At 70.3% G+C, this 112630-nt stretch carries 108 protein-coding genes and 1 other RNA gene (2 of these 109 cut by a window edge); 67 read left to right on the top strand and 42 right to left on the bottom strand.

Annotation, left to right across the window (positions count from 1 at the left end):
• On the bottom strand, window positions 1-1132 hold the 5' portion of the coding sequence (locus E9232_RS12270; protein ID WP_309794334.1) for a DEAD/DEAH box helicase family protein. It extends 314 nt beyond the left edge of the window; the window shows 1132 of its 1446 coding nt (coding positions 1-1132); it begins with the start codon at window positions 1130-1132; its stop codon lies beyond the left edge, outside the window.
• A gap of 219 nt (window positions 1133-1351) precedes the next feature.
• Between E9232_RS12270 and E9232_RS12265 the strand changes: the two genes are divergently transcribed.
• The 3 genes from E9232_RS12265 to E9232_RS12255 all read left to right on the top strand — a co-directional run bounded on the left by E9232_RS12265 (window position 1352) and on the right by E9232_RS12255 (window position 4022).
• Window positions 1352-2509 carry a porin gene (locus tag E9232_RS12265; RefSeq protein WP_309794332.1) on the top strand — a complete coding sequence of 386 codons (1158 nt, stop codon included), beginning with the start codon at window positions 1352-1354 and terminating at the stop codon, window positions 2507-2509.
• 80 nt (window positions 2510-2589) lie between these two features.
• On the top strand, window positions 2590-3432 hold the full coding sequence (locus E9232_RS12260; RefSeq protein WP_309794330.1) for an alpha/beta hydrolase: 843 nt from the start codon (window positions 2590-2592) through the stop codon (window positions 3430-3432).
• Between the two features lie 308 nt (window positions 3433-3740).
• Window positions 3741-4022, top strand: coding sequence for a hypothetical protein (locus tag E9232_RS12255; protein WP_309794329.1), 282 nt, complete (start codon window positions 3741-3743; stop codon window positions 4020-4022).
• Window positions 4023-4039: 17 nt separating this feature from the next.
• On the opposite strand, the gene recG is transcribed toward E9232_RS12255, so the two are convergent.
• Window positions 4040-6121, bottom strand: coding sequence for an ATP-dependent DNA helicase RecG (recG, locus tag E9232_RS12250; protein ID WP_309794327.1), 2082 nt, complete (start codon window positions 6119-6121; stop codon window positions 4040-4042).
• Window positions 6122-6167: 46 nt separating this feature from the next.
• Between recG and E9232_RS12245 the strand changes: the two genes are divergently transcribed.
• Together E9232_RS12245 and mfd are read left to right on the top strand one after the other, a co-directional pair.
• Window positions 6168-6455 (top strand): FAD assembly factor SdhE, encoded by a 288-nt coding sequence (locus E9232_RS12245; protein ID WP_309794325.1) that lies wholly within the window; start codon window positions 6168-6170, stop codon window positions 6453-6455.
• Window positions 6452-9937, top strand: a complete 3486-nt coding sequence (gene mfd / locus E9232_RS12240) for a transcription-repair coupling factor (protein WP_309794323.1) — start codon at window positions 6452-6454, stop codon at window positions 9935-9937. Before E9232_RS12245 ends, mfd begins: the two co-directional genes overlap by 4 nt.
• Window positions 9938-9959: 22 nt before the next feature.
• Here the strand turns inward: mfd and E9232_RS12235 are convergent, their stop codons facing one another.
• The 3 genes from E9232_RS12235 to E9232_RS12225 are packed head-to-tail and all read right to left on the bottom strand — an operon-like array spanning window position 9960 to window position 11379.
• A complete protein-coding gene (locus E9232_RS12235) occupies window positions 9960-10616 on the bottom strand; it encodes a DsbA family oxidoreductase (protein WP_309794321.1) in 657 nt (218 codons plus the stop codon).
• Window positions 10617-10871 (bottom strand): hypothetical protein, encoded by a 255-nt coding sequence (locus tag E9232_RS12230; protein WP_309794319.1) that lies wholly within the window; start codon window positions 10869-10871, stop codon window positions 10617-10619.
• Between the two features lie 16 nt (window positions 10872-10887).
• Window positions 10888-11379, bottom strand: coding sequence for a hypothetical protein (locus E9232_RS12225; protein WP_309794318.1), 492 nt, complete (start codon window positions 11377-11379; stop codon window positions 10888-10890).
• 200 nt (window positions 11380-11579) lie between these two features.
• On the opposite strand from E9232_RS12225, the gene E9232_RS12220 reads away from it, so the two are divergent.
• The 6 genes from E9232_RS12220 (at window position 11580) to E9232_RS12195 (ending at window position 17163) form a co-directional block, all read left to right on the top strand.
• A complete protein-coding gene (locus E9232_RS12220) occupies window positions 11580-12284 on the top strand; it encodes a cobalamin B12-binding domain-containing protein (protein WP_309794317.1) in 705 nt (234 codons plus the stop codon).
• A 32-nt stretch (window positions 12285-12316) separates the two neighbouring features.
• Window positions 12317-12928, top strand: coding sequence for a DUF1638 domain-containing protein (locus tag E9232_RS12215; protein ID WP_309794316.1), 612 nt, complete (start codon window positions 12317-12319; stop codon window positions 12926-12928).
• A gap of 23 nt (window positions 12929-12951) precedes the next feature.
• Complete coding sequence (locus E9232_RS12210) at window positions 12952-13266, top strand: virulence factor (RefSeq protein ID WP_309794315.1); 315 nt, start codon at window positions 12952-12954, stop codon at window positions 13264-13266.
• Window positions 13267-13363: 97 nt separating this feature from the next.
• On the top strand, window positions 13364-14272 hold the full coding sequence (locus E9232_RS12205; protein WP_309794314.1) for a methyltetrahydrofolate cobalamin methyltransferase: 909 nt from the start codon (window positions 13364-13366) through the stop codon (window positions 14270-14272).
• 56 nt (window positions 14273-14328) lie between these two features.
• Window positions 14329-16407, top strand: a complete 2079-nt coding sequence (locus tag E9232_RS12200; protein ID WP_309794313.1) for an ASKHA domain-containing protein — start codon at window positions 14329-14331, stop codon at window positions 16405-16407.
• 84 nt (window positions 16408-16491) lie between these two features.
• Window positions 16492-17163 (top strand): carbonic anhydrase, encoded by a 672-nt coding sequence (locus tag E9232_RS12195; RefSeq protein WP_309794312.1) that lies wholly within the window; start codon window positions 16492-16494, stop codon window positions 17161-17163.
• A gap of 34 nt (window positions 17164-17197) precedes the next feature.
• Here E9232_RS12195 and E9232_RS12190 read toward each other — a convergent pair whose 3' ends face one another.
• The 4 genes from E9232_RS12190 to E9232_RS12175 form a co-directional block, all read right to left on the bottom strand.
• Complete coding sequence (locus tag E9232_RS12190; RefSeq protein WP_309794310.1) at window positions 17198-17782, bottom strand: hypothetical protein; 585 nt, start codon at window positions 17780-17782, stop codon at window positions 17198-17200.
• A 91-nt stretch (window positions 17783-17873) separates the two neighbouring features.
• Complete coding sequence (locus E9232_RS12185; protein WP_309794308.1) at window positions 17874-19178, bottom strand: aspartate aminotransferase type Ic; 1305 nt, start codon at window positions 19176-19178, stop codon at window positions 17874-17876.
• Between the two features lie 131 nt (window positions 19179-19309).
• A complete protein-coding gene (locus E9232_RS12180) occupies window positions 19310-20161 on the bottom strand; it encodes a methyltransferase domain-containing protein (RefSeq protein WP_309794307.1) in 852 nt (283 codons plus the stop codon).
• 62 nt (window positions 20162-20223) lie between these two features.
• Entirely contained in the window at window positions 20224-21348 is a 1125-nt protein-coding gene (locus E9232_RS12175; protein WP_309794304.1) for a 2OG-Fe(II) oxygenase, read from the bottom strand.
• A gap of 193 nt (window positions 21349-21541) precedes the next feature.
• Between E9232_RS12175 and E9232_RS12170 the strand changes: the two genes are divergently transcribed.
• Window positions 21542-23071, top strand: coding sequence for a trimethylamine methyltransferase family protein (locus E9232_RS12170; RefSeq protein WP_309794303.1), 1530 nt, complete (start codon window positions 21542-21544; stop codon window positions 23069-23071).
• Window positions 23072-23221: 150 nt separating this feature from the next.
• On the opposite strand, the gene mbfA is transcribed toward E9232_RS12170, so the two are convergent.
• A complete protein-coding gene (gene mbfA / locus E9232_RS12165) occupies window positions 23222-24178 on the bottom strand; it encodes an iron exporter MbfA (RefSeq protein ID WP_309794302.1) in 957 nt (318 codons plus the stop codon).
• A gap of 246 nt (window positions 24179-24424) precedes the next feature.
• On the opposite strand from mbfA, the gene bmt reads away from it, so the two are divergent.
• From bmt to E9232_RS12150, 3 genes are all read left to right on the top strand, one after another.
• Window positions 24425-25441 (top strand): betaine--homocysteine S-methyltransferase, encoded by a 1017-nt coding sequence (gene bmt / locus E9232_RS12160; protein ID WP_309794300.1) that lies wholly within the window; start codon window positions 24425-24427, stop codon window positions 25439-25441.
• Between the two features lie 226 nt (window positions 25442-25667).
• On the top strand, window positions 25668-27437 hold the full coding sequence (asnB, locus tag E9232_RS12155; protein WP_309794299.1) for an asparagine synthase (glutamine-hydrolyzing): 1770 nt from the start codon (window positions 25668-25670) through the stop codon (window positions 27435-27437).
• 102 nt (window positions 27438-27539) lie between these two features.
• Window positions 27540-28553 (top strand): lysophospholipid acyltransferase family protein, encoded by a 1014-nt coding sequence (locus E9232_RS12150; protein WP_309794297.1) that lies wholly within the window; start codon window positions 27540-27542, stop codon window positions 28551-28553.
• A 16-nt stretch (window positions 28554-28569) separates the two neighbouring features.
• On the opposite strand, the gene E9232_RS12145 is transcribed toward E9232_RS12150, so the two are convergent.
• Window positions 28570-29622 (bottom strand): cysteine hydrolase family protein, encoded by a 1053-nt coding sequence (locus E9232_RS12145; RefSeq protein WP_309794296.1) that lies wholly within the window; start codon window positions 29620-29622, stop codon window positions 28570-28572.
• A 151-nt stretch (window positions 29623-29773) separates the two neighbouring features.
• On the opposite strand from E9232_RS12145, the gene E9232_RS12140 reads away from it, so the two are divergent.
• A complete protein-coding gene (locus E9232_RS12140) occupies window positions 29774-31390 on the top strand; it encodes a calcium-binding protein (RefSeq protein ID WP_309794293.1) in 1617 nt (538 codons plus the stop codon).
• A 70-nt stretch (window positions 31391-31460) separates the two neighbouring features.
• Here E9232_RS12140 and E9232_RS12135 read toward each other — a convergent pair whose 3' ends face one another.
• The 5 genes from E9232_RS12135 to lgt all read right to left on the bottom strand — a co-directional run bounded on the left by E9232_RS12135 (window position 31461) and on the right by lgt (window position 36713).
• Entirely contained in the window at window positions 31461-32393 is a 933-nt protein-coding gene (locus tag E9232_RS12135; protein WP_309794292.1) for a ribose-phosphate pyrophosphokinase, read from the bottom strand.
• Between the two features lie 189 nt (window positions 32394-32582).
• Window positions 32583-33359 carry a peptidoglycan editing factor PgeF gene (gene pgeF / locus E9232_RS12130; protein ID WP_309794290.1) on the bottom strand — a complete coding sequence of 259 codons (777 nt, stop codon included), beginning with the start codon at window positions 33357-33359 and terminating at the stop codon, window positions 32583-32585.
• A gap of 57 nt (window positions 33360-33416) precedes the next feature.
• Window positions 33417-34745 (bottom strand): NAD(P)/FAD-dependent oxidoreductase, encoded by a 1329-nt coding sequence (locus tag E9232_RS12125; RefSeq protein WP_309794289.1) that lies wholly within the window; start codon window positions 34743-34745, stop codon window positions 33417-33419.
• A 47-nt stretch (window positions 34746-34792) separates the two neighbouring features.
• Complete coding sequence (locus E9232_RS12120) at window positions 34793-35875, bottom strand: class I SAM-dependent methyltransferase (protein WP_309794288.1); 1083 nt, start codon at window positions 35873-35875, stop codon at window positions 34793-34795.
• Between the two features lie 10 nt (window positions 35876-35885).
• Window positions 35886-36713, bottom strand: coding sequence for a prolipoprotein diacylglyceryl transferase (gene lgt / locus E9232_RS12115; protein ID WP_309794286.1), 828 nt, complete (start codon window positions 36711-36713; stop codon window positions 35886-35888).
• 129 nt (window positions 36714-36842) lie between these two features.
• Between lgt and E9232_RS12110 the strand changes: the two genes are divergently transcribed.
• Window positions 36843-37244, top strand: a complete 402-nt coding sequence (locus E9232_RS12110) for an accessory factor UbiK family protein (protein WP_309794284.1) — start codon at window positions 36843-36845, stop codon at window positions 37242-37244.
• A 181-nt stretch (window positions 37245-37425) separates the two neighbouring features.
• Window positions 37426-37935 carry a type III secretion system chaperone family protein gene (locus tag E9232_RS12105; RefSeq protein ID WP_309794283.1) on the top strand — a complete coding sequence of 170 codons (510 nt, stop codon included), beginning with the start codon at window positions 37426-37428 and terminating at the stop codon, window positions 37933-37935.
• A 72-nt stretch (window positions 37936-38007) separates the two neighbouring features.
• Here E9232_RS12105 and E9232_RS12100 read toward each other — a convergent pair whose 3' ends face one another.
• A complete protein-coding gene (locus tag E9232_RS12100) occupies window positions 38008-38931 on the bottom strand; it encodes a LysR substrate-binding domain-containing protein (protein WP_309794282.1) in 924 nt (307 codons plus the stop codon).
• Between the two features lie 176 nt (window positions 38932-39107).
• On the opposite strand from E9232_RS12100, the gene E9232_RS12095 reads away from it, so the two are divergent.
• The 5 genes from E9232_RS12095 (at window position 39108) to E9232_RS12075 (ending at window position 45946) form a co-directional block, all read left to right on the top strand.
• The gene (locus tag E9232_RS12095; protein ID WP_309794280.1) at window positions 39108-40406 is read left to right on the top strand and encodes an aspartate aminotransferase family protein; all 1299 of its coding nucleotides are present in this window, start codon (window positions 39108-39110) and stop codon (window positions 40404-40406) included.
• A 288-nt stretch (window positions 40407-40694) separates the two neighbouring features.
• A complete protein-coding gene (locus E9232_RS12090) occupies window positions 40695-41510 on the top strand; it encodes a response regulator transcription factor (RefSeq protein ID WP_309794278.1) in 816 nt (271 codons plus the stop codon).
• Between the two features lie 64 nt (window positions 41511-41574).
• Window positions 41575-42429 carry a response regulator transcription factor gene (locus tag E9232_RS12085; RefSeq protein WP_309794276.1) on the top strand — a complete coding sequence of 285 codons (855 nt, stop codon included), beginning with the start codon at window positions 41575-41577 and terminating at the stop codon, window positions 42427-42429.
• Window positions 42430-42787: 358 nt separating this feature from the next.
• Window positions 42788-43417 (top strand): sugar transferase, encoded by a 630-nt coding sequence (locus E9232_RS12080; RefSeq protein ID WP_309794275.1) that lies wholly within the window; start codon window positions 42788-42790, stop codon window positions 43415-43417.
• Window positions 43418-43672: 255 nt separating this feature from the next.
• The gene (locus tag E9232_RS12075) at window positions 43673-45946 is read left to right on the top strand and encodes a beta strand repeat-containing protein (protein ID WP_309794274.1); all 2274 of its coding nucleotides are present in this window, start codon (window positions 43673-43675) and stop codon (window positions 45944-45946) included.
• 33 nt (window positions 45947-45979) lie between these two features.
• On the opposite strand, the gene E9232_RS12070 is transcribed toward E9232_RS12075, so the two are convergent.
• Entirely contained in the window at window positions 45980-46444 is a 465-nt protein-coding gene (locus tag E9232_RS12070; RefSeq protein WP_309794272.1) for a GNAT family N-acetyltransferase, read from the bottom strand.
• 89 nt (window positions 46445-46533) lie between these two features.
• On the opposite strand from E9232_RS12070, the gene E9232_RS12065 reads away from it, so the two are divergent.
• From E9232_RS12065 to pseH, 3 genes are all read left to right on the top strand, one after another.
• Window positions 46534-47820 (top strand): amidohydrolase family protein, encoded by a 1287-nt coding sequence (locus E9232_RS12065; RefSeq protein WP_309794271.1) that lies wholly within the window; start codon window positions 46534-46536, stop codon window positions 47818-47820.
• Window positions 47821-47959: 139 nt separating this feature from the next.
• Complete coding sequence (locus tag E9232_RS12060) at window positions 47960-49999, top strand: elongation factor G (protein ID WP_309794270.1); 2040 nt, start codon at window positions 47960-47962, stop codon at window positions 49997-49999.
• A gap of 130 nt (window positions 50000-50129) precedes the next feature.
• Window positions 50130-50684, top strand: a complete 555-nt coding sequence (gene pseH, locus E9232_RS12055) for a UDP-4-amino-4,6-dideoxy-N-acetyl-beta-L-altrosamine N-acetyltransferase (protein ID WP_309794269.1) — start codon at window positions 50130-50132, stop codon at window positions 50682-50684.
• Window positions 50685-50688: 4 nt separating this feature from the next.
• Here pseH and E9232_RS12050 read toward each other — a convergent pair whose 3' ends face one another.
• Window positions 50689-51537, bottom strand: coding sequence for a hypothetical protein (locus E9232_RS12050; RefSeq protein WP_309794268.1), 849 nt, complete (start codon window positions 51535-51537; stop codon window positions 50689-50691).
• A 119-nt stretch (window positions 51538-51656) separates the two neighbouring features.
• Window positions 51657-52787 carry a serine hydrolase domain-containing protein gene (locus tag E9232_RS12045; protein WP_309794267.1) on the bottom strand — a complete coding sequence of 377 codons (1131 nt, stop codon included), beginning with the start codon at window positions 52785-52787 and terminating at the stop codon, window positions 51657-51659.
• A gap of 181 nt (window positions 52788-52968) precedes the next feature.
• Between E9232_RS12045 and E9232_RS12040 the strand changes: the two genes are divergently transcribed.
• The 3 genes from E9232_RS12040 to E9232_RS12030 are packed head-to-tail and all read left to right on the top strand — an operon-like array spanning window position 52969 to window position 55007.
• Window positions 52969-53829, top strand: coding sequence for a hypothetical protein (locus E9232_RS12040; protein ID WP_309794266.1), 861 nt, complete (start codon window positions 52969-52971; stop codon window positions 53827-53829).
• A gap of 42 nt (window positions 53830-53871) precedes the next feature.
• Complete coding sequence (locus tag E9232_RS12035; protein WP_309794264.1) at window positions 53872-54453, top strand: helix-turn-helix domain-containing protein; 582 nt, start codon at window positions 53872-53874, stop codon at window positions 54451-54453.
• 8 nt (window positions 54454-54461) lie between these two features.
• Window positions 54462-55007 (top strand): GNAT family N-acetyltransferase, encoded by a 546-nt coding sequence (locus E9232_RS12030; protein ID WP_309794262.1) that lies wholly within the window; start codon window positions 54462-54464, stop codon window positions 55005-55007.
• Here E9232_RS12030 and E9232_RS12025 read toward each other — a convergent pair.
• Window positions 54991-55878 (bottom strand): LysR substrate-binding domain-containing protein, encoded by an 888-nt coding sequence (locus E9232_RS12025; RefSeq protein WP_309794260.1) that lies wholly within the window; start codon window positions 55876-55878, stop codon window positions 54991-54993. The genes E9232_RS12030 and E9232_RS12025 overlap by 17 nt on opposite strands.
• A gap of 103 nt (window positions 55879-55981) precedes the next feature.
• Here E9232_RS12025 and E9232_RS12020 point away from each other — a divergent pair, with 103 nt between their 5' ends.
• From E9232_RS12020 to E9232_RS12010, 3 genes are all read left to right on the top strand, one after another.
• Window positions 55982-56443, top strand: coding sequence for a DUF3237 domain-containing protein (locus E9232_RS12020; RefSeq protein ID WP_309794258.1), 462 nt, complete (start codon window positions 55982-55984; stop codon window positions 56441-56443).
• A gap of 64 nt (window positions 56444-56507) precedes the next feature.
• Window positions 56508-58382: an adenine deaminase gene (locus tag E9232_RS12015; protein WP_309794256.1), complete on the top strand. Its 1875-nt coding sequence runs from the start codon at window positions 56508-56510 to the stop codon at window positions 58380-58382.
• Window positions 58383-58446: 64 nt separating this feature from the next.
• A complete protein-coding gene (locus tag E9232_RS12010) occupies window positions 58447-59823 on the top strand; it encodes an NCS2 family permease (RefSeq protein WP_309794254.1) in 1377 nt (458 codons plus the stop codon).
• Window positions 59824-59874: 51 nt separating this feature from the next.
• Here E9232_RS12010 and E9232_RS12005 read toward each other — a convergent pair whose 3' ends face one another.
• Window positions 59875-61434, bottom strand: a complete 1560-nt coding sequence (locus E9232_RS12005; RefSeq protein ID WP_309794252.1) for an alkaline phosphatase PhoX — start codon at window positions 61432-61434, stop codon at window positions 59875-59877.
• A gap of 307 nt (window positions 61435-61741) precedes the next feature.
• Window positions 61742-63742, bottom strand: coding sequence for a hydantoinase/oxoprolinase N-terminal domain-containing protein (locus E9232_RS12000; RefSeq protein WP_309794250.1), 2001 nt, complete (start codon window positions 63740-63742; stop codon window positions 61742-61744).
• Window positions 63743-63903: 161 nt separating this feature from the next.
• On the opposite strand from E9232_RS12000, the gene E9232_RS11995 reads away from it, so the two are divergent.
• The gene (locus E9232_RS11995; RefSeq protein ID WP_309794248.1) at window positions 63904-64908 is read left to right on the top strand and encodes an SRPBCC family protein; all 1005 of its coding nucleotides are present in this window, start codon (window positions 63904-63906) and stop codon (window positions 64906-64908) included.
• Here the strand turns inward: E9232_RS11995 and E9232_RS11990 are convergent.
• From E9232_RS11990 to E9232_RS11950, 9 genes are all read right to left on the bottom strand, one after another.
• Window positions 64903-65235, bottom strand: a complete 333-nt coding sequence (locus E9232_RS11990) for a hypothetical protein (protein ID WP_309794246.1) — start codon at window positions 65233-65235, stop codon at window positions 64903-64905. The genes E9232_RS11995 and E9232_RS11990 overlap by 6 nt on opposite strands.
• Window positions 65236-65443: 208 nt before the next feature.
• Entirely contained in the window at window positions 65444-66274 is an 831-nt protein-coding gene (locus E9232_RS11985) for a carbohydrate ABC transporter permease (protein WP_309794244.1), read from the bottom strand.
• Between the two features lie 14 nt (window positions 66275-66288).
• On the bottom strand, window positions 66289-67221 hold the full coding sequence (locus E9232_RS11980) for a carbohydrate ABC transporter permease (protein WP_309794242.1): 933 nt from the start codon (window positions 67219-67221) through the stop codon (window positions 66289-66291).
• A gap of 4 nt (window positions 67222-67225) precedes the next feature.
• Complete coding sequence (locus E9232_RS11975) at window positions 67226-68557, bottom strand: ABC transporter substrate-binding protein (protein ID WP_309794240.1); 1332 nt, start codon at window positions 68555-68557, stop codon at window positions 67226-67228.
• Window positions 68558-68621: 64 nt separating this feature from the next.
• The gene (locus tag E9232_RS11970; RefSeq protein WP_309794238.1) at window positions 68622-69290 is read right to left on the bottom strand and encodes a GntR family transcriptional regulator; all 669 of its coding nucleotides are present in this window, start codon (window positions 69288-69290) and stop codon (window positions 68622-68624) included.
• Window positions 69287-70186 (bottom strand): dihydrodipicolinate synthase family protein, encoded by a 900-nt coding sequence (locus tag E9232_RS11965; protein WP_309794236.1) that lies wholly within the window; start codon window positions 70184-70186, stop codon window positions 69287-69289. The genes E9232_RS11970 and E9232_RS11965 overlap by 4 nt, the downstream gene beginning before the upstream one ends.
• A 121-nt stretch (window positions 70187-70307) precedes the next feature.
• A complete protein-coding gene (locus E9232_RS11960) occupies window positions 70308-71234 on the bottom strand; it encodes a homocysteine S-methyltransferase family protein (RefSeq protein WP_309794235.1) in 927 nt (308 codons plus the stop codon).
• A 60-nt stretch (window positions 71235-71294) separates the two neighbouring features.
• Window positions 71295-71960 carry a response regulator gene (locus E9232_RS11955; RefSeq protein WP_309794233.1) on the bottom strand — a complete coding sequence of 222 codons (666 nt, stop codon included), beginning with the start codon at window positions 71958-71960 and terminating at the stop codon, window positions 71295-71297.
• Window positions 71957-73345 (bottom strand): histidine kinase, encoded by a 1389-nt coding sequence (locus E9232_RS11950; protein WP_309794231.1) that lies wholly within the window; start codon window positions 73343-73345, stop codon window positions 71957-71959. The genes E9232_RS11955 and E9232_RS11950 overlap by 4 nt, the downstream gene beginning before the upstream one ends.
• A 188-nt stretch (window positions 73346-73533) precedes the next feature.
• Between E9232_RS11950 and E9232_RS11945 the strand changes: the two genes are divergently transcribed.
• Genes E9232_RS11945 through E9232_RS11935 form a run of 3 tightly spaced genes read left to right on the top strand, consistent with a single transcriptional unit; the run spans window position 73534 to window position 75499 of the window.
• The gene (locus tag E9232_RS11945) at window positions 73534-74271 is read left to right on the top strand and encodes a MotA/TolQ/ExbB proton channel family protein (protein WP_309794230.1); all 738 of its coding nucleotides are present in this window, start codon (window positions 73534-73536) and stop codon (window positions 74269-74271) included.
• Window positions 74268-74903 carry a hypothetical protein gene (locus E9232_RS11940; protein ID WP_309794228.1) on the top strand — a complete coding sequence of 212 codons (636 nt, stop codon included), beginning with the start codon at window positions 74268-74270 and terminating at the stop codon, window positions 74901-74903. Before E9232_RS11945 ends, E9232_RS11940 begins: the two co-directional genes overlap by 4 nt.
• Window positions 74900-75499 carry a hypothetical protein gene (locus E9232_RS11935; protein WP_309794227.1) on the top strand — a complete coding sequence of 200 codons (600 nt, stop codon included), beginning with the start codon at window positions 74900-74902 and terminating at the stop codon, window positions 75497-75499. Before E9232_RS11940 ends, E9232_RS11935 begins: the two co-directional genes overlap by 4 nt.
• 28 nt (window positions 75500-75527) lie before the next feature.
• Here the strand turns inward: E9232_RS11935 and E9232_RS11930 are convergent, their stop codons facing one another.
• The 3 genes from E9232_RS11930 to E9232_RS11920 all read right to left on the bottom strand — a co-directional run bounded on the left by E9232_RS11930 (window position 75528) and on the right by E9232_RS11920 (window position 78546).
• Window positions 75528-75986, bottom strand: coding sequence for a YcgN family cysteine cluster protein (locus E9232_RS11930; RefSeq protein WP_309794226.1), 459 nt, complete (start codon window positions 75984-75986; stop codon window positions 75528-75530).
• Window positions 75983-77383, bottom strand: a complete 1401-nt coding sequence (locus E9232_RS11925) for an amidase (protein ID WP_309794225.1) — start codon at window positions 77381-77383, stop codon at window positions 75983-75985. The genes E9232_RS11930 and E9232_RS11925 overlap by 4 nt, the downstream gene beginning before the upstream one ends.
• A gap of 95 nt (window positions 77384-77478) precedes the next feature.
• Window positions 77479-78546 carry a hypothetical protein gene (locus tag E9232_RS11920; RefSeq protein ID WP_309794224.1) on the bottom strand — a complete coding sequence of 356 codons (1068 nt, stop codon included), beginning with the start codon at window positions 78544-78546 and terminating at the stop codon, window positions 77479-77481.
• Between the two features lie 232 nt (window positions 78547-78778).
• Here E9232_RS11920 and pxpB point away from each other — a divergent pair, with 232 nt between their 5' ends.
• The 5 genes from pxpB (at window position 78779) to E9232_RS11895 (ending at window position 82692) form a co-directional block, all read left to right on the top strand.
• The gene (gene pxpB, locus E9232_RS11915) at window positions 78779-79486 is read left to right on the top strand and encodes a 5-oxoprolinase subunit PxpB (protein ID WP_309794223.1); all 708 of its coding nucleotides are present in this window, start codon (window positions 78779-78781) and stop codon (window positions 79484-79486) included.
• Window positions 79483-80490, top strand: a complete 1008-nt coding sequence (locus E9232_RS11910) for a 5-oxoprolinase subunit C family protein (protein ID WP_309794222.1) — start codon at window positions 79483-79485, stop codon at window positions 80488-80490. The genes pxpB and E9232_RS11910 overlap by 4 nt, the downstream gene beginning before the upstream one ends.
• Window positions 80491-80536: 46 nt before the next feature.
• Window positions 80537-81397 carry an alpha/beta fold hydrolase gene (locus E9232_RS11905; RefSeq protein WP_309794221.1) on the top strand — a complete coding sequence of 287 codons (861 nt, stop codon included), beginning with the start codon at window positions 80537-80539 and terminating at the stop codon, window positions 81395-81397.
• A 188-nt stretch (window positions 81398-81585) separates the two neighbouring features.
• Window positions 81586-82059 (top strand): NUDIX domain-containing protein, encoded by a 474-nt coding sequence (locus tag E9232_RS11900; protein WP_309794220.1) that lies wholly within the window; start codon window positions 81586-81588, stop codon window positions 82057-82059.
• A 6-nt stretch (window positions 82060-82065) separates the two neighbouring features.
• Complete coding sequence (locus tag E9232_RS11895) at window positions 82066-82692, top strand: HD domain-containing protein (protein ID WP_309794219.1); 627 nt, start codon at window positions 82066-82068, stop codon at window positions 82690-82692.
• Window positions 82693-82901: 209 nt separating this feature from the next.
• Here E9232_RS11895 and E9232_RS11890 read toward each other — a convergent pair whose 3' ends face one another.
• Complete coding sequence (locus tag E9232_RS11890) at window positions 82902-83771, bottom strand: LysR family transcriptional regulator (protein ID WP_309794218.1); 870 nt, start codon at window positions 83769-83771, stop codon at window positions 82902-82904.
• A gap of 136 nt (window positions 83772-83907) precedes the next feature.
• Between E9232_RS11890 and gstA the strand changes: the two genes are divergently transcribed.
• From gstA to E9232_RS11870, 4 genes are all read left to right on the top strand, one after another.
• Complete coding sequence (gene gstA, locus E9232_RS11885; RefSeq protein WP_309794217.1) at window positions 83908-84522, top strand: glutathione transferase GstA; 615 nt, start codon at window positions 83908-83910, stop codon at window positions 84520-84522.
• Window positions 84523-84545: 23 nt separating this feature from the next.
• Window positions 84546-85142, top strand: a complete 597-nt coding sequence (locus E9232_RS11880) for an isochorismatase family protein (protein WP_309794216.1) — start codon at window positions 84546-84548, stop codon at window positions 85140-85142.
• Between the two features lie 51 nt (window positions 85143-85193).
• Window positions 85194-85571, top strand: a complete 378-nt coding sequence (locus tag E9232_RS11875; RefSeq protein ID WP_309794215.1) for a 4a-hydroxytetrahydrobiopterin dehydratase — start codon at window positions 85194-85196, stop codon at window positions 85569-85571.
• A gap of 99 nt (window positions 85572-85670) precedes the next feature.
• Window positions 85671-88799: a LysM peptidoglycan-binding domain-containing protein gene (locus E9232_RS11870; protein WP_309794214.1), complete on the top strand. Its 3129-nt coding sequence runs from the start codon at window positions 85671-85673 to the stop codon at window positions 88797-88799.
• A gap of 158 nt (window positions 88800-88957) precedes the next feature.
• Here E9232_RS11870 and E9232_RS11865 read toward each other — a convergent pair whose 3' ends face one another.
• Together E9232_RS11865 and E9232_RS11860 are read right to left on the bottom strand one after the other, a co-directional pair.
• Window positions 88958-89422 carry a dihydroneopterin aldolase gene (locus tag E9232_RS11865; RefSeq protein ID WP_309794213.1) on the bottom strand — a complete coding sequence of 155 codons (465 nt, stop codon included), beginning with the start codon at window positions 89420-89422 and terminating at the stop codon, window positions 88958-88960.
• Window positions 89423-89609: 187 nt separating this feature from the next.
• Complete coding sequence (locus E9232_RS11860; protein ID WP_309794212.1) at window positions 89610-90749, bottom strand: succinylglutamate desuccinylase/aspartoacylase family protein; 1140 nt, start codon at window positions 90747-90749, stop codon at window positions 89610-89612.
• A 280-nt stretch (window positions 90750-91029) separates the two neighbouring features.
• On the opposite strand from E9232_RS11860, the gene E9232_RS11855 reads away from it, so the two are divergent.
• On the top strand, window positions 91030-92340 hold the full coding sequence (locus E9232_RS11855; protein WP_309794211.1) for an ammonium transporter: 1311 nt from the start codon (window positions 91030-91032) through the stop codon (window positions 92338-92340).
• A gap of 7 nt (window positions 92341-92347) precedes the next feature.
• On the opposite strand, the gene E9232_RS11850 is transcribed toward E9232_RS11855, so the two are convergent.
• Complete coding sequence (locus tag E9232_RS11850) at window positions 92348-93349, bottom strand: LysR family transcriptional regulator (protein WP_309794210.1); 1002 nt, start codon at window positions 93347-93349, stop codon at window positions 92348-92350.
• 92 nt (window positions 93350-93441) lie between these two features.
• Here E9232_RS11850 and E9232_RS11845 point away from each other — a divergent pair, with 92 nt between their 5' ends.
• A complete protein-coding gene (locus E9232_RS11845; RefSeq protein ID WP_309794209.1) occupies window positions 93442-94200 on the top strand; it encodes an SDR family oxidoreductase in 759 nt (252 codons plus the stop codon).
• Window positions 94201-94326: 126 nt separating this feature from the next.
• Here the strand turns inward: E9232_RS11845 and E9232_RS11840 are convergent, their stop codons facing one another.
• On the bottom strand, window positions 94327-94800 hold the full coding sequence (locus E9232_RS11840; protein ID WP_309794208.1) for a MarR family winged helix-turn-helix transcriptional regulator: 474 nt from the start codon (window positions 94798-94800) through the stop codon (window positions 94327-94329).
• Window positions 94801-94902: 102 nt separating this feature from the next.
• Between E9232_RS11840 and E9232_RS11835 the strand changes: the two genes are divergently transcribed.
• Window positions 94903-95277: a cupin domain-containing protein gene (locus E9232_RS11835; RefSeq protein ID WP_309794207.1), complete on the top strand. Its 375-nt coding sequence runs from the start codon at window positions 94903-94905 to the stop codon at window positions 95275-95277.
• Between the two features lie 122 nt (window positions 95278-95399).
• Complete coding sequence (locus E9232_RS11830) at window positions 95400-95777, top strand: COG4315 family predicted lipoprotein (RefSeq protein WP_309794206.1); 378 nt, start codon at window positions 95400-95402, stop codon at window positions 95775-95777.
• 77 nt (window positions 95778-95854) lie between these two features.
• Here E9232_RS11830 and gap read toward each other — a convergent pair whose 3' ends face one another.
• Both gap and tkt read right to left on the bottom strand, forming a co-directional pair.
• Window positions 95855-96862, bottom strand: coding sequence for a type I glyceraldehyde-3-phosphate dehydrogenase (gene gap, locus E9232_RS11825; RefSeq protein WP_309794205.1), 1008 nt, complete (start codon window positions 96860-96862; stop codon window positions 95855-95857).
• Between the two features lie 25 nt (window positions 96863-96887).
• Window positions 96888-98879, bottom strand: coding sequence for a transketolase (gene tkt, locus E9232_RS11820; protein WP_309794204.1), 1992 nt, complete (start codon window positions 98877-98879; stop codon window positions 96888-96890).
• Between the two features lie 260 nt (window positions 98880-99139).
• Between tkt and E9232_RS11815 the strand changes: the two genes are divergently transcribed.
• The 18 genes from E9232_RS11815 to tilS form a co-directional block, all read left to right on the top strand.
• Entirely contained in the window at window positions 99140-100237 is a 1098-nt protein-coding gene (locus E9232_RS11815) for an Ldh family oxidoreductase (RefSeq protein WP_309794203.1), read from the top strand.
• Window positions 100238-100273: 36 nt separating this feature from the next.
• Entirely contained in the window at window positions 100274-100504 is a 231-nt protein-coding gene (locus tag E9232_RS11810) for a hypothetical protein (RefSeq protein ID WP_309794202.1), read from the top strand.
• 4 nt (window positions 100505-100508) lie between these two features.
• Complete coding sequence (locus E9232_RS11805) at window positions 100509-100844, top strand: cell division protein ZapA (protein ID WP_309794201.1); 336 nt, start codon at window positions 100509-100511, stop codon at window positions 100842-100844.
• A 13-nt stretch (window positions 100845-100857) separates the two neighbouring features.
• A non-coding RNA gene (gene ssrS, locus E9232_RS11800) (6S RNA) lies at window positions 100858-101016 on the top strand.
• Window positions 101017-101031: 15 nt separating this feature from the next.
• On the top strand, window positions 101032-101637 hold the full coding sequence (locus tag E9232_RS11795; RefSeq protein ID WP_309794855.1) for a 5-formyltetrahydrofolate cyclo-ligase: 606 nt from the start codon (window positions 101032-101034) through the stop codon (window positions 101635-101637).
• An 11-nt stretch (window positions 101638-101648) separates the two neighbouring features.
• The gene (locus tag E9232_RS11790; RefSeq protein WP_309794200.1) at window positions 101649-102488 is read left to right on the top strand and encodes a TIGR00282 family metallophosphoesterase; all 840 of its coding nucleotides are present in this window, start codon (window positions 101649-101651) and stop codon (window positions 102486-102488) included.
• Between the two features lie 220 nt (window positions 102489-102708).
• On the top strand, window positions 102709-103458 hold the full coding sequence (locus tag E9232_RS11785) for a YebC/PmpR family DNA-binding transcriptional regulator (RefSeq protein WP_309794199.1): 750 nt from the start codon (window positions 102709-102711) through the stop codon (window positions 103456-103458).
• 211 nt (window positions 103459-103669) lie between these two features.
• The gene (gene ruvC, locus E9232_RS11780) at window positions 103670-104179 is read left to right on the top strand and encodes a crossover junction endodeoxyribonuclease RuvC (protein WP_309794197.1); all 510 of its coding nucleotides are present in this window, start codon (window positions 103670-103672) and stop codon (window positions 104177-104179) included.
• The gene (ruvA, locus tag E9232_RS11775) at window positions 104176-104805 is read left to right on the top strand and encodes a Holliday junction branch migration protein RuvA (RefSeq protein ID WP_309794195.1); all 630 of its coding nucleotides are present in this window, start codon (window positions 104176-104178) and stop codon (window positions 104803-104805) included. Before ruvC ends, ruvA begins: the two co-directional genes overlap by 4 nt.
• Window positions 104802-105839, top strand: coding sequence for a Holliday junction branch migration DNA helicase RuvB (gene ruvB / locus E9232_RS11770; RefSeq protein WP_309794193.1), 1038 nt, complete (start codon window positions 104802-104804; stop codon window positions 105837-105839). Before ruvA ends, ruvB begins: the two co-directional genes overlap by 4 nt.
• Complete coding sequence (gene ybgC / locus E9232_RS11765) at window positions 105836-106264, top strand: tol-pal system-associated acyl-CoA thioesterase (RefSeq protein WP_309794192.1); 429 nt, start codon at window positions 105836-105838, stop codon at window positions 106262-106264. Before ruvB ends, ybgC begins: the two co-directional genes overlap by 4 nt.
• Window positions 106265-106278: 14 nt before the next feature.
• Entirely contained in the window at window positions 106279-107010 is a 732-nt protein-coding gene (tolQ, locus tag E9232_RS11760) for a protein TolQ (RefSeq protein WP_309794190.1), read from the top strand.
• Window positions 107010-107543, top strand: a complete 534-nt coding sequence (gene tolR, locus E9232_RS11755; protein ID WP_309794189.1) for a protein TolR — start codon at window positions 107010-107012, stop codon at window positions 107541-107543. The genes tolQ and tolR overlap by 1 nt, the downstream gene beginning before the upstream one ends.
• A gap of 9 nt (window positions 107544-107552) precedes the next feature.
• Window positions 107553-108713 (top strand): cell envelope integrity protein TolA, encoded by a 1161-nt coding sequence (gene tolA, locus E9232_RS11750; RefSeq protein WP_309794187.1) that lies wholly within the window; start codon window positions 107553-107555, stop codon window positions 108711-108713.
• Window positions 108714-108729: 16 nt separating this feature from the next.
• On the top strand, window positions 108730-110043 hold the full coding sequence (gene tolB, locus E9232_RS11745) for a Tol-Pal system beta propeller repeat protein TolB (RefSeq protein WP_374710613.1): 1314 nt from the start codon (window positions 108730-108732) through the stop codon (window positions 110041-110043).
• A gap of 110 nt (window positions 110044-110153) precedes the next feature.
• On the top strand, window positions 110154-110627 hold the full coding sequence (gene pal, locus E9232_RS11740) for a peptidoglycan-associated lipoprotein Pal (protein ID WP_309794184.1): 474 nt from the start codon (window positions 110154-110156) through the stop codon (window positions 110625-110627).
• Window positions 110628-110840: 213 nt separating this feature from the next.
• Complete coding sequence (ybgF, locus tag E9232_RS11735; protein ID WP_309794183.1) at window positions 110841-111728, top strand: tol-pal system protein YbgF; 888 nt, start codon at window positions 110841-110843, stop codon at window positions 111726-111728.
• A gap of 3 nt (window positions 111729-111731) precedes the next feature.
• Window positions 111732-112630, top strand: the 5' portion of a protein-coding gene (gene tilS, locus E9232_RS11730) for a tRNA lysidine(34) synthetase TilS (RefSeq protein ID WP_309794182.1). 394 nt of this gene lie beyond the right edge of the window; 899 of the gene's 1293 nt are visible here — the first part of the coding sequence; it begins with the start codon at window positions 111732-111734; its stop codon lies off the right edge, out of view.

Here is a 112630-nt window from a genome sequence, read left to right as displayed (position 1 = left end):
CGACCGCGTCCAGCGCGCCGGTCTGGAAGGCGACGCGGGTGGCCTCATTGGCCTCGCCGGATTGGGTGCCGTTGATCTCGCCGACGGTCCAGCCGTGCCCGCGCAGCGTCTCGGCCAACATGGCGCTGGTCTCGAGGAAGGCGACCGAGATCGCGACCTGCTGGCCGTTCCCCAGCAGGTCGTCGCAGAAATCGGCGGTGCCGGCCAGGCGCAGCAGGCTGGCCTTCTGGCGGAAGCGCAGGTCGGCGGCCCAGCCGGTGGCGCGGCGGGTGCTGCCGCCGGCCAGCCCGAGCTCGCGCCGGAACTCGCGCCAGGTGGCCTCGTAGAGGCGTCGGGCGGGGGCGTCCAGCGCGGTCGGGGCCAGCTCGCGCTGCACCTCCGGCCAGCCGGCGATGTCCTCCGGCCGGCGGCGCAGCCCGATCGCCTTCGGGCCCTTGAACAGCAGCTCGGACATCACCCGGCGGTCGGCCGGGTTCGGATCCCAACTCCAGTTCTTCCAGCGGCCCTTGGCGCGGCCGATCCGCAGCCGTTTCATCAGCGCCCGGAATTCGTCCATGCTGCCGTCGACGCCGCCGGTGGCGTGGGCCAGCAGCCGGCCGAGATAGGAAAGCTCATGCGGCGCCTGGCCGGCGGTCGCGCTCATATAGATGGCGAAGGCGGCGGCCGCGGCCATCTGCCGGCACACCAGCCCCTGCTGGGAACTCGGGTTGCGGATGCGGTGGCTCTCGTCGATCACCACGATCGGCCAGACCCGCTTGGCCGTGCCGTACTTGGCTAGCTCGTTGTTCTTGGCGCGGGTCGACCGTTTGGTGCTGACCGGCGGCGGCGCCAGCAGCGACTTGGTCTTCTCGAAATTAGTCAGGGTCACCCGCTTGGCCGCGGTGCCGGACCGGGCGATGGTGCGCCGCCATTGCGGCACGGCGCCCTTGGGGCAGATCACCAGCACCTCGTCCTCCGGCATCGCCGCGACGGCGAGCCAGGCCGACAGCGTCTTGCCCAGCCCTGTCAGGTCGCCCAGCAGGAAGCCCGGCCGGCCCTGGGCCCGCGCTGCGAGGATGGCGTCGCGCGCCACGATCTGGTGCGGCCGTGGAATGAAATCGGGGCCGTCTCCGGCAGGGTTCGAGGTCTTCATGGCTTCTTCCTGGGCCGATTCCCGGCAGGGCGGAAGGCCGTCCGCGGAAGGCTGTCGGATCCTTGTCCGAAGGAGACAGGGCCGCGGCGGGTGTTGCATTTCCGCACGGAATATTGTGACTCATATATTACAATGTTGTTTTAACTTGGTTTGGTGCAGTGCGGTCGGCATCGTCGCCACGCCTTTCCCGAAACGATCGCTTTGCGATCAGAGGTCATCATGACCAAGAGCTTACTGTGTGGGGCCGCGCTTGCGGTCGTCATGGCCGCAGGGGCGGCCCACGCCGCCGATGACACGGGCCTGCAGGTCAAGATCTCCGGCCGCCTCGGCTTCCTGGCGGGCGTGGTGATCGACCGCACCGACAACCAGAATCTCGACCGCGACTACGACTTCGAGACCGGGGCGCGGCTGCAGTTCGACGTCAAGAACGTGACCGATTCGGGCCTGGAATACGGTGCCCGCATCCGCTTCAACAATGTCGACCGCAAGAACGGCGTCACCGTCGACCGCACCTATGTCTACCTGAAGGGCGGCTTCGGCACGTTCACCTTCGGCGACGCGCCCTACATCGCCGAGGACTTTCATGTCTACGCGCAGCAGACGCTGGGCACGAATTTCGGCCTCGACACCGACTGGGGCAACGGCTTCCGCAGCCCCGGCACCTGGCTGAGCGGCAGCAACGCCTTCTTCGCCGTGGCGCCCTACCAGCAGTTCGGCGGGCTGAACGCCAAGGACACGAAGGTCAAGTACACCTCGCCGTTCCTCCTGGGCTCCTCCGGCTCCACCGGCATCTCCTTCGGTGTCGACTTCACCCCCGTGGTCGGCGGCAACGGCCATGCCGGCCCCGGCGGCGTCAACGACCTGATAAATGACAGCACGACGCTCTATGAGAACGTCATCGGCGGCGGCCTCGACTATCGAGAGACCTTCGCCGGCACGTCGGTGCGCCTGTCCGGCATGGCCTATGAGGGCAACGGCGTCAGCGGCAATCACGACCTCGAGGCCTACTACCTGGCCGGCCAGGTCGGCTTCGCCAATGGCTTCTGGGCCAGCGCCAGCTGGACGCATTTCTCCAGCACCTTCCACGCCGACAAGGCGATCGACTCGATCGTCGGCGACCTGTCCTACACCACCGGGCCGTGGCTGGCCTCGATCGGCTACGCCTACACCACGGCGGAGCGGGACAACGGGCTGAACTCGTCCTTGAACGATGGCAAGGATCTGCAGACCAGCCACAATGTGATCGGAACCCTGGTCTACAACGTCGCGCCGGGTCTCGATGCGTTCACCGAGCTGCGCTACGAGAAGGACGAGTTCCGTCAGGGCAGCGACTTCGAGACCTCGGCCCTGAGCGTCGGCACCATCCTGAACTTCTGAGCCGCAGGGGCGCGGTTGGCCGCGCCCCGACTTGTCTCCCTGAACCACATCCAACCGGGGCACCGGCGCGTATCAGACCGATGCGCGCGCTCCTCGTCTCCCTTCTCGCCCTGCTGCCGGGCGGCTGTTCGCCGCTCGGCATGCTCAACGCGGCCCTGGTCCGCGACAACGCCGTGGTCCAGGCGGACATCGCCTATGGCGCGGGGGACCGTCGGAAGCTAGACCTGTACCAGCCCCGGACGCCATCCTCGCAGCCTGCCCCAGTGGTGGTGTTCTTCTATGGCGGCAGCTGGACCAGTGGCGAGCGGCGCGACTACCGATTCGTCGGCCAGGCGCTGGCGGCCGAGGGGATCGTGGCGATCGTGTCGGATTACCGCCTGGCCCCGGCGGCCCCGTTCCCGGCCTTCGTCGAGGACGGGGCGGCCGCGGTGGCCTGGGCGGCGGCGAACGCGGCCCGCTATGGCGGCGATCCCGACCGCATCGTGCTGGTCGGCCACTCCGCCGGGGCCTATATCGCGGCGCTGCTGGCGACCGATCCGTCCTATCTTGCGGCTGAAGGCCTGCCCCTGACGCGCATCCGCGGCGTGGTCGGCGAGGCCGGGCCCTACAGCTTCCACCCGCTCACCTGGGGCCCGACGCGGCATGTCTTCGCCGGGCTGACCGACGAAGACAAGGCCCGCCCGATCGCCCAGGCCGGGCCGCAGGCGCGGCCGATGGTGCTGCTGCACGGCGCCGCCGACGGCACGGTGCGACCCAGCAACACGACGGAGATGGCGGAGCGTCTCCATGCCGCCGGGGTGCCGGTCGAGACCCATCTCTATCCCGGCCTCGGCCATGTCGGGCTGCTGCTGACCTTCTACCCGGCCTTCCGCGGCCGGGCGCCGGCATTCCGGGACTTGGTCGCGGCCGTGCGCGGCTTCTGATCCGTCACCGGCCGACCCGCCAAGTCGACATCGAGCGCCTCTGCGTCAACTCTGGATGATCAGGCGAATCCGATGGTCACGCGGAATATTTACTCAGGTATCGGGGAATGTTTGCTTATTTTTGATTGAAGAAAAATTATACATCCATCTCGCTTGAGGAAATCGATGTCACGGTCGGTTAACGAATATTTTACGGCAATTAGGTTTGAATCGTCTCCGGCGCCGAGTTCGGGAGGCTGTTCCCGGCCTCTCCGCCGCAGCGACAACCTCTGAGGTCATTGCACAGGGCCAGGGGAGGCCCGTCGGTCATGTTCAAAATGCTATTGCTCGTCTGCGCGACCAGCCTGTCGCCCGCGGATTGCGAGATCGACACCGCGATCGATGTCATCCAGGGACCGGCGACGGCGAGCCCGTCCGCCTGCGCCTTCCAGGGACAGGCGCAGGTCGCGGACACCGCCCTGCCGATCCGGCCGGGCGAGACCTACCTGAAGGTGCGGTGCATCCGGATGGTTGCGGAGGCGCTCCAGCGCATCGCGCCTGAGGCCGTCGTCCCTGGCGAAGAGGTCGCGGCCTCGGCGCTGTATCGCTGACCCGGCGGTCGGCAACGTCACCCCGCCCTGAGATACTTCGCGCTGCTGTCGTGCTCGAACAGGTACAGCAGGGTGCGCAGCGCCTGGCCGCGCGGGCCCTCCAGCTCGGGATCCTTGTTCAGGATCAGGGCGACGTCGTCGCGCGCCACCGCCAGCAGGTCGCCTTGGCTGTCGATGTCGGCAATGCGGAACTCCGGCAGGCCGCTCTGGCGCGTCCCCAGCACCTCGCCGGCGCCGCGCAGGCGTAGATCCTCCTCGGCGATGCGGAACCCGTCCTCGGTCTCGCGGATGGTGGCCAGGCGCTGCCGCGCCGTCTCCGACAGCGGCTGGGTGTACAGCAGGATGCAGCGCGACGCCGCATCGCCGCGCCCGACCCGGCCGCGCAGCTGATGCAGCTGGGCCAGGCCGAAGCGCTCGGCATGCTCGATCACCATCACCGTCGCCGCCGGCACGTTGACGCCGACCTCGATCACTGTGGTGGCGATCAAGAGGTCGATGCCGCCCTCGGCAAAGCCGGCCATGACGGCGTCCTTCTCCGCCGCCTTCATCTTGCCGTGCACCAGCCCGACCTTCTCGCCGAACATGCGGCGCAGGTCCTCGAAGCGGTCGGCCGCGGCGGCCAGGTCGATGGTCTCCGACTCCTCGACCAGCGGGCACACCCAATAGGCCTTGCCGCCGGCCGCCAGATGCCGGCCGATGCCGGCCACCACCTCGTCGATCCGCTCGGCCGAGACGGCGCGGGTGTCGACCGGGGTGCGGCCCGGCGGCTTCTCGGTCAGCTTCGACACCTCCATGCCGCCATAGGCGGTCAGCTGCAGCGTGCGCGGGATCGGCGTGGCGGTCATCACCAGCACGTCGACGCCGTCGCCCTTGGCCGACAACTGCAGCCGCTGGTGCACGCCGAAGCGGTGCTGCTCGTCGATCACCGCGACCGCGAGATCGGCGAACTCGACGCTCTCCTGGAACAAGGCATGGGTGCCGACGACGATCCGTATCGACCCATCGGCCAGGCCGGCCAGCGTCTCGCGGCGGGCCTTGCCCTTGTCGCGGCCGGTCAGCAGGCCGGCGGTCAGCCCGACTGGCGCCAGCAGCGCCGACAGGGTCTCGCGGTGCTGTCGCGCCAGGATCTCGGTCGGCGCCAGCATCGCCGCCTGCCGGCCATCCTCCACCGCCGCCAGCATCGCCAGCAGGGCGACCACGGTCTTGCCGCTGCCGACATCGCCCTGCAGCAGCCGCAGCATCCGGTTGGGCGCCGCCATGTCGGCATAGATCTCGGCCAGGGACAGCCGCTGGGCATTGGTCAGGGCGAAGGGCAGGGCGGCCTCGACCTTGGCGCGCAGCGACCCGTCACCCTTGGTCGGGCGGCCGGGCCTTTGGCGGGTGGAGCGGCGGAACAGGGCCAGGGCCAGCTGATTCGCCAGCAGCTCGTCATAGGCCAGGCGTTGCCGGGCCGGGGCGACGGGCAGCAGGTCGGCCCCATCCTGCGGTGCGTGGGCGCGGCGAAGCGCATCCTGCCAGCCCGGCCAGCCGCGGCGCTGCAGCCAGGCGGCGTCCTGCCATTCCGGCAGCTCGGGCGCCTTGGCGACGGCGTCGGCGATCACCTTCGCCAGGGTGCGGGGCATCAGGCCGGCGGTCAGGGGATAGACCGGCTCGACCACCGCAATCTCCTCGCGCTCCTCCAGCGGGCCGGTCCGGTCGGGATGCGGCATCTGCAAGGCGCCCTGGAACTGCTCGATCCGGCCGGAGACGATTCGGACCTGGCCGATCGGGAAGTTCGTCTCCAGCCAGTCCGGCCGGGCGTGGAAGAAGACGAGATCGATCGCCCCGGTCGCATCCGAGGCCCGCACCCGGTGCGGCGCGCGGGCGGAGGAGCCGCGGATATGGCCGTCGACATGCAGGGTCAGGGTGACGATGGTGCCCGGCATGGCCTCGCGCAGCGTGACCACGCGGCGACGGTCGATCACCCCGCTCGGCAGGTGCCACAGCAGGTCGATCGCCTTCGGTCCGGCCAGCTTTTCGATCAGCTTGGCGGTCTTCGGGCCGATGCCGTGCAGGGATTCGATGGCAGCAAAGAGTGGGAAGAGGATTTGCGGACGCAAGGCTCAGGTCTATATGGGGGCGTAAGTGGAGAAGCACCTTAAGCCAATGACCGAGCCGACCGATAGCGATGCGGCAGCACCGCTGCGCCGCCGACTGCGCTTCCGCAGCTGGCACCGCGGCACCCGCGAAGCCGATCTGCTGCTCGGCGGATTCGCCGACGCCACACTGGACCGCCTCGATGCGGCCCAGCTGGCGCGCTATGGCGAATTGCTGGGAAATGAAGACCCCGACCTGTGGGACTGGGTGACCGACCGCACGCCGGTGCCGCCCGAGGCCGACAGCGACGTGATGCAGCTGCTGCTCGACTACGCCCGGTCGCGGGGGCGCAAATGAGCGCGCTGGCCGAACGCACGGCGCCTGAAGCCGGCGCCCGCCACCACACCATCGGCGGCGTGCCGCAGGGCCAGGATGCGCGGCTGATCGCCGAGCTGGCGCGCAAGGCCGGCGGCCGCGGCCTGCTGCATGTCGCCAGCGACGACGCGCGCCTGCCGGCGCTGGAGGGGGCGCTGGCCTTCTTCGCGCCCGACCTGCCGGTGGTGGTGCTGCCGCCCTGGGACTGCCTGCCCTATGACCGCGTCTCGCCGAATCCCGAGACGGTGGCGGAGCGGGTGGATGCCCTGACCCGGCTGCTGGCCCCGCGCAAGCCCGACCAGCCCTTCATCGTCCTGACCACCATCGGCGCCGCGATGCAGCGGGTGCCGCCGCGCGCCAGCTTCGCCGAGGCCAGCCTGTCGGTCGCGCCGGGCGACCGGATCGATCTCGAGGCGCTGCAAGGCTTCCTCGCCCGCAACGGCTATGTCCGCGCCCAGACGGTGCGCGAGCCGGGCGAATTCGCCATCCGCGGCGGCATCGTCGACCTGTTCCCCCCGGGGATGGCGGAGCCGCTGCGGCTCGACCTGTTCGGCGACGAGCTGGAGAAGATCCGCCGCTTCGACGCGATGTCGCAGCGCACCACCGGCGAGGTCGAGCGGGTGACGCTCAAGCCGATGGGCGAGGTCTTCCTTGACGCAGCGTCGATCGCGCGGTTCCGCAGCGGCTATCGCGAGCTGTTCGGCGCCATCAACGACGACGACCCGCTGTACGAGGCGGTCTCCGCCGGCCGCAAGCAGGCCGGGATGGAGCACTGGCTGCCGCTGTTCCACGACCATCTCGACACCCTCTTCGACTACCTGCCCGACGCCTCGGTCACGCTCGACCACCAGATCGAGCAGGCGCGCGACCAGCGGCTGGCCCAGATCGCCGATTTCTACGAGGCGCGGCTGACCCACCAGGCGGCGCAGAAGAAGGCCAAGGGCGTGCCCTACCGGCCGATCCCGCCGGACCGCCTGTATCTCGACGTGGCGGAGTGGGATGCCGGGCTCGCCGGCCGGCCGGTCGCCGATTTCTCGCCCTTCGCCCCGCCCGAGGGCGGCACCGATGCCGGCGGCCGCCGCGGCCGCGACTTCGCCGATGCCCGAGCGAATCCTGAGACCAATCTCTACGCTGCCGCGCGCCAGCATCTGGCGGAGCTGAAGGCTGCCGGCAAGCGCGTGCTGATCGCCGGCTACACCACCGGCGCCCGCGACCGCCTGCGCTCGATGCTGTCGGAGCAGGGCAAGGCCGATTTCGCCGTGGCCGAGACCTGGCCGGGGGTGGAGAAGACCGACCCGCGCACCGCCGTGATGGTGGTGCTGCCGTTGGAGCACGGCTTCACCGCGCCCGACCTCGCCGTCGTCACCGAACAGGACATCCTCGGCGACCGGCTGACCCGGCCGCAGAAGAAGCGGCGCAAGTCGGACCAGTTCATCGCCGAGGTCTCGGCCCTGGCGGCGGGCGACATCGTCGTCCACCAGGACCACGGCATCGGCCGCTACGAGGGGCTGGAGACGCTGACCGTCGGCGGCGCGGCGCATGACTGCCTGCGCATCGTCTACGAGGGCGGCGACAAGCTGTTCGTGCCGGTCGAGAACATCGAGGTGCTGTCGCGTTACGGCTCCGGCGACATGGCCGTGGTGCTCGACAAGCTCGGCGGCGCCGGCTGGCAGGCGCGGAAAGCGCGCGTCAAGAAGCGGCTGAAGGACATGGCGGAGGAGCTGATGCGCATCGCCGCCGCCCGCGCCCTGCGCACCACCGAGCCGCTGCCGCCGCCCGAGGGCCTGTACGAGGAATTCGCCGCCCGCTTCCCCTATGCCGAGACCGAGGACCAGCAGCGCGCCATCGACGAGGTGCTGGACGACTTGCAATCCGGCCGGCCGATGGACCGCCTGGTGTGCGGCGATGTCGGCTTCGGCAAGACCGAGGTGGCGCTGCGCGCCGCCTTCACCGCCGCGGCCAACGGCGCCCAGGTGGCGGTGGTGGTGCCGACCACGCTGCTGTCGCGCCAGCATTTCCGCACCTTCTCCGAGCGGTTCAAGGGCCTGCCACTGCGCATCGGCCAGCTGTCGCGCATGGTCACGGCGAAGGAGGCGAAGCTGGTGCGCGACGAGCTGGCGGCCGGCACCATCGACATCGTCGTCGGCACCCACGCCATCCTGTCGAAGCAGGTCAGCTTCAAGAATCTCGGCCTCGTCATCGTCGACGAGGAGCAGCATTTCGGCGTGAAGCAGAAGGAGAAGCTGAAGGCGCTGCGCGAGGACGTGCATGTGCTGACGCTGACCGCGACGCCGATCCCGCGCACGCTGCAGATGTCGCTGTCCGGCGTGCGCGAGCTGTCGCTGATCACCACTCCGCCGATCGACCGGCTGGCGGTGCGCACCTTCGTGCTGCCCTTCGACCCCGTGATCATCCGCGAGGCGGTGCTGCGCGAGCATTTCCGCGGCGGCCAGACCTACTATGTCTGCCCGCGGATCGAGGATCTCGGCGAGGCGCACCAGACCCTGTTGGAGTTGGTGCCGGAGGTGAAGATCGCCGTCGCCCACGGCCAGATGCCGCCGACCCAGCTGGAGGAGGTGATGAGCGCCTTCTACGACGGCCAGTTCGACGTGCTGCTGGCCACGGCGATCGTCGAATCCGGGCTGGACGTGCCGTCGGCCAACACCATGGTGATCCACCGCGCCGATCTGTTCGGCCTGGCCCAGCTGTACCAGCTGCGCGGCCGCATCGGCCGGTCGAAGCTGCGCGGCTACGCCTATCTCACCTACGGCCCGCGCAAGGCGCTGAGCAAGACGGCGCAGCAGCGGCTGCATGTGATCGAGACGCTGGACACGCTGGGCGCCGGCTTCACCCTGGCCAGCCACGACATGGACATCCGCGGCGCCGGCAACCTGCTGGGCGAGGAGCAGTCGGGCCATATCCGCGAGGTCGGGGCCGAGCTGTACCAGCAGATGCTGGACGAGGCGGTGCGCACCGCCCGCGCCGGCGTCAGCGCGGTGGAGGACCAGGCCGACAGCTGGACGCCGCAGATCAATCTCGGCGTGCCGGTGCTGATCCCGGAGGTCTATGTCGCCGACCTGCAGATCCGGCTCGACCTCTACCGCCGGATCTCGGCGCTGGAGGGCCAGGCGGAGCTGGACGGCTTCGCCGCCGAGCTGATCGACCGCTTCGGTGCCCTGCCGGAGGAGGTCGAGAACCTGCTGGAGCTGGTGGCGATCAAGCGGCTGTGCCGCGTCGCCGGGATCGAGCGGCTGGATGCCGGGCCGAAGGGCGCGGTGGTCGGCTTCCGCGACAACCAGTTCGCCAAGCCCGACAAGCTGATCGGCTTCATCCAGCGCATGGCCGGGGCGATCAAGGTCCGGCCCGACCAGAAGCTGGTCTACGCGCGAAGCTGGGAAACCCCGCAGGACCGCGTCACCGGCGCCCGCAAGCTGGTGCAGCGCCTGGCCGACCTGGCGGGGTAGTTCCCGACGTCAGAGGCGCAGGCTACGCCCGTTCCGACAGCGGGGCGGAGACGGCGTGTTCGCGGGAGAGGTCGAGCAGCGGCAGGAAGGCGCTCGGCTCCTGCGCGCCGGAGACGGCGTAGCGGCCGTCGAAGACGAAGCACGGCACCGCCTGGATGCCGAGCTGCCGGGCCCGCAGGTCGGCCGTCTGGATCTCGGCGACCCCGAGCTCGCTGGCCAGAACCCCCGCCACCCGCTTGCGGTCGAAGCCGATCTCGACGGCGATGCTGATCAACGTCGCCCGGTCGCCGACATCCAGCCCCTGGGCGAAATAGGCGGAGAACAGGGCGTCGACCATGCGGTCGGCCTCCCCCAACTCGCCGGCATGGCGGATCAGCCGGTGGGCCTCGACCGTGTTCGGGGTGCGGCGGATGATGCTCTGGTTCAGGGGCAGGCCTTCCTTGGCGGCGGCCTCGGCCACGACGGCGTTGATCTGCCGCATCCGCTCGCGGCCGCCGAACTTGGCGATCATGTAGCTCTGCCGGTCGACGCCGACCTTCGGCATCTCCGGATTCAGCTGGAAGGGCTGCCAGCGGATCTCCAGACCCGGCAGCGGCCTGATGGCCAAAGCGCGCTCCAGCCGGTGCTTGCCGATATAGCACCAGGGGCACACCACATCGAAGAAGACGTCGATCCGCATTCACACACTATCCCGCGCAGCGTCGCCCTTGGATACGGGATTCGTTTCCTGTGCGGCTGCCTCGCCGTCGAGCCTCGCATCCGGATCGACGATCTCGGCGGCCAGAAGGTTGAGCGCCAAGGCGTTGCGCTCGGCCTCCTGCGCCTGGCGGTCGGTCTTGGCCCGGCGGTCCTGGCGCCGGTCCGCCGCCTGCACCGCCCGCGTCAGCTTGTCCGGGTCGCGCGGCCCGCCGCCGCGGTTCTTCCATCCCGGCATGTCGGTTTCCCTCCGGTCAGGACCGTTTGGTCTTGGTCTTTACCGTGCCGACCCGGGTCTTGAGCATCTGGCGCGCGGCCCGGTACTCGGTGCGGAAGCGCAGCAACTGGCCGCACAGGAAGGCGATGCGCCGCTTCAACAGCTGGTCGGGCGCGGCCTCGCCGCCCAGGATCCGGCCGTCGGCACCGGTGACGAAGTCGCGGATCGCCGCCTCGACGCCCGATGGCTCCAGGTTGTGCGCCAGGCGGTTGCGCAGCCGGTTCAACTTCTCCGCCGCGTCCAGGATGCTGTCGAGCGTCTCGTTCTTAATCAGCGCCCGCAGGAACTGGGTCTTGATGAAGAAGTTGATCTGCAGCCCGTCCAGCGCGGCCGGGTTCGCCAGCATCTCGTGCAGCAGGTGGTTGATCTCCTCCTCCAGCAGAAGATGGCCCTTCAGGATGATCAGCGTGGTGTCGTCCGTCCGCGGAAAGTGGCGGAGGAAGGTGAGAAGCGAATCCTGGAGGTCCATGGCTACCATGTGGCCGGGGCAGGGGCGCATCATCCGGGGACGCCGCCCTCCTGGCAAGGGCGCCATCGCCGCGGCCGTGTCGCAAACGTGTCGCCGCCTTCGCAGTCCGGGTCGGTTCCAGGCTAGCGACGACGGGCGGCTTCCCCGCTAAATGCCATCCGTGGCTTGTCAGCGGATGCAGCCGGCGATCGAGGGCCCTCATGGCGGATGACGATATCGACCTGAACGCGCTGAACGACGAGGAACTCGTCGAACAGATGTGGGACGACCTCTATGACGGTCTCGCCGATGAGATCGTGGAGGGCGTCAACATCCTGCTGGCGCGCAAATGGACCCCCTACGACGTGCTGACCAAGGCGCTGGTCGAGGGCATGCGCATCGTCGGCATCGACTTCCGCGACGGCATCCTGTTCGTGCCCGAGGTGCTGCTGGCCGCCAACGCCATGAAGCGGGGCATGTTCATCCTGCGGCCGCTGCTGGCCGAGACCGGCGCGCCCAAGGTCGGCAAGATGGTGATCGGCACGGTCAAGGGCGACATCCACGACATCGGCAAGAACCTGGTGTCGATGATGATGGAAGGCGCCGGCTTCGAGGTCATCGACCTCGGCATCAACAATCCGGTCGAGAACTACCTGAAGGCGATCGAGGAGCACCAGCCCGACATCGTCGGCATGTCCGCCCTGTTGACGACCACCATGCCCTACATGAAGGTCGTCATCGACACCTTGAAGGAGCAGGGGATCCGCGACGACTACGTGGTGCTGGTCGGCGGTGCGCCCCTGAACGAAGAATTCGCACGGGAAATCGGCGCCGACGCCTATTGCCGCGACGCGGCGGTGGCGGTGGAGACGGCCAAGGACTTCATGCGGCGCAAGCACAACCAGCCGAAGGCCGTGGCGGGCTGAGGCCCGACGCAGCGCTGGTCGAGCGGTTCGGCGTGGCCGGGGTCGCCCCCGGCCCCGACCGCACCCTGCTGATCGCCTGCGGCGCCCTGGCGCGCGAGACGCTGGCCGTGATCCGCGCCAACGGCATCGAGGACCGCGTCGCGGTCACCTGCCTGCCCGCCATCCTGCACAATCGGCCCGAGCGCATCTCCGAGCGGCTGCGCCAGCGCATCCGCACCGCCCGCGCCATGGGCTGGACCCGGATCCGCATCGCCTATGCCGATTGCGGCACCGGCGGCGGCATCGACCGGATGCTGGCGGAGGAGGGGGTGGACCGCATCGGTGGCCCGCACTGCTATTCCTTCTTCGCCGGAGCGCCCGATTTCGACCGGCTGATGGAGGAGGAGCCGGGCAGCTTCTTCCTGACCGACTTCCTGACCCGCCACTTCCACACCCTGGTCGTCGAAGGCATGGGCCTGGACCGCCATCCGGAACTGCTGCCGATGTTCTTCGGCAACTATCGGCGCGTGGTCTACCTCGCCCAGACCGAAGATCCGGCGCTGCAGGCCCAGGCCAAGGCGGCGGCGGAACGGCTGGGCTTGGACTACGAATACCGCTTCACGGGATACGGCGAGTTCGCCGGCTTCGTGGCGGCGTCCGCCTGACCGTTCCTCAATCGAGAGTCTTCATGCCGCAGCTCATCATCGTCTCCTGGCGCGACATCCCCAGCCAGGTCACCGCCAAGGCCGGCCGGCGCGACCAGGCCAAGGTGCTGCTGTCGCAGCGCTTCCAGGATGCGATCGACCGCGCCGCCATGCGCGGCAAGGCGCGCGATGCCGACAGCTATCTCGGGGAATGGAAGAAGTCCGAGCCGGTGGAGTGCGGCGAGGACCTGCAGGCCGAAGCCGACGCGGCGGCGGCACGGATCGAGGCAGCCTATGACGCCGCCCGGCTGAAGGCGCTGGTCGAGGCCGGCGGTGTCGAAGGCGGGGAGAGCGCCTGACGCGCCTGTGGCAGGCGATGCCGCTGCAAGACGATCCCCGGACCGCCATCCCGCCTAGCGTCGATGCTATCGAACCTCCAGGCAAGGCGGTCACGGCATGACGGACACGGTGATCAGTTCGGCGACCAAAGAGATCGCCATCGGCTTCGAACGGCCCTTCGTCATCATCGGGGAGCGGATCAACCCGACCGGCCGCAAGATCCTGGCCGAGGAGATGAAGGCCGGCGACTACAGCCGGGTCCAGTCCGACGCCCTGGCTCAGGTCGCGGCCGGCGCCCAGATGCTGGACGTCAATGCCGGCATCCCGCTGGCGGACGAGCCGCGCATCCTGGCGGAATGCATCCAACTGGTGCAGTCGATCACCGACGTGCCGCTGTCGATCGACAGCTCGATCGTCGCGGCGCTCGAGGCCGGGCTGTCCGTCTACAAGGGCAAGGCCCTGGTCAACTCCGTCACCGGCGAGGATGAGCGGCTCGAGACGGTGCTGCCGCTGGTGAAGAAGTACGGCGCCGCCGTCGTCGCCATCTCCAACGACGAGACCGGCATCTCCGAGGACCCCGACGTCCGCTTCGCCGTCGCCAAGAAGATCGTCGAGCGGGCGCGCGACCACGGCATCTCCTACGCCGACATCGTGGTCGACCCGCTGGTGATGCCGATCGGCGCCATCAACACCGCCGGGCGGCAAGTGTTCGCGCTGGTCCGCCGGCTGCGCGAGGAGCTGAAGGTCAACACCACCTGCGGCGCCTCCAATGTCAGCTTCGGCATGCCCAACCGGCACGGGCTGAACGCCGCCTTCCTGACCATGGCGATCGGTGCGGGCATGACCTCGGCCATCACCAACCCGCTGCATGCCGAAAGCCTGCAGGCGGTGCTGGGCGCCGACACCATGATGGGGCATGACCCCCATTGCGCCCGCTGGATCCGCCAGTATCGTGAGCCCGCGCCGGAAGGTGCCGAGGCCAGCGGTGCGCGCGGCGGCCGCGAGGGCCGTCGGCGGCGCGGATGAGATGGGATTGATGGGCGACGCCTCGGCCGGGGTATCGCAATGGTGACGGGTTGGCGATGAACATGATCGATGCAGGGCAGCCGGCCAGCCAGGAGGCGAAGGAGACGGCGCTCGTCGTCTTCACCCCCTCGGGCCGGCGCGGGCGTTTCGCCATGGGCACGCCGCTGCTGCAGGCGGCGCGGTCGCTCGGCGTCGATGTCGACAGCGTCTGCGGCGGGCGGTCGATCTGCGGCCGCTGCCAGGTCGAGATCGGCAGTGGGCAGTTCGCCAAGCACGGCATCGAATCCCGGGCCGGCCATGCCTCCGAGGCAGGGATGGCGGAGCTTCGCTACGCCGAGAAGCGCGGGCTGAAGCCCGGCCGGCGGCTGTCCTGCCAGACCCTGATCCAGGGCGACCTGGTGGTCGACGTGCCGGCCGAAAGCCAGGTGCACAAGCAGGTCGTCCGCAAGGATGCCGAGCACCGCATCATCGAGGTCGATCCCGCGGTCAAGCTCTACTACGTCGAGGTGCGCGAGCCCGACATGCACGACCCCTCCGGTGATCTGCGCCGGCTGGAAGAAGCGCTGGCGGAGCAATGGGGCATCACCGGCCTGGACTGCGATCTCAGGGTGGTGCAGCGGCTGCAGAAGGCACTGCGCGGCCCGGGCGCCTCGGGGGGCGGCGAGGGCGCCTGGACCTGCACCGTGGCGGTGCGCGAGCAACGGGTGAAGCGGCTGCTCGCCGTCTGGCCCGGCTTCCGCGACAAGATCTACGGCCTGGCCTACGACATCGGCTCGACCACCATCGCCTGCCACCTCTGCGACATCGAGACCGGCGAGGTCGTCGCCTCCGGCGGCGCCATGAACCCGCAGATCCGCTTCGGCGAGGATCTGATGAGCCGGGTCAGCTACATCATGATGAACCCCGGCGGCGACAAGGCGCTGACCGAGGCGGTGCGAGGCGCGCTGAACGATCTCGCCGCCCACGTCACCGCCCAGGCCGGGCTGGAGGTCGAGGACGTGCTGGAGGTGACGCTGGTCGGCAACCCGATCATGCATCACCTGGTGCTGGGCATCGACCCGATCGAGCTGGGCGGCGCCCCCTTCGCCCTGGCCACCGACCAGGCGATCAACATCTGGGCGACCGAGATCGACCTCAGGATCCACCCCAACGCCCGGGTCTATGTGCTGCCCTGCATCGCCGGCCATGTCGGCGCCGACACCGCGGCGGTGATCCTGTCGGAGGAGCCGCACAAATCCGACGACCTCCGGCTGATCGTCGATGTCGGCACCAATGCCGAGATCGTGCTGGGCAACAGGCACCGGCTGCTGGCCTGTTCCAGCCCGACCGGCCCGGCCTTCGAAGGCGCGCAGATCTCCTCCGGCCAGCGGGCGGCACCCGGCGCGATCGAACGGGTGCGGGTCGACCGCGTGACGCTGGAGCCGCGCTTCCGCGTCATCGGCAGCGATCTGTGGTCGGATGACGACGGCTTCGCCGAGGCAGTGCGCCGCACCGGCGTCACCGGCATCTGCGGCTCCGGCATCATCGAGGTGCTGGCCGAGATGTTCCTGGCCGGGATCATCACCCAGGACGGCGTGATCGACGGCGCCATGGCGGCGCGCAGCGAGCGGGTGGTGCCGGACGGGCGCACCTTCAGCTACGTGCTGTACAAGGATGCCGAGCGCGAGCTGCGGGTGACCCAGAACGACATCCGGGCGATCCAGCTGGCCAAGGCCGCCCTCTATGCCGGCGTGCGCCTGCTGATGGACAAGCTCGGCGTCGACCAAGTCGACCGCATCACCCTGGCCGGCGCCTTCGGCAGCCATATCGACGTGAAATACGCCATGGTGCTGGGGCTGATCCCCGATTGCGACCTGACCAAGGTGGTGGCCGGCGGTAACGCCGCGGGCACCGGCGCCCGCATCGCCCTGGTGAATCGCAGCGCCCGGGCCGAGATCGAGCAGATCGTCCGCCGGGTCGAGAAGATCGAGACCGCGGTCGAGCCGATGTTCCAGCAGCATTTCGTCGAGGCCATGGCCTTGCCGCACAAGACCGCCGCCTTCCCGAACCTCGCGGCGGTGGTCGACCTTCCGGCCCCGAAGGTGTCGGATGGCGGCGATGGCGAAGGCGGCCGCCGCCGGCGCCGCCGCGGCTAGGGCTGTTGGCGCGGCGGGGCGCATCTGCTATTGCCACGCTGTCGCCGCATTCGTCCTGGCGGCACGGTGAATGCGAGAACAACCATGTTTCCCGAACGGCTCACCGAAGGATACCGCGCCTTCCTGGGCGGCCGCTTCGCCAGCGAGCGCAATCGCTACGAGATGCTGGCCGAGGCCGGGCAGAAGCCCGAGATCATGGTCATCGGCTGCGTCGATTCCCGGGTGTCGCCCGAGGTCATCTTCGACGCCGCGCCGGGCGAATTGCTGGTCGTGCGTAACGTCGCCAACCTGGTGCCGCCCTATGAGCCGGACCGGGAGACCCAGCACGGCACCAGCGCGGCGCTGGAATTCGGCGTCCAGGCCCTCAGGGTCAAGCACATCGTCGTGCTGGGCCATGCCCATTGCGGCGGCATCCGCGCCTTCGCCGACGAGCAGGAGCCGCTGTCGCCGGGCGACTTCATCGGCCGCTGGATGTCGCAGATCGCCCCGGCGGCGGAAGGCCTCGGCCCCCGTCGGCCGGAGGACGGCGACGACTATCTGCGCCGGCTTGAGTTCGCGTCGGTCGAACTCAGCCTGCAGAACCTGATGACCTTCCCCTGCATCTCGATCCTGGTCGGGCGCGGCAAGCTGCAGCTGCACGGCGCCTATTTCGGCGTCGCCTCCGGCCGCCTGCTGGTGCGGGATCCGGACACCGGGCGCTTCGAGCCGGTGGCGGATGAAGGCAAGGGCGGGCTGGCCGCGATCCGCTGTTCCTGACTCCGGCGGCGCCCGGGGCGAGGGGCGGGCGGCGTCAGCCCTTCTTGAGTTCGAACGGGACGTCGAAGGACCCGCTCTTGCCGGTCGCCTTGTCGTGGACGGTGAAGGTGGCGACGTACTGGCCGTCGGGCGCGTCGGTCAGGGTCAAGGTCAGGTTGAGGAACATCTCGCGCACCCGGTCGCGGCTTTCGACCTTGAAGGTCTGGAAGTCCTTCTGCTCGCCAAGTGCTTCGCCTGTGGCCGATTTCAGCGAGAAGTCGATCGACAGGTCGATCCGGTACAGCTCGCCATCCTTGCTCCAGCCGAAGCCGGTGGGCTCGGCGTAGAAGCGCAGCGGGGACGTGCCGTCGAACACGCTGGTCTCGCGCGGGCTGAACGACCCGTAGCTCTGCGCCGGGGCCGCCACCAGCAGCGACCGGTGGAAGGCCAGCGGCGCCTGCAGCCAGGCTTCGATCGCGGCGTCGTTGAAGGCCTTGTAGGCGTCGGCGAACTGCCCGGCCTGCAGCAGCTGGGTGCCCTTGGCCGCCAGCTGCCCGGCGTCGTCGGCCCTGGCCGCGGTCGCGGCGCCGGCCAGGGCAAGGGTCAGGGCTGCGATCCGGAGCAGGGAAGGGTGGGCCATGCTGTCGTCCTTGGGGCATCGGGCTGGGGGGGGAACCGGACCCTCAACCCACGGACGACAGGCGGCGTTCCGTCGCCGGCCGCAGACCGCGTCAGTGCCCGCTATGGGACTCCCGTTCGGCCAGGATCGCCTCGCTGGTCGCCACCAGCACCGACAGCGCCACGCCCTCGGCCGCCAGCCCGACCTCCGGCAGCGCCGGGAAGGTCGGCGCGATGCGGATGTTCTGGTCCTGCGGGTCCTTACCGTAGGGGAAGGTCGCGCCCGGGGCCACCATCGCCACCCCGGCCTCCTGCGCGAGGGTCACGACGCGGCGGGCCGAACCCGGCCGCACGTCCAGGCTGATGAAATAGCCGCCCTCCGGCTCGGTCCAGCGGGCGACGCCGGCGCCGTCGAGATGCTCGGCGAACACCGCCTGCACCCGCTGGAACTTCGGCACCAGGATCTGGCGGTGGCGCTCCATCAGCGCGGCGATGCCGGCCATGTCGCGCAGCAGCCGGACATGGCGCAGCTGGTTCAGCTTGTCCGGCCCGATCGACTGGCGGCTGAGATGCTTGCGCGCCCAATCCAGATTCGCGGTGGAACTGGCGAACAGCGACAGGCCGGCGCCGGCAAAGGTGACCTTCGAGGTCGAGCCGAAGACGAAGGGCCGGTTGGCGTGGCCGTGCCGGGCGCAGGCCGCGAGGATGTCGGCCAGCTGGTGCGGCCGGTCGGTCAGGTGGTGGACGGCATAGGCGTTGTCCCAGAACAGCCGGAAATCCGGGGCGGCCGTGCGCATCGCCGCCAGCCGCTCGACCGTCTCGTCGGAATAGGTCTCGGCGGTCGGGTTGCTGTATTTCGGCACGCACCACATGCCCTTGATGCCGGGATCCCCGGCCACCAGCCGCTCCACCACATCCATGTCCGGCCCGTGCCCGGTCAGCGGCACCGGGACCAAGCGGATACCGAAGCCTTCGCAGATCGAGAAGTGGCGGTCGTAGCCGGGCACCGGGCACAGGAAGCTGACCGGCGCCTGGGCAGACCACGAAGCGGTGCCGTCCGGCACGCCGTGCAGCAGGGCGAAGACGATCAGGTCGTGCATCAGCGTCAGGCTGGAATTGCCGCCGACCAGCATCTGGTCGGCCGGCGCGCCCAGCATCGGGGCGAACAGCGCCCGCGCCTCCGGCAGACCGCGCACATCGCCGAGATAGTTGCGACAGTCGCCGCCATCCTGGGCCTTGAAGCCGTCGGTCCCCGGCAGGTCGAGCAGCGCGTTCGACAGGTCCAGTTGCTCCGCCGACGGCTTGCCGCGGGTGCTGTCCAGCTTCAGTCCGCGGGCCTTGAAGGCGGTGTGCCGGTCGCCCGCCTGACGCCGGAAGGCGCGGAGATCGTCGGTCATCAGGGTCTCGAGGCGCGGCATGGCCGTCTCCCAGGCTGGAGTGTTGCGAAGCGGACCCTACCGGCCAGGCCCGAGGCGAGGCCAGAGCCGAGCCATGCGATCCGGACGGCCCTGGTCTGCCGGCTCTTCCCTGCGGGCATGGCTGGTCGCTGTCAGCCGATGCGCCGGCAGGTCATCGCGAAGGACGGCAGAGATTCGATCTCGGCGGATCCGATGACGGCCTGCAGCGCCGCCATGTCGATCCCGGCCAGCGGTGCCGCCTCGAACGCCGTGAGCGGCTGGGGCAGCAGCGCCAGGCCGTTGTCGACCTCCCAGCGGCCATCCTGCAGCTGCGTGCTGTCCACCGGCACCGCCTCGCCCACCCGCCACCCCGCCTCGCGCAGCACGGCCGTGAGCGCGGCCTGCGACAGCGGGGTCCGGACATTGCCGTCGAAGGCGGAGTCGAGGCGCGCCATCCGGCCCTGCAGGATCACCGCCAACAGGTGCGGGATCTGGGTCGGCTTGGTCGGCTGCAGGTCCCATTCCGACAGGCACAGCCGGTCGGTCCAGTCGCCGAGGCGCCGGAGCGTGCGGCGCAGCACCTCCGCCGAGCGGAAGTACCAGGAGCAGTGGGCCAGCACGGCGCAGTCGTACCGGCTGTGGGGCAGCGGGATCGCCGGGTCCAGGATGTCGGCCCCGAAGCGGAAGCCGATGCGGCCGCCGAGGGAAGACCGGCCGATGCGCTCCGCCGCATCGGCGAGCGTGTCCGGCGCGCCGTAGCCTCCGTCCGCTGCGTCGATCGCGGTGACATGGCCGTCGGGGCCCACGGCGGCGGCGAGGGCCACGGTGGTGTCGCCCTGGCCGCAACCGATCTCCAGCACCCTGGCGCCCGGCGCGATCCGCCAATGCTCGACCAGCCGCATGCGGAAGCGGGTCTGGGCCAGCTGGATGGCATGCGCCGGCCCTGCGAGACCGAGGCCGGCCACGACCCCGTCCGCATCCATCATGTCGTCCGGTGTGGTCACCGCTGCCCCATCATCCGCCGGCCCCCGATCAGCCGCCTCGGGGCGGCCGACCGGGCCAAGCCTCAACCCGCCTGCTGCGCTTCCTTGTTCAGCAGGTTGCGCTCCAGCTGGGTGCGCAGGGTCTCGTCGGCGAAGTAGGAGAGGTTCTGTTCGCGGATCCTGGCGCCCTCCTCGTCGTAGAGGAAAGGCAGGGTGCAGTATCGCGTGCCCTTGGTCACCGGCAGCGCCTCATGCAGCAGCGAGCACGAGAACACCACGGCGCCGCCGGTCGGGGCGCGGTAGCTGTGCCGGTCGTATTCCGGGAAGCGCAGCTCGCCGCCCTCGAACTCGTCGGCGTTCAGGTTGATGGTGACGGCGAAGCGGCGATGCGCCGTGCCCTTGGTGGTGTTGTCGCGATGGGCGCGGAAATAGCCGCCCTCGCCGGCGTCGTAGCAGGCGACGATGTAGCGCTCGATCCGGGTGGCGTTGAACTGGAAGGCCTTCTTGATCTCCGGCACCAGCCGCCGTTCGATCCGGGCCTTCATGGCCAGGCGCAGTTCGTCATCCTCGATCGTCGCATCCTTGCGGCGCTTGTGGCTGTGGTCGAGCGCGCCGACGGTGCGGCCGTCGGGCAGCGACTGCATGAAGCCGCTCTCCTCGCCGCCGACCTTGTTGTAGTAGTCGATCAGGCGGCGGCAGAACGCCGGCTCGAACAGGTACGGCACCGTCAGCACCGGCGCGCCCGGGATGCCGGTGCCGAGCGAGGTCAGCGGCGGCAGGCGGCTGACGAAATCGACCAGCGCCTTGGCGTGCTCCACGCCGTCCTGCAGCGCGAACCGGCCGAGGATGCGGAGGTTGGGCGACAGCACGAAGCTGACGCGATGCTGCTCCGCGCCATAGGCGTCGGAGATCTTGTTCTCGAAATCGAAGAAATAGCGCAGTCCCGGAACCCGGCCGGGCAGGCGCTGCTGCTCGACATCGGTGCGGTCCCGGGTGACGCCGAAGAAGGAGGCATGGCCGTCGTTGAACGGTCCGATGTCGGCCGCGATCGCCGCCAGCAGCCGCGCCACCTGGGGCTCGCCGGCCGACCCGAAGAAACTGAGCACGATGTATCGTCCGGCGACCGTGTCGAACCGGAAATCCTCGCGCTGCGCCGTCGGGGCCACGAAAAGCGGGGCAGGATCCCCCGGCTCCAGCAGACGGGCCATATAAACCCTCCATGAAAAAAAGCGCATCTCTATTGAGAGCTAATCTCATATTACAGCAGGAATGCGGCGGCGATAGTGCCCTGCGTTGCATGTCGCATCGAAGCTGTTGCGTGGCGAATCCGGGCGGCGCGACGGCCCCCGGGCGTGCCACGGTTCGGCCCCATGATCGGGCCAATGTCGCGACGAGGTCAGGATGAGCCGCAACCGAACCACACCGCGCCGCCGCCGCGAAGGGCCCGTGGGCATCGCCCAGCTGCCGTGGCAGCTGGTGGAGAACCCGCTGCCGCCGGTGGAGGTGCTGCGCCCGGATCAGGTCGAACGCATCCATGACGCGTCGCTGACCATCCTGGAAGAGATCGGGATGGATTTCCTGCATGACGAGGCGATCGAGATCTGGCGCCAGGCCGGCGCCCGGACCACGCCGGGCAGCCGCCGCGTCCGCTTCGACCGCGGCATGGTGCTGGAGGCGGTGGCCAAGGCGCCGTCGGACTACACCTTCCACGCCCGCAACCCGGAGCGCGACGTCCATATCGGCGGCCGGTCGATCGTCTTCGCCTCGGTCGGGTCGGCCCCCAACGTCTCCGACATCGAGGGCGGGCGCCGGGTCGGCAACTACCGCGACTACTGCAACCTGATCCGCCTCGGCCAGGCGCTGAACGCGATGCACATCTTCGGCGGCTATCCGGTCGAGCCGGTGGACCTGCATCCTTCGACCCGGCATCTCGATGCGCTGCGGGCCTTCGTCACCCTGTCGGACAAGCCGTTCCACGCCTATGCGCTGGGCCGCACCCGCATGCTGGACGGGATCGAGATCGCCCGCATCGCCCGCGGCGTCAGCCGCGACCAGCTGCTGCGCGAGCCAAGCCTGTTCACCGTGGTCAACACCTCCTCGCCGCTGCGCCTGGACGGGCCGATGATCGAGGGCCTGATCGAGATGGCGAAGGCCGGGCAGATCGTCGCCGTCACCCCCTTCACCCTGGCCGGCGCGATGGCGCCGGCGACCCTGGCGGGCGCCCTGGCGCAGCAGAACGCCGAGGCGCTGGCCACCATCGCGCTGATCCAGATGGTGCGGCCGGGGGCGCCGGTGATGTATGGCGGCTTCACCTCGAATGTCGACATGAAGTCGGGCGCGCCGGCCTTCGGCACCCCGGAATACGCCAAGGCGGCCCTGGCCGGCGGCCAGCTGGCGCGGCGCTACGGCCTGCCCTACCGGTCCTCCAACACCAACGCCTCGAACGCGGTCGACGTGCAGGCGACCTATGAGAGCATGGTCTCGCTGTGGGCCGCGACCCAGGGCCACGCCAATATGATCATGCACAGCCTGGGCTGGCTCGAGGGCGGGCTGCGCGCCAGTTTCGAGAAGATGATCATCGATGCCGAGCTGGTGCAGACCATGGTCGAGTTCATGAAGCCGATCGTGGTCGACGACGACACGCTAGGTCTCGACGCGATCCGCGAGGTCGGGCCCGGCGGCCATTTCTTCGGCTGCCAGCACACGCTGGCCCGCTACGAGAGCGCGTTCTACGCGCCGCTGTTGTCCGACTGGCGGAACTTCGAGGCCTGGCAGGAGGCGGGGGCCCCGGACGCGACCCAGCGGGCGCACCAGCTGTACAAGCGCATCCTGGCCGAATTCGAACCCCCGCCGCTCGACCCCGCCATCGCTGAGGAGCTCGACGCCTTCGTCGCCCGGCGGAAGGAGGAGGGTGGGGTGATCAGCGACTGAGAGACCGCCTGGAAACGCTACTGGCGCGGCCGCCTGACGGCGGTTTCTCCGCTTCCGGTGCTCACGGACCCAAACGTCCGCCGCGCGCCGGTTCTCGAAACCACCCCCATTCGACTCGCGCCGGCGCGTTTCCAGATGATCTCTGAGCGCTCACGCGCTGCCGATCAGGATCCCGGTCAGGAACACCAGGGCGCCGCCGACTCCCACCTGGAAGGCGGAGGACAGCAGCGGCGTGTCCATGAAGCGGTGACGGATCCAGGAGATCACCGCCAGCTCCACCGCCACCACTCCGACCGCGATGCCGGTGGCGACGCGGAAGTCCGGGATCAGGTAGGGCAGGGTGTGGCCGAGGCCGCCCAGCGCCGTCATGCCGCCGCAGACCAGGCCGCGCAGCCACGGCCGGCCGCGCCCGGTCAGGCTGCCGTCGTCGGACAGCGCCTCGGCGAAGCCCATGCTGATGCCGGCGCCGACCGAGGCGGCGAGGCCGACCAGGAAGGTGTCGAAGCTGTCACGGGTGGCGAAGGCCGCGGCGAACAGCGGTGCCAGGGTGGAGACCGACCCGTCCATCAGTCCGGCCAGGCCGGGCTGCACGATCTGCAGCACGAACAGCCGGCGCTCGTCCTCGCCCTCGCGCTTCTGGACCTTGGCCGGAGCGTGCTTCTCCTCCAGCTGCTCGGCGATGTGCTCGTGCCGTCGCTCCTCCTCCGCCAGGTCGCCCAGCAGTTGGCGCACGGCGACATCGGTGGCGCGGCCGGCGGCGCGTTCGTAGAAGCGCCGGGTCTCTGCTTCCATCGCCTCGGCCTGCTTGCGCACCGTGTCGAGCGACAGCGGCCGGGTCAGCCACACCGGGCGCCGGCGGATGAAGCCGCGGACATGGTGGCGGCTGATCAGCGGGATGTGGTCGCCGAAGCGATCCTTGTAGAGCGTGAGCAGGCGGTGGCGATGCCCATCCTCCTCGCGGCCCATGCCGCGGAAGATCGCGGCCGATGCCGGGAAATCGGCACTCAAGCCCTCGGCGAAATCGCCATAGACCCGGGAATCCTCCTCCTCCAGCGAGATCGCCAGCGCCAGCAGCTCCCGCTCCGTCAGCTCGGAAAAATCCTTCATCGCCCGTCTCCACACCGACTCCCGCTTCGCTTCTCGTCCGGGCGGCGGGCGAAGGCAATGACGAACGACTCGCAGACGCCGGACCGGGGGCGGGCCCGGGCCTCGGGGAGGGTCAGGCGCATCGATGTCGCAGTCGGGATATAAATTCATAACGATATCCTTATATTGTGGTGGAGTTCCCCTCGGGCCGGCAGTAGCGTTTCCAGCTCCGTCGCGCCCATCCGCGGTTTCCATGAAGGTCCGGCCATGACCAGCACCCGCTTCCCCGATCTCCTTGCCGCCAAGCCGATCCTGTTCGCCGATGGCGGCATGGGCACCGGCCTGTTCGGCCAGGGGCTGGAGACCGGCGACAGCCCGGAGCTGTGGAACGTCGACCAGCCGGCGCGGGTGCAGGCGGTGCATCGCGGCTTCGCCGAAGCCGGATCCGACATCATCCTGACCAACACCTTCGGCGGCAACGCGCGCCGGCTGACGCTGCACAGCGCCCAGAACCGGGTGCGCGAGCTGAACGTGGCCGGCGCCCGCATCGCCCGCGCAGTGGCGGAGGAGTTTGACCGCCCGGTCATCGTCGCCGGCTCGATGGGGCCGACCGGGGACATCTTCCAGCCGGTCGGCGTGCTGAGCTACGAGGAGGGCGTCGCCGCCTTTGCCGAACAGGCCGAGGCGCTGGCCGAGGGCGGCGTCGACGTGCTGTGGATCGAGACCATCTCGGCGGCGGAGGAGATCCAGGCGGCGATCGAGGGCGCGTCGCGCACCGGCCTGCCGATCGTATCGACCATGACCTTCGACACCAATGGCCGCACCATGATGGGGCTGACGCCGGAGGCGGCGATCACCCATGGCCGCAACTGCGCCTGCCGGCCCAGCGCCTTCGGCGCCAATTGCGGCATCGGCCCGGCCCAGCTGCTGGACAGCATCCTCGGCCTGGTTCGCGCGTCGGACGGCAATGACATCATCGTCGCCAAGGGCAATTGCGGCATCCCGCAGTATCGCCAGGGCGCCATCGTCTATGACGGCACGCCGGAGATCATGGCTTCTTACGCCATCCTGGCGCGCGACGCCGGCGCCCGCATCATCGGCGGCTGCTGCGGCACCACACCGGAGCACATCCGCGCCATGGTCGCGGCGGTGAACGGCACCGCGCGCGGCCCGGTGCCGGATGTCGAGACGGTCGAACGCCTGCTGGGCCCGATCAAGACCCAGTCGGGCCGACCGGCCGAAGGCGGCGGCGAGCGCGAAGGCCGCCGGCGCCGCCGCGCCTGAGGCGGCATCGCCTGTCGCTGCGCCGCGCATCGATTACGAATCGGTAACTACCCCTTGGTGATCCGGCGGGCCTAGGGTTCGGTCCTTCGCTCCCTGCCGGACCCTCCATGACTGACCATCCGCCTGTCTGCGCGGCCCTGACCGGGGTTGCGCAGGAAGCCTTGTCGCGGCCTCATCGCGCCACGCCCACCGTCGAACGTCGCCGCCGCAGCACCGGCCTGGCGCCATGTGCGGCATAGCCGGCCTGGTGACGTGCCGAAGCGGGCCGCCGGATGCGGCGATGCTGTCCCGCCTCGAACGGGCCCTGGATCATCGCGGGCCGGATTCCTCCGGCCGCTTCGTCGGCGACGGCGTCGCCCTGATCTCGACCCGTCTCGCCATCGTCGACGTGGCCCATGGCCAGCAGCCGTTTCACGGGCCGGCCGACACCGTCCTCGTCGCCAATGGCGAGATCTACAACGCCCCGGCGCTGCGCGCCACAGTGGGGGTGGAGCACCTCGCGACCGGATCGGATTGCGAGCCGCTGGTGCACCTCTACGCCGGCCGGGGCCCGTCCTTCGCCGAGGATCTGCGCGGCATGTACGCCATCGCCGTCTATGACCGGCCGCGGCGGCGGCTGGTGCTGTCGCGCGACCCTTTCGGCATCAAGCCGCTGTACTATGTCGAGAGCGGCGGCACCTTCGCCTTCGCGTCCGAGCCGCAGGCCCTGTTCAAGGCCGGGCTGGCCCGGCCGGAGGTGGCGACGCCGCAGCGCGCCGAGCTGATGCAGCTCAAATTCACCACCGGCGAGGACACCATCTTCCCGCAGGTCCGCCGCGTCCTGCCCGGCGAGACGCTGGTGGTGGAGGACGGCCGCATCGTCCGGCGGCTGCACCGCGCCGCCTTGCCGGCCGCGATGGCGGGCTGGGCCGGCGATCCTGATTGCACGCTCGCCGCGCTGGACCGTGTGCTGGAGGACAGCGTCGGCGTCCACCTCAACTCCGACGTGCCCTGTGGGTTGTTCCTGTCCGGCGGGGTCGATTCCTCGCTGCTGCTGGCCTATGTCCGCCGCATGGCGGGCCGGCGGGTCCAGGCGATCACTATCGGCTATGACGGCGCTGATCCCGCGGATGAGAGCCGGGAGGCGATCCGGGTCGCGGCGCTGGCCGGCGCCGATTGCGAGCGGGTGGAGATGGATGCGGCGGCGTTCTGGGCCCTGGCGCCCGCCGTCGCGGCGGCACTGGACGACCCCACCGGCGACCCCGCCGCCTTGCCGACCTACTGCATGGCCCAGGCGGCCGCGAAGGGCGGGCTCAAGGTGATGCTGTGCGGCGAGGGCGCCGACGAGCTGTTCGGCGGCTATGTCCGCTACCGCCGGACCCGGCTGCCCTGGCGCTGGGTGACCCGCGGCGCCCGTGCCGAAGGCATCTTCCATGGCCTGGACGGGGTCAGCGGGCTGGAAGGCTGGCGTACCGCGCTCGGCGCGGTCGAGCGGCGCGAGACGGAGGCCGGCCGCACGCTGCTGCAGACGCTGCAGGCGATCGATTGCGACGAAGCCCTGCCGAACGCGCTCCTGGCCAAATTGGACCGCTGCCTGATGCGCCATGGCGTCGAGGGGCGCACCCCCTTCATCGACCCTGTCGTGGCCGACTTCGCCTTCTCCCTGCCGGACAGCACCAAGATCGGACTGAAGCGGGGCAAGCTGCTGCTGCGCCGGCAACTGGCGGCGATGCTGCCGGACCGCGTGGCCCGGGCGAGGAAGAAGGGCTTCAACACGCCGGTCGGGCGCTGGATGGCGGGCCGGCGGGCCGATCTTCGGGCGCTGCTGCCAAGCCAGCCCGGCCTTGCCGCCTTCGTCTCGCCCGACCTGGTCCGCCATGTCTGCGACACGGCGTCCGAGCGGCCGCAGCAGGCCTGGAGCCTGCTGTTCTACGCCCTGTGGCACAGCCATCACGTCATGGGCCTGCCGCCGGACGGGTCGGTCAGCGACGTGTTGGCGCAGGCCGCCCGGAATTGACGGTTTGCCCTCTTGAGTTGGCGCTGGATTTGACCCAAATCCAGGACACGGGCAGTCACCCCGATGAACCGAATGGGGGACCGGGCCAGCCACGAGGAGTCGATGCCGTTCCCGCTCTTGCATTCGCTGAACCGCCAGAAGAGGAAAGCCCCGGCCTGGCCAGTGTTGCGCCGCCGTATCCTTGATCTTGCCGTCGCGACCCCGGTCTATCTGCTGTTCGCGATCTTCCGGCTGCTGCCGATCGGCGCCGCCTCCGCCCTCGGCGGCTGGATTGGCCGCTCGATCGGGCCGGGCACCGGCGCCTCGCGCCATGCCGACGCCAATCTGCGGTTGGTGCTGCCCGACCTCTCCGCCGCCGACCGGCTCCGGATCGTGACCGGCATGTGGGACAATCTCGGCCGCATGGTGGGCGAATTTCCGCATCTGGCGGCGCTGCGCCGCCGCGAAGCCCGGGCGCCGAAGCGCATCCGGGTCGAGGGGTTCGAGCACCTGGAGGCGGCGCGCGCGGGCGGTCGCGCCGTGGTCTTCGCCGTCGCCCATTTCGGCAATTGGGAGATCTCGCCGATCGCGGCCGCCAATCTGGGGTTGTCGCTCACCGCCTTCTACCGGCCGCTGCGGAACCGCCTGATCGACGCGCTGCTTCGCCGCATCCGCGAATCGCTCGGCACCCGGCTGCTGGAGAAGCGGATGGAGGGCAACGGCGCCAAGCAGGCCCTGTCGATCCTGCGCGAGGGCGGGGTGCTCGGCATGCTGGTCGACCAGCGCTACACCGGCGGGCTGGCGGTGCCGTTCTTCGGCCGCGACGCGCTGACCTCGCCGGCCGCGGTGGCGCTTGCCTACCATGTCCGCTGCGACGTTCTGCCGGTCCGCTTCGAGCGGCGCGGCGGGGCGTATTTCGACGTCGTGTTCGAGGCGCCCCTGCCGTTGGCACGGACCGGGGACCGCGCCGCCGACATCGAAGCCGGAACCCGGGCCCTCAACCAGCGGGTCGAGGCCTGGGTCCGGACCAAGCCCGAGCAGTGGCTGTGGTTGCACAAGCGCTGGTACCACCCGCCGCCGCGCAAGCCGAAATACCGCAACCTGCAGCGCGAGCAGGCCCTGCCGCCGACCGGGTAGGCCGATCCCCGCCTTCTCAGCGCGGCCAGTCCGCCATCGGCACGGTGGTCTCGACGATGTGGGCGCCGAGCTCCGCCCAGCGGGCGAAGGCCTCATCGGCCTGGGGCGTGAAATCCAGCTCCGGGATCGGCCGTCCCGCCGCATCCAACCCGACGACGGCCGACATGCCGTCGCGCAGGATATAGACCCGGCGCGGCAGCGCCGGGTCGAGCGCGCGCATCCGGGCCAGTAGGTCGTCGACCGACCAGCGCACGCAATGGCTCGACGCCTGGCCGGCGACCACGATCCGGTCGGCGCCAAGCAGGTCGTGCAGCGCCGCATCGTCCTGCGGCTTCACCAGCCGGCCGCCGTCCCAGCGGTCCGGCACCTCGGCGCCGAAAGCGGAATAGCTCTCGCTCCAGGGATCGTCGCCCTTGACGATGGCCGGCGTCGCCGCGCCGCGCAGCAGGGCGTGGAACAGCCATGCCTCCTGGATCAGCCCCGGCATGGCATGGCCTTCCGACCCGATCAGGCAGTGGTCGGGCCAGACGATCAGGACGTTGCGGCCCTGCCGCGCCAGGCTGCGGACATAGTGCAGCAGCTGCCGTTCCACCCAGGCCAGGCCCTGCGCCGCGACCTCGGGCGGCAGCAGCGCCATCACGCCGGGGCTCGGCAGCAGCGCGCCGCCGGCCAGAATCTCCTCCGAGATCAGGGTGAAGGGCGGCGGCGGGGTGCCGTCGGCATCGATCCAGAACGAGCGGTGGAAGATCTGCAGCGGCGTGTGGGTGTCGAAGGTCGGCACGATGCGGTCGATGGCGCCGAGGTTGCGGTGGATGAAGGCCGCGATCCGCGCCGTGTCCTCGACCGCGCCGCGGCCGGACCGGCCGCCGACATAGAGCGCGCCCTCGGGCAGGCAGAAGTCGCGCTGCAGGTCGACCAGCAGCAGGTCGGTGCGCCCGCCCTCCACCCGCTTCAGCCGGCCGCGCCGGGCCTCGGCCGCGGCGCGCAGCCCGGCGGCGTCGGGCCGATATGACCACTCCCCGGCCCGGGCCGGATCGAAGAAGGGCGGAAGCTCCATCGTCTCGTTCATGCCGTCTCCGCCCCCTAATACTCGGGGATTGCTGGCCGGATGGGTTTTCAACACTCTGCCGCGAAGTTCGGGACGGGCCTGTGCCGCGGGTCAGGGGCTGAAAGCGCGCTGCGGACAGGTCTCACCGTCCTCAATCCTTCAGGAGACCTTGATGGCGTATTTCGAGGGTGACGACAACGACAACCAGATTCCCCAGCCGGACCAGAACACCAGCGGCGACGACACCATGTATGGCCGCGGCGGCGACGACTATCTCGATGGCGGTGGCGGCAATGACACCCTGGTGGGCGGGACGGGCGGGGACACGCTGATCGGCGGCGCCGGCATCGACACCATCAGCTATTGGGACAATCGCGGGGCCGGCGTCGTGGTCAACCTGACCACCATGACCGCGTCCGGCAACGGCTCCGACGCCCAGGGCGACGTGATCTCCGGCTTCGAGAACATCGAGGGTTCGGACTACACCGCGGGCAATGACGTCCTGACCGGATCGGCCGGAGTGAACTCGATCTGGGGCCTGGGCGGCGACGACCGCATCTACGGCATGGCCGGCGACGACATCCTCAGCGGCGGCACCGGAAACGACCTCATCGATGGCGGCGACGGCAACGACTCGATCCGGGACCTCGACCAGAACAACCAGCTCTATGGCGGCAACGGCAACGACACGATCGTGGCCGGCGGGTTCAACGACACCCTCGACGGCGGGGCGGGCAACGACTCGCTCAGCTGCGACACCGGCAGCTTCTACACCGACGAGATCAATGTGCTGCGCGGCGGGGCCGGCGCCGACCGGATCGAGGGCAGCGGCGCCAAGAACGACATCGCGACCTATTCTGAAGGCATCGTCGGCGTCACCGTCAACCTCACCACCGGCGCGGCCAGCGGCGGCAACGCCCAGGGCGACGTGCTGATCGGCATCGAGCATCTCATCGGCTCCGCCGGCAATGACCAGCTGACCGGGAGCGTCGACGTCAATTCGCTCAGCGGCGGGGCGGGGAACGACATCCTGCACGGGATGGACGGGAACGACCGGGTCGACGGCGGCGCCGGCGCGGATGCGCTGTACGGCGATTTCGGCTCCGACACGCTCACCGGCGGCGCGAACGCCGACACGCTGGATGGCGGGATCGGCAATGACAGCCTGCTGGGTGGCGACGACAACGACATCCTGCGCGGCGGCATCGGGGCCGACCGGCTCGATGGCGGCGCCGGCACCGACTCGGTGATGTACACCGAGAGCACGGCCGCGGTGACGATCAACCTGGCCAGCGGCGCCGGCAGCGGCGGCACTGCCCAGGGTGATGTGCTGCTGTCGATCGAGACCGTCTATGGCAGCAGCCACAACGACACGCTGGTCGGCAATACTGCGGCCAACGGCCTGGTCGGGGGTGCCGGCAATGATGTGCTGGCGGGCCAGGGCGGCAAGGACACCCTGATCGGCGGGGTGGGGGCCGACCGCTTCTACTATGGGGTCCTGTCGGACAGCCCGGTCGGGGCCAATGCCGACCGGATCACCGATTTCAGCCACGCCCAGGCCGACCGCATCGACCTGCACGGCATCGATGCCAACACGGGGGTGGCCGGCGACCAGGCCTTCCACTTCATCGGCAGCGGCGCCTTCACCCACCATGCCGGCGAACTGCGCGAGAGCGTGGCCGGCGGCGTCACCACGGTCAGCGGCGACGTCAACGGCGACGGCGTGGCGGATTTCAGCGTCACCCTGACCGGGGCCATCACCCTGCAGTCCGGCGACTTCCTGCTGTAGGCGGGTGGCAAGCGACACCGCCGGGCGTCGAATCCATCCGACGCCCGGCGGTGTCGCTTCTGCTACGGCCTTACTGGAACAGGCTGGAGACCGACTTTTCCTCGGCGATACGCAGGATGGCCTCGGCCATCAGCGGCGCGATGGTCAGTTGGCGGATGTTGTGGCTGCCCTGCACCGCCTCGGTCGCCAGGATGCTGTCCGTCGTCACCATCTCCTTGATCGGGGAGGCGCCGACGCGGGCCACCGCGCCGCCCGACAGCACGCCATGGCTGATATAGGCGAAGACCTCCGACGCGCCGCGCTCCATCAGGGCGGCGGCGGCGTTGCACAGCGTGCCGGCGCTGTCGGCGATGTCGTCGATCAGGATGCAGCGGCGGCCGTCGATGTCGCCGATCACGTTCATCACCTCCGACACGCCGGCCTTCTCACGCCGTTTGTCGATGATGGCGAGGTCGGCATCGAGGCGCTGGGCGATCTGCCGGGCGCGGACCACGCCGCCGACATCGGGCGAGACGATGACCAGATTCTCGCTGGAGAAGCGGCTGCGGATGTCCTTCACGAACACCGGCGACGCCACCAGATTGTCCAGCGGGATGTCGAAGAAGCCCTGGATCTGGCCGGCATGCAGGTCCAGCGTCAGCACCCGGTCGGCCCCGGCGCGGGTGATCAGGTTGGCCACCAGCTTGGCCGAGATCGGCGTGCGCGGGCCGGTCTTGCGGTCCTGCCGGGCATAGCCGTAATAGGGCATCACCGCGGTGATCCGGCGGGCCGAGCCCCGACGCAGCGCGTCGATGGTGACCAGCATCTCCATCAGGTTGTCGTTGGCGGGGAAGCTCGTCGGCTGGATGACGAACACGTCCTCGCCGCGGACGTTCTCGAGGATCTCGACGAAGACCTCCATATCCGCGAAGCGGCGGATCTGGGCCTTGGTCAGCGGAATTTGCAAATAGGCGGCGATCGCCTCGCAGAGCGGGCGATTGCTGTTGCAGGCGATGATTTTCATGAGGGCGGCTCGGTGGTCTCGGGCGGTGGGGCCGGGGCCGGATGCGGCTGCGTATAGACCGCGCGATGAGGGGTGTAAACGGCCTTGACGCAACCCTGTCCCCGAATTGTCACATCATCATTAAGACGCAGCCGCCCAGCATGGCCACGATGATGAACAGGAACAGGGTGATCAGATGCGGCATCGGCGTCAGTCCGTCAGCAGGATGGCCGAGATCTGGCGGCCGTAATCCGGCTCTTTCCGCAGGGTGGTGCGGCGGTAGCTGAAGAACTGGTCCTCGCGCCCCAGCGTGTCCAGCCCGGTGACGGTGACGTCGCGCAGCCCGGCGCGGCGCAGCCGCTGGGCGACATAGCCGGGAAGGTCGAAATGCGGGCGCGGGTCGGCGCCGTTGCTGCGGGCCGGGGTGTGGAAGAATCGGGCGCTGTCGGGATCCTCCGCCAGGAAGCGGTCGCGGAACTCCGGGCCGACCTCGTAGCCCTCGGGGCCGATGCAGGGCCCGACTGCGGCGGCGATCCGCTCCGGCACCGCGCCCAGCGCCCGCATCGCGGCGATGGTGGCGTCGGTGACGCCGCCCAGCGCGCCCTTCCAGCCGGCATGGGCGGCGCCGATCACCCCGGCCTCGGCGTCGGCCAACAGGATGGGGGCGCAATCGGCGGTCAGGATGCCCAGGGCCAGCCCGGGCCGGTCGGTGACCATGGCATCGGCCTGCGGCGCCGTCTCCGGCGTCCAGGCCGCGGTCACGGTGACCACGGTGGGGCTGTGCACCTGGTGCACGGTCAGCAACGTCTCGGCGGGGCCGAGGTCGCGGCGGCAGCGGTCGCGGTTCTCGGCCACCGCGTCGCGCCGGTCGCCCGACCCGAAGCCGCAGTTGCGCGAGGCGAAGATGCCCTCGCTGACGCCGCCGGTGCGCGGGAAGAAGCCATGGGCGAGGCCGGGCAGGGCGGACAGGGCGTCGACGGTGATCACGGGCGGCTCCGGCGGCTCATGGACAGGGACGGAATAGCACTGCAACTGCGGTCGCGACTAGAACCCGGCCTCGACCCGGATCGGCGACCCGTCGCTAAATCGGCCGAAGCGGTAGGGCGTCGGGTCGACCACCGGCGGCGCGCCGGTGACCAGGTCGGCCACCAGCCGCCCGGCCCCCGGGCCGATGCCGAAGCCGTGGCCGGAGAAGCCGGTGGCGACGAAGAAGCCGGGCACCGTCTCGACCGGCGAGATCACCGGCACCGCATCCGGGGTCACGTCGATCAGCCCGGCCCAGTCCTGCGCCCCCGGCACGCCGCGGAACAGCGGGAAGGCGGCGTCGAGCCGGGCCCGGGCCGCCCGGACCACCGACGCCACCGGCGCCGGGTCGAGGATCCGCACCCGCTCATAGACCGAGACCTGGTCCGGCGCCGCCTGCTTCGGCAGCTGCCATTCCGTCAGGAAGCGGTCGCCGACGCGCAGCCGCAGCGACCGCCATTGCGACCGCAGCGCCGGCAGGAAGTCGAAGAAGAATCGGAAGCTGTCCGGCACGATGTCGACGATGTTGGTGCGGGCGTCGGCCACGCTGTAGCCACCGTCCAGCCGCTTGCGGAAGGCGAAGCCGGAGGTCGCCGCCGCCGCCTCGGGCCCGCCCGCGACCGGCGCGGTGCGCTGGACGGAGGACAGCACCTTCAGCTGCGGCAGGCGCAGGTCCAACGCCCGGCAGAACAGGCCGGACCAGGCGCCGCCGGCCAGCACCACGGCGTTGCAGGCGACGCGGCCCTTCTCGGTCACCACGCCGGAGATGCGGCCGCCCGCGGTGTCGACCGCGCGCACGGCGCAGTTCGTCATGATGCCGGCGCCCAGCCGGCGGGCGGCGCGGGCGATCGCCGGGGCGGCCAGTTGCGGCTCGGCCCGGCCGTCGCTTTCGGTGTAGAGCGCGCCCTGGAAGCGCGTCGCCGCCCCGGGCAGCAGGCGCGCCACCTCGTCCGACCCCGCCAGCCGGGTGTCGAGGCCGTGCGCCCGGGCATGGACCATCCACTTTTCGTGCCGAGCCATCTCCGCCTCGGTCTCGCCGACATAGAGGATGCCGGCCTGGCGGTAGCCGGTCTCGGCCTCGACCGTGGCGTTCATCCCGCGCCACAGCTTCAGGCTTTCCTGCACCAGCGGGATCTCGCGCGAATCGCGGCCCATCACCCGGCACCAGCCCCAGTTGCGGCTGGACTGTTCGGCGGCGATCTCGCCCTTCTCGCACAGCAGCACCGAGACGCCGCGCTGCGCCAGGGTCAGGGCGGCGCTGGTGCCGATGATGCCGCCGCCGATGATCACGACATCGGCGCGGGCGGGCAGGGCAGGGTCCGACGGGACCGGTTCGATCGCAGGTCCCATGGGGCCGCTCCGCTGTGAGGAGGGGCGACGCTAGCGCGGCGTCGGGGTCAGGGGAACCCCGCCGGCGCGCCGGGCTGGCGCGCGGTCAGCGCCAGGGCCTTGAACAGCATGCCCATCCCGTCCGGGCCGGCCAGCCGCTCGATGGCGGCGTCGATCTCCGCGGCGCGGGCCGGCGATGCCTGCTTGAGCTGGGCGGCGCGGGCGCGCAGGCCCAGCGCCTCCAGGAACGCGCCCTGCGGCACCGGCCCGTGCGCCGCGGCGCCGGCCTGGACAGCAGCGAGGGCGAGGGCCTGGAAATCGACATGGGCGGTCAGGTCGGCCTCGCCCGGCGCCGCCAGCGGGTCGGCGAAGGCGTGGTGGCGCATCGCCTGGAAGCTGTCACCGGCTGCGCTGCGGGCCGGGCCATAGTCGACGATCAGCGCCGCGCCGCCCTGCTGCGCCAGGCGCCGGCCCAGCATCGCGGCGTGGGACAGCCCGGCCGGGCAGGCCTCGGCGATCGACCCCTCGGGCGCGCCGCGGACGGCGTCGGGGATCAGCGCCAGCCCGGGATCGGTTTGGGCCGACAGCTCCCAGCGCAGCGTGCCCGCCGCCTCGTCCCAGCCGACCAGCCGCTCGTGCCAGCCGCCGGCGCCGCGCTGCCACTGCCGGATCGGCAGGGCGTCGAAGAACTCGTTGGCCACCACCAGCACCGGCCCGTCGGGCAGGTCCGCCAGCCGGTCCAGCCACACCGGGTCGGCCGCCGCCAGACGCGCCGCCTGGGCCGCACGCAGGGTGGGGCTGGTCTCGACCAGATGCAGCCGCAGCGCCTTGCGGAAGCCGGGGGCGGCCCGGCCGATGGCGCGCAGCGCGTCCTGCATCAGGGTGCCCCGGCCAGGGCCCAGCTCGACCAGCAGCGCCGGGTCGGGCGCGCCCATGCGCTGCCACTGGTCGGCGCACCACAGCCCGACCAGCTCACCGAACACCTGGCTGATCTCCGGCGCCGTGGTGAAGTCGCCGGCCGCGCCCAGCGGGTCGCGGGTGATGTAGTAGCCGTGGCGGGGATGGCCCAGCGCCTCGGCCATGTACTGCGCCACGGTCAACGGTCCGTCGACCGCGATCCGCCGCCGCAGCAGGTCGAGCAGCGTGGTCACACCGCCGCCGTTAAGCCGCCGCCGAGGAGGCCGGGGCGGTGGCTGGTGCGGCCATCGCCGGCCGCCGGGCCGCCCAGATCACCACGGCGATGCCGATCACGATCATCGGCAGCGACAGCTCCTGGCCCCGGGTGAACCAGTCGGTGCCCATGAGGTAGCCCAGCTGGGCATCCGGTTCGCGCACGAACTCGACCAGGAAGCGCGAGACGCCGTACCAGGTGATGAAGGTGCCCAGGATGATGCCCGGCTTGGAGCGGATGCGCGCGCTGGCGGCCAGGGGCAGCAGGACCAGGAACAGCAGCAGGCCTTCCAGCCCGGCCTCGTAGAGCTGGCTGGGGTGGCGCGGCAGGGGCCCGCCGCTGGGGAACACGAAGGCCCAGGGCAGGTCGGTCGGCCGGCCCCACAGCTCGCCGTTGATGAAGTTGGCGATGCGGCCGAAGAACAGGCCGATCGGTGCGGCGGCCGCCACCACGTCGCCCAGCAGCAGGGGCGAGAAGCCGCGGCGCCAGGCGAACAGGATGATCGCCGCGGTGACGCCCAGCATGCCGCCATGGAAGGACATGCCGCCCTTCCAGATCTCCAGGATCGTCGCCGGGGCCTGCAGGTACTCGTCGAAGTTGTAGAACAGGACATAGCCCAACCGGCCGCCCAGGATGGTGCCGACCACGGCCCAGGTCAGGAAGTCGTCCAGCGCCAGCCGGTCGGGCGGCAGCGTGGTGCGGCGCGTCAGCCACAGGGCGTAGCGCCAGCCCAGCACGAAGCCGGCGATGTAGGCGAGCGCGTACCAGCGGATCGCGATAGGGCCGATCTGCAAGGCGACCGGATCGAACCAACCCATGACTATTCCCGTCCGCGGAGGGCGAAGCAAAAAGCGAGCCCTTATAGGCGCGGCATCCCGGACGTTGCAACGCAAGGCCTTGGCGGCCATATTTGCAATGATGCCTGTCATTTGTGGATATGCCTTGCGATGCCCTTCGACACCAAGCTGATCGACGATCTGGTCCGGGTTGCGACCGGGGCCTTCGGTGCCGTCGCGGGCGTGCGCGAGGAGGCGCGGTCACGCCTGCGTGAGCAGTTCGAGCACGTGCTGTCGCGGCTGGACGTCGTCACCCGCGAGGAGTTCGAGATCGTCCGCGCCCTGGCCCAGCGCGCGCGGGAAGAGCAGGAGTTGCTGGTCGCGCGGGTCGCGTCGCTGGAAGCCGCAGCCCAGCCGGCCGCCGCGAAGCGCAGCGCCCCGAAGCCTGCGGCCGCGAAGCTGCCGGTGAAGGCCGCTGCTGCGGCTGCGAAACCGGCCCGCCGGGCCGCGTCGGCGCCCGAAGCGGCCCCCGCCCCGAAGCGCCGCGGCACGCGGACGAAAGCGTCGGACTGAATTCCGTCACAAATCATCCACAGCTTTTATCGTAACGGCGGTGCATACCGGTTGCACCCAACAAGCCCTTGTGCGACCGTTGTTCAGGAAAGGCCGTAATGGACGACACTACTACATCTTGGGTATTTACCGGCCGCGGACCCTATAATTGCGTTTCGCGGCGGCATGGGAGCGGAGGATCATGACCACAGCGTCCGAGGTCTTCGAAGAAGCCGCCTTCACCCAAAACCCCCTCGACACGCTCGAGGAAATCGTCAGCGCCAATGACTGGAGTTTCGAGCGGGCGAGCAACGAAGAGATGCTTGCCGAGGTCGCCGGCCGGTGGTGCAGCTACCGCCTGTTCTTCTTCTGGCAGGAAGAAATCAGCGCGATGCAGTTCTCCTGCCAGTTCGATCTCAAGGTGCCGGAGAAGAAGCGCCGCGACGTGGCGGAACTGCTGGGCATCATCAATGAGCGGATGTGGCTCGGCCATTTCGATGTCGACTCCGAGGAGCTGACGCCGATGTTCCGGCACACCACGCTGCTGCGCGGCGCCCAGGCGGCGAGCGTGGAGCAGCTGGAGGACCTGGTCGACATCGCGCTGACCGAATGCGAGCGCTTCTACCCCGCCTTTCAGTTCGTCCTTTGGGGCGGCAAGAGCGCCAGCGAGGCGGTGTCCGCGGCGATCCTGGACACGGTCGGCGAGGCCTGAGCCGACCGGTCCCGGCGATGATGCAAGCCCGGCTTCCCAGGAAGCCGGGCTTTTTCATGGCTGACAGCTGTTCTACGCCTCGATGGTGCGTGCCGCGCTATCGACCAGCCAGGCGCGCACCGCCTCGACGCTCTCCCGGCCCGACGCCGTCTTGGCGACGACCAGCCAGTACGATGTCGAGGTCTGCCCCGATCCGGCGAAGGGCGCGACCAGACGGCCGTCGCGCCGTTCATCCTCGGTCAGCAGGTCGCTTTCCAGCACCACCCCGAGGCCCTTCGCCGCCGCATCGATCGCGACATGCGACGGGTCGAGCTGGAGGGTGCGGGCGAAGCCGTCGTCGAGCGAGACGCCCTGGCGCCGGAACCAGTCCTCCCAGGACACCAGATTGTCCCGGGTCACGATCAGCGGCAGGGCCAGCAGGTCGCGCGGCGACCGGATCGCGCCGCCGGCGGCCAGGGCAGGGGCGCAGAGCGGCCGGATCCTCTCCGTCAGCAGCGGCGCGGCCCGGGACCGCCATCGGCTGCCGTCGCCATAGGCGATCGCCAGGTCCACGGCGTCGGCTTCGATGCCGGGCGTCTCCGACACCATCGGCAGGTCGGCGTCGACCCGGATGTCGATCGTCGGGTGCTCGGCCAGGAAGGCAGGCAGGCGGGGCAGCAGCCAGCGGCCGGCCAGCGACGGCGGGGTTCGCAGCCGCACCACCTCCGCCCGCCGGGCGCGCCGTCCGCGACGCGCCGTGGTCTCGATCGCATGGGCCAGGGTGTCGAAGCAGTCGTGGATCTTGCCGAAGAACTCGGCGCCCTCGGGCGACAGCCGGACGCCGCGGCCGACCCGGTCGAACAGCGGCAGGCCCAGCCGCGCCTCCAGGATCCGGATCTGGTGGCTCACCGCCGACGGGGTCAGCGCCAGCTCCGCCGCCGCCGCGCGGAAGCTCTCCAGCCGGGCGGCGGCCTCGAAGGCCACCAGCGCCCGCAGCGGCAGGCTCGGTCGGTTCATCGTCGATCCCTCAGGCGTGCCCGGGCGCGGGTTCAGAATGATGAATCCATCTCACGAGTCCAGCGAGTTCTCTGCGGTTGTGGGCTCTTCGGGCCGGGCGAATGATGATGGTGGGCAGCGCGCCACGCCTGCCCATGGATCGCCTTCCCGCCAGGAGCGTGGCTTCGGAGCATCCCATGGACCATCTCCCGGCCGGTCTCGACGACGCTTTCTGGACCCGCGCGCGGCGCCACCTGCTGCGCTATGGCGGCGATTTCGTGCCCTTCGTCCCGGTGCGGGCCGAGGGCGCGTTCCTGTGGGATGCCGGCGGCCGCCGGGTGCTCGACTTCACCTCCGGCCAGATGAGCGCCATCCTCGGCCATTCCCATCCCGAGATCGTGGCCACGGTGCGCGACGCGGTCGGGCGACTGGACCACCTGTTCTCCTCGATGCTGTCGGCGCCGGTGGTCGACCTGGCCGAGGCCCTGGCCGGGCTGGTGCCGCAGCTGCCGCGGTCGATGCTGCTGTCGACCGGCGGCGAGTCGAACGAGGCGGCGATCCGGCTGGCCAAGCTGGTCACCGGCAAATGGGAGATCGCGGCCTTCACCCAGTCCTGGCACGGCATGACCGGCGCGGCCGCGGCGGCGACCTACAAGGCCGGGCGCCGCGGGATCGGGCCTCTGATGCCGGGTCAGTACGGCATCCCGGCGCCGAACCCCTACCGCCCGCGCTTCCCCGGCGTGGACTGGCGGCAGGAGCTGGACGATGCCTTCGACCTGCTGGACCGGCAGAGCACCGGCAACCTCGCCGCCTTCATCGCCGAGCCGATCCTGAGCAGCGGCGGCGTGCTGGACCTGCCGCTGGGCTATCTCGCGGCGCTGCAGGCGCATTGCCGGGCCCGCGGCATGCTGCTGATCTTGGACGAGGCCCAGACCGGCATCGGCCGCACCGGCCTGATGTTCGCCTTCGAGCGCGACGGCGTGGTGCCCGACATCCTGACCCTGTCGAAGACGCTGGGGGCCGGCCTGCCGCTGGCGGCGATGATGACCACCGCGGCGCTCGCCGACGAGGCCGAGGCGCGCGACTTCCTATTCTACACCACCCATGTCAACGACCCGCTGCCTGCTGCGGTCGGGCTGAAGGTGCTGGAGATCGTGGTCCGCGACGGGCTGGCGCCCCGGGCGCAGCAGATGGGCGCGCGGCTGGCCGAGGGCCTGCATGGGCTGCAGCGGCGCCACGCCTGCATCGGCGACATCCGCGGTCGCGGCCTGCTGCTGGGACTGGAATTCACCGCGGCCGGCGGCCGGGACGCGGCAGCGATCTCGGATGCGGTGACCGATGTCGCGCTGGAACTCGGCCTGTCCGCCAACATCGTGCGGGCCGGCTTGTCGGGTGGCACCATGCGCATCGCCCCGCCCCTGACGGTCACCGACGCCGAGATCGATCTGGGGGTGGAACTGCTGGACGCGGCGATATCGCGGGTGATGGCCGGCTGAGGCCTGCCGGCGCCCGACAAGGCGGGCCGGAAGAAGTTTACATAGTTCCTTATGCGGGATTTAAGCTAATGTCCTGAAGACGCTTCCACTTTTCATCCGTCGGCTTGAATGATCCGGCCCCGCCTTTCACGCTCTGCCGGCATGGCGCGGTGGGCATCGCCCGTTGCACCGGCCCGTGAAGGTGTGCGCGCCGTCACCGCGACAACAACCGGTCCAGTCCACCATTCTCTCGCTGCGGGGGGTCTGCAGCTGCCGGCCATTCCGGCCCGCGATGAGAGAGGGGACATCATGACAGGCCGTTTCATCGGCGGTTCGGCGGTTCGGCCGATGGCTGGTGTGCAGTCTTCCGCCCAGCCGGATGAATCCACCCTGGCCCATCTGGTCGGCCAGATCTACGACGCCGCGATCGGCCAGGAGGAGTGGGCGGTGGTGCTGCGCCGCCTGTCCGCGATGTTCGGCGGCACGGCCGCGGTGCTGCACCGCTTCCGGTCGCCGGCGCGGGCAGGTGCCAGCCGGGCGATCAACACCGATCCGATCAACATCCAGCTCTACGACACACACTACCACAAGACCGAGCCGAAGCTGGCCGTTCTGTCGCAACTGCCGGCCACGGGCGTCTTCATCGACCGCATGCTGGTGCCGGAGGCGCGGTTGACGCGGACGGAGTACTACAATGACTTCCTGGTGCCGCAGGATCTGCACAGCAGCCTGAACTGGTTCGGCCAGCGGCACGGAATTCCCGAAGCCGGCCTGTCGCTGTGGCGGCCTCGGCATTGGGCGGATTGGGGTGAAGAGCAGGCCGCGGTGCTGAGCTATCTCAGCCCGCATGTCCGTCGGGCGATGCGGCTCGAACAGCGGCTGGCGACGGCCGATGTCCCGACCGTGGCCGTGTCGCTGGCGCCACGGAAGCCGCTGACCGCGCGCGAACGGGATTGCCTCCGCTGGATCGCCCGTGGCGCCTCGAGCAAGGAGGCCGCCCGCCGGCTGGAGCTGTCGGCCTACACCGTCAACGAATACGTCGCGTCGGCGATGCGCAAGCTGCAGGCCGCCAGCCGCAGCGAAGCCGTGGCGATGGCGCTGGCCCAGGGCCTGATCGATGGCTGACCCGGCGCTGCGGGCCGCCCGTGGCAGACGTGCCCTCCCCGGGGCAGGGGCTGCTGCAGCCGTCGTGATCCCGCCGGAGGTCCGGCCCGGTGCGCGGGCCGCACCGGGCCAAATCCTCGACGCCGGCCCCCGCCTGCGGCCGGATCCGCGGCTATGGGCTTCGCCCTCGCCGGACGAGCCCCGGATTCTGGGGCTGATCGACCAGATCTATGATGCCGCCGTCGGCAGCGAGGATTGGGCCGTGGTGCTGAAGCACCTCGCCGAGATGCTGGGCGGGGAGGCGGTGGTGCTGCGCCGGATCGGTGCGGCCATGTCGCTGCCCCCCACCCTGGCGACCGAGACCGATCCGGCCTATGTCCAGGACTATCAGGCGCACTACCACAAGCTGCTGCCGATCCTGCCGCTGCTGTCGCACCTTCCGGCCGGGCCCGTCTTCGCCAACTCGATGCTGATCCCGGAGGCGGAGTACCGGCGCACCGAGTTCTACAACGACTTCATGCGACCCCAGGGCAAGGACCATGGGCTGTACTGGGTCGATTTCGACCAGAGCGAACTGTCGGCGATGCTGTCGCTGTGGCGGCCGCGGAGCCGACCCAACTGGGATGAGACGCAACTGCGGGTGCTGCGCGTCCTCGGCCCGCATCTCGGCCGGGCGCTGCGGATCGAACGCAGCTTGATCAGCACGGGAACGCCCGGTGCCGCAACGCCGCCGCAATTGCCGACAATATTGACGCCGCGTGAGCAGGACTGCCTGGGCTGGGTCGCCCGCGGCGCGTCGAGCAAGGAGGCCGCGCGCCAGCTGTCGCTGTCGGTCTACACCGTCAACGAGTATATCGCCTCGGCGATGCGGAAGCTGGGCGCGTCCAGCCGCACCGAGGCGGTGGCCATGGCACTCGCCAGCGGCGCGATCGGCGGTTGACCCCCCAATCCTTGGGGTTGAGCCCTCCCGCTCCGTCCGGGAGACTGGGTGGGATCCGGGCGGTCGTGCCCAAGGACAGCGATCGGGTGCGCCGACCGCTGGGCAGGGAACCTGATCGACGTTCCGGGGCTTTGTGTTGCAGGGGATGATGTAAGTCGCTTGGGGGACACACATTGGCCCTCCCAAATGGGGCCCTCCCAAATGGGGGTATGTGCCGTTCCCGTCTTCCGGTTAGGGAGGATGACCAGGTGGTTCCGGCGACGGAACCGGGTCGTCGAGCGTGTCTGTCGTGTCTTTCGTGGGGGTTCAAGCGATGCCGTCCGATGTTCCGGTCAACACCATGGCCGCCGAGTCCGTGATGCCGATTCGTGACGCCCGCGTCGCCGTGGCCGCCAAACGGGTGACCGATATCGTGCTGTCCGCCCTGCTGCTGGTGATGTTCGCGCCGCTGTTTCTGGTCTGCGCCGTCCTGATCCGGCGATCCGGGGCCGGGATCTTCTACAGCGACCGGCGGGTCGGCCGGAACGGCCGGATCTTCTACTGCCACAAGTTCCGGACCATGGTGCCCAACGCCAACGCGCATCTGTCGGCCCTCCTGGCGCGGGACCCGGAACTGCGGCGGGAGTGGGAGACCAGCTTCAAGCTGAAGCACGACCCGCGGGTGACGGCGATCGGCCGCTTCCTGCGCAAGACCAGCCTCGACGAACTGCCGCAGCTGCTCAATGTGCTGAAGGGCGAGATGAGCCTGGTCGGCCCTCGTCCGATGTTCGAGGAGGAGCAGGTGCGCTGGGGCGCGGCGATCCACTACTACTACAGCACCCGGCCCGGCATGACCGGCGTCTGGCAGATCTACGGCCGCAGCGACACCGACTACGAGACCCGGATCCGGCTGAACGTCGAGTATGTGCGCCACTGGTCCTACTGGCGCGACATCGTCCTGCTGGCGGTGACCCCGCGCGTCTTCTTCGTTCGCTCCGGAGCTTACTGAGGCGGGGTCCGGCCGCCCCTGGCCCCGGGCAGGCCGGGATCAGCCGCACCAGCTCGGCCCGCCGGTGCGTGCTCGACTTTTCCGTCACCGCGCGGAGACGCCCGGGCGGTGAGTCCCGGCCGACCCATATCTCCCGAAACCATTTGACATTTATGCGGCAATTCCCACAACGATGGGGCCGCCGGAAACCCATTGTGACCCTCGTTCGGTGCCGATCTGACTGAGGGATAAATTCATATTCGAACAGGATTCGTCATGGCGGTCATCAATGGCGACAACGCCAACAACACCATCAACGGCACGACGGGTGACGATACGCTCAACGGCCTGGGGGGCAACGACGCGCTGCGCGGGGACGCGGGCGTCGACACGCTGAATGGTGGTGACGGCGACGATTCCCTGCGCGGGGGCGCCGGCGCGGATGTGCTGAACGGCGGCGCCGGGATCGACACCGCCGACTATGCCGTCAGCGCCGCCGGCGTGATCGTCACGATCGGGGCCATCGGCAGCGGCGGCGAGGCCCAGGGCGATACGGTCAGCGCCGATATCGAGAACATCACCGGTTCGAACTCCAGCGACACGCTGACCGGCTCGGCCGGGGCCAACACGCTCCTGGGCGGCCTCGCCGCCGACGTGCTCAACGGCCTCGCCGGCAACGACATGCTGGATGGGGGTGTCGGCAACGACATCCTCCATGGCGGTCTCGGGAACGATACGCTGAACGGCGGCGCCAGCGGCCTCAACGGCAGCAGCGGCAACGACGTCCTCGATGGCGGGGCCGGGGCCGACGTGCTGATCGGCGGCGCCGGCGTCGACACCGCCCATTACGACGGCCCGGCCGGGGTGACGGTGACCATCGGCGCGATCGCCCATGGCGGCGACGCGGAGGGCGATTCGGTCGGCGCCGACATCGAGAACATCGAAGGCACCGCCACCTTCAATGACGTCCTGACCGGCTCGGCCGTCAGCAACCTCCTGTCCGGCTTCGGCGGCGATGACCGCCTGATCGGCCTGGCCGGCAACGACACGCTCGACGGTGGGGCCGGCAACGACATCCTCCAGGGCGGCGCCGACGGGGACGCGCTGATCGGCGGTGCCGGCAGCGACACCATCCTGTACGGCGGCACGGCCGCGGTGACGGTGGATCTGACGGCGTTCACGGCGTCGGGCGGCGAGGCCGAGGGCGACACGATCGGCAACGACATCGAGAATGTCATCGGCACCGGCTTCAACGACGATCTCACCGGCTCGGCCGTGGCCAATGCGCTGACCGGCCTTGGCGGACAGGATTCGCTCGTCGGCATGGCCGGAAATGACACGCTGAACGGTGGGGACGGAGACGACTTCCTTGATGGCGGGGCCGGGGCCGACCGGTTGATCGGCGGCGCCGGCATCGACACCATCAACTATGACGGCCTCGCCGGAGTCACGGTCAACCTCACGACGCTGACAGCGACGGGGGGCGATGCCCAGGGCGACGTGATCAGTGCCGACATCGAAAACATTCTGGGCACCGGCAGCTTCAACGACGTGCTGACCGGCTCGGCCGCGGCCAACGTGCTGGTCGGCTCCGGCGGCGCCGACACCCTGTCCGGCATGGACGGCAATGACCGGCTGGATGGCGGCACCGGCAACGATGTGCTTCGCGGCGGGGCCGGGGCCGACATCTTGCTGGGCGGCGACGGGATCGACGTCGCGGTGTACAGCGAAAGCGCCGTCGGCGTGACGGTGAATCTCCTCACCGGCACCGGCGCCGGCGGCAACGCCCAGGGCGACACCCTGACCGGCATCGAGAACGTCATTGGCGGCAGCGGCAACGATGTCATCACGGGCAACGACGCCAACAACAGCCTGGCGGGCAACGACGCCAACGACACCATCGGTGGCGGCAACGGCGCCGACACGCTGGTCGGCGGCGCCGGGAACGACGTGCTGCGGGGAGAGGCCGGGGCGGACGCATTGCAGGGTGGCGACGGCATCGACATCGCCATGTACACCGAGAGCGCCGTGGCTATCACGGTCAACCTGGCCCTCGGCACCGGTCTCGGCGGCAATGCCCAGGGCGACACGCTGACCGGCATCGAAGGCGTCTACGGCGGCGGCGGCGGCGACATCCTGATCGGCGACGCCGCGGCAAACACACTGGTGGGCAACGCCGGCAACGATATCCTGCAAGGGGCGGGCGGCAAGGACACTCTGGCGGGCGGGGCCGGGGCCGACCGCTTCGTCTATGCGTCGGTCGCCGACAGCCCTGTCGGCAGCGGCGCCGATCTGATCACGGATTTCAGCCATGCCCAGGCCGACAGGATCGACCTGAGGCTGATCGACGCGAACACCGGCGTGGCCGGCGACCAGGCGTTCGGCTTCATCGGCTCGGGCGCCTTCACCCACCATGCCGGCGAACTGCGCGAGGTCATCTCCGGCAGCCAGACGGTGGTCAGCGGCGATGTGAACGGCGACGGCGTGGCCGATTTCAGCGTCGTGCTGACCGGGGCCATCACGCTGGTCGCCGGCGACTTCCTGCTGTAGGCGGCATCCGGAAGACGGGCCGAGGCGCCGGGGTCAGCCCAGCACCTTGGTCATGTGGATGATGGTGAACTCGCCGCGCTGCTCCTGCCGGCTCTCGCTGTAGCCGCGGGCGGTGTAGAGGGCGCGGTTCTCCGACATCTTCGCGTTGGTGTAGAGCCGCAGCTCGGCCAGGCCGCGGCGCAGCGCCTCGCGCTCCGCGAAGTCCAGCAGCCGCCGGCCGAGGCCACGGCCCTGATGGCTCGGGTCGACCGCGACGTTGACGATCAGCAGATGGTCCGGCTCGGGCTTCAGCTCGATCAGCGCGATGCAGCCGGCTATGCCGTCGATCGCCCAGATCTCGTGCTCGGCCAGGGCGCGGTCGTAATCCGCCCGCATCGGCAGCGGTTCGGCGCCGACGGAGATGATCCATTTCGCATAGGCGCGCCGGACCAGGGTGCGGATCGTCCCCGCCTCGTCGGGCCGGGCCCGGCGGATTTCACCCCATGTCGCGATCATCATGGGTGCTCTCCTGTCTTTCGCTCTTCGGGCCGCATGCTATCGTCCGCGGCACCATTCCCTCAGTGAATTTCAGGAAAGTCAGCCCCGCCATGGATCTTGTCCTGCGTCATGCCAACCTGCCCGACGGCCGGACGGGCATCGATATCGGCATCGAAGGCGGGCGGATCGTGGCGGTGGAGCCGCGCCTGGCGGCGGAAGCACGGCAGGAGATCGACGCCACCGGCCGGCTGGTCACTCCGCCCTTCGTCGACCCTCATTTCCACATGGATGCGACGCTGTCGCTCGGCCTGCCCCGGATGAACCGGTCCGGCACGCTGCTCGAAGGCATCGCCCTGTGGGGCGAGCTGAAGCCGCAGCTGACCCAAGGTGCGGTGATCGCACGGGCCCTGGCCTATTGCGACATGGCGGTGGCGCAAGGGCTGCTGGCGGTGCGCAGCCATGTCGATGTCTGCGACGACCGGCTGCTGGCGGTCGAGGCGCTGTTGGAGGTCAAGCGCCAGGTCGCGCCCTATCTCGACCTGCAACTCGTGGCCTTCCCGCAGGACGGGCTGTACCGCTCCGCCACCGCCGAACGCAACCTGCTGCGCGCGCTCGACCTCGGGGTTGAAGTGGTAGGCGGCATCCCGCATTTCGAGCGCACCATGGCGGACGGCGCCGCCTCGGTGCGCCGGCTGTGCGAGATCGCGGCCGAGCGGGGGCTGCTGGTCGACCTGCATTGCGACGAAAGCGACGACCCGCTGTCGCGCCACATCGAGACGCTGGCGGCGGAGACCCATCGGCTGGGCCTCGGCGGGCGGGTGACGGGGTCGCACCTGACCTCGATGCATTCGATGGACAACTACTACGTCTCGAAGCTGATCCCGCTGATGCGCGAGGCCGGGGTCGCGGCGATCGCCAACCCGCTGATCAACATCACCCTGCAGGGCCGGCACGACACCTATCCCAAGCGCCGCGGCATGACCCGGGTGCCGGAGCTGATGCAGGCCGGGATCACCGTCGCCCTGGGCCAGGATTGCGCCATGGACCCGTGGTACTCGATGGGGTCGGGCGACATGCTCGAGGTGGCGCATATGGCGGTGCATGTCGGGCAGATGACCGCACTGGACGCCATCGGCCAGTGCTTCGCGGCGGTGACGACGAATGCCGCGAAGATCATGCATCTCGACGGCTACGGCCTGGCGCCCGGCTGCCGCGCCGACCTGGTGATGCTGCAGGCCGCCGACCCGTTCGAGGCGGTGCGGCTGCGGGCCACCCGGCTGCTGGTACTGCGCGCCGGCCGCGTGATCGCCCGCACGCCGGAGCGCCGGGCCATCCTGGACCTGCCGGGCCGCCCGGCCGCCGTGGTTCCGACCTTCACCCCCGGCTCGATCGCATAGCACGAGCCGCTGCGCCGCACCTCCAGATCGGGGCTGGGCCGATCGTCTTGGAAGTGTCATCCTGACCCTCTAAAGGCGCCCGCATCCCATCGGGCATTCGCCCGATCGGCACGGCGGGCCGTGCAGAGGGAGGATGCGCATGCCGCAGGAACGCCCTGCCACCACCAGACATCGGAGTGCGGCCCTGGTCGGGCCGTATTCGAGCGGCAAGACCACGCTGCTGGAGGCGCTGTTGCACAGCGCCGGCGCGATCCCGCGCAAAGGCAGCGTGGCTCAGAAGAACACGGTCGGCGACGCCTCGCCGGAATCCCGCGCCCGGCAGATGACGATCGAGCCGAACCTGGCTTCCTGCCGCTATCTCGACGAGGATTGGACCTTCATTGACTGTTCCGGCTCGGTCGAGCTGGCGCAGGACGCGTTTGCCGCCCTGATGGTGGCCGACATCGCCGTGGTGGTGGCCGAGGCCGATCCCGACCGCGCCGTGATCCTGGCGCCGCTGCTGCGCTTCCTCGACGAACATGCCATCCCGCACGTCCTGTTCATCAACAAGCTGGACCGGGCCGCCGTTCGCATGCGCGACCTGCTCGCCGCCCTCCAGCAGGTCTCGGCCCGGCCGCTGCTGCTGCGCGAAGTCCCGATCCGCGACGGCGACAACGTCTCCGGCTATGTCGACCTGGTCAGCGGCCGTGCCTACAAATGGCGGGAGAACCAGTCATCCGACCTGATCGAGGCGCCCGCCGGCATCAAGCCGCGGCAGGATGAAGCGCGCCAGACCCTGCTGGAATCCCTGGCCGATTTCGACGATGCGCTGCTGGAGCAGCTGCTGGAGGACAAGATCCCGGCGCCGAAGGAGATCTACACCCAGCTGACCCGAGACCTGCAGCAGGACCTGATCGTGCCGGTGTTCTTCGGCTCGGCCGAGCACGGCAACGGCGTCACCCGGCTGTGGAAGGCGCTGCGCCACGAGGCGCCGTCATCCGACGTGGCGGCGACGCGGCTCGGCTACGACGCCAAACGCGGCTTTGCCGCGACGGTGTTCAAGACCCTGCACCAGCCGCACACCGGCAAGCTCAGCCTGGCGCGGCTGTGGAGCGGCAAGCTGTCCGACAACAGCAATCTCGGCAGCCGCCGCATCTCCGGCCTGTACCGCCTCAAGGGCGGCGACAACCAGAAGCTAGCCGAGGCCGGCGCCGGGGAGATCGTCGGCATCGCCCGGATCGAGGACCTCGCCACCGGCCAGACCCTGCGGGCCGACGGCACCGCCGATGCCACCTGGAACTGGCCTGACGTGCCCGAGCCGGTGCATGCCGTGGCGCTCTCGTTGTCCGACCGCAAGGACGACGTCAAGCTGACCACGTCGCTGGCCAAGCTGTGCGAGGAGGACACGACGTTGTCGGTCCACCATCTCGAAGCGACCGGCGAGCTGACGCTGGCCGGGCAGGGCGACATCCAGCTGCAGATCGCGGTCGAGCGGCTGAAGAGCCGCTTCAACATCGCGGTCACCACGGAGCCGACGCGCACCGCCTACCGCGAGACCATCCGCCGGCCGACCAAACAGCATTCGCGCTTCAAGCGCCAGACCGGCGGCCACGGCCAGTTCGCCGACATCCATGTCGAGATCCGGCCGCAGCCGCGCGGCAGCGGCTTCGCCTTCGAGAACAAGGTGGTGGGCGGCACCGTGCCCAAGAACTTCATTCCCGCGGTGGAGGCAGGGTCGCGCGAGGCGCTGGCGCGTGGACCACTGGGCTTCCCGGTGGTCGACATCGCCATCGCCCTGACCGACGGCCAGCACCATGCGGTCGACAGCTCGGACCAGGCCTTCCGCACCGTGGCGCAGATGGCGATGGCCGAAGGGTTGCCGAATTGCGATCCGGTGCTGCTGGAGCCGATCCAGGCGGTCACCATCGCGGTGCCGGCCGAATACACCGCCAAGGTCCACGCCCTTGTCTCCAGCCGGCGGGGCCAGATCCTGGGCATGACCGCGCGCGAGGGCTGGACCGGCTGGGACCTGATCGACAATCTGCTGCCGGAATCCGAGATGCACGGGCTGGCGGTCGAATTGCGCTCGGTCACGCTCGGCGTCGGCAGCTTCACCGCCCGCTTCGACCATCTGCAGGAGCTGACGGGCCGTCTCGCCGACCAGGTGGTGGAGGACCGCAAGCGCGCCCAGGCCGCGTGAACGACCCGGCGGCCGGGCGGTGCCGGGGGCTGGATGCTCCCGTGTCGCCCGGCCGCCACGTCGTCATCTTGGCAACACTTTCTGGGCGGCTTATGACGGACGGGAATTGCGAGAATTCGGGAGTGCGGAGATGTTGAGCCTGAGGCGTGCGGAGCCGGCGGATTCCGACCGCATGTTCACCTGGCGGAACCTGCCGCATGTCGCGGTCCACCAGTACAGCGACCATGTCATCTCCCGGGAAGAGCATGATGCCTGGTTCGCCCGCGCCATCGCGGATCCGCGTCGGATCTACTGGATCATCCAGGATGACGGCGATCCGATCGGCCTCGCCAACCTCGTCGACATCGATGAGAAGAACAGCAAGTGCTCCTGGGCCTTCTACCTCGGCGCCGGCGACCTGCGCGGCAAGGGCATCGGCAGCTGGGTCGAGCTCAAGGTGCTCGACCACGTCTTCCTCGAACTCAAGCTCAACAAGCTGTGCTGCGAGGTGCTGACCAGCAATCCGGGCGTGGTGCGGATGCATCGGCGCTTCGGCTTCCAGGAGGAAGGCCTGCTGCGCCACCATGTGCGCAAGCAGGGCCAGTTCCTAGACGCGCATGTGCTGGGCCTGTTGCGCGACGACTACCTGCAGCAGCGCGACGCTCTGGTCACCATGCTGCGCGAACGCGGGGTGCAGGCGGAGTAGGGGATCACCGGGCCTGCGCCGTGGCCCCGGAGCCCTCGGCCGAATCCACGATCACCAGCATGTTCCCGGCCAGCGGCGTCGGCGTCCGGTCGGGACGCAGCACCGCGTCATAGCGGGCGTCGGACTTCGCCGCCGCCTCGTAGTCGACATCGAGGATGCCGTGGCGGTCGAGGAAGACGTTCATCGGCCCCGGCACGCGGACGCATCCCTTCGACGCCGGCTGGCCGAGGCGCTGCTCAAGCGTCGCCGGATCGGTGGCGTGGACCAGCAGCCGGATGGTCGATTCCCGGCCCTCGTCCTCCCAGCCCCGTTCAGCGGTCTGCCAGCCGAAATCCCACACCCGCATGCCCTTGAGGCCGAGGCCGCGGATGCCGTTGGCGTTGAAAGTGCCTTCGGCGCGCCAATCGAGGATCTCGTCGGTGTGAGGGAATACGCCGGTCGGCGTGATGAAATAGCCGTGGCGGCCTTCCTGGCCGGTCGAGACTGTCGATCCGCCCAGGCTCCGCCAGGTGCCGGACGGCTGCGCCAGCAGGATGCGCATCTGCTGCACGGCCGGGTTCCGGTCCACCACCATCACCAGCTGCGGCCGGCGGATGGCTTGGCCGCGGGCCGTGATCGCGCGCTGCGCCAGGGCGGCCCAGCGCTGGCCTGCTTCGGGCGCATCCGTGATCGCCATTGGCACCTCCCGCACCAGCTCGGCCTGCAGCCGGGCGAATTCGGCGTCGATCGGCGCGCCCGTGGCGGCTGTGCCGCGGTCAGCAGACGCTGCAGACCCGGGATGTGGGGCCGGGCCGCACCCAAGCGCCAGCAGCGGCAGAATGATGGCAAGGAGGAAGCGCACGGACATCGACATCTGGACAATCGCAATCGCGACAGTTCAAGAGATCAGGTTGTCTTTGCTCCGCTTCCGTCTGTATTCATACCATATCATGCGCCATTATTCACCGATCGATTTTACCGGATCGGCTGGGGCTAGGGCCGCGTCGCCGCGGGCAGGATATAGCGCTCCAGCACGGTGCGGCCGAGTGCGTCCTGCTGGTCGGGCTGGTCGTAGAGGCCGGCGGTGACCACCACCAGCAGGTCGCGGTCCGGCACCAGGAACAGCCGCTGTCCGCCCCAGCCGACGCCGGCACTCCAGCGCAGATCCTGGCCGTCGACCTGTGAATGGCCGAGCCACCATTGGAAGCCGTAGTCGATCTCGTCCTCGGCCGCGATCTGCTTCGTCGTCGACTGCTCGATCCAGCCGGCCGGGACGATCTGCTTGCCCTGCCAGGCGCCGTGATCGAGCACCAGCCTGCCGATCTTGGCGATGTCGCGCGGCAGCAGCCGCAGGCCGGAGGCGGCGACCGGGTCGCCGTTCGGATAGCGCACCCATTCGACGTCGTCGATGCCCAGCGGCGCAAACAGCATCTCCCGCGCCATCACCTCGAGCGACCGGCCCGAGACCTGCTTCAGCACCGCCGACAGCAGCGCCGTCGATCCGCCGCTGTAGACCCAGCGCTCGCCCGGCATCGTGGCGAAGGGCTGCTCCAGCACGTAGCGGTATGGGTCCGGCGCGTCCGACATCAGCCGCTCGCTGTTGCGCGGGTCGCTGTAGGGCAGGTCCTCGCTCCAGGCCAGCCCACTCGACATGGTCAGCAGATGGCGCAGGGTGATGCGGTCCTTCTCCGGCGAGCCCAGGTCGGCGTATTGCGGCAGCAGCGACAGCACGGGCGCGTCGATGTCCTTGATCCAGCCATAGTCGACGGCAATGCCGACCAGCAGCGAGGTCACGCTCTTGGTGATCGAGCGCAGATCGTGCCGGGTCGCGGCGTCGTGCGGAATGCGGCCGAGCGGCTGGCCCCAGCGCTGGTCCTCGCCGGCGAAGTAGCGCTCATAGACCAGCTTTCCGTGCCGCACGACCAGCACGGCATGGGCGTTGCTTTCCTCCAGCGCCGGGCCGACGGCGCACAGCGTGGCGGGGTCGAAGCCCTCATCCGCCGGGGCGGCAACCGCCCAGCCATCGTCCAGCACCGCCGGTGCGCGGCAGTCCGGCGGCGCGCCGGCAGCCGCGGCGGGAGAGGTGAGGAGGGCGATCAGGGGCAGGGCACGGCGAAGCGGCATGGATGTCTCCGTCTGGGCGCGACCGGGTGCGCCATCGATCCGTAACAGGGCCGATCGGTAGCAGGGACGCCGGGCCGCCACTGTACCGGGATTGCTCGGCCGCCGAATCACCTCCGCCCCGCCACGGCTTCGCCGTAGAGCAGGATCGACCATGTCCCCAGGTTATCCTGGGGGAGAGATCATGCGCGTCTTGCTGAAGATCCTGTTGGCCGGCCTGCTGCTGGCCATGGCCGCCTGCGTGTCGAACCGGCCTGCGGAACCTGTCGTGTCAGGGGTCGTGTCCCAGGAGATGTATCAGGCGGATGCCCTGGTTCCCGGCGGCGGGGTGAACCGGCTCGCGGCACCGCAGAGCCAAGCGTGGCCGGACAGCGGTGCCCGCATCGCGCCGGCCCCGGAGCCCCGGCTGGGCACGCGCTGGGGCGAGACCATCGCCTCGTCCATCCGCTTCGTCCATCTCGAGCGCCTGTGGCCGGACCGGCCGGAGGGGCAGGTGACGATCCGCTACGACGGACGCTGGGATGCGGCCGGCCCGCCCGCAGGCACGATCCAGATGCTGCCAGTCGCCTATGGCCGGGTCGAGTGGGCGGTGCTCGACGCCCGCGGCCGGGCGATGCCGCTCACGCCGGGCCGCGGAGGCGACCTCCGCCTGCACGGCCGGAACGGCGACCTCTATCGGCTGAGCTTCAGCAATCGCGGCCGACAGACGGTCGAGATCGTGGCGACGGTGGACGGGCTCGACGTGCTCAGCGGCCAGCCCGGTACCATCGCCAACCGTGGCTATGTGGTGCGGCCGTACGAACTGCTAGTGATCGAGGGATTTCGCCAGAGCGAGGATGCGGTCGCGGCGTTCCGCTTCTCGTCGCCGGGCGCGGCCTATGCCGCCAACACCCCGCAGGGCGACCCACGCAACATCGGGGTCATCGGCATGGCGGTGTTCACCTTGGACGACCCGGCCAACGCGGTCGGGCCGGCCGATGGCGCCCAGCCATTCCCCGCCGATGGCGCGCGCGACCCGCGCTTCGCCCCGCCGCCGACGCCGTGAGCCGCTTGCGTTATCTCTCATGATCGGGATAATTTCCCGATCATGAGAAATGAGATCGCCATCGTCGCCGAGCCGGTGGACGCCCGGCTCGCCGCCCGGCTTGCGGCCCTCAGGGCCGAACAGGGCTGGTCGCTGGACGTCCTGGCCGAGCGCAGCGGCGTCAGCCGGGCGACGCTGTCGCGGTTGGAGCGGGGGGAGACCAGCCCGACCGCCTCGCTGCTCGGCCGCCTCTGCACCGCCTATGGCCGCACCATGTCCGGCCTGATCGCGGAGATCGAGACCGAACCGGCGCAGCTGCTGCGCCGGGCCGAGCAGACGGGTTGGACCGACCCCGAAACCGGCTTCGCCCGCCGCAGCGTGTCGCCTCCGGCCGCAGGGCTGCGCGGAGAACTGGTCGAGGGCACGCTGCCGGCCGGCGCGGTCGTCAGCTACGACACGCCGCCGATCCACGGGATCGAGCAGCATGTCTGGATGCTGGAGGGCACGCTCGAGCTGATGGTGGACGACGTCGTCCACCGGCTTGGGCCGGGGGACTGCCTGCGCTACCGTCTGTTCGGCCCGACCCGCTTCGCATGCCCGGGACCGCGGCCCGCGCATTACCTCATCGCCTTGTGCAAGCCGTGAGCACCGCCATGCTGTCGACCGCAACCGATCCGGCTTCCCTGACCATCGCCGAGGTCCAGGCCGAGGACCTGCCCTTGGTCCTCGACGATCTCGCCGGCGTGCTCCACGCCTCTGTGCTGGACGGCGCCAGCGTCGGCTTCGTGTTGCCCTTTGCCATCGACGAGGCCCGCGGGTTCTGGCAGGGGCTGGAGCCGGCCTTCCGCAGCGGCGCCCGCCGTCTGCTGGTGGCGCGGCTGGAGGGGCGGGTGGTCGGCACGGTGCAGCTGGTTCTTGGCATGCCCGCCAACGGCATCCATCGCGCCGAGATCGCCAAGCTGCTGGTGCATCCCGCCGCGCGCCGCCGCGGCATCGCCCGGATGCTGATGGTGGCGGCGGAGGCGCTGGCCCGCCGGCACGACCGCAGCCTGCTGCTGCTCGACACCCGGCGCGGCGACAGCGCCGAGGGGCTCTATGAGAGCCTGGGGTTCCGCCTGTTCGGCATCGTGCCCGGCCACGCCCGCTCCACCACGGGCGTGCTGGAGGACACCAGCTACATGCTCAAGCAGCTGGCATAGGGCTATCCAGCTGGCGGCGCGCCTCGTCCTGCAGCCAGTCGCGGAAGCGCAGCACCACGGGCCGCGCCTCGCCGGGCTGCAGCAGGATGTGGTGGGCGGCCGGGCCGCGGATGACGTGCGGGAAGGGCTGCACCAGCTTGCCGTCGCGCAGCAGCGGCCCGAAGAATCGCGGCGAGAGCAGCGCCACGCCGGCGCCCTCGATGGCGGCCGAGGCGTCCAGCTCATGCGTCGGATAGTCGTCGGCGTAGAAGCGCAAGCCGGGCGCGTCCACGCCGGCCTCGTGGAACCAGCGTTGCCAGCCGTCATGGGGCAGCAGCGGCAGGGCCGCCAGATCGGCCGGTGACGACAGCCTGGCCGTGGCGGCCAGCGCCGGGCTCAGCATCGGCGTGGCCTCGACCGGCATCAGGGCGACGGCGTCGAACCCCGGCCAGTCGCCGAGGCCGGTCCGGATCGCGATGTCGAAGCGCTCTCCCGGCCGCAGCTCGGCCGAGACGTCGAGCCGGATCGGAACCGCATCGGACAGCGCGTGATACCCGGCCAGCCGCGGCGCCAGCCAGCGCGTGGCGAAGGTCGGGACGGCGGTCACGCGCAGCGGATCGGCCGCATCCCGGCAGTCGTCGACCGCCGTGCGGATCACGCCCAGGGCCTGGGCCATCCGTCCCGCCAGCGCCGCACCGGCCTCGGTCGCGGCCACCTTCGGGCCGGCGCGGCGGAACAGCGTCACCCCGAGCTCGGCCTCGAGATCGCGGATCCGCAGGCTGACGGCGGCCGGGGTCACGCCGAGTTCGGCCGCCGCCCGGCTGAAGCTGCCATGGCGGACGCAGGCTTCGAGGACGCGCAGGGATTCCAGGGCCGGCAGGCGTTTCAACATGCCCGATGTTAAGGACAGCTTAAGATGACTGGCAAGATCGCTCGCTTTGGATCGGCGGGCCGTGCTGCGCCTAATGCGGCCTGCCGCATGACCGGAGATTGCCATGACCGAACTCAAATCCCGCCCCCTATTCACCCTTTCGATCGCCCTCCATCCGATCCACGAGCTGGGGCCGACCCCGGCCGGTGAGCGCCGGGTCGTGCCCGTGTCGGGCGGGCGGTTCGATGGCGACCGGCTGGCGGGCGAGGTGCTGCCGCATGGCGGCTCGGACTTGTTGCTAACCCGCGCCGACGGTTCGTTCCAGCAGGATGTCCGGCTGACGCTCCGGACCCATGACGGAGCGCTGATCCTGATGACCTATCGCGGCGTGCGGCATGCCGCGCCCGAGGTCAGCGACCGGATCGCGCGGGGCGAAGCCGTCGCGTCGTCCGAATACTATCTGCGGATCGCGCCCTTCTTCGAGACCGCCGCGCCGGCCTATGCCTGGCTGAACCGGATCGTGGCGGTCGGCGTCGGCGAACGCCGCCCGGGCGGTGCGGGCTATGAGGTCTTCGAGATCCTGTGAGGCCTTGCCGGGCGGTCCGGTCCGGCGCTAAAGGTCGTACATTATCTCGATGGAGAACCGGCCGATGGCGACCGCCCCAGCCCTGCCCGACGACCTGCTGATCGGCGCCGAGGACGAGGTGGCGATCCGCCAGGATCTGGTGCTGACCGCGCTGGGCAAGCGGCCGGCGGACACGCTGCTGCGGGTGGGCCGGCTGTTCGACGTCCACACCCGGACCTGGCGCGACGACCAGGAGATCGCGATCAAGGGCCGGCGCATCGCCTGGACCGGCCCGGCCGGGACCTTTCCGGGCGAGGCGGCGCAGCGCGTCGACAGATCCGGGCTGGCGGCCGTGCCCGGCTTCGGCGAGGTGCACAAGCACATCGAGAGCACGCATCTGACGCCGGAGTGGGAGGCGGCGCTGGTGCTGCCGCGCGGCAACACCTGGACCTGCGAGGCCAGCCACGAATTCTCCAATGTCGACGGCCCCAACAACCTCGCCTTCTGGTTCGAGGCCCGGCGCCTCGGTTCGCCGCTGAAGATCTTCCCGCTGCCGGGCTCGGCAGTGCCGCCGACCGCCTATGAATGGGGCGGCGGCTGGTACGGCTATGACGAGCAGAAGGGCTTCCTGAAGCAGAGCCTGATGGTCGCCGGCCTCGACGAGGTGATGGACTGGCCGGCGGTCTGGAACCCGGAGAACCCGTCCTATCCACGCCTGTGGGGCATGATCCGCGCCACCTTCGAGCAGCGCGGCGTGGTCGAGGGCCATGGCGCCGGGCTGCGCGACACCGCCGCGATCAGCGCCTTCGCCGCCGCCGGCCTGGCCTCCGACCACGAAGCCTGGACGCCGGAGGAGGTGTGGGAGAAGCTGGCCCACGGCATCTTCGTCGAGCTGCGGCCCTATTCGATGCCCGAGGTCATCCCCTGGCTGATCGAAAAGGGCCTCGCCGACTGGTCGCAGCTGGCCTTCACCACCGACGACCGCAGCGTTTCCGACACGTTCAGGCTCGGCGCCACCGACCACAATGCCCGGCTGGCGATCCGGCACGGGCTGGCGCCGGAGACCGCGATCCAGTGCATCACCCTGAACCCGGCCCGGCACATGCGGCTGACGCCCTGGGTCGGCAGCCTGGCGCCGGGACGCTACGCCGATGTCGTGCTGCTGTCGGATGTCGCCGGCCTGGAGATCGCCGAGGTCTGGGCAGACGGCCAACCGGTCTCGGACGGCAAGCGCTACATCGGCCCGCAGCCGGCGATCGACTGGCCCGCCTGGGCGCGACAGACGGTCAACATCAAGCGCGACCTGACCGCGGCGGATTTCGCGCTGCCCGCGGTGCCGGGCCGCGACACCATGCAGGCGGCGCTGCTGCGCCCCTTCCATTGGGCCGACGGCTTCCTCACCGCCGAACTGCCGGTGCGTGACGGCGCGGTGCAGCGCGAGCCGGAGCGGAACATCACCAAATTCGCCATCATCGACCGCTTTTCCGGCGACGGGCGGGTGGCGAAAATGTTCTGGCTCGGCTGCGGCCCGCGCACGCCGGATACGGCCCTGGCCTGCTCGGTGGCGCATGACAAGCACAACATCTGGGCGGTCGGTTCGTCCGACGCCGCCATGGCGCTCGCGGTGAACACGCTCGTTGAACAGCAAGGCGGCTGGGCCCTGGTGCGCGACGGCGAGGTGCTGGCCACGGTGCGCTACGAGATCGGCGGGCTGATGAGCTGTCGGTCGCCGGAGGAGCTCGATGCCGAGATGCAGACGCTCTACGCCGCGGCCGAGGGCATCGACTGGATGTACGAGCCGACCTTCCACCCGCGCTGGTTCCCGGGCTTCCCGGAGCGGCTGATCTTCGCCACCCTGACCTGTGCGCCCTGGCGCTGGGTGCTGGTGGCGCCCTGCGAGCAGGCGCCGCAGGGCTTCGTCAATGTGCAGAGCGGGGAGACCCACCCCGTCGTCTGGTAGGGGGACGCGCTTTCCGATCAATCCAATCCCGCGGCAGCAAAGACCGCGGGCGGAAGGGGGCTTCATGACCACATCCGAGCCGACGAGCCTGCCGGCGGCCAGTGGCGGCTGGCTGGACCGGCGCTTCAAGTTGTCGGAGCGCGGCAGTTCGCTGCCGCAGGAGGTGATCGCCGGCATCACCACCTTCGCGGCGATGGCCTACATCATCGCCGTCAACCCGGCGATCATGTCGGCCGCCGGGATGGATCGCGGCGACCTGGTGATCGCCACCGCGCTGGCCGCCATCTTCGGCAGCCTGATGATGGGGCTGACCGCCAACCTGCCGCTGGCGGTGGCGCCCGCCATGGGGTCCAACATCGTCTTCGCCTATGTCATGGTGAAGCAGATGGGCATCCCCTGGCAGGGGGCGCTGGCCATGGTCGCCGTCACCGGCGTGATCTTCCTGGCTCTCAGCCTGTCGAAGCTGCGCGAGAAGGTGGCGAAGGAGGTGCCGGACGCGCTGAAGATCGGCATCCAGGCCGCGGTCGGCACGCTGATCGTGTTCATCGGCCTGCGCGGCGCCGGCTTCATCGTCGCCAACCCCAACACCTATGTGGCGATGGGGTCGCTCGCCAGTCCACCGGTGCTGCTGACCCTGGCCGGCATCCTGGTCACGCCGGTGCTGGTCGCGCGCAAGGTGCCCGGCGCCCTGGTCCTGTCGATCGCCGTCCTCACCGTGATCGGCCTGTTCGTGCCGCTCAAGGACGACGGCACCATGGTGACGACGCTGCCCTCGGCCTTCTTCGCCCTGCCGAAATGGCCGGCCAGCACCTTCCTGGCGCTCGACTTCAGCTACCTGGTCTCGCATTTCCTGGTGACGCTGCCGCTGCTGTTCTACTTCCTGTGCGGCGAGTTCTTCAGCACGCTGGCGACGCTGATCGGGGTCACCGGCGCGGCCAACCTGCGCAAACCGGACGGGTCGATCCCCAACGCCACCGCCGCCTTCGCGACCGATGCGACGGCGACCATCGTCGGGCCGCTCCTCGGCACTTCGGTCGTCACCGCCTTCATCGAATCCGTCACCGGGGTGCAGGCCGGCGGCCGCACCGGCCTGACCTCGATCGTGGTCGCGGTCGGCTTCTTCCTGGCGCTGTTCATCTGGCCGGTCTTCGTCATCATCCCGGCCCAGGCCACCGCGCCGGCGCTGGTGGTGGTCGGCATCTTCATGCTGCAGGGGCTGGCGCGGATCGACATGGCCGACCTCGCCAACGCCGTGCCGGTGGTGCTGATGCTGCTGGTCACGGTGCTGAGCAACAACCTGATCAACGGCATGGCGATCGGCACCTTCGCCTACATCCTGCTGTGCCTGGCGCTTGGCCGCAGCAAGGCCGTCACCCCCGTGGTCTGGGGCCTGGGCGTGATCTTCGTGCTGTATTTCGTGGTCACCAGCCGGCTGATGTGACGCCGGAAGATCCGGGGGATCCAGCCGGATCCCCCGGATTCCTTGGTGCGGCTACAGCGGCCCGCGCTCCCACGGGCCGGTGATCGCCATGGTGATGCCAGGGGTCTGGATGTTGACGAACAGGGTCCGGCCCTCCGGGCTCCAGCAGGCGCCGGCGAACTCGCTGGCGCGGTAGTCGCCCTCGGCGATGGTCTTGCCGGCGTCGGCGATCTGGCCGGCGGTCAGCTCGGCGTTGTTCTTCAGCAGGTAGAACGGCGCGCCCTGGCGGGTCAGCGCGACCAGCCGGGTGCCCGGGCCGTAACTGTCCGGGCTGCCAGCCGGCGCCGCGTCCGGGTCCTCGCACAGCACCACGCCGCCGCGCGGGCTGACGGTGACGTTGTCCGGGTTGTGCGCCGCGATCTGGCTGTCGCTGACGAACAGCGCCCGCAGCCGCTGGGTCAACAGGTCCAGCACCCAGACCGCGCCGTAGCCGCGCCCGAGCCGGCCGCTCGGCTCCCTGCCCGTGCTGGTGTCGACGATGAACATGCGGCCGTCGGCGTAGAAGATGCCTTCACCGCGGCTCATCCGCAGCCCGCCCTCGGCCCAGCTTTGCGCGAAGGGACCGCTCAGCGTTTCGCCGACCCCGATGTCCGGGAAGCCGATCGGTGCGGTGACCGCGTCCATGTCCGGCTGCTCGATGTCGATCCACTCCAACTGGTACTCGTCGCCGACATGGGCGACCACCAGGTCGGCATTGGGCCGGCGGCGGACGCGGGCCGCCTGCAGCCGCCCGCCATGGTCGAGCGCGCCGTGCCGGCCCGAGCGGTCATCGGGGATGAAGCGGTACAGCCCCGACTTGTTGCGGTCGTCCTCGGTCAGGTAGATGACGCCGGTGCGGGGATCCACCGCCACCGCCTCGTGGCTGAAGCGACCCATCGCCACCAGCGGGCGGCCGGTGGTGCGCTCGGCCTCCGGATGCACCTCGAACACATAGCCGTGGCGGCGGCCTGCCGTCGACTTGGCGTTGGTCTTGACCTCCTCGCAGCTCAACCAGGTGCCCCAGGGCGTGCGGCCGCCGGCGCAGTTCTGCGTGGTGCCGGCCAGGCTGGCTTCCGCCGACAGCCAGCGCCCGTTGCGGAAGCGCAGCGTGGTGGTGCCGCCGCCGGCGCGCGAGCCGCTGGTGTCGATCGTGCCGGTGTCGTAGGTGCCCGGCGCGGTCATCGACGTGGGTGCGGCGTTGATCTCATGGTTGCGGACCAGGATCAGCTCGTCCTCTCGGCCATGCCCATGGCCGAAACCGAAGTCGAACCAGCGGCCGCCCTTGCCGTGCATCACCGCCATGCCGTCATGGGCCCGCGGCACCGTCTGGCCGTCGGCCATGCGGTCGCCGGTCCAGGAGAAGGAGCTGTAGCGGAAGCCCGGCGGCAACAGCAGCAGCGGCAGGCCGGTGCTCTCGTCGGCGACCGGGGCCAAGGGGCCGTAGGGGCTGCGGACCGGGGCGGTCCAGTTCTCGCCGGTGGCGGCGGCCTGGGCCTGGCGCTGGGACAGGGCGCCCAGGCTGCCGATGGCGCCGAGGGCGAGGGCGGCGCCACCGCCCTGGAGGACGAGGCGGCGGGAGGGGGTGAGGGACATGGTTGCGGCTCCTGCTGGCTGTCCGTCGACCTGGGCAGTCCGGGCCGCGTCGATCCGCGAACGCCTCAGGCGCAGAATGGCCTTTCCCAAGTCAATGGAATCACTGACCGGGACAGTCATACAGAGCGAATAATGAATTTTTGTTAAGGAGACCCGGCTTCCGAGAGGAAATATCGACGAGTCTCATGTTTTCTTGGTTTCATTGCAGTAATGTTAAGTAAAGGATTCGAATATAAAATTATACTAATTCTTTGATATTTACGTCAATTCGGGCTGCCTCAGTGCAGCGCCGAGGCCGGCCCGACAATCATCCCATCCGCGGACGGCCGGCGGCGGTGGCGGTGATGATGCTCTCGACGAACATGTCCAGGCCGCCGGCCATCGCCACCACCCGGTCGGCTCGCGCCACCGTGACTGCTACGTCCAGGCCGCCGGCCTCGCGGGCCAGGGCTTCGGCATGGCCGCGGGCCTCGGCCTCGGCATGGGCGGCCGCGTCCTCCAGGCTGTCGAAGGTGCGGATGCCGCCGGCGGCGTGGACGCGGAAGCGGCCTTCCTCCGGCGCGGTGATGGTGACCGTCACGGCCTGCAGCACGCCGCTGGCCACGGCGCCGATGGCGTTGGTGACGCCGGCATGCTCCGGCACCACGCTTTCGGTGCCCAGGCGACGCGCGATCTCCGGATAATAGGTCGCGGCCGAGGCGCCGATCCCGACCAGCGGCAGGCCGAGGGTGAGGGCAGGGCGCAGCAGCGCGGATGCGGCGGCCCACCCCGACCCTGGGCCCGCCACGGCGCGGCGCGGCAGCAGGCTGCGCGCCTCCCGCGCCGGGTCGGCCACGCCGTCCCGGGCCAGCGCCGTCTCGACCAGCGCCAGCGCGCTGTCGGCGGTCAGCCGCTCCAGCACCGACCGGGCGAAGGCCTCGCCATCTCTCGGTGCGGCCCAGCCGGGCTCGGCCGGGCGCTTGGCCCACAAGGCGGCGCCCAGCAGGGCGGCATCGCGCGACCAGCCGTCATGCAGCCCCAGCACATGGGCGGCATCGGTCGGGGTGAAGCCGGACAGGATCACCAGCCCGCGCGCCACCAGCCGCTCCAGCGGCCGGTCCAGCAGGTGGCTGGTCAGCACCGATTCCAGCGGCTGCGGCCCGTCGGCCAGTGCCTCCCAGATCCGCCGCTCCGGTGCCGACAGGGTGTCGGCCTCGGTGTCCAGCGCGCGCAGGCGCAGGGCGAAGCGGCCGTCCAGGCTGGTCCATTCGCCGCGCTCGGCCTGGCGCCGCAGCGCCGTCAGCATCTCCGGATGCTGGTGCACCAGCAGGCTCAGCGGCACCGACCGGCGCGGCCCCACCGCCAGGCCGAAACTCGGTTCGACCCGCACCTCGCTGTCGCCGCCCAGGCCGAAGGTGCGGATCTCCACCGCCTCGACCATGGTGCGCCAGCCGCCGACCTGGGCGCCCTCGCGGTTCAGCAGCGGTCGGCCGTCCTTCAGGATGGCGATGTCGGTGGTGGTGCCGCCGATATCGGAGACGAAGCAGTCCTCGCGCCCGGTCAGCCAGCGGGCGCCGACCACGCTGGCGGCGGGGCCGGACAGCACGGTCTCGACCGGGCGAGCCAAGGCGAAGCGGTCGGCGATCAGCGACCCGTCGCCCTTCACCACCATCAGCGGCGCCGTGATGCCGCGCGCGTCCAGCCGGCCGCGCACCGCCCGGATCAGCGATGCGGTCAGCGGGATCAGCCGGGCGTTCAGCAGCGCCGTCAGCGCCCGCCGCGGCGCGTCGAGGCCCGAGGTCAGCTCATGGCCGCAGGTCACCGGCTTGCCGGTCAGGTCGCGGACCAGGTCGCGCACCGCCTGCTCATGCGCCGGGTTGCGCACGGCGAAATAGCCGGCGACGGCGAAGGCGGTGACGGCAGGGGCATGCTGCAGGATGGCCGCGCGGACAGCTTCCAGGTCCAGCGGCGCCTGCTCCTCGCCCGACGGACGGTGGCCGCCGGCCGCGGCGACGACCGGGTCCGCGCCCAGCGCCTCGCGCAGCCCGGCCCGGTCCAGCGCCGCCTCGGGATAGCCGATCAGGATCAGGCAGGCCGGGTTGCCCTGGCCCTCGACCACGGCGTTGGTGGCCAGGGTGGTGGACAGCCCGACGAAGCCGATCTCTGCCGGGTGCTGTTCCAGCACCGCGTCGATCGCCGCGCCGATGCCCAGCGCCAAGTCGTGCTTGGTGGTCAGCCGCTTGGCCGCGGCCAGCACGCCGCGGTCGGGGTCGAACAGGACCGCGTCGGTGAAGGTCCCGCCGGTGTCGATGCCGAGAGAAATGGACAAGGCGATCCCTCTGGAAATGCAGGTTCGGATTAGGCCAGGAGGCTCGCCGACGGCAAGAGCGAAGGCGCAGCCCGGTCATGCAGTTGGGGCTGCGTTTCGCCGCGTTGACCTCCTCGCGCCGGCCGGCGAAGGTGCCGGCTTCCGGGGGAGGGCGAGGCATCGTGGCATCGGACGACGACGACAAGGATGTGCCACGCAACTGGCGCCGGCGGCTGTTCCCGGCCGTGCCCATGGCGGTCGTCTACGCGCTGGTGCTGTGCCTGCTGGCGGAGGCTATCGACTGGGAGGTCGGCGGCGGCGGCGCGATGATGCTGGTGGTCGCCTTCCTGTTCGGCGTGCCGGCGGCGGCGACCAGCGTGGCGGTGATGATCGCCGATCCCAGGGGGCAGATGCGGGGCGGCCGCCATGCGCTGATCGGCTTCTACGTCACCTCGGTCTTCCTGTTCGCCGCCGTGGTGCTGCTGCGCGAGGGCGGGATCTGCGTGATCATGGCCGCGCCCCTGTTCTACCTGGCGTCGATCGTCGGGGGGCTGATCACCGGGCTGCTGCTGCGCCGCACCCGCGGGCGGGCGACCGCCCTGGTCCTGGTGCTGGCGCCGGTGCTCGGCATGCCGCTTGAGGCCGGGACGTCGTATCCCGAGCGCACCGGGTCGGTGATCACGGTGGTCGAGATCGCGGCGCCGCCCGAGGCGGTGTGGCGCAACACCGTCGCCATCCCCGACATCCGGCCGCGGGAGCTGAGCTGGACCTTCAGCCACGCCATCGTCGGCGTGCCGCGGCCGGAGGATGCGCGGCTGGAGGGCGAGGGCGTCGGCGCCGTGCGCTATCTGCACTGGGGCGGCGGCATCCATTTCCAGGAATGGATCACCGCCTGGGACCTCAATCGGTCGCTGGCCTGGACCTTCCATTTCGCGCCGGATTCGATCCCGGCCGCGGTCGAGGGCCATATCCGGGTGAACAGCCCCTATCTCAAGCTGACCGGCGGGCACTACACGCTCGACCCGCTGCCGGGCGGCCGTACCCGGCTGACGCTGCAGACCGACTACTGGATCGCCACCCCGATCAACGCCTATTGCGCCTGGTGGGGCGACGTCTTCCTGACCGACTTCCACCGCATCGTGCTGGGCGTGATCAAGGAGCGGTCGGAGCGCGCGGCCAGCCTATGACGGGGCGCCGGCGACCAGCCTTTCCGCATCGTCGAGATCGGCGTCGAAATCCACCAGGTCGTATCCGACATCATCCGCATCGTCGGCCTCGAACGCGGCGCCCGGCATGTCGACCAGCAGCGACAGCAGCTGGCCGGCGGCGGCGATCCGGTCGATCCCGTCCCCCGACGTCGGATTGCGGCTGACCGTCAGGCACTGCAGGATCTGGCGCAGCACCCAGCGCTCCTGCGCCGGCGGCACGTCGCTGTCGGCCCAGGTTTCGCGGACGTACCGCAGTTTGCCCAGGATGTCATAGGCATCCTGCCGCAGGGAGAGGATGGCATCCATCTGCCCGATCGGCGACTCAAGGATGGCGGTCTCAGGCGCCGCCGCCGGCAGATTTATGTAATTGATGAATTGGCTGAATGACATGGTACACCCCTGATCCGGCAGGTGTCTTGTGATAATGACTATATACCTACAAACTACGGCATTTTATCCAATTTGCAAATGATCCAATTGGGGTAGGGTTGGACGATTCGGGTGAAGGGCCGGCTCAGCCGCCCTTCACGGCCCCCGAGGTCAGCCCGGCGACGATCTGCTTCTGGGCGACGATGGTCAGCACCAGCACCGGCAGGATCACCACCAGCGCCGCGGCCGAGAGCGGGCCCCAGCTGACCTGCTCGAAGGTCAGCGAGTTGTAGACCGCGACCGGCAGGGTGCGGGTGGTGCGCCCGGCCAGCACGATGCCGAAGACGAAGTTGTTCCAGGAGAAGATGAAGGCCAGCAGCATCGCCACGGTCAGGCCCGGCCGGGTCAGCGGCAGCACGACATGGCGGAACACCTGCCAGCGGTTGGCACCGTCGATCCGCCCGGCCTCCTCCAGCTCGATCGGCAGGGCCTCGAAGTAGCTGATCAGGACCCAGATCACGATCGGCAGGGTGATCACCAGATGGGTGATGATCTGCGGCCACAGCGTGCCCATCAGCCCCAGCCAGCGGAACATCAGGAACAGCGGGATCAGGTAGCTGAGGCCCGGCGTCATCCGCGCGATCATGACGACGACGGACAGCTTGGTGGCCTTGGCCCGGGCGATGCCGTAGGCGGCCGGGGCGCCGATCACCAGGCCGATCAGCGTGGCGCTGCCGGTGACGATCAGGCTGTTGATGAAGTAGCGGCCGAAGGAGTTCTCGGCGAAGACCTGGGCGTAGTTGCTCCAGGCCAGGGTGGTCGGGATCAGCACCGGCGGATAGCTGATGTTGTCGACCTCCGGCTTCAGCGACAGCGACAGCATCCACAGAAAGAACAGCAGCGCCGGCGACACGATCACCAGCACGGTGAAATACAGGGCGGCGCGGCGCAGGATCTTCGAGAGGGGGCGGGACATGATCTGGGGCCTCCTCAGGTGGCCGCAAGCTTGGCGCGCTGGCGCAGCCACAGCAGCGCCAGGGACATGGCGACGACGATGCCGAAGAACACCACCGCGATCGCCGAGCCGTAGCCGATGTCGTAGAAGCTGAAGGCCTGGGTGTAGAGGTAGATGTTGATCGTCTCCGACGCCGTGCCCGGGCCGCCCTGGGTGATGGCGTAGATGATGTCGAAGCTCTTCAGCGCGTCGATCGAGCGGATGATCACCGCCACCATCAGGAAGGGCGAGATCATCGGCAGGGTCAGGTAGCGAAACTGCTGCAGCCAGCTGGCGCCGTCGATCTGGGCGCTCTCATAGGGCTCCGTCGGCAGGGCGGACAGGCCGCCGAGCACGATCAGCATCACCAGCGGCGTCCACTGCCAGGTCTCGACCAGCACCAGCGACGGGATCACCGTGGCCTGGTCGAACACCCAGAGCGAAGGCGGCAGCCCGACCAGGCTGAGCAGGTAGTTCAGCACGCCGAGCTGCGGGTGGAACATCATGGTCCAGACCAGGGCGATGGCGACCGGGGTTGCCATCATCGGCATGATCACGATGCCGCGGGCCAGGCCGCGCAGCGGGAAGCGCTCGTTGAACACCAGCGCCGCCGCCAGCCCGAGGACCAGCGGCAGCAGCACCGACAGGACGGTGTACAGCAGGGTGTGCCACACCGCCTCGCCGAAGCGGGCATCGGCGAATAGGCGGGCATAGTTGTCGAGGCCGATGAAGCCGCCGGCGCCGGTGGCCTGCCAGTCATGCAGGCTGACCCAGCCGGTGAAGGCCCAGGGGAAGATGATCACCGCCCCGACCACCACCACCGCCGGCAGGATGAAGGGCAGGTAGGTGCGCAGGGTCGGCGCGACGGCATTCGGCCGCCGCGCCCGCACGCGTTGTCTCCGTCCCACCTCGGCGTCGGCAGCGGTCATCGGCTCAGGCCTCGCTCTTGGCCAGGATCGGCTTGAACTGCTCGGTCGCCTTGGCCAGCTCGGCCGCCGGGTCGGCCCCGCCGGCGATGTTGGTCAGGGCAATGCCGAAGATGTCGCGGAACTCGGTGACCGGCACGATCACCGGCAGGCCGAGCTTGCTGACCTTGGACGAGCCGACGACGGCGTCGATCCAATCGGCCGGCAGGGTCACGCCCTTGCGCACCTCGGCATCGTCCAGGATCGAGGTGCGGAACGGCACGCCCGAGCCGCTTTGCAGCAGGTCGGCCTGCACCGTGCGGGATACCGCCCATTGGCAGAACAGGAACGCGGCCTCCTTGTTCTCGCTGGCCGCGGCCACGCCGATGCCGTCGCCGAAGGTGGCGGAGGCCTGGTCCTTCGGGCCTTTCGGCATGACGCCGTAGCCGGTCTTGCCGACCACGCGCGACAGCTTCGGGTCCTCCAGCGGCTTGGCGAAACCGACGCCGTCCAGCCACATGCCGACCTTGCCCTGCAGGAAGGCCGACTGGCACTCGTTCCAGTTGAAGCCGGCGACGCCGGGAGGGGCCGCCTTCGTCAGCAGGCGCTGATACAGCTTTGCTGCCTCGAGCGCGCCGTCGGAGGTGGTGGCCAGGCTGCGGTCCGCGGCGAGCGGGGCGACGCCGTTGCCGAGCATGAACGAGGTCCAGACCGGGACATTGGCGTTCTTCATGCCGCGGGCGACGAAGCCGTAGGTGCCGGCGGCCGGGTCGGTCAGCGCCTCGGCGGCGGACACCAGCTCCTCGAAGCTAGCCGGGTATTTCAGCCCCTTGGCCGCGAACAGCTCCTTGTTCCAGTAGATGATCCAGTAGTCGACGCTGAGCGGCAGGCTGCCGATGGCGCCGTTATCGGCGGTGGCGTAGGCCAGGCCGGCGCTGGAGAAGTCGGTCAGGCTGACGGCCGGATCGGCCAGGGCCGGGTCGGCCAGGAACGGCCGCAGGTCGGCCAGCCAGCCGCCCTTCTCGAACATCCGCTTCTGCACATGGTAGCTGAGATGGATGACGTCGAAGCTCGGCGCGCCGCTGTTGAACTCGATCACCGCCTTCTGCCGCTGCTGCTGCTCCGGCGTCTGCTCCAGCCCGACATCGATGCCGGTCAGGTCGGTGAATTCCTTGAGGTTCCGGGCGATGGTCTCGCTGCGCGGGCTCTTGACCAGGTTCACCTCGATGTGGGTGCCGGCATACTTCTTCCAGTCCGGCGCGGCGAAGGCCGGACGGATCCGGGGCAGGGCGGCCGCGGCGGCGAAGGCCGCGGTGCCGGCCAGCAGCGACCGGCGGCTGAGGGGTGACGAGAACGCCATGGTGTGATCCTCCCTGGATCTGATTGCGCCGGGCTTCCTGCCCGGCTGTTCCGATGCGCCTACGCTATAGCCCGAGGGCGCGGTTGCGGGCATTGGCGATGTGCGCGGCGATGGCCTCCGCCGCCCGGGCCGGGTCGCGGCTTTCGATCGCGTCGAGGATGCCGAGATGCTCCCGCATCACCGGCACCACCAGCCCGGCGATGCCGACCAGCTCGCGCCGGATCAGCCGGATCTTGATCGAGTTGACGCGATAGGCCTTGGAGATGATCTCGTTGCCCAGCGCGTCGATGATGGTGTCGTGCAGCCCCCAGTCCGTCGCCTGGGCGGCGTCCACCACCTCCGGCGTCGTGCCCTCGCGCTGCGCCCGGGCGATGATCTCCTCGTGCTGCGCCCGCAGCGCCGCCAGCGTCGAATCCGGCGCCGTCCGGGTGAAGGCGGCGGTCGCCTCCTTCTCCAGGAACAGGCGGAACTGGTAGGCGTCGCGGATCATGGTCAGGTCGATGTGCATGATCTGCATGCCGCGCTGCGGCACGGTCTTGATCAGGCCCTCGGCCTCCAGCCGCGGCACCAGCTCGCGGATCGCGCCAAGCGGCATCTGGGTCAGCTCCACCAGCTCGCGCTGCGAGATGAACTGCCCGGCGTGCAGGCTGTTGGCAAGGAGATGCTGCGTGAAGCTGTCATACGCCTTCTCGCGCAGCTTCAGCGGTTCGCGCTCCTCCGCCAGCCCGCTCATCCGGCGGCCGCCCGGTCGGTGAACAGGCCGTCCGCCACCGCGCCGAGCCGTGCCGCGGCGTCGGCCGACAGCGGCACCAGCGGCGACCGCACCGCCAGCCAGGCCGGGTCGCCGCTGCGATGGGCGACCAGGGCCTTGACCGCCGGGATCACCGGATGGGCCAGCACCGCGTCGACCAGCCGCCGGATGCGGTCGTCGTCGCGCCCGTCCTGCACCATCGGCAGCATCGCCTGCGGATAGGCGTTGGCGAGGCCGGAGATCGCACCCTGGCCGCCGAGCCGGACGCCGGCGGCGAGGCAGCGCTCGTCGCCGATCAGGATGGCGAGGTCGCGATGCGCCGCCAGCAGCTGTTCGGCATAGGCCCAGTCGCCGGAGGAGTCCTTCACGCCGCGGATCACCTCGGGGAAGGCGGCGCGCAGCCGGCCGATCAGCTCGATAGACAGCGGCACCTGGGTGACCGACGGGATGTGATAGAGGATGACGTCGCGCGCGGCGCCGCCCAGCAGTTCGAACACCCGGGCGAACCAGGCGAACAGCCCGTCGTCGCTGACGCCCTTGAAGTAGAAGGGCGGCGGCAGCAGCACCGCGTCGGCACCGAAATCGAGGGCCAGGCGCGCCTGCACCGCCGCATCCTCGGCCGAGGAGGCGGAGACTCCGCCGACCACCTGCCGCCCGTCGATGCCGACCGCGGCGAAGGCGCCGAACAGCTGCTCGCGGTCGGACAGCGAAAACGAGGCACCCTCGCCGGTGGTGCCGAAGGCGGTGACGGTGCGGCAGCCATGCGCCAGGCACCAGCGGGCATGCGCCACCAGGCGCAGGAGATCGACCACCCCGTCCGGCCGGAACGGGACGGTCAGGGCCGCGGACAGGCCGAAACGCTCGCGAGGTTGGGGCACTTTCGCTTCCTGCGGCTGCCGCGCGGCGATCGCGCGGTCAAGTTGCTGTAACTGACATGTCAGTCGTACCGCACGACGTTGCCCGTCGTCAACATGTCGAACAAAAACGACTGAAAGTTGGTCAGCGTGCCGTGGCGGCGGCCAGGTCCGGCAGCGCCGCCCGCAGGCGGGCGATGTGCTCCGGCCCGATGCCGCAGCAGCCGCCGACCAGCGAGGCGCCCAGCCCGGCCCAGCGCCGGATCCAGCCGAGATAGCTGTCGGGATCCAGGTCGGCCCGCAGGTCCGACAGGCCGTCATTGGCGGCGGCATCCTCCGGCTGGGGCGGGAAGGCATTGGCATAGACGCCGATCCGGGCCGCCGAGCCGGCGTTGCCGACGACGCGGACTGCGGCGGCGATGGCATCGCCCATCGCCTCGGGCTGGCTGCAGTTGAACAGCACGGCCGCCGCGCCGAGATCCAGCGCCGCCCGAACCGCTGCCGCGGCCGGTTCCCCGGACCGCAGGCGCGGCGCGCCGGGCTCGGGGCGCTCGTCCTCGATGGTGTAGGAGATCCAGAGCGGCTTGCCGTGCCCGGCCACGGCGGCCGCCGCGGCGGCCGCCTCGCCGATCGAGCTCTGCGTCTCGGCCAGCCAGAGATCGACATGCGGCGCCAGCCCAGCGACCAGGATCTCTGCGATCTCCGGCGCGCGCTCGGGCTGGAACAGGTCCGGGCGATAGGACCCGAACAGCGGCGGCAGCGATCCCGCCACGCGCACCCGGGCCGGCGCCCCCGCCGCGGCCCGGCGGGCCAGCCGGCCGGACAGGTCGGCCAGATCCAGGCCCCGGGCGGCGAAGCGGTCCTCGCCGATGTGGAAGGGCACCAGCGCATAGCTGTTGGTGGTGATCACCTCCGCCCCGGCGGCGATGAAGGCCTCATGCGCCGCCTGCACCGTCTCCGGCGCCTCCATCAGCGCCAGCGCCGACCATTCCGGCTGCCGGAACGGGGCCCCCATCCGGGCCAGCTGCCGCCCCATGCCGCCATCCAGCAGCGTCACCCCGAGTCCTGACATGTCGAATCCTTCGAATCCGCAACCAGGATGCTTGTACCCGGAATCCGCGACGCCGCGGGATTACCGCGGTGGCCGCGCGCCCTGCTGCTCCGCCTGAACCAGGCCCATGCCGATGGCGAGCCACACCAGATGGGCGTCGGTGCGGGCGCCGACCTTGGCCTTGATCTGATAATGGTAGTTGCGGACGGTCTTGAGGCTGAGATGCAGCGAGGCCGAGATCTCCTCGTCCGACCAGCCCGAGGCGACGAGGCGGAGGATCTCGGTCTCGCGCGGGCTGAGCTCGTCCAGCAGGGAGCTCGGGCGGGCAAGGCGCTCGGCGGCGATCTCCCGGGCCACGTCGTCGCTCATGGCCCGGCCGCCCCGGGCGACGACCGCGATGGAGCTGACCAGCTCGGCGGCGTCGCTGCCCTTGGTGACGTAGCCGGCAGCGCCCGCCTCGAACGCTTTCAGGGCGAAGCCGGCGCCGCTGTGCATGGTGAAGATCAGGATGCGTGCGTCGCGGTCCCATTGCCGGATGTGACGCAGCGCCTCGATCCCGCCGATGCCGGGCAGCGAGAGGTCCATCACCACCACGTCGGGCCTGGACTTCTGATAGGCTTGGTAGGCGGACGTGGCGTCATGGGCCTCCGCCACGACCTTGTAGCCCGGGGTCCGCTCCAGCAGCCGGCGATAGCCCTCCCGCACCACGGGGTGGTCGTCGACCAGCAGGATGGTCAGCTCGGTCATGCCGGGGCCGACGCCTCGCGGGCGGGCATCAAGGGGATCAGGGCGGCAACGCGCACGCCCCACCGTGCCTGGCTGATCGACAGGCTGCCGCCCAGCGCCGTGACCCGCTCGCGGATGCCGAGGATGCCGTAGCCCGGGGCCCAGCCCAGCCGGGACAGGGTGCCGCCGCCGTCATCCTCGACACTGACCGCGACGGCGTCGCGTCCTTCCGCATCCACACGCTGCACCTGCAGGCGGACATCGCGCGGCTTGCCGTGGCGGGCGGCGTTGGTCAGGCATTCCTGGGCGATGCGGTAGATGCTCAGGCTGGTCGCCTCGGGCAGCCCGGCGAGGTTGCCCACGATGTCGAGATGGAAGGCCGCCTGCCGGTCCTTCTGCGCGTTCCACCCGGCGACGAGCTGGGCCAGGCTGGCCTCCAGGCCGAGTTCCTCGACCTCCTGCGAGCGCAGCCGGGCCAGGGCGCCGCGCAGCGTCGCCGTCATCCGCTTGCTGGTCTCGCGGATCGAGCGCGCGTCCTTGGCGAGGTCGGGGCGGTCCGCCGCCTCCAGCTCGATCACCGTGGCCAGGGCGCCGACCGCGGCGAGGCACTGGCCGAACTCGTCATGCAGATCCCGCGCCAGCGCCCGGCGCTCCTCCTCCTGCACCTGGAACAGGCGGTTGGTCAGCGCCATGCGCTGCGCCGTCGTCTCCGCCAGGCGGGAGGTCAGGTCGTTCACCGCGCGGGAGATCCGGTCGAACTCCGCCGTGCGATAGCCGGGCAGGCGATAGCTGTAGTCGCCGCGCTCCAGCCGCCGCAGGCCGGCGACGATGGTCCGGGCCGGCATCAGCGATTGCCCGATGACCGCGGCGGCCAGGACGCCGATCCCGGCGGCGAGCAGCGCCGCGACGCTGAGCACGACATCGGTGCGCTGCCAGGCCTGGCGCACCGCGGCGCCGCGATCCGGTTCGGCGGCGACCACCCCGGCCATCGGCTGCCGCGCCGTCAGGGGCCGCTCGACCCGCGCATAGGCGCCGAAGACATGGTCGTAGAAGGCCTGGAACCAGGCCGGTGCCGGGTCGCTGATCGTTTCCAGCTGGCTGCACAGGCGCCGCGGCGCTTCGTTGCCGGGAGTGACGGTGATGCAGACGCCCGGCGAGATGACCTTCATGGTCGCCATCGTTTCCCAGTCCGGGATGGGCACCAGATGCTCCCGGCTGAGCCCGCCGCGCCACAGCAGTTCGCGCCAGTAGAGCGTCTCCAGCGCGTTGGCGACCCGGTCGGCGGATGCCGACGCCTCCTTCTCGATGGCGCGATGGGTGTCGATCAGCACCCAGCCGACGGCACAGGCCAGGCAGACCAGAACGACGCCGGCGAGACGCAAGACGAGATGAACGAATAGGTTCATTTTTCGCTCTCGCCCGAATGGATCTTGCTCATACTGGTCATTCCGGTCCCCGGCTGGCAAGCGCGGAGGCTGCTTGCGGCGCGGCTCGGGCATATTGCCCAAAGCGGTTCGGGATCGATGCCCAGGCCCTTTGCCTTGCGGATCGATAGGCTTCGGACGTCGTCCATGAGCCGCCGGGGCCTATCCGCATGAGCGAGCGCACATTCGAGCTGCCCGGGCGCGATCCGCTGCTGCCCTGGCTGATCTTCACCGGCGTCAGCCTCTTCGCGTTCGTCCTGCTGTGGTATTTCGGCCTGATCGGGCGGATGGTCGCCAGCGACCGGACCTATATATCGTCGATCATCGGGCTGCTCTATGTCGCCAGCAGCCTGCATTGCCTGTGGCGCATCCTGATCATCTCGCGGGAAGGCGACGCCGCCCTCAGGACGGCCCGGGCCATCGCCCGGAATGGCGGCCCCGTCAGCAACGCCGAGGGAGACGGCCGGCCAGCTGGCCTGGTCGCGGTCCACATCCGCGATCTCGTCACCAAGGCCGCGCTGCAGGGCGCCGAGCGCCTCGACCAGACGCTGCTCCTGCGCGTCCTCGCCGGCCGGCTGCGCGGCTCGAACCCGTTCGGCGCCTTCGCCAGCGACACGCTGATGAAGCTCGGCCTGCTGGGCACGATCATCGGCTTCATCATGATGCTGGCGCCGATCGCCGGGCTGGACACCGAGAACCGGGAGGCGGTCCGGTCGTCGATGTCGCTGATGAGCGACGGCATGGCGGTCGCCATGTACACGACGCTGGTCGGCCTGGCGGGCTCCATCCTGCTCAAGGTCCAGTACGCGCTGCTGGACAGCGCCACAGCGAAGATCTTCGCCTTCGCGGTCGATCTCACCGAAGTCCATGTGGTCTCGGCGCTCGAAAGCCGGGCGCCTGCGGAATGATCGACGACTTCGACCTCCTGCCGCGCGACGAGCCCTTCGACCCGTTCAGCGTGGTGCTGTTCAAGGCGTTGCAGGTTCTCGCCTTCCTGTTCTTCGTCGCGCTGCTGATCGTGGCGCCGGAAGCGAAGGAGGGGAAGGTCGACAGCAAGGCCGAGTTCCTCATCAGCGTGGACTGGCCGGACAACCATCCCGACGACATCGACACCTTCGTCCAGGATCCGATCGGCAATGTCGTCTGGTTCCGCCGGCGCGAGGCCGGCTTCATGGTGCTGGACCGCGACGACCGCGGCGGCCTCAACGACTTCGTCCTGGTCAACGGCCAGAAGGTGCTGACGGCGACCCGGGAGGAGCTGGTCAGCCTGCGCGGCGTGGTGGCCGGCGAGTACACGGTGAACGTCTATCACTTCACCGCGCTGACCAGCCAGGCGGTGCCGGTGACGGTGACCGTCCAGAAGCTCAACCCGGTGGTGAAGATCGTCGCCAAGGAAACCATCCAGCTCGACCAGGGCGGGACGGAAAGGACCGCGGTGCGCTTCACCCTGGATGCCGCCGGTGCGGTCACGGAGACCAGCCACGTCGAGAGGTCGATCCTGCAGACCTTCCACAGCACCTGGCGGAACGGCGCGCCATGATGGCGCTCGAGACCAGTGTGCTCGGCCTGACCCTGGCCTATGTGCTGCTGAGCGTGCTGCTGCTCGTGGCGATGATATGGCTGCCGATCCGGCGGCTGTTCAAGATCGCCGCGATCCTCGCCGCCAGCGTCTTCTATGTCGTGGTCTTCTTCGCGACGCAGGGGCTGCTCGGCTGGTCGGCGCCGGTGGCGGTGCCGGACCGCTTCCAGGTGCTGTGGACCCGGGTGATCGAGCCGAACCCGTCCCGCCGGGAGCCCGGCGCCGTCCATCTCTGGCTCGAGGAGCTGGACGATTCCAACCTGCCGAGCGGCGTGCCGCGGGCCTATCTGCTGCCCTATTCGACGGAGTTGGCGCGGCGCGTGTCCGCGGCGCAGGCGGAGATCGAGCAGGGCCATCCGCAGGGCGGCCGGGCGCAGGCCTTCGGCAGCCCGTCGCATCAGCCGATCGGCACCGGCCCCGTGGACACCACGGCACCTCCGGGCGGTGACCCCTCGGGTGGCGGGCTGCTCGATCCCGCCTTCCTCGGCGGCCAGTCGAAGTCGGTCGACCTGGTGCCGCTGCCGAAGCCGGTGCTGCCGCCCAAGGACATCCCCTGACGCCAACGCCGTCCCGGCCGGCTTCCGTTCAGGCCGGCCAGTCGACGATGTGGTCCTCGAACTCGTCCTCCGGGACCTCGTCCTCCGACACCACCTTGTCGCGCACGCTGATGCCGGCCTCGTGCACCGTCTCCGGGTCGCCGGAGACCAGCGGGTGCCACCAGTAGAGGTCGTGGCCCTCGGCCAGCAGGCGGTAGGCGCAGGTCGACGGCATCCAGCCGAGCTCGTCGACATTCTTGACCGTCAGCGCGACGCAGTCGGGCACGAAGGTCTTGCGGGTGGGGTAGTGGGTGCAGCGGCAGCTGTGGGTGTCCAGCAGCTTGCAGGCGATGTCGGTGTAGTCGACGTTGGGCGTGTCCGCCGGCTCGTCGGCATTGCGCAGCTTGTGCAGGCAGCAGCGGCCGCAGCCGTCGCACAGCGACTCCCATTCCGGCCGGGTCATCTGGTCCAGGCGCTTGCGACGCCAGAAAGGCTGCTTCTCGGTCATGCGGTCGCCAGCGGCGGCAGGGCCCAGGGCTGCGCCGCCTCGAAGGCGCGGGCGGCGCGCAGCACCAGCCCGTCCTGGAACATCGGGCCGATGATCTGCAGCCCGATCGGCAGGCCGGCCGAGGTCAGGCCACAGGGCACGCTGGCCGCCGGCTGCTGGGTCAGGTTGAACGGGTAGGTGAAGGGCGTCCAGTCGGCCCAGTAGGATCCGTCCGGGGCCAGCGGCAGGTCCTGCCCGGCGGCGAAGGCCGGGATCGGCAGGGTCGGCATCAGCAGCAGGTCCCAATCCTGGTGGAAGTGGTTCATGCGCACCCCCATCCGGCCGCGCGCCATCACCGCGCGGGTGTAGTCGAGCAGCGGGATCGCCGCGCCCTCGGCGGCCGCACGGCGCAGGCCGGGGTCGATCAGCGCCTGCTTCTCCTCCGAAATCCCGGTGAACAGCGTCGCCGCGCCGACGAACCAATGGGTGCGGAACACCGGCCCGGTGTCGGGCAGGTCCAGCGTCACGGTCTCGACCCGGGCGCCGAGCCGGGCAAAGATCTCCGCCGCCTTCGCCACCGAGGCGGCGATCTCGGGGTCTACCGGGGCGCCGTCCAGGGTCGGGGCGTAGGCGACGCGCAGGCCGCGCACGCCGTCCTCCAACCCCTGGGTGAAGTCGGTCGGCGGGAAGGGCAGGGCGGTCCAGTCGCGCGGGTCGGGCTGGGCCAGCACCGACAGCATCAGCGCCGCGTCGCGCACCGTCCGGGTCATCGGTCCGAGATGCGAGACGGTGCCGAACGGGCTCAGCGGAAAGGCCGGCACCCGGCCGAAGCTGGGCTTGTGCCCGAAGATGCCGGTGAAGCCGGCCGGGATGCGGATCGACCCGCCGCCATCGGTGCCGATATTGAGCGCCGCCATGCCGGTCGCCGCCGCCACCGCCGCGCCGCCGGAGGAGCCGCCGGGCGTCTTGGTCAGGTCCCAGGGGTTGCGGGTGATGCCGGTCAGCGCCGAATCGGTCACGCCCTTCCAGCCGAACTCCGGCGTGGTGGTGCGGCCGACCAGCACCGCCCCGGCCTCGCGCAGCCGCGCCACCGCCGGCGCGTCCTGGTCCCACGGCCCGGCCGGGTCGATGGTCTTCGACCCGCGCAGGGTCGGCCAGCCCCGGGTCAGGAGCAGGTCCTTGACGGTGGTCGGCACGCCGTCGATCGGGCTCAGCGGCCGGCCCTCGCGCCAGCGCGCCTCGGACTGGCGGGCCGAGGCGAGCGCTTCCTCGGGGTAGATGCCGCAGATCGCGTTGACCCGGGCGTCCAGCCGCTCGATCCGGCCGAGGCTGGCCTGCGTCGCCTCGACCGGGGACAGGCGCCCCGAAGCATAGAGGCCGGACAGCTCGGCTGCCGACAACAGGGCCGGATCGGTCACGCGGGGTCTCCTGGTCGCGAAGGCGGGGCGCGGAGCCTCGGGCACCGCGCCCCTATCATCACCGCCGCGGCGGCGCGATCAAGAGGCGTGGCGGATCAGGGCTTCGGCGGTGCCCCGACATACAGGGGCGACAGATCCCGGCGCATGTACAGCGCAGTGAGATCGGCGAAGGCCGGACGCGCCGGGTCGCGCCCGCTTGCGCGGCCGAGCAGCACGCAGCCGCCATCGACCGACACCGATGCCCATGCCACCGTGATCCGGCCGAAAACCCCAGCCGCCTTGCTGTTCGCATCCTTCGCCGCCGCTTCCCATTTCGCGGCGGCGACAGCACCGGCGCGATCCGCGATCGCGCAGTCGGCGAACAGCATCGCCAGGACTCCCGACGGCGCCTGCCCCGTGGTCCTGATATCGCCGAGCAGGAGCGAGGGATAGGAGGGGATGCCGCTCGCCCCGGTCAGCGCGTCCTTGGCCGCGCCAGGCGTGGCGCCGCCGGGTGCGGTCAGGGCTGATGTGGCCGCCTCGAATCCGGCATCGCCGGCGGCGTCGGGCTGGGGCACCCACAACAGCTGTGCCACCGCCTCCCGTGGCCCCAGCGTCCGGTCCAGCGCATCGAGCATCCGCCGGAGATCGATCCGGGAGGCCGCCCCGGTGCCGAGCTTTGCCGAGGCTTTCATCGTCGCCAGCGTCGCAGGAAGCCGGGCCATGAGCAGCGTGGGGCCGTCGAAGCTGAGAACGGCGGAAACGCCGAGCTGGGTGCTGAGCGGGTCGGAAGGGTCGACCCGATCGAGCTGGAGCATTTCAGGTGTGCCGCGGGTCCACACCTTGGCGTCCCCGACATCGCTCCTGGCATAGCCCTGCTGGATCCAGGTCCGAGCGAGGGCGGCCGGATCGGCATCGCGCAGGCGCAGCGCCGTGGGGCCGGGGCCGGGAGCCGTCTCGGTGACGGCGACCTGGTCGATCTGGTCGGGACCGAAGCCGGCATGGGCCGCGAAGCCTCCCGGCGCCTGGAGGTCGGTGCCGATCGGCGTCCGCAGGATGTCCGGCAAGGTCGCGATCCCGCGATCCGTCCGCCAATCGGCCGTGCCGCTGGCCCTGACGGCCGCAAGATCGAGATAGAGGATCGGAAAGCTCTCGAGGGTCGGCATCGGCAGCAGGCCGAGCAACTCGCGGACGGGCTTGGTCGGCGGATCCTGGGCCCAGGCCGGGCCGGCGAGCGCTGCGACCAGTGCCAGGGCGGCGATCGGGCGGAACGGTCGGTGCGTCATAGGTCCCCCTTCACATCGAGTCCCCGTCCCTCCTATCCGACGATCATGGCGAAACAAGGAGACGGCCTGCCGCGGCTTCCGCCCGGGCCGCCGCCGCGCTATGGCTTGGGGGAGCCTCGAGGAGAAGCCCGTGCCCGCTGCGTCGATTGCCGTGATGACCGAGACCGCGATGGTGGTGCGCTTCGGCACGACCATAGATCCGGCGATCGCCGACGCCATCCAGGCCCTGGCGGCGTCGCTGGACGCCGACCCGTTCCCCGGCTTCGTCGAATCCTCGCCGGGCTTCGCCACGCTGGCGGTGTTCTTCGACCCCGACGCCGTGCCGCGCGACCGCGACGAGCCGCCGGCCGCCTCGGTGCAGCGGCTGCTGGAGGCGCGGCTGGCCAACCTCGACCCGGCGGCGCTGGGCGAACCCCGGCTGGTCGAGATCCCGGTCGCCTATGGCGGCGCCTTCGGCCCCGACCTGGCCGAGCTGGCGGCGCATCACGGCCTGACCGAGGAGGAGGTGATCGCCCTGCATTCCGGCGGCGAGTACCGCGTCCACATGATCGGCTTCACCCCCGGCTTCCCCTTCCTCGGCGGGCTGCCGGAGCGGCTGGCGACGCCGCGCCGGCCGTCGCCCCGGCTGAAGATCCCGGCCGGCACGGTCGCCATCGGCGGGCCCCAGACCGGGATCTATCCGGTCGAATCGCCCGGCGGCTGGAACCTGATCGGGCGCACCCCGGTGGCCCTGTTTCTGCCGGACGGCGACCCGCCCAGCCTGCTGGCGGCGGCCGACCGCATCCGCTTCCGCCCGATCACGGCCGAGGAATACGTGGCGCTGGGAGGCCGGCCATGATCGTCGAGATTCTGGATCCCGGCCTGCTGTCGACGGTGCAGGATCTCGGCCGCATCGGCCATCGTCGCCACGGCGTGGTGGTCGGCGGCGCGATGGACCGGCGCTCGCACATCGTCGCCAATGTCCTGGTCGGCAACGATCCCGGCGCGGCGACGCTGGAGATGACCATGCTGGGCGCCACCCTGCGCTTCGCCGCCGAGACGCTGATCGCGCTGGCCGGCGGCGGCATGCGCGGCACCATCGATGGCGAGGTGCTGCCGGTGCGGCGCCCGGTGCTGGTGCCGGCGGGGGCGGAGCTGCGCTTCACCCCGACCAATATCGGCTGCCGCACCTATCTCGCCCTGGCCGGCGGCATCGACGTGCCGCCGGTGCTGGGCAGCCGGTCGACCTATCTGCGCGCCGGCCTCGGCGGGCTGCAGGGGCGGGCGCTGCGGGCTGGCGACAGGCTGGCGGCGGGAAGACCGACCGCGCTGGGCGACCGCTTGGCCCGGACCCTGTCGGCGGAGCGGGCTGACCAGCCCTTCGCCACCACGATCTGGACCGCCGGCGCCGACCTCGACCCGTCGCTGCGCCAGTCGCCGCATGTCCATGTGCTGCCCGGGTTGCAGGCGACCGAGTTCGACCAGGACAGCCTGGCCGCCTTCCACAATGAGCGCTTCACCCTCAACCCGCGCTCCGACCGCATGGGCTACCGGCTGGACGGGCCGGCGCTCAGCCTGATGAATCCGCGCGACCTGCTGTCCGAGGCGGTCACATCGGGCACGGTGCAGGTGCCGCCCGAGGGCCGGCCGATCGTGCTGATGGCCGACGCCCAGACCACCGGCGGCTATCCCCGCATCGCTCAGGTGATCGAGGCCGACCTGCCGGTGCTGGGCCAACTGCGCCCCGGCGACGCCCTGCGCTTCGTGCCGGTCGGCCTGGCCGAGGCCGAGGACCGCCGCCGCCGCACCCGGCTCGACCTCCGGCGGCTGGCCGCCGGGGTCGCCGTCCACGCCGGGGGCTGACCGCACCGCTTCGAAACCGCACCGCTTCGAAATCGAGGACGACCGCATGCGCGCCCGGATCCGCGACACCGAGATCTATTTCGACATCGACGGCGCCGGGCTGGTGCCGGATGGCGGCGCGATGCGCGAGCGGCCGACCGGCTTCCTGATCCATGGTGGCCCCGGTTCCGACCACAGCGGCTTCAAGCCGAGCATGAGCCCGCTCGCGGAGCACATGCAGCTGGTCTATTTCGACCATCGCGGCCAGGGCCGGTCCGGCCGCGGCGACCCGGCGCGCTACACCCTGGACGAGAATGTCGAGGATATGGAGGCGCTGCGCCGCCATCTCGGCCTCGGCCCCATCGCCAGCATCGGCACCAGCTATGGCGGCATGGTCGCCATGGCGCATGCCGCGCGGTATCCGCAGTCGGTGTCGCGGCTGGTGCTGATCGTCACCGCGGCGCAGGGCGGTTTCATCCTGCGGGCGCAGCAGATCCTGCGCGAGCGCGGTAATGCCGAGCAGATCGCGGCCGGCGACACGCTGTGGGCCGGCGGCTTCCGGGACGAGGAGCAGCTGCAGCGCTACTACGACGCGATGGGGCCGCTCTACGCTGTGCGGCACGATCCGGTGGCGGCCGCGGCGACGCGCGGGCGGGGCATCGGGTCGCCGGACGCGATCAACCGCGCCTTCGGCCCGGACGGCTTCCTGCGCCGGCTCGACCTGCGGCCGGAGCTGGCGCGGATCACCGCGCCGACCCTGATCCTGGCCGGCCGCCACGACTGGATCTGCCCGCCCGAATTCTCCGAGGAGATCCACCGGCTGATCCCGGGCTCGACCCTGCGGATCTTCGAGGACAGCAGCCATTCCATCCGGGTCGACGAGCCCGAGGCCCTGCGCCAGGCGATCGCGGCGTTCGTGGCAGGGTAGGGGGCAGCCTGCGCTCGGCACTCTCCCTCGTCATTGCGAGCGTAGCGAAGCAATCCATGGAGCCGCCTGGCATGGATTGCTTCGTCGGCTGCGCCTCCTCGCAATGACGGCGTTAGGGGTGACGGTGTCGCGTCAGCCCTGTCTCCGGTGCGGTTGACACCGAAGCCTCCCACCGCTCATCTGCGACCATGACTCCGGCCAGCCGCACCCTGCCGCGCCTGCTGCACCGCGCCCACAACGCCTATCTCCGGCTGCGCAAGCCGCTGACCCTCGGCGCCCGCATGGTGGTGCGGGACGGGGAGGGGCGCTTCCTGCTGGTGCACCACACCTACCGCCCCGGCTGGTTCTTCCCCGGCGGCGGCGTGAAGAAGTGGGAGAGCTTCGAGGCCTGCGCCGTGCGCGAGGCGCGCGAGGAGGCGGCGGTCGAGGTCGAATCTGTGGCCGGGCTGTTCGGCGTCTACGCCCATTTCGACCAGCTGCGCTGTGACCATGTCGCCCTGTTCGTGGCGGATCGCTGGCAGCCGACCTCCGGCCGGCTGTCCTTCGAGATCGCCGAGACCCGCTTCTTCGCGCCCGACGACCTGCCGCACGACATCCATGGCGCGACCCACCGCCGGATCCAGGAGATCCTCGGCCTCCGCAGCATCGACCCTGTCTGGTGACGCCCCATGACTGAAACGCCCGCCGCCCCGCCCGTCGATCGCCTGGCCCGGATCCAGGACTTCCTGCTGGTCTGCGACCAGTTCAAGCAGATCACCCGGCAGAACTACCTGACCGACGGCAGCCGGCGCGAGACCGACGCCGAGCACACCTGGCACATGGCGCTGTACGCCCTGCTGCTGAAGGACGAGATCGGCTTCGAGGTCGACATCGCCAAGGTGCTGTCGCTGGTGCTGACCCATGACCTGGTCGAGATCCACGCCGGCGACACCTTCGCCTATGACGATGTCGGCCGGCAGGACCAGGCGGCGCGCGAGGCCGCGGCGGCGGTGAAGCTGTTCGGCCTGCTGCCGCCGGATTTGCGCGACAAGGTGAATGGCTGGTGGACCGAGTTCGAGGCCGGCGAGACGCCCGAGGCGCGCTACGCCCGCGCGCTGGACCGGCTGCAGGCCTTCGCCCAGAACGTCGCCAGCGGCGGCAAGTCCTGGCACCAGCATGGCGTGACCCGGAAGCGGACCTTCAGCCGGATGCAGGAGGCGCTGGACGCCGACCCGACCCTGCGGGTGCTGGTCGAGCGGCTCTATGGGCGGGCCGACCGCGAGGGCAGCTGGGTGCCCGAGCCGGATCCGGTGTAACCTCGTCCCTTTTCAACTGTCATTGCCCGGCTTGACCGGGCAATCCGGGGGCCACCAAGCACTGCTCCGGCCGCCCCTGGATGCCACCCCTCGGACTTGATCCGGGGGCACGCCGTGGCATGACAAAATGGGGGATGTAGGTTGGGTTCGCCTCGCGAACCCAACATCGTCCAGCCCGCGCCATTGTTGGGTTCGCAAGTGAACCCAACCTACGACTGAACGCCCTCCAGCCGGACCCGATCCGCCGTCAGCGCCTCGGCCAGCCAGTCCGCGACCACCCGGATGCGCGGCACGTCCTTGGCCGGGGCCGGCAGGACGATCCACAATTCGCGGCTGGCCACCGGCACCGGCCCGGAGAGGCGGCGCAGGCCAGGGGCGTCGTCCGCGAGGTAGCAGGGGATCACGGCACGCCCCAGCCCGGCACGCACCGCGGCCAGCAGCTCCGGCCCCCCGGTGACCCGCAGCACCGGGTCGGTGCCGCCGGGCTGGTCGCGCAGCCAGACCATCTGCGGGACGGCATCCAGCGCCGGCTCCAGCGCGATCCAGCCCTCGGCCGCGCCGTTTCCCGGCCCGCAGACTGCCGGCCCGTAGACGGCGTGTCCGATCCGGACGCCCAGCCGGGCCGCGAGATCGCCGGAGCGCGGGCGGGCCTGGCGCAGCGCGATGTCGGCATCTCGCCGCTCCAGATCGGCATTGATGTCGGTGCTCAGCACGGTGGGCCGCAGGCCGGGATGGCGGCGCCGCAGATCGCCCATCCGCGGGATCAGCCACCCGGCGAAGCCGGGCAGGATCGAGATCCGCACCGGGCCCGACAGCGCCGCGTCGCGGTCGCGCGCCGCATGCTGGATGGCGATCGCCGCCCGCTCCATCACCTCGGCCTGGGCGATGACGACGGCGCCGACCGGCGTCGGCCGGAACCGCTTCTCGATCCGTTCGAACAGCGCGGTGCCCAGCGCCGCCTCGGCCGCGGCCAGGCGGCGCGACACCGTGGTCTGGTCGACCGCCAGCGCCTGCGCCGCGGCGGAGGCGGTGCCGTGGCGCGCGATCGCCAGGACGAAGCGGGCGAGGTCCCAATCCATCCCTGCATTGTTGCAGGTTAATCCGGCAGAATCTCGGCTTTTCTGCAGTCCCTGGAGCAGCGAGATTGAGGGCAGCGCTGCCCGGCCCCCAATCCTGGTCCCCAGGGCCGCGGCGGCGATCTGCCAGGAGAGTCCCATGAAACTGTATTACGCCCCCGAGACCTGCTCGCTGTCGCCGCACATCGTGCTGCGCGAACTCGGCCTGCCCTTCGAACTGGTCCAGGTCGACAACCGCACCAAGCGGACCGTCGATGGCGGCGATTTCCTCGCGATCAACCCCAAGGGCGCCGTCGCGGCGCTGCAGCTCGACGACGGGCGGGTGCTGACCGAGGGGGCGGCGATCGTGCAGTACCTGGCCGACCTGAAGCCCGAGGCCGGGCTGGCGCCGGCGAAGGACAGCTGGGACCGCGTGCGGTTGCAGGAATGGCTGAACTTCATCTCGAGCGAGATCCATGCCGGCTTCAGCCCGCTGTTCAGCGCCGAGCTCGCCGAGCCGGCCAAGACGGTGCTGAAGGACCGGCTGTTCCGGCGCCTGGGCACGGTCGAGGCGGCCCTGGCCGCGGAGGACTATCTGCTTGGCGGCCGCTTCAGCGTGGCCGACGCCTATCTCTTCACCGTGCTGCGCTGGGCTCGCTTCTTCGCCATCGACCTGCAGCGCTGGCCGGCGATCGCGGGCTTCATGGCGCGCATCGGCGACCGCGCATCGGTCCGGGCCGCGCTCGACATCGAAACCGCCGCCAAGGCGGCGTGACCCCCTCTCGCCGGAGATCATCCATGACTGCCATGACCCTGCTCGCCCATGCCGGTGTCCGGCTGGAACCCGCCGCCCTGTCGGAATCGGTCCTGGTGCTGATCGACATGCAGCGCGAATACGATGACGGCCGGCTGGCCCTGCCGGGCGTCGGTCCCGCGGTCGCGGCCGCGGCCAGCCTGCTGGCCCGGGCGCGCCGGCTGGGCGCCCCCGTCATCCATGTGCAGCAGCAGGGCCGGCCGGGTGGGCTGTTCGATCCGGCGGGCCCGATGGCCGACCCGATCGCGGCCCTGGCGCCGGCGACGGGGGAGGTGGTGGTGAAGAAGTCCCTGCCCAACGCCTTCGCCGGCACCGACCTGGCGGACCGCATCGCCGCCACCGGGCGCGGCAAGCTCGTGGTCGTCGGCTTCATGGCCCATATGTGCGTCGACTCCACCACCCGCTCGGCGCTCGACCATGGGCTGGCCACCACCATCGTGGCCGCAGCCTGCGCCAGCCGCGACCTGCCGGACCCGCTCGGCGGCGTGCGGCCGGCGGCGGAGGTGCACCGGGCGGCGCTGGCCGCTTTGGCCGACCGCTTCGCCGTCGTGGTCGCGCAGGGGGATGCCGTCCGCGACTGACGCGCTATCCTCCTGCGGGCGGCGACTGTGCCGTCCGCAGGAGGAACCCCGATGGCCGACACACCGCACGCCTATCCGCCCGCCGAGATCGAGGCGCGGCTGAGCCGCGACCTGCCGCGCTGGCGCTATCAGGACGGCACCCTCCACCGCCGCTACGAGACCCATGGCTGGAAGGGCACGGTGCTGGTGATCGGCGCCATCGGCCATCTCGCCGAGGCGGCCTGGCACCACCCCGACATCTCGGCGTCCTGGGGCTGGGTCGAGATCCGGCTCAGCACCCATGACGCCGGCGGCGGCATCACCGACCGCGACTTCGCCCTGGCGGCCAAGATCGAGGACGTCGTGGGCTGGCAGCCCGGACTGGAGGGGCAGGGGCTGGAGGGCACCCCGAACGCAAACCCGCGCTTCGCCTACATCAAATACGATTAGAGAGGCGGGGTGACAGTTTCATATGACTGACAAAAAAGGGAAACCTTCCCACCCTATCCTTCCCGGCAAGTCCCGAAACGGATTCGCCAGGAAACCCCCGTGTCCTATCGCATCGACGACGCTGCGCGGAACCGCTACGCCCGCAACGGCGGCACCACCACGCCGCTGCCGCAGGACAAGGCCCAGGCCTTCCAGCGGGCGCTGGCCGAGGCGCTGCAGCATCGCTCCGAAGCCGGCGGTCCCGGGGCGCTGCAGCCGGGGCATGACCGGGTGTTCGTCGCCGACAAGGACGACAGCCTGTGGCGCATCGCGCAGGAGAACGACGTCAGCTACGCCGAGCTGCTGGCTGCCAACCGGCGCACCGACATGCCGGACTCCGGCCAGATCGACCCGGGCGAGATCATCTTCGTGCCCAATGTGTCGCCGGAAAAAGCCGCGCACACGCCGGAGGACGGCAAGGGCGTGCCGTCCGGCGAGACCGCCTTCGTCAACGATCTCTATGACCGCGGCAACGCGCTGGAATATGCGGACCAACCGCAAGCGGTCGACTACCCCGGCGAGACCGCGGACATCCAGGCGGATGTGCGCAGCTATCTCGACGCCCTGCCGGCCGCGCAGCGCCAGGACGCGGCCCTGCGCCTGACCAGCCAGGATTGGCGCGACGCCGGGCCGGCCGGCACCGCGGTGACGCAGGCGGTGCGGGCGGAAGGGCTGCAGACCGATGCCGGGATGGTGGTCGCCGACCGGCTCTACGCGAGGGGCAACCAGCTGGAATATGCCGACGACCCCGCCGGCATCGACTACCCCCACGAGACCGATGCCCTGACCAGCCAGGTCCAGGCCTATCTCGACACCCTGCCGCCCGGCGACCGGCAGCAGGCGGTGCAGCAGCTCTACGACCGCGACTGGCGCGACGCCGGCCCGGCCCAGACCGCGATCGAGGCGGCGGCAAAGCGCGAAAACCTGGTTCTCGCCCCCACCACCCATGCCGGCCCCGATGTCGAGCAGGCGGCGCGCGCCATCACCACCCGCGCCCAGGCCGCCGGCACGCCGGATGCCCGCTACAAGGTCCTGGCCGACGCCTATGCCGGCGCCTCGCCGCAGGTGCGGGCTGCGCTGCAGCAGGGCGACGCGGGACGGGCCATTGTCGACGGGGCCGCGCAATGGGCGGTCGACGGGCTGAAGGATGTCGACAAGGCGGCTGGCGACGCCGTGCCGGAGCTGCAGTTGATGCAGCGGCTCGACCAGCTCACCGCCGGCACCGACAAGACCCTGGCGACTCGGCTGATGACGGCGGCGGTGCCGAAGATCGAGGCGGCGAACCAGGCCTCGCTGCACGGCCCGATCGGGACGCCGCTGCAGACCGGGCCGGACGGCGCCCGGCTGCTGATGCAGGTCACCGGCTGGATCGCCGGCACGCCGGATGGCGATGCCGCGATCCAGCGCCTGGCCCAGATCGGCTTCTACGACCGCGACGCGGTCCGCAACGCCATCGGCGCCGGCGAGAACCCGGCCTATGCGCTGGCCCTGGCCAATGGCGGCGGCACCCAGGTGCTGAAGGACGACGTGCTGGCCGGCATGGATCAGTTCAAGGGCCAGGTCGGCCGCGATATCGACGCCGCCGACAAGAACCGGCTGGAGCTCGACTGGCGCTCCGCCAACTACCAGGGCGCGATGACGCCGGACCAGCTCGACGCCGCCGTCGCGGCGTTCAAGCGGGACAATCCCGACTGGGAGACGAAGCAGGCGGTGCTGGACCGGACCGTCGCCGCGGACGGCGAGAAGCTGTTGACCCAGATCCAGGCGCTGCAGTCGCTGCCGTCGGGCCTGGCCGGTCAGCAGGGGGCGGCGGATGCCAGGATCAAGCAGATCCTGGACGACCCCAAGGTGATGCGGGCGATGCAGCAGGCCATGCAGGCGAATCCGGGGATGCTCGACTCGCCGGCGACGCAGGCCACCATCGGCAATCTGGCGCGGCTCAGCGACCGCGGCCGCAAGCTGGCGGAGGAGGCGGCGACGCAATGGGCCCGGCGCGCCCTGTCGGACGCGCTCAACCCCACCGCCTCCGGCCAGCCGCAGAACATCGCGCAGGTCAAGGCGACCATCACCCGGTTCGAGACCACGGGTGCCCGCATCCTGGGCATGTCCGACGTCGATGTGCGCAAGGCGACCGCGCTGCTGCAGGACGCACTGCCCCAGCCCGGCGAGACCGAGGCGGACGTTCAGCGGCGGCTGTCGACGCTGGACCAGAAGTTGGAAAACCTGGTCAGCCGCGAGGGCATCAAGAGCTTCGGCCGCCGCGAGCGGCTGGGGCAGCTGTTCCGCGGCATCGGCTTCGCCGCTGCCGCTGTCACCCTGACCCAGTCGGCTCCCAAGGCCTTCGCAGACCCCAATGTCCGCAACGTGCTGAAGGCCTCGGCCGACGCCGTGGGGCTGAGCCAGAAGTCGATCGAGCTGATGAGCGCGGTCGGCATCCTGGGCGACGACAACAAGGCGGTGAAGCTGCTGGGCGGCAGCGACCGGCCGCTGGTCAAGGGCCTCGGGGTGTTCGGCGCCATCTTCGACCTGGCCAATGCCGGCGACGCCTTCGAGCGCGGCGACGTGCCGAGCGGGACGCTATATCTGACCGCTGCCACCGGCACGGTGATCGCGGCGCTCGGCACCGGCACCATGGCGGGGCCGGTCGGCCTGACCATCGTGATCGCCTCGGTGATCGGTCAGATGGTGTGGGGCCAGATCTCCAAGGTGCGGGAATCCAACCGCTTCATGAACGACACCTCGGCAGAGTTCCTGCGCTTCGCCGGCTTCAACGATGGCCCCGCGCACGCCCTGGTCGACCAGAGCGGCGAGGGCTACAGCCCGGTGCCGCTCTTGGTGAAATACGCCGAGGTGAAGGGCTACGACCTGACCAAGCCGGACCAGCAGAAGGCCTTCACCGACTGGATCAACGCCATGCCGGCGGACAAGCTGGCGACGCTGCGCGACAACATCCACCACACGCTGGACGCGGCGAAGGGCGATGTCGGGACGTTCGGCAAGACCGCTGCCAGCGATTCCGGCTATGCCGATGTGAACCACCGGCCCACGGTCAATGCCGGCCGTGGCGGGACCGTCTCGCAGCCCAGCGTGGCCGACAAGATCCGGGATGGCGACGCCGCGCCGGCCTCGGCGGCCCAGCTCGACATCGCGCTGGGCGTGCTGGGATTGGCCACACTGCCGCAGCGGTAAGGACCTGCTTCGGGTTCTTCTGGTGTCATTGCCTGGCTTGACCGGGCAATCCAGGGGCCGTCAAGAACTGCTCTCGCCGCCCCTGGATGCCACGGTCAAGCCGTGGCATGACAAATGAGAGAGGTCGGCGGGTTTGTTCCGGCGCCTCTCCCCCGGGTTCAGCCCTGGCGCCGCCGTTCGAAGCGGACGCCGATCGATTCGGCCTCGGGGAAGATGTCCAGCTTCTCGACCTCGGCCACCGCCCGCAGCACCATCGGGTGGGCCATGGCGAGATCCAGCACATGCTCGGCGACGGTCTCGATCAGGCGGACATGGTCGCCCTCGGCCATGGCGTGCAGGCCCTGCACCAGCCCCTCATAGGAGGGGACGCGGCCGATGTCGTCGCCGATGCCGCCCTGCGGCTGCTCGACCTCCATCTCGACGCTGATGCGGACGCGCTGGCGGCGCTCCTCCTCCTCGGCATAGACGCCGATCGACATCGGTACGGTGAAGTTGCGCAGCCGGATCAGATAGGTGGCCGGGCGCGCCGGCTCGGCGGCCGGCTGGGGGTCAACCGGCTTCAAGCCGGGGCCGGCCACGCCGCGCATGGCGAGCGAGGCGGGGGAACGGAAGGCAATGGTCATGGCACTGTACGGTCCGGATGGCGGACCCGGGCCGTGACTCTGCCGGCCGGGGGTCCGATGGCGTGGCACGGGCAATCTGGCCGTGCGATGGCCTCAGGAGGGCGCATCCTGCCGTGTTCGGCCGGAGAAGGCGAGCGCGAAATGTGGGCGGCCGCCGCATGGCGCCCACCTCCCGGTCCGAAGCGGCTCAGCTGGTCAGCAGCGTCGCCCCATGCCCGGCGATCGGTTCGGCGCCGGCGATCTTGGCGATAATGTCGCCCGGCCGCGCCAACCGGTGCAGGCAGACCGACCACAGCAGGCCGTCGACCCCGGCATGGATCGGGGTGCGCGCCTGCGCCGGGTCGGCAGTGGGGTCGACGATGTCGGCGACATGGTCGCCGCGGCGCAGCCGGGTGCCCAAGGGTTGGGCATAGGTGACGATGCCGGCCACCGGCGCGCGCAGCATCTGGTTGCCGGCCAGCGGCGTGGCCTTGCACAGCGCCTCCGGCAGCGCCCCTGGGTCGCCGGCCAGGATGCCGCGGCGCTGCAGGAAGCGCACCAGCGCATCGGCGTCGGCCTCGGCCGTGGCGTCGTCGACATCAGCCTGGCCGCGCAGCTCGATCGTCGCCGCCAGGCAGGCCGGGGGCAGCGGATGGGTGCCGCCCAGCAGCTTGGCCAGCGCCCACCATGGCGCCGAATTCGCCTCGTCGAACGGATTGTCGCCGGAATCCTCCGCCAGCAGCACCGCTCGGGCGTGGAACTGGCGGCTCAGATCCTCGGCGTCCGGCCACAGCGCCGTGCCGACATAGACATGCACCGGCGCCTGGTTGTCGCAATGCAGGTCGAGCACGATGTCGGCGTCGATGGACAGGCCCAGCAGGGTCTTGCGCAGGGCGCCGACCTCATCCAGCGGCTGCTGCTCCGCCAGCGCCGCCAACAGGGCCGCCCGCACCAGCCGGACGTTGCGCGCAGGGTCGTCGGTCAGCTGCCCGGCGAGGCGCGGGGCGACGATCGGGGCCAGGTCGGGGTAGTGGCGGTTGAAGTTGCCGCGGCCGTCCAGGGCGAAGCGGCCGACATGGCTTTCCAGCACCGATTGCGCCAGGCCGATCGGGTTGGCGCTCGGCACCACCACGATTTCGCCCCGGATCGCGCCGGCCGCGTCCAGCGCGTCGAGGCGGCGGACCAGGTGATGCGCGGCCAGCATGCCCGGCAGCTCGTCGGCATGCAGCCCGGCCTGGATGTAGACCTTGGGCCGGGCGCCCGGCTGGCCATAGCGGTGCACGGTGACGCCGCGACGGGTTCCGGGGGCGACGGAGGGCAGGGGAATCTGGCTGGTGGTCCGGGTCATGGCGGCACTCTGCAAAAGGGCGCGGCACCCTAGCGCAGTGCCCAAGCCGCGGTCATCCGCCACGACGGCACGGCTGCGGATCAAATTTTGGTCAGTGCCGCGCCGATTGCACAAAATTTATTCATTGCTGCTGGATTGGGCCACCAAGCCGCCCGGCTTGGCGGGTCGTGGCAAAACCGGCACGGCACTTGCTTGATCACCGGCGAAGGGCGGTTCGTGCCGGTGCCGACAGGGCGGCTGCCGACCGTCAGCCGATAAGATAAAGGCTGGAGACAACTCGATGAAGCGGACGTTTTGGGGATTGGGAGGCGTGGTCGCCGCCTTGCTGACGGCGCTGCCGGCAATGGCGCAGGATGCGGCAGCAGCGACGCCGACACTGAATTCAGGCGACACCGCCTGGATGATGACGTCGAGCGCGCTGGTCCTGATGATGACCATTCCGGGTCTGGCGCTGTTCTACGGCGGCATGGTCCGCAAGGCCAATGTGCTGGCCATGCTGATGCAGTGCTTCGCCATCACCGCCCTGGTCAGCATCGTCTGGATGGTGCTGGGCTACAGCCTGGCCTTCGGCCCCGGCGGCGCCTGGATCGGCGACCTGTCGCGCGGCTTCCTGAAGGGCCTCGACGTCAACGCGCTCAGCGGGACGATCCCCGAGAGCGTGTTCATGATGTTCCAGATGACCTTCGCGATCATCACCCCGGCGCTGATCGTCGGCGCCTTCGCCGACCGCATGAAGTTCTCGTCGCTGCTGGTCTTCATCACCCTGTGGTCGATCATCGTCTACTCGCCGATCGCGCATTGGGTGTGGCAGTCGAATGGCTGGCTGTTCTCGAAGGGCGTGCTCGACTTCGCCGGCGGCACGGTGGTGCACATCAACGCCGGCATCGCCGGCCTCGTCGCCTGCATCTTCATCGGCAAGCGCAAGGGTTACGGCACCGCCTCGGCCCATGCCTTCGCGCCGCACAACCTGGTGCTCAGCGTGATCGGCGCCTCGCTGCTGTGGGTGGGCTGGTTCGGCTTCAACGCCGGCTCGGCGCTGGCTGCGGGCGGCCTGTCCGGCATGGCCTTCGCCGTGACCCACATCGCCACCGCCGCGGCGGCGCTGTCCTGGATGTTCGTGGAATGGGCCGCCAAGGGGAAGCCCAGCGTGCTCGGCGTCATCTCCGGCGCCGTGGCCGGCCTGGTCGCGATCACCCCGGCCTCCGGCTTCGTCAACCCGATGGGCGCGCTGGCGATCGGCATCGCCGCGGGCATCATCTGCTACCTCGCTGCCACCTCGGTGAAGCGGGCGCTCGGCTATGACGACTCGCTCGACGTGTTCGGCGTGCACTGCGTCGGCGGCATCGTCGGCGCGCTCCTGACCGGCGTCTTCGCCGATCCGGCGGTCAACTCGCTCGGCACCGGCCTGCTCTACGGCAATCCCGGCCAGGTCTGGATCCAGGTCGAAGGCGTCGCGGCGACGCTGGTCTGGAGCGGTGTGGTCACCCTGGTGCTGCTGTTCGTGATCAAGGCGGTCATGGGCATCCGGGTTTCGGAAGAGGCGGAGCGCGACGGCCTCGACCTCGCCCTGCATGGCGAGGCGGTGCAGTAGCCTCCGCTCAATCAACGGCCAGACTTGGGGGCGTCCTTCGGGACGCCCCTTTTTTGTACGCTCTGGGCCGATCCTCAGGGCGGGACGCATCGTCGCCCTCGCGCCGCCACGCTGGATGCGACAGGCGCGAGATCAAGAAGTCGGAGAGAGCATCGACCTTCGCCGCGCGGGCCCGCGCCGTGGGCGTGACGAAATAGATCCCGCCTTCCGGCAGGCGCCAGCCGGGAAGGATGGCCTGCAGCCTCCCCGCCGCCAGATGCTCGGCGGCGATGAACTCCGGGAGCTCGGCGATCGCCAGACCCTCCAGCAGGGTCGGCAGCAGGGCGTCGACATTGGTGACGCGCAGCGGGCCGGTCGGCGTGACCGTGGCCTCCTCGCCTGCCGCATTGGTCAAGCGCCAGACGTCCCGCTTCGCGCGGTAGGCGTAACCCAGGCAGTGATGCGCGGCCAGGTCGTCGGGATGCCGGGGCAGGCCGTGGCGCGCAATATAGGACGGGGCCGCGACGATGAAGCGACGGACCGGCACGATCTGGCGCGCCACGAGCGAGGAATCCTCCATCACGGCGATGCGCAGCGCAGCGTCGAAGCCCTCGCCGATCAGGTCGGCGACAGCGTCGCTCAGGTGCAGGTCGACGGAAACCTCGGGATAGCGCCGGAAGAAATCCGGCAGGATCGGCGCAACCGACCGTAGGCCGAACGACATCGGCACCGCCAGCCGGACCAGGCCGTGGGGCCGGCTGGTCGTCGCCCGCGCCAGATGCTCCACCTCCTCGGCCTCGGCATAGATCCGCGTCGCCCGCTCGGCCAACCCCTGGCCGAAATCGGTGAGGGCGAGGCGGCGTGAGCTGCGGTTGAACAGCCGGCCGCCCAGCCGGTCCTCCAGCCGGGTCACCGCGCGCGAGACGGTGGCGACGGAGACGCCCAGGGCGCGTGCCGCACCGGCATAGGACCGCTCCTCCGCCACCTTGGCGAACATGGCGAGGCCTTCGAAATCCGGCAGCCGGGACATCTGCAATCCTGCAACGATGGCTTTCATTCCTTTCTACTTCGGAAATGCGCGCCAGGCCACATCTCTACCCCGCCAACACAAGGAGACACGCCATGGCACGCAGACTCGAAGGCAAGATCGCGGTCATCACCGGTGGCAGCACCGGCATCGGCCTCGCCACCGCAAAGCGCTTCGCCGCCGAAGGCGCGCGGGTGTTCATCACCGGCCGCGACCGGGCCAAGCTCGATGCCGCAGTGGCGGCGATCGGCCCGTCCGCCACCGCCATTCAGGCGGATTCGGCCAATCTCTCGGACCTCGACCGGCTCTATCAGCGGGTGAAGGCCGATGCCGGGCGCATCGACGTCCTGTTCGCCAATGCCGGAGGCGGCTCGAACCTGCCGCTCGGCGCCATCACCGAGGCGCAGTACGACGACACCTTCGGCCGCAACGTGAAGGGCGTGCTGTTCACGGTGCAGAAGGCGCTGCCGCTGCTCGCCAAGGGTGCGTCGGTGATCCTGACCGGGTCGACCGCGGGGGCGATGGCGATGCCTGCCTTCAGCGTCTATGGCGCGTCGAAGGCCGCGGTTCGCAACCTCGTGCGCCATTGGACGCTCGACCTCAAGGGCCGGGGGATCCGCATCAACGTGCTCAGCCCCGGGCCGACCAAGACGCCGGGTCTGGTGGGCCTGGCCGGTGACGATGCCGCCGCGCAGCAGGGCCTGCTCGACTATCTCGCCACCGAGCAGGTGCCGCTCGGCCGGGTCGCCGATCCCGACGAGATCGCCGCGGCGGCGCTGTTCCTGGCCTCCGACGACGCCAGCTTCGTCACCGGGAGCGAATTGTTCGCGGATGGCGGCCAGGCGCAGGTCTGACCGTCCTGAGCCTCGGGAGGCATCCGGAAATGCCCCAGGCCGTCTCCGACGGCGTGATCACGGGCTTCCGCATGCTGGAGGGCAGCTTCGAGGTCTCCCGGAAGGCGAGGGGCTAGCCCGGCCGGGCTAGGCCTGGCCTGGGCGCCTGGCCGTGCCCGCATACAGCAGGTCGAGGGCGTGGTTGAGCGCGGCGAAGCCGTCGGGGCCGAGCAGGGCGCGGTACTCGGCCTCGATCCGCAGCTTCACAGCGTTGGCGTCGGTCATCACCGCGAGGCCGGCCGGGGTCAGGACGACCAGCCGGCCGCGCCCGTCCTGCGGGTCCGGGCGGCGTTCGACGATGCCGTCGCGCGCGAGGTCGTCGACCAGCTGCTGCACCGCCTGCTTGGTCAGGCCCATGCGGCCGGGTAGGGCGGATTGCGGCAGGCCGTTCGGCCCGAGATGGGCCAGCACGCCGGCTCGCGCCTCGCCGAACCAGCCATGGCCCAAGGCCACCATCCCCGCCTCGAACTGCGCCTTCCAGGCCCGGCTGAGGCGCCACAGCCGCCAGCCGACATGGTCGATCAGCTCGGGGTAGGCGATATCGTCAAGTGTCTTGACCATTTTCGATCCGCCGGGTACCGTCAAGAAACTTGACGATCATCCCGTCGAAGATGCCCTCCGGCGGGTCGGCGTTCAAGGGATTCCCAAGGGAAAGGTCGGCTCATGCCTGTCATCTCCGCCTCCGACGCGCCGCGCTTCACGCTGCCGGGCGTCACCTTCACCGGGCTGGCGGCGCCCAGCCGCGGGTCCTCCGAGACCTCGGTGTGGCGCATCGCGCTCGACCCCGGCGCGCCGGGGGCGCCGCATCGCGTCACCCGCGAGGAGATCTTCATCGCCATCGCCGGCAGCGCCGTCGCCACCATCGGCGCGGACCGGCACGAGATCGCGGCGGGCAGCGCCATCGTCATCCCGGCCGACACCGAGTTCTCCCTGGCCAACCCCGGGGACCGGCCGTTCGAGGCGGTGGTGGTGCTGCCGGTCGGCGGCCAGGCGGCCTATAGCGGCCAGGAGCCGTTCACCCCACCCTGGGCGGTCTGACACGGCCGGCGGGCCCCCGAGGCGGCCGTGCCCGGTTCATGGGCAACCTCCGGTGCCGGCCGGACGAACAGTCGGACGGGAGGCCGGCGTTCCGTCGCACCTCCCCCTCGGGAGGAACCGCAATGAAACTCATCGCATTCAGCGTCGCGGCTGCGCTCGTCGCTGCCGCATCGGCCTTCGCCGCGGAGCCGGCGATGATCATGACCACCTCGGCCGGCAAGGCCTACACCGACGCCAAGGGCATGACCCTCTACGTCTATGACAAGGACGAGGCGGGCAAGTCGAACTGCTACGACAAATGCGCCGCCAACTGGCCGCCCTTCAAGGCCGCGGCCGGCGCCAAGGCCGAGGACGAATGGACCATCGTCCAGCGGACCGACGGCACTGCGATGTGGGCCTATGACGGCAAGCCGGTCTACACCTACGTCAAGGACCAAAAGACCGGCGACGCCACCGGCGAAGGCGCCGGCGGGGTCTGGCACGTCGCCAAGCCCGATTGACCGATCGCCCGATCAATCAATACCGGAAACAGAGAGGGCGGCCGAAGCCGCCCTCTCGCAGTCCGAAGCGGATCAGCTCAGCCGGCCTTCGACATCGCGATCGCGGTGTCGCCCATCCGGTTGGAGAAGCCCCATTCGTTGTCGTACCAGCTCATCACCCGGACGAAGGTGCCGTCGATCACCTTGGTCTCGTTGATCGCGAAGATCGACGAGCGGGCATCGTGGTTGAAGTCGGTCGACACCAGGTCTTCCTCGTAATAGCCGAGGATGTCTTTGAGCTTGCCGTCGGCGGCCTGCTTGATCGCCGCGTTGACCTCCTCGACCGTGGTCGGGCGCTTGGCGACGAACTTGAAGTCGACCACCGAGACATTCGGCGACGGCACGCGGATCGAGGTGCCGTCCAGCTTGCCCGCCAGCTCCGGCAGCACCTTGCCGACGGCCTTGGCGGCGCCGGTCGAGGTCGGGATCAGGTTCAGCGCGGCGGCGCGGGCGCGGTGCAGGTCCTTGTGCATCGTGTCGACGATGCGCTGGTCGCCGGTGTAGCTGTGGATCGTGGTCATGAAGCCGTGATCGATGCCGATCGCGTCATGCAGCACCGAGGCGACGGGCGCCAGGCAGTTGGTGGTGCAGGAGGCGTTGGAGACGATCTTGTGCGCAGCGGTCAGCTTGTGGTGGTTGACGCCGTAGACGACGGTCAGGTCTTCGTCGGTCGCCGGGGCCGAGATCAGCACCTTCCTGGCGCCGGCCGTCAGCTGCTTCGCCGCGTCGTCGCGCTTGGTGAAGATGCCGGAGCATTCCAGCGCGATCTCGACGTCCAACGCGCCCCAGGGCAGCTGGGTCGGGTCGCGATGCTGCACCGCCTTGATGTGGCGGCCGTTGACGATCAGCGTGTCGCCCTCGACCTGGACGTCGAACGGCGCGCGGCCGTGGACGCTGTCGTACTTCAGCAGATGCGCGTTGGTCTTGACGTCGGCGAGGTCGTTGATCGCGACGACCTCGATGTCCTTGCGGCCGGATTCGATCAGCGCCCGCAGCACCAGACGCCCGATGCGCCCGAACCCGTTGATGGCAACCTTAACGGCCATGTCGTCTTCTCCGATCCGATGGTCTTTAGATCTTGGCCTTGGCGGCGGCGACGACCGCCTCGGCCGTGATTCCGAAATGCTTGTACAGCTGCTCGTAGGGGCCTGAGGCACCGAAGCCGGTCATGCCGACGAAGGCGCCGTCCGACCCGATATAGTGGTCCCAGCCCTGGCGCACGCCGGCCTCGACCGCGATCTTCACCAGGCCCTGGCCCAGCACCTTGCGGCGGTATTCGGCCGGCTGGCGGTCGAACAGCGCGGTGCAGGGCATCGAGACCAGGCGGGTGCCGATGCCCTCGGCCTCCAGCGCGTCGCGCGCCTCGTTGGCGATCGAGACCTCCGAGCCGGTGGCGACCAGCAGCACCCGCGGCGTGCCGGTGGCCTCGCGCAGGATGTAGCCGCCCTTGGCGGAAAGGTTCTCAGCGGTGGCGCCCAGCCGCAGCGTCGGCAGGTTCTGGCGGGTCAGCGCCAGCACCGACGGGGCGTCCTGGGTCTCCAGCGCGATCTGCCACGCTTCGGCCGTCTCGACCGCGTCGCAGGGGCGGAAGACCATGAGGTGCGGGATGGCGCGCAGCGCCGCGACATGCTCGACCGGCTGATGGGTCGGGCCGTCCTCGCCGAGGCCGATCGAGTCATGGGTCATGACGAAGACCACCCGCTGGCGCATCAGCGAGGCCAGCCGGATCGACGGGCGGCAATAGTCGGTGAAGGTCAGGAAGGTGGCGCCGTAGGGGATGATGCCGCCATGCAGCGTCAGCCCGTTCATCGCCGCCGCCATGCCGTGCTCGCGCACGCCGTAGCGGACGTAGCGGCCGCCGTACTTGCCCGGCTCGATGTCGGTCGAGGCCTTGGTCTTGGTGTTGTTCGACGGGGTCAGGTCGGCCGACCCGCCGATCAGTTCCGGGATCAGCGGCACCAGCAGCTCCAGCACCTGGCCGGAGGCGGTGCGGGTGGCGAGGCTCGGCTTGGCCTCCGAGGTCTCGGCCTTGAACTTCGCGATCACGCCGTCGAGGCCGGCGGGCAGGGTGCCGTCCATGGCGTGGCGGAAATCGGCGCGGGCTTCGGCCGGGGTCTTCGCCAGGCGGGCCTCCCAGGCCGTGCGCTCGGCATGGCCGCGCTGGCCGACCTCGCGCCAGGCCGCGATCGTGGCCTCCGGCACCTCGAAGGGCGGGTAGGGCCAGTTGAGGTTGGCGCGGGTGGCCGCGACCTCGTCCTTGCCCAGCGGCGAGCCGTGGGTGGCGCTGGTGCCCTGCTTGTTCGGGGCGCCGAAGCCGATGGTGGTGCGGCAGGCGATCAGGCTGGGCCGCTCATCGGCCAGCGCCGCGTCGATGGCGGCGGCGATCGCGTCGGTGTCGTGGCCGTCGACGCGCTGGACGTGCCAGTGATAGCCCTCGAAGCGCTTCTGGACGTCGTCGCTGAAGGACAGCGAGGTCGGGCCGTCGATCGTGATGTGGTTGTCGTCGTAGAGCACGATCAGCCGGCCGAGCTTCAGATGCCCGGCCAGCGAGCAGGCCTCGTGGCTGATCCCTTCCTCGAGGTCGCCGTCGCCGCAGGTGACCCAGGTGTGGTGGTTCACCAGGTCGTCGCCGAAGCGGGCGTTCAGGATGCGCTCGGCCAGCGCGAAGCCGACGGAGTTGCCCAGGCCCTGGCCCAACGGACCGGTCGTGGTCTCGATCCCGGCCTCGTGGTCGACCTCGGGATGGCCCGCGGTGTGGTGGCCGAGCTGGCGGAAATGCTTGATCTCGTCGATCGTGATCTTGCTGTTGCCGGTGAGGTACAGCAGCGAATAGAGCAGCATCGAGCCGTGGCCGCCCGACAGGATGAAGCGGTCGCGGTCGGCCCAGGTCGGGGCGGCGGCGTCGAACTTCAGGTAGCGGCTGAACAGCACGGTGGCGACGTCGGCCATGCCCATCGGCATGCCGGGATGGCCGCTTTTGGCGGCTTCCACCGCGTCCAGGGACAGGAAACGTATGGCGTTCGCCATGTCGTTGTGCGTCACGGTCCGGGAGCTGTCGGTCATGGCATCGATCCGATGAGGGCACGGGGAACCCGACGGTCTCCCGTCAGGGGCGGGGCACCATGCAGCCCTGGTCGCGTCGCGTCAATGCCACCATAGGCCTGGATGCGGGACCCATCGTCACGCTAGATAAGTCGGACAATCCAGGATGATTGCTCTTGAGCAATCATCCCCCGGCGATCGCCCTGGCGATCATCCCTCGGCGATTGCCCTTGCAATCGTCCGGAACCGGGCACGACGGATATCGGAGCGGGAGACGCGCGATGGAGCGGTTCGACGGGGTGCGCTTGCCGAAGGCGGCGCTGGAGGAGTTCGCGGCGGCGCTGCTGCGCGGCGCCGGGGCGTCGCCGGAGAGCGCGGCCGCGACGGCGCGGGCGATGACCGACGCTTCCTCCCGTGGTGTCGACACCCATGGCGTGCGGCTGGTGCCGTTCTATCTCGACCAGCTGCAGAACCGGCGGATGAACGTTGCCCCTGATGTCACCGTGACCCGCACCGCGCCCGCCTGCGTCGTGGTCGATGCCGGCGGCGGCCTCGGCCACCTCGCCAGCTACCGCGCCATCGACGAGGCGGCGGCGCTGGCGGAGGAATCGGGGATCGCCGCCGCCGCCGTCACCAACTCGACCCATCACGGCGCCACCGGCGTCTATGCTCTGGAGGCGGCGCGCCGCGGCTTCATCGCCATCGGCTGCACCCATGCCGATGCCCTGGTGGTGCCGCATGGCGGCATCAAGCCGTTCTTCGGCACCAACCCGATCAGCTTTGCCGCGCCGGCGCCGGGCGAGGAGCCGGTGCTGCTGGACATGGCGACCAGCGCCATCCCGCTGAACCGCGTGCATCTGCGCCGCGACACCGGCACGAAGCTGCCGCCGGAGGTCGCGGTCGGCGACGACGGCGTCATGACCACCGATGCGCATGTCGCCACCGGGCTGATCCCGGTCGGCGGCCTGGCCTATGGCTACAAGGGTGCCGGGCTGGCGATGATGGTCGAGATCCTGTGCGCCGCCCTGACCGGCATGCCGCACGGCTTCCGCATGACCAAGTTCACCGGGCCGGGCCAGCCGGTCACCATCGGCCACTTCTTCCTGCTGCTGAAGCCGCAGGCTTTCGACGCCGGCGGCTATGCCGCGACGATGGCGGCGATCCTCGGCGATCTCCGCTCGCAGCCGGCCCAGGCCGGGCAGGAGGTGATGGCGCCGGGCGACCCGGAGAAGCGCGAGGCAGCGTCGCGCGCGGCCCTCGGCGTGCCGCTCGACCGCCGCACCTGGGGGCGGCTGGTGGAGTTCGCCGGGACCGTCGGCGTGGCCGTGCCGGAGGCGACCGCCGAGGCTTCCGTTGACGGCGGGGGGAGTGCCGCATAGTTTCACGACAATGACGCTGGATCTGGATTCCCTGCGATGACCGGGCTGACCGCCGAGATTGATCGCCTGGAGCGCGCCCTGGAACGCCTGGACACCGCGCTGGCGGACCAGGCGGAGCGCCGCCAGAAGCAGATCGACGAGATCATGGACCGCGTGCGTACGCAGGCGGTGACCGAGATCGAGACCGAGCTGCGCGAGGATACGGCGACAGTGGCGGCGCGGGTCAATCAGGTGATCCAGCGTATCGAGACCCTTCTGGAAAAGTAACGCAGTGGCCCGGGTCGAAATCACACTCAACAATCGCGTCTACCCGATCGCCTGTGAAGACGGGCAGGAGGGGCGGGTGCGCGACGTCGCCGCCTTCCTGGAAGAGCGGATCCGCGAGATCCAGGGATCCGTGCGGTCGGTGACCGACATGCATCTCATGGTCATGGTCGGCCTGATGCTCGGCGACGAACTGCTGGACCTGCGCGACGAAAAGCGAGTGCCGGCGCCGCTTCCCGTGGCTCCGCCGCCGGGGCCGCTGGAGGATCCGGCGCTGGCCGCAAGGCTGCAGAAACTGGCCGATCGGATCGAGGCCATTGCGGCCAGGGTCGAGACGCCCTAAATCTCATCCCGTAGCGGGGCTGCGCGGCGCGACAGGTCGATTGTCCCTGGGGCCGTAGCACTTCTCTTAGGGAGCTGTCCCTGCCGGGACCGTGGTCCCGGCACATGGCGCCCACCTGCTGATGCAGGGCCCAAGAGGAGACATAATGACCACCGGCCGAGGCGGCTCCGCTGCGCTTCTTTCCACCCTGTCCGACGACGCCGATCTGCGCGACGCCAAGAAGGCCTTCCGGGCCGAGGCCCGCGCCCGACGCGCGGCCTATCACGCGCTGCATGGCGCCGGGGCGGGCGACCGGCTGCGCGACAACGTCCTTGCCGCGATTCCCTTCGCCGCCGGCGCGGTGGTGAGCGCCTATCTCCCGATCGACGACGAGCTCGACCCGCTGCCGCTGCTGGCCGCGGCGCTGGCGCGCGGCCATGCCGCCTGCGTCCCGGTGGTGCAGGGCAAGGCCCAGCCGCTGGTGTTCCGCGACTGGACGCCGGGGGCGCCGCTGGTCTCCGGCGTGTTCGGGGTGGCGGTGCCGGCCCCGACGGCGCCGGAGCGGGTGCCGGACCTGCTGTTCGTGCCGCTGCTCGGCTTCGATCGCCAGGGTTTCCGCATGGGTTACGGCGCCGGCTTCTACGACCGCACCCTGGCGAAGTTGCGGGCGGCCGGAGCGGAGTCGGGGCGCCCGGTGCTGGCCGTCGGCATCGGCTATGCCGGCCAGGAGGTGGCGGCGGTGCCGACCGGACTGCACGACCAGGCGCTGGACTGGATCGTCACGGATCGCGAAGCGATCCGCATCACACCTTAGACGGATACTCGATGCGCATACTGTTCCTGGGGGACGTCGTCGGCCGCGCCGCCCGCACCGCCGTGATCGCACAACTGCCGCGCCTGCGGCAGCGCCTGGACCTCGATTTCGTCGTGGTCAACGGCGAGAACTCGGCCGGCGGCTTCGGCATCACCCCGAAGATCGCCGAGGAGTTCTACGATGCCGGGGTCGACTGCCTGACCACCGGCAACCATGTCTGGGACCAGCGCGAGCTGCTGGGCACCATCGATCGCGACTCCCGCATGGTGCGGCCGGCCAACTTTCCGCCCGGCACGCCCGGCCGTGGCGCGACGCTGCTGCAGGACCGCAGCGGGCGGCAGGTGCTGGTGATCAACATCATGGCGCGGCTGTTCATGGACCCGCTCGACGACCCCTTCGCCGTGGTCGACCGGCTGCTGGCCGACACCGGGATGCCCGGGGTGGTCGATGCCATCGTGGTCGACTTCCACGGCGAGGCGTCGAGCGAGAAGATGGCGATGGGCCATCATCTCGATGGCCGGGTCTCGCTGGTGGTCGGCACCCACACCCACATCCCGACCTCCGACCTGCACATCCTGCGCGGCGGCACCGCCTACCAGACCGATGCCGGCATGTGCGGCGACTACGACAGCGTCATCGGCATGGTGAAGGAGCCGGCGGTCGCCCGCTTCATCCGCAAGATGCCGACCGAGCGGCTGACCCCGGCCGAGGGCCAGCCGACCATCTGCGGCCTGGTGCTGGAGACCGACGACGCGACGGGACTCGCGCGCCGGGTCGAGCCGTTGCGCATCGGCGGCAGGCTGTCGCCGGCCTGGCCCAGCGGTTTCGCGCCGGCCGATCCCGCGGCCTGAACCGGAATTCATCCTATTTCTCTGGAATTGCGTCTATCTGGTTGTGGCGAAATGGAATCCGGCGGGTAGGGAAATTCGCCGGATCTTCCCTCCGAACCACAAAACGGCCATAGTCTCGCGCTAACGCGGCGCAGGGGATCGTGCGGTGGCGCTTGTCGTCGCCGGGCCGGCCGCATATGTCTCCCGCCGCGAGTCTCCCTAGTCAGTCAGGCGTAGCCCCATGGCCGGTCATTCACAGTTCAAGAACATCATGCATCGCAAGGGCGCGCAGGACGCCAAGCGGGGCAAGATCTTCACCAAGCTCCAGCGCGAAATCACCATCTCGGCGAAGCTCGGCCTTCCCGACCCGGCGATGAATCCGCGCCTGCGCGCCGCCATCCAGGCCGCGCGCAAGGAGAACATGCCGAAGGACAACATCGAACGCGCGATCAAGCGCGCGACCGGTGACGGCGACGACAGCGATTACGTGGAAATCCGGTACGAAGGCTACGGCCCGGCCGGCATCGCCGTGATCGTCGAGGCGCTGACCGACAACCGCAACCGCACCGCGGCGGAAGTGCGCTCGACCTTCGCCAAGCATGGCGGGTCGCTGGGCGAGACCAACTCGGTCAGCTTCATGTTCAACCGGATCGGCGAGATCGTCTTCCCGGCCAAGGCCGCCAGCGCCGACGCGGTGTTCGAGGCGGCGCTGGAGGCCGGCGCCGACGATGTGCAGAGCGACGACGAGAGCCACACCGTCACCACCTCGATCGAGGGCTATGCCGGCGTGCGCGAAGCCCTGGAAGAGAAGTTCGGCGCGCCCGATTCCGCCGGGCTGGTCTGGCGCCCGCTCAACACGGTTCCCGTGAACGAGGAGCAGGGGGCGTCGCTGCTGAAGCTGCTCGACACGCTCGAGGACAATGACGACGTGCAGCGGGTCTCGGCCAATTTCGAGATTCCGGACGACATCATGGCGCGGCTCACGGCCTGAGCCGGGGCGGAGGGAAGATGGACCGCGGGATTGGGATGGGGAAGGGATCGGACCGGATGGCCGTGGGCGGCCGGTCGGCTCTTGTCTTGTTTCCCACCCTGTCATGCCCGGGCCTGACCCGGGCATCCAGAGGCTGTCGACATCTCCTGGATTGCCGGGTCAAGCCCGGCAATGACAGCTTCAATAGTGGTTGGTTCCCGGCGGCACGCCGATGAGGATCCTCGGCCTTGATCCCGGGCTGCGCCACACCGGCTGGGGGCTGCTCGACGTCGACGGTAACCGGCTGCGCTATGTCGCCGACGGCCGGGTCGATTCCGACGACAAGGCCGAGCTGGCGATCCGGCTGGTGCAGCTGCATGACGGGCTGGTCGAGGTGATCCGGACCTGGACGCCGGACGAGGCGGCGGTCGAGGAGACCTTCGTCAACAAGAACCCGACCTCGACCCTGAAGCTGGGCCTCGCCCGCGGCGTGGTGCTGCTGGTGCCGGCCAAGGCCGGGCTGCGGGTGGCGGAGTACGGGGCCAACCACATCAAGAAGTCGGTGGTCGGCGCCGGCCATGCCGACAAGACCCAGGTGCAGCACATGGTGCGGATGCTGCTGCCGGGCACCACCTTCCAGACGCCGGACGCGGCCGACGCGCTGGCGGTGGCGATCTGCCACGCCCATCACCGCCAGACCTCGGCGGCCATCGCCGGCATCCGGCTGCAGGTGGCGCGATGATCGCCCGGCTGCGCGGCATCCTCGACAGCGCCGGGGCCGACCACGCGGTGATCGACTGCAACGGCGTCGGCTACCTCGTGTTCTGCTCGCGCCGCACCCTCGGCCTGATGGCCGGCCCGCGCGAGGCGGTGGCGCTGCACATCGAGACCCATGTCCGCGAGGACCACATCCACCTCTACGGCTTCGCCGACACGGCGGAGCGCGACTGGTTCCGCCTGCTGACCACGGTGCAGGGGGTCGGCGCCAAGGTCGGGCTGGCCATCCTGTCGGTGCTGTCGCCGGACCAGGTGGCGACCGCCATCGCCGCCGGCGACAAGGCCCTGCTGGCCCGCGCCGACGGGGTCGGACCCAAGCTGGCCGGCCGCATCGCGTCGGAGCTGAAGGACAAGGTCGGCGGCATCGCCCTCGGCCCGGCGGTGGTCGGCCTTGGCCCCGTCGCGGTGGGCCTCACCGCCCGCCCGGCCGAGACCGGCGGCGCCGCGGCCGACGCGGTCTCCGCCCTGGTCAATCTCGGCTATGGCCGGGCCGAGGCGTTCACCGCGGTGGCCCGGGCCGGCGGCAAGCTGGGCGCCGACGCCACCGTCTCGGCGCTGATCCCGGCCGCGCTGCGTGAGCTGGCGTCATGACTGACCGCATCGTCACTGGGGATCCCCTGACCGACGACACCGGCGATGCCTCGCTGCGGCCGCAGACGCTGGAGGATTTCGTCGGCCAGCGCGAGGTCTGCGACAACCTGAGGGTGTTCGTGACCGCGGCGCGGGCCCGGGCCGAGGCGCTGGATCATGTCCTGCTGTTCGGCCCGCCGGGCCTGGGCAAGACCACGCTGGCCCAGATCGTGTCGCGCGAGCTCGGCGTCGGCTTCCGCGCCACCTCCGGCCCGGTGATCGCCCGCGCCGGCGACCTGGCTGCGATCCTGACCAACCTGCAGCCGCGCGACGTGCTGTTCATCGACGAGATCCACCGGCTGAACCCGGCGGTGGAGGAGATCCTCTATCCCGCGATGGAGGACTACCAGCTCGACCTGATCATCGGCGAGGGGCCGGCGGCGCGCTCGGTGCGCATCGACCTGCCGCCCTTCACCCTGGTCGGCGCCACCACCCGGTCCGGGCTGATCACCACCCCGCTGCGCGACCGCTTCGGCATCCCGCTGCGGCTGAACTTCTACGGCACGCCCGAACTCGAATCGATCGTCGCCCGCGGCGCCCGGCTGCTGGGCTGCCCGCTGTCGGAGGAGGGGGCGCACGAGATCGCCAAGCGCTCGCGCGGCACGCCCCGCATCGCCGGCCGGCTGCTGCGCCGGGTGCGCGATTTCGGCGCCGTCGCCGGCCTCGCGCAGATCGACGCCCGCGCCGCCGACCAGGCGCTGAAGCGCCTCGATGTCGACGAGGCCGGGCTCGACGCCATGGACCGGCGTTATCTGCGCCTGATCGCGGAGCAATACGGCGGCGGTCCGGTCGGGGTCGAGACGCTGGCGGCGGCGCTGAGCGAGCAGCGCGACATGATCGAGGACGTGATCGAGCCGTACCTGCTGCAGCAGGGCCTGGTGCAGCGCACCCCGCGCGGCCGGGTGCTGGGCGAGCGCGGGTATCGCGCGCTCGGCCTCTCAGTGCCGAAGCGTGAGGCCTCGCAGCTCGATCTCCTGCCGGATGACGAGCTGTGAGCGGCCCGCATCTCTTCCCGGTCCGGGTCTATTGGGAGGACACGGATGCGTCGGGCATCGTCTACCACGCCTCCTATCTGCGCTTTGCCGAGCGGGCGCGGACCGAGCTGCTGCGGGCGGCCGGCTTCGAGCAGTGGAACCTGCTGGCGGAGACCGGGATCGCCTTCGCGGTGCGGCGCTGCGAGATCGACTTCCGCCGCTCCGCGCGGCTGGACGACCAGCTCGAAATCGACACGCGCGTGACGGCGATCGGCGGCGCCAGCCTCGATATGTCGCAGGCGATCCGGCGCAATGGGGATGACATCGTCACATTGCTGCTGAAATTGGCATGCATCACTCGGGACGGACGGGCGGCACGGATGCCGTCCGATCTCCGCGAGGTCTTCAACGCGATCAAAGCCGAGACCGCGTCCCACGCGGCGTAGGGAAGGGCGAAGGTATGGAGCAGTCGGTGATCGAAACCGCCCAGGTGGTCGGGCAGAGTGCCGTCCACAATATGTCCATGTGGGGCCTGTTCCTGCAGGCGGACGTCATCGTGAAGTTCGTGATGCTGCTGCTGTTGGCGGCATCGGTGTGGTGCTGGGCGATCATCTTCGAGAAGTGGATCCGGGTGCGGCGGCTGAACCGCGCGGCCGATGCGTTCGAGGACGCGTTCTGGTCCGGCGGCTCGCTCGACGATCTCTACGACCAGGTCGGCGCCAACCCGCCCGACCCGATGGCCGCCACCTTCGCCGCCGGCATGAAGGAATGGCGCATCGCCGCCGACCGCGGCCTCAGCGCCTCGGGCAGCATGCGCGCCGGGCTGCAGCAGCGCATCGACCGGGTGATGCAGGTGACCATGACCCGTGAGCTCGGGCGGGTCGAACGCGGCATGACCGTGCTGGCCTCGGTCGGGTCGACGGCGCCCTTCGTCGGGCTGTTCGGCACGGTGTGGGGCATCATGAACTCGTTCCAGTCGATCGCCGCCCAGGCCGACACCAGCCTTGCCGTCGTCGCGCCGGGCATCGCCGAGGCGCTGTTCGCCACCGCCATCGGCCTGTTCGCCGCCATTCCCGCGACCACCGCCTACAACAAGTTCTCCAACGACCTGAACAAATACGCCGAGCGGCTCGAGAACTTCGCCGGCGAATTCGGCGCGATCCTGTCGCGCTACCTCGAGGACCGGACCTGATGGGCGTCTCTCTCTCCCACGCCACGGGCCGCTCGCGTGGCGGCCGCCGCACCTTCCGCCCGAACTCCGACATCAACGTCACGCCCTTCGTCGACGTCATGCTGGTGCTGCTGATCGTGTTCATGGTCACGGCGCCGCTGCTGACCGTCGGCGTGCCGGTCGACCTGCCGCAGACCCGCGCCCAGAACATCCAGACCAAGGAGGAGCCGCTGACCGTCACCATCGACGCGAGCGGCCAGATCTTCGTCCAGAAGCAGCAGGTCGCGGTAGAGAACCTGGTGCCGATGCTGACCGCGATCGCCAAGGCCCAGGCCTCGGCGCCGGGCGGCACGGCGGCCAACGAGACCCGCATCTTCGTGCGCGGCGACCAGGCGCTGGCCTATGGCCGGATCATGGAGGTGATGGGCGCCATCACCACCGCCGGCTTCACCCGCGTCGCCCTGATCGCGGAAAGCCCGAAGGGGCAGGCCGCGGCAGCGACGCCGCCCGCGCGGTCCGCACCCGCATCGCCCGCACCCGCCCCGAGGCGCTGACCCAGCCCCATGCGTCCCAGCCTCATCATCTCCCTGGCCCTGCACGCGATCATGCTGATCGTGCTGATGTTCGGGCTGCCGCTGTTCCGGCGCGACGCGCCGGCCATCGCGGTCGTGCCGGTGGAGATCGTCAGCGCCGATGCGGTCGGCGATCCGGGCGCCGGCGAGATTGCGCGGGAGAAGCCGCCGGCGCCGGATGCGACCGGCGATGCCGACACGCCGCCGCCGCCGGCCGCGGCCAAGGCACCTCCGGCAACCCCGAAGCCGCCGACGCAGCGCCCGGAACCGCCGAAGGTGGCGCAGCTGCCGCAGCCGCGCGAGACCCAGCCGACGCCGCAGGCGCGCCCGGTGCCGGAGCCCCAGCCGTCTCCGCCACCGCCTCCGCCGCCTCCGCCGACGCCCAAGACGCCGCCCCAGGCGCAGGAGCTGCCGACGCCGCCGACTCCGACCCCGCCGCCGCCCGCGCCGCCGCCTCCGCCGGTGCAGGCGCCGTCGCCGGACGCGCCGCGCAGCCCGCCACCACCGCCGCCGACCCCGACGCCGCCACCCCCGCCGCCGGTGCGGCCGAACCCGCCGTCGGGCAAGCCGCAGGCGGAGCCGACGCCGACCTCGCCGCCGCCACCACCTCCGGCAGCCCAGACGGCCGAGGCCGACCCGATGGCGATCACGACAGCCGAGGCACCGCGTCCGGGTCCCCGGCCGAAAGCGCCGCCCGCCGCCGCGGCTGCTGCCACGCCGACGCGCTCCAGCGCCCCGTCGCAGGCGTCACAGTCGGATGACCAGATCGGCGACCTGCTGGGCCAGCCGAACGGGCGCCCGTCCGAGCAGCCGTCGGCGCGGCCGCAACGCCGGATCGGGCAGGGCGGGCAGGCGACCCGCCTGGCCCGCGGCGACGAGGGCGCGATCCGCGACAAGGTCAAGCAATGCTGGAACGTCGACGCCGCCGCGCTGAACAAGCCGGTGGTGCAGATCCGCGTTGCCGCCGTTCAACCGGATGGAACCATCCTGCCCAAGGACGTGTCGATCGCGGACAATGGCGGTGACCCCGCCTGGGCCAACGCGGCACGGCGCGCCGTCGCCAACCCGGCCTGCCAGCCCTGGCCGATGCCGGGCGGTGGCTGGCCGAACGATACGTTCCTTCTTGTGTTCGATCCCAAGGACATGTTCTGACCAGCCAGGACCTGAGGTGAAGATGATGAAACGAGGCTTTCTCCTGAACACATTCGCCGCCCTGGCTGCGGTGGCTGTCATGGCCCTGGCGGCGTCGCCGTCCCGGGCCGAGATCCGGATCGACATCAACCAGGGCGTGACGCAGCCGATGCCGATCGCGATCACCACCTTCCCCGGTGATTCCGTCGGCGCCGAGATCAGCCAGATCATCACGGCCGACCTCCAGCGCTCCGGCCTGTTCGCGCCGATCGATCCGCGCGCCTTCACCCAGGACGCGGCGTCGCTGCAGAGCGGCGTGCGCTTCGCCGACTGGAAGGTGCTGGCGGCCCAGGCCCTGGTCACCGGCCAGGTCCGGCCGCGCGGCGACGGGCGGTTCGACGTCGACTTCCGGCTGTGGGACGTCGCGGCCGAGCAGCAGCTGACCGGGCTGACCCTGACCGGCGACAGCGCCCTGATGCGCCGCGTCGCCCACAAGATCGCGGACGAGATCTACCGCGCGGTGACCGGCGAGGACGGGTACTTCGACACCCGCATCGTCTACGTCTCCGAGACCGGGCCCGAGATCAACCGGGTCAAGCGCCTGGCGATCATGGACCAGGACGGCGCCAACCATCAGTTCCTGACCGACGGGTCGCAGCTGGTGCTGACGCCGCGCTTCTCGCCCAGCACGCTGCAGATCACCTATCTCGCCTATGTCAACAACAAGCCGCGGGTCTATCTGCTCGACCTCGGCAGCGGGCGGCAGGAATCGCTGGGCGACTTTCCCAGCATGACCTTCTCGCCGCGCTTCAGCCCGGACGGCAACCGGGTGATCTTCAGCATGTCGCAGGGCGGCAACACCGACATCTACGTCATGGACCTGCGCACCCGGTCGGTGCAGCGGCTGACCACGGACCCGTCGATCGAGACCTCGCCCTCCTATTCCAAGGACGGGGCGCAGATCGTGTTCGAAAGCGACCGCGGCGGCAGCCAGCAGCTCTACATCATGAATTCGGACGGGTCGGGCGTGCGCCGGCTCAGCTTCGGCCAGGGCCGCTACGCCACCCCGGTGTGGTCGCCGCGCGGCGACCTGATCGCCTTCACCAAGATCTCCGGCGGCCAGTTCTCGATCGGCGTGATGCGGCCCGACGGCACCGGCGAGCGCGACCTGGCCTCCGGCTTCCTCGCCGAAGGCCCGACCTGGGCGCCGAACGGCCGCGTGCTGATGTACACCGCCAGCGGCGGCGGCGGCAGCAAGCTGGTCACCGTCGACATCACCGGCCGGGTCAGTGCGGCGGTGCCGACGCCGTTCGACGCGTCCGACGCGGCCTGGTCGCCACTACTGCCGTGACCAAACCGCTGAAAAATGTTAGAAATACCTTGCGGAACAAGCAACAACCTGCTTTTCCCTCCACCGATTTCCGATATCTGAAGTCGGATCCACGTCAGGGGCAATAAACCATGCATCTCAAGATTGTGTCCCTCATGGGGGCTCTCCTGCTGGCCTCGGCCTGCAGCTCCTCCCAGACCGGTGCTGGCACCGGTGGCCAGGGCGGCCTCGGATCCGGCACGGCCGTCCCCGGTTCGCAGCAGGACCTGGCGCAGAACATCGGCGACCGCGTTTTCTTCTCGCTCAACGGCTACGACGTCAGCTCGGAAGGGCAGGCGACGCTGAACAAGCAGAGCCAGTGGCTGCAGCAGTACGGCAACGTCGCCGTGATCATCGAGGGCCACGCCGACGAGCGCGGCACCCGCGAGTACAACCTCGCCCTCGGCGATCGCCGCGCCAACTCGGTGCGCAACTACCTGATCGCCAATGGCGTGCAGCCGTCGCGGGTCACCACCATCAGCTATGGCAAGGAGCGTCCGGCGGTGCCGGGCCACGACGAGTCCGCCTGGGCGCAGAACCGCCGCGCGGTCACCGTCGTCAACTAACGGGTCCCGCGGTCCCGGCCGGTCCTGCCGTCATGGCGGAGCCGGCCGGCCAGCGAACCACCTGCGCGCCGGCCGGCGGCAACGGCTCTGCTGTTGTCGCCGCGACCGGCGCGCCCTATTTTCGCCGACAGGGTCCTCCAGCCTTGGCCAGGGCTGGGGGTGACCTCTCGACCACCCAATCCGTGCCACCCAATCCGTGGAGGTGAAGGCAACATGCCGGCTTCGCAAAGGCGATGGAGTGTTCTCGCGGTCGCGGCGTTCGCCGTCGCGGCCCTGATGCCGTCCTGGGCGGCCCGGGCCCAGACCTATGAGGCCCAGCTCGAAGTGCGGGTCAGCACGCTGGAGCAGCAGATCGCGCAGCTGACCGGGCAGATCGAGCAGCTGCAGTACCAGAACCAGCAGCTCAGCGACCGGCTGCAGCGCGCGCTGGCCGACATCGAATTCCGGCTGACCACGCTGGAAGGCGGCAAGCCGGCCCCGGCAGCACCCCGCGCCGCCCCGGCAGCGCCGCCGGCCAAGGCGCCGTCCGCCAACACCCCGCGCACGCCGCAGCCCTTCGCGCCGACGCCGCTGGTGCCGCCGAAGCGGTCCGACGCCGGCCCGCTGGAGCCGGACACCACCTACGGCATGGCCCCGGCGGATGCCGGCTCCGAGGACGAGCCGCAGCAGATTCCGCAGCAGATGGGATCGCTCGGTGGGCAGCAGACCCCGATGACCGGCGATGCCACGGCGCAGTACAACGCCGCCCAGGGGATGCTGGCCCAGGGCAACTATGACGGGGCGATCGCCGGCTTCAACCAGGTCATCGCCATGGATGGCGGCGGCGGCCTGACCGGCAACGCCCAGTACTGGCTCGGGGAGGCCCTTCTGTCGAAGGGTCGTCCGGCCGACGCCGCCCAGGCCTTCAACGCCGCCTGGTCGTTCGACCCGCAGGGCCCGAAGGCGCCCGATGCGCTGATGCGGCTGGCCCAGTCCCTGGTCGCCGCCCGCCAGGACGGCCAGGCCTGCAATGCCTTCGCCCAGCTGGTCGCCGACTATCCGAGCGCCCCGGCGCAGATGCTGCGCCGCGCCAAGGACCAGCAGGCGCTGCTGCGCTGCTGATGCATGCATGACCCGGCCGCGCCCGTCCCGGTCACAGACGATGAGTTCGCCGCGCGCCTCGACCGCCTCGGCCCGTTCGACCGGCCGCTTCGCCTGGCCGTCGCCGTCTCCGGCGGCCCCGACAGCATGGCGCTCTGCCTCCTCGCCGCCGGCTGGGCCCGGCGACAGGACGGCGACATCCTCGCCCTGACCGTCGACCACCGGCTGCGCCCGGATTCCACCGCCGAAGCCGCCGCCGTCGGCGCTGCCCTGGCCCGGCACGACATTCCGCACCGCATTCTCACCTGGACCGATGCGCCCGCCCGCGCCTCGCAGGATGCCGCGCGCCGCGCGCGCTATGCCCTGCTGGACGGCGCCTGCCGCGCCGCCGGCATCCGTGATCTGCTGGTCGCGCATCACCGCGAGGACCAGGCCGAAACCGTGCTGCTGCGCCTGGCCAAGGGCAGCGGCATCGATGGGCTGGCCGGCATGGCGCCCTGGCGCCCGGCGCCCTGGGGCCGCCTGCTGCGGCCGCTGCTCGACCTGCCGAAGGCCCGGCTGGTCGCCACCTGCGCCGGCTTCGGCATCGTCCCGGTCGACGACCCCTCGAACCGGCGAACCGGCTACGCCCGGGGCCGGCTGCGCGCCGCCCGCGAGGTGCTGGCGGCGGAGGGGCTGACCGAGGATCGCCTGGTCGCCCTGGCCCATCGCGCCGGCCTGGCCCGTGCCGCGCTCGAACGCATCACCGCCGACCTGATCCGCCGCGCCGTCCGGATCGACCCCGCCGGCTATGCCGCGATCGCGCTGCCGGCGTTGCGCGGGGCCGATCCGGAGATCGCCCGCCGCCTGCTCGACTCCGTCACCGCCTGCATCGGCGGCGCGGTCCCGGCCCGCTTCGATGCGCTGGAGCGGGTGGCGGCGGC

The sequence above is a fragment of the Inquilinus ginsengisoli genome (assembly GCF_031453975.1).
Classification (GTDB): Bacteria; Pseudomonadota; Alphaproteobacteria; order DSM-16000; family Inquilinaceae; genus Inquilinus; species Inquilinus ginsengisoli_A.
This window is presented reverse-complemented; position numbering and strand designations above follow the sequence as displayed.

Coding starts and splice junctions, on each gene's coding strand:
- E9232_RS12025 (WP_309794260.1), bottom strand. CDS start 55,878: ATGTTGAAACGCCTGCCGGCCCTGGAATCCCTGCGCGTCCTCGAAGCC.
- E9232_RS11970 (WP_309794238.1), bottom strand. CDS start 69,290: ATGAGCGGGCTGGCGGAGGAGCGCGAACCGCTGAAGCTGCGCGAGAAG.
- E9232_RS12015 (WP_309794256.1), top strand. CDS start 56,508: ATGGCGACCGCCCCAGCCCTGCCCGACGACCTGCTGATCGGCGCCGAG.
- E9232_RS12195 (WP_309794312.1), top strand. CDS start 16,492: ATGTTTCCCGAACGGCTCACCGAAGGATACCGCGCCTTCCTGGGCGGC.
- E9232_RS12265 (WP_309794332.1), top strand. CDS start 1,352: ATGACCAAGAGCTTACTGTGTGGGGCCGCGCTTGCGGTCGTCATGGCC.
- mfd (WP_309794323.1), top strand. CDS start 6,452: ATGAGCGCGCTGGCCGAACGCACGGCGCCTGAAGCCGGCGCCCGCCAC.
- E9232_RS12010 (WP_309794254.1), top strand. CDS start 58,447: ATGACCACATCCGAGCCGACGAGCCTGCCGGCGGCCAGTGGCGGCTGG.
- ybgF (WP_309794183.1), top strand. CDS start 110,841: ATGCCGGCTTCGCAAAGGCGATGGAGTGTTCTCGCGGTCGCGGCGTTC.
- E9232_RS11875 (WP_309794215.1), top strand. CDS start 85,194: ATGGCCGACACACCGCACGCCTATCCGCCCGCCGAGATCGAGGCGCGG.
- E9232_RS12075 (WP_309794274.1), top strand. CDS start 43,673: ATGGCGGTCATCAATGGCGACAACGCCAACAACACCATCAACGGCACG.
- E9232_RS11940 (WP_309794228.1), top strand. CDS start 74,268: ATGATCGACGACTTCGACCTCCTGCCGCGCGACGAGCCCTTCGACCCG.
- E9232_RS11895 (WP_309794219.1), top strand. CDS start 82,066: ATGACTGAAACGCCCGCCGCCCCGCCCGTCGATCGCCTGGCCCGGATC.
- E9232_RS12190 (WP_309794310.1), bottom strand. CDS start 17,782: ATGGCCCACCCTTCCCTGCTCCGGATCGCAGCCCTGACCCTTGCCCTG.
- pal (WP_309794184.1), top strand. CDS start 110,154: ATGCATCTCAAGATTGTGTCCCTCATGGGGGCTCTCCTGCTGGCCTCG.
- E9232_RS11845 (WP_309794209.1), top strand. CDS start 93,442: ATGGCACGCAGACTCGAAGGCAAGATCGCGGTCATCACCGGTGGCAGC.
- E9232_RS11950 (WP_309794231.1), bottom strand. CDS start 73,345: ATGAACCTATTCGTTCATCTCGTCTTGCGTCTCGCCGGCGTCGTTCTG.
- E9232_RS12210 (WP_309794315.1), top strand. CDS start 12,952: ATGCCGCAGCTCATCATCGTCTCCTGGCGCGACATCCCCAGCCAGGTC.
- E9232_RS12220 (WP_309794317.1), top strand. CDS start 11,580: ATGGCGGATGACGATATCGACCTGAACGCGCTGAACGACGAGGAACTC.
- E9232_RS11935 (WP_309794227.1), top strand. CDS start 74,900: ATGATGGCGCTCGAGACCAGTGTGCTCGGCCTGACCCTGGCCTATGTG.
- E9232_RS11975 (WP_309794240.1), bottom strand. CDS start 68,557: ATGGCGTTCTCGTCACCCCTCAGCCGCCGGTCGCTGCTGGCCGGCACC.
- E9232_RS11830 (WP_309794206.1), top strand. CDS start 95,400: ATGAAACTCATCGCATTCAGCGTCGCGGCTGCGCTCGTCGCTGCCGCA.
- lgt (WP_309794286.1), bottom strand. CDS start 36,713: ATGGGTTGGTTCGATCCGGTCGCCTTGCAGATCGGCCCTATCGCGATC.
- E9232_RS11945 (WP_309794230.1), top strand. CDS start 73,534: ATGAGCGAGCGCACATTCGAGCTGCCCGGGCGCGATCCGCTGCTGCCC.
- E9232_RS12230 (WP_309794319.1), bottom strand. CDS start 10,871: ATGCCGGGATGGAAGAACCGCGGCGGCGGGCCGCGCGACCCGGACAAG.
- E9232_RS12260 (WP_309794330.1), top strand. CDS start 2,590: ATGCGCGCGCTCCTCGTCTCCCTTCTCGCCCTGCTGCCGGGCGGCTGT.
- E9232_RS11840 (WP_309794208.1), bottom strand. CDS start 94,800: ATGGTCAAGACACTTGACGATATCGCCTACCCCGAGCTGATCGACCAT.
- E9232_RS11900 (WP_309794220.1), top strand. CDS start 81,586: ATGACTCCGGCCAGCCGCACCCTGCCGCGCCTGCTGCACCGCGCCCAC.
- E9232_RS11980 (WP_309794242.1), bottom strand. CDS start 67,221: ATGACCGCTGCCGACGCCGAGGTGGGACGGAGACAACGCGTGCGGGCG.
- E9232_RS12070 (WP_309794272.1), bottom strand. CDS start 46,444: ATGATGATCGCGACATGGGGTGAAATCCGCCGGGCCCGGCCCGACGAG.
- E9232_RS11835 (WP_309794207.1), top strand. CDS start 94,903: ATGCCTGTCATCTCCGCCTCCGACGCGCCGCGCTTCACGCTGCCGGGC.
- E9232_RS12035 (WP_309794264.1), top strand. CDS start 53,872: ATGAGAAATGAGATCGCCATCGTCGCCGAGCCGGTGGACGCCCGGCTC.
- asnB (WP_309794299.1), top strand. CDS start 25,668: ATGTGCGGCATAGCCGGCCTGGTGACGTGCCGAAGCGGGCCGCCGGAT.
- E9232_RS11855 (WP_309794211.1), top strand. CDS start 91,030: ATGAAGCGGACGTTTTGGGGATTGGGAGGCGTGGTCGCCGCCTTGCTG.
- tolQ (WP_309794190.1), top strand. CDS start 106,279: ATGGAGCAGTCGGTGATCGAAACCGCCCAGGTGGTCGGGCAGAGTGCC.
- pseH (WP_309794269.1), top strand. CDS start 50,130: ATGTTGAGCCTGAGGCGTGCGGAGCCGGCGGATTCCGACCGCATGTTC.
- E9232_RS12065 (WP_309794271.1), top strand. CDS start 46,534: ATGGATCTTGTCCTGCGTCATGCCAACCTGCCCGACGGCCGGACGGGC.
- E9232_RS12150 (WP_309794297.1), top strand. CDS start 27,540: ATGCCGTTCCCGCTCTTGCATTCGCTGAACCGCCAGAAGAGGAAAGCC.
- E9232_RS11960 (WP_309794235.1), bottom strand. CDS start 71,234: ATGTCAGGACTCGGGGTGACGCTGCTGGATGGCGGCATGGGGCGGCAG.
- E9232_RS11985 (WP_309794244.1), bottom strand. CDS start 66,274: ATGTCCCGCCCCCTCTCGAAGATCCTGCGCCGCGCCGCCCTGTATTTC.
- E9232_RS12095 (WP_309794280.1), top strand. CDS start 39,108: ATGGACCATCTCCCGGCCGGTCTCGACGACGCTTTCTGGACCCGCGCG.
- E9232_RS11785 (WP_309794199.1), top strand. CDS start 102,709: ATGGCCGGTCATTCACAGTTCAAGAACATCATGCATCGCAAGGGCGCG.
- gap (WP_309794205.1), bottom strand. CDS start 96,862: ATGGCCGTTAAGGTTGCCATCAACGGGTTCGGGCGCATCGGGCGTCTG.
- E9232_RS11815 (WP_309794203.1), top strand. CDS start 99,140: ATGGAGCGGTTCGACGGGGTGCGCTTGCCGAAGGCGGCGCTGGAGGAG.
- tkt (WP_309794204.1), bottom strand. CDS start 98,879: ATGACCGACAGCTCCCGGACCGTGACGCACAACGACATGGCGAACGCC.
- E9232_RS11850 (WP_309794210.1), bottom strand. CDS start 93,349: ATGTCCCGGCTGCCGGATTTCGAAGGCCTCGCCATGTTCGCCAAGGTG.
- E9232_RS12060 (WP_309794270.1), top strand. CDS start 47,960: ATGCCGCAGGAACGCCCTGCCACCACCAGACATCGGAGTGCGGCCCTG.
- E9232_RS12185 (WP_309794308.1), bottom strand. CDS start 19,178: ATGCCGCGCCTCGAGACCCTGATGACCGACGATCTCCGCGCCTTCCGG.
- gstA (WP_309794217.1), top strand. CDS start 83,908: ATGAAACTGTATTACGCCCCCGAGACCTGCTCGCTGTCGCCGCACATC.
- E9232_RS11910 (WP_309794222.1), top strand. CDS start 79,483: ATGATCGTCGAGATTCTGGATCCCGGCCTGCTGTCGACGGTGCAGGAT.
- E9232_RS11990 (WP_309794246.1), bottom strand. CDS start 65,235: ATGGATGCCATCCTCTCCCTGCGGCAGGATGCCTATGACATCCTGGGC.
- E9232_RS11930 (WP_309794226.1), bottom strand. CDS start 75,986: ATGACCGAGAAGCAGCCTTTCTGGCGTCGCAAGCGCCTGGACCAGATG.
- mbfA (WP_309794302.1), bottom strand. CDS start 24,178: ATGAAGGATTTTTCCGAGCTGACGGAGCGGGAGCTGCTGGCGCTGGCG.
- E9232_RS12135 (WP_309794292.1), bottom strand. CDS start 32,393: ATGAAAATCATCGCCTGCAACAGCAATCGCCCGCTCTGCGAGGCGATC.
- E9232_RS11790 (WP_309794200.1), top strand. CDS start 101,649: ATGCGCATACTGTTCCTGGGGGACGTCGTCGGCCGCGCCGCCCGCACC.
- E9232_RS12175 (WP_309794304.1), bottom strand. CDS start 21,348: ATGGCCCGTCTGCTGGAGCCGGGGGATCCTGCCCCGCTTTTCGTGGCC.
- E9232_RS12110 (WP_309794284.1), top strand. CDS start 36,843: ATGCCCTTCGACACCAAGCTGATCGACGATCTGGTCCGGGTTGCGACC.
- E9232_RS12225 (WP_309794318.1), bottom strand. CDS start 11,379: ATGGACCTCCAGGATTCGCTTCTCACCTTCCTCCGCCACTTTCCGCGG.
- ruvC (WP_309794197.1), top strand. CDS start 103,670: ATGAGGATCCTCGGCCTTGATCCCGGGCTGCGCCACACCGGCTGGGGG.
- ruvB (WP_309794193.1), top strand. CDS start 104,802: ATGACTGACCGCATCGTCACTGGGGATCCCCTGACCGACGACACCGGC.
- E9232_RS12020 (WP_309794258.1), top strand. CDS start 55,982: ATGACCGAACTCAAATCCCGCCCCCTATTCACCCTTTCGATCGCCCTC.
- E9232_RS12200 (WP_309794313.1), top strand. CDS start 14,329: ATGAACATGATCGATGCAGGGCAGCCGGCCAGCCAGGAGGCGAAGGAG.
- E9232_RS11955 (WP_309794233.1), bottom strand. CDS start 71,960: ATGACCGAGCTGACCATCCTGCTGGTCGACGACCACCCCGTGGTGCGG.
- E9232_RS12050 (WP_309794268.1), bottom strand. CDS start 51,537: ATGTCGATGTCCGTGCGCTTCCTCCTTGCCATCATTCTGCCGCTGCTG.
- E9232_RS12100 (WP_309794282.1), bottom strand. CDS start 38,931: ATGAACCGACCGAGCCTGCCGCTGCGGGCGCTGGTGGCCTTCGAGGCC.
- E9232_RS12105 (WP_309794283.1), top strand. CDS start 37,426: ATGACCACAGCGTCCGAGGTCTTCGAAGAAGCCGCCTTCACCCAAAAC.
- E9232_RS12090 (WP_309794278.1), top strand. CDS start 40,695: ATGACAGGCCGTTTCATCGGCGGTTCGGCGGTTCGGCCGATGGCTGGT.
- E9232_RS12125 (WP_309794289.1), bottom strand. CDS start 34,745: ATGGGACCTGCGATCGAACCGGTCCCGTCGGACCCTGCCCTGCCCGCC.
- ruvA (WP_309794195.1), top strand. CDS start 104,176: ATGATCGCCCGGCTGCGCGGCATCCTCGACAGCGCCGGGGCCGACCAC.
- E9232_RS12030 (WP_309794262.1), top strand. CDS start 54,462: ATGCTGTCGACCGCAACCGATCCGGCTTCCCTGACCATCGCCGAGGTC.
- tolA (WP_309794187.1), top strand. CDS start 107,553: ATGCGTCCCAGCCTCATCATCTCCCTGGCCCTGCACGCGATCATGCTG.
- E9232_RS12140 (WP_309794293.1), top strand. CDS start 29,774: ATGGCGTATTTCGAGGGTGACGACAACGACAACCAGATTCCCCAGCCG.
- E9232_RS12205 (WP_309794314.1), top strand. CDS start 13,364: ATGACGGACACGGTGATCAGTTCGGCGACCAAAGAGATCGCCATCGGC.
- E9232_RS11905 (WP_309794221.1), top strand. CDS start 80,537: ATGCGCGCCCGGATCCGCGACACCGAGATCTATTTCGACATCGACGGC.
- E9232_RS12080 (WP_309794275.1), top strand. CDS start 42,788: ATGCCGATTCGTGACGCCCGCGTCGCCGTGGCCGCCAAACGGGTGACC.
- bmt (WP_309794300.1), top strand. CDS start 24,425: ATGACCAGCACCCGCTTCCCCGATCTCCTTGCCGCCAAGCCGATCCTG.
- E9232_RS12255 (WP_309794329.1), top strand. CDS start 3,741: ATGTTCAAAATGCTATTGCTCGTCTGCGCGACCAGCCTGTCGCCCGCG.
- E9232_RS12005 (WP_309794252.1), bottom strand. CDS start 61,434: ATGTCCCTCACCCCCTCCCGCCGCCTCGTCCTCCAGGGCGGTGGCGCC.
- E9232_RS11865 (WP_309794213.1), bottom strand. CDS start 89,422: ATGACCATTGCCTTCCGTTCCCCCGCCTCGCTCGCCATGCGCGGCGTG.
- E9232_RS11860 (WP_309794212.1), bottom strand. CDS start 90,749: ATGACCCGGACCACCAGCCAGATTCCCCTGCCCTCCGTCGCCCCCGGA.
- E9232_RS12245 (WP_309794325.1), top strand. CDS start 6,168: ATGACCGAGCCGACCGATAGCGATGCGGCAGCACCGCTGCGCCGCCGA.
- tolR (WP_309794189.1), top strand. CDS start 107,010: ATGGGCGTCTCTCTCTCCCACGCCACGGGCCGCTCGCGTGGCGGCCGC.
- E9232_RS12040 (WP_309794266.1), top strand. CDS start 52,969: ATGCGCGTCTTGCTGAAGATCCTGTTGGCCGGCCTGCTGCTGGCCATG.
- E9232_RS12045 (WP_309794267.1), bottom strand. CDS start 52,787: ATGCCGCTTCGCCGTGCCCTGCCCCTGATCGCCCTCCTCACCTCTCCC.
- E9232_RS11880 (WP_309794216.1), top strand. CDS start 84,546: ATGACTGCCATGACCCTGCTCGCCCATGCCGGTGTCCGGCTGGAACCC.
- E9232_RS12170 (WP_309794303.1), top strand. CDS start 21,542: ATGAGCCGCAACCGAACCACACCGCGCCGCCGCCGCGAAGGGCCCGTG.
- E9232_RS12145 (WP_309794296.1), bottom strand. CDS start 29,622: ATGAACGAGACGATGGAGCTTCCGCCCTTCTTCGATCCGGCCCGGGCC.
- E9232_RS12235 (WP_309794321.1), bottom strand. CDS start 10,616: ATGCGGATCGACGTCTTCTTCGATGTGGTGTGCCCCTGGTGCTATATC.
- E9232_RS11890 (WP_309794218.1), bottom strand. CDS start 83,771: ATGGATTGGGACCTCGCCCGCTTCGTCCTGGCGATCGCGCGCCACGGC.
- E9232_RS11810 (WP_309794202.1), top strand. CDS start 100,274: ATGACCGGGCTGACCGCCGAGATTGATCGCCTGGAGCGCGCCCTGGAA.